This is a genomic window from Cronobacter condimenti 1330, assembly GCF_001277255.1.
Taxonomy (GTDB): Bacteria; Pseudomonadota; Gammaproteobacteria; order Enterobacterales; family Enterobacteriaceae; genus Cronobacter; species Cronobacter condimenti.
The window spans coordinates 2476178-2589775 of the sequence record NZ_CP012264.1 but is presented as its reverse complement, the minus strand read 5'-3'; the positions used below and the strand labels follow the sequence as shown (position 1 = coordinate 2589775).

At 56.3% G+C, this 113598-nt stretch carries 113 protein-coding genes, 2 pseudogenes and 1 riboswitch (2 of these 116 only partly in view); of the genes and pseudogenes, 78 read left to right on the top strand and 37 right to left on the bottom strand.

The genetic code is table 11. The features are described from left to right. The 19 genes from cheA to AFK62_RS11685 form a co-directional block, all read left to right on the top strand. Positions 1–1220, top strand: the 3' portion of a protein-coding gene (gene cheA / locus AFK62_RS11775) for a chemotaxis protein CheA (protein WP_007678029.1). Its footprint begins 784 nt before the window's first position; only the last 1220 of its 2004 coding nucleotides appear in the window; the start codon falls outside the window, past its left edge; it ends in the stop codon at positions 1218–1220. A 28-nt stretch (positions 1221–1248) separates the two neighbouring features. After that, on the top strand, positions 1249–1752 hold the full coding sequence (gene cheW, locus AFK62_RS11770) for a chemotaxis protein CheW (RefSeq protein WP_007678026.1): 504 nt from the start codon (positions 1249–1251) through the stop codon (positions 1750–1752). Between the two features lie 406 nt (positions 1753–2158). Further along, positions 2159–2725 (top strand): Csu type fimbrial protein, encoded by a 567-nt coding sequence (locus AFK62_RS11765; RefSeq protein ID WP_007678024.1) that lies wholly within the window; start codon positions 2159–2161, stop codon positions 2723–2725. A 62-nt stretch (positions 2726–2787) separates the two neighbouring features. Continuing rightward, on the top strand, positions 2788–3300 hold the full coding sequence (locus tag AFK62_RS11760; RefSeq protein ID WP_032984740.1) for a Csu type fimbrial protein: 513 nt from the start codon (positions 2788–2790) through the stop codon (positions 3298–3300). Positions 3301–3316: 16 nt separating this feature from the next. Beyond that, positions 3317–4075: a fimbrial biogenesis chaperone gene (locus tag AFK62_RS11755; RefSeq protein WP_007678020.1), complete on the top strand. Its 759-nt coding sequence runs from the start codon at positions 3317–3319 to the stop codon at positions 4073–4075. Continuing rightward, complete coding sequence (locus tag AFK62_RS11750) at positions 4054–6444, top strand: fimbria/pilus outer membrane usher protein (RefSeq protein ID WP_032984739.1); 2391 nt, start codon at positions 4054–4056, stop codon at positions 6442–6444. The genes AFK62_RS11755 and AFK62_RS11750 overlap by 22 nt, the downstream gene beginning before the upstream one ends. Next, the gene (locus tag AFK62_RS11745; protein ID WP_007678018.1) at positions 6441–7394 is read left to right on the top strand and encodes a Csu type fimbrial protein; all 954 of its coding nucleotides are present in this window, start codon (positions 6441–6443) and stop codon (positions 7392–7394) included. Before AFK62_RS11750 ends, AFK62_RS11745 begins: the two co-directional genes overlap by 4 nt. A gap of 96 nt (positions 7395–7490) precedes the next feature. Next, complete coding sequence (gene tar / locus AFK62_RS11740) at positions 7491–9158, top strand: methyl-accepting chemotaxis protein II (protein ID WP_007678017.1); 1668 nt, start codon at positions 7491–7493, stop codon at positions 9156–9158. 36 nt (positions 9159–9194) lie between these two features. Further along, positions 9195–9551, top strand: a complete 357-nt coding sequence (locus AFK62_RS11735) for a hypothetical protein (protein WP_007678016.1) — start codon at positions 9195–9197, stop codon at positions 9549–9551. A gap of 19 nt (positions 9552–9570) precedes the next feature. Then, entirely contained in the window at positions 9571–10437 is an 867-nt protein-coding gene (cheR, locus tag AFK62_RS11730) for a protein-glutamate O-methyltransferase CheR (protein ID WP_032984738.1), read from the top strand. Continuing rightward, positions 10434–11483 carry a protein-glutamate methylesterase/protein-glutamine glutaminase gene (locus AFK62_RS11725; protein ID WP_007678007.1) on the top strand — a complete coding sequence of 350 codons (1050 nt, stop codon included), beginning with the start codon at positions 10434–10436 and terminating at the stop codon, positions 11481–11483. The genes cheR and AFK62_RS11725 overlap by 4 nt, the downstream gene beginning before the upstream one ends. A 17-nt stretch (positions 11484–11500) precedes the next feature. Continuing rightward, complete coding sequence (gene cheY, locus AFK62_RS11720) at positions 11501–11890, top strand: chemotaxis response regulator CheY (protein ID WP_004388326.1); 390 nt, start codon at positions 11501–11503, stop codon at positions 11888–11890. Between the two features lie 10 nt (positions 11891–11900). Next, complete coding sequence (gene cheZ / locus AFK62_RS11715) at positions 11901–12542, top strand: protein phosphatase CheZ (protein WP_007678002.1); 642 nt, start codon at positions 11901–11903, stop codon at positions 12540–12542. Positions 12543–12674: 132 nt separating this feature from the next. Further along, a complete protein-coding gene (flhB, locus tag AFK62_RS11710) occupies positions 12675–13823 on the top strand; it encodes a flagellar biosynthesis protein FlhB (RefSeq protein ID WP_053531925.1) in 1149 nt (382 codons plus the stop codon). Further along, positions 13816–15894 (top strand): flagellar biosynthesis protein FlhA, encoded by a 2079-nt coding sequence (gene flhA, locus AFK62_RS11705; protein WP_053531924.1) that lies wholly within the window; start codon positions 13816–13818, stop codon positions 15892–15894. Before flhB ends, flhA begins: the two co-directional genes overlap by 8 nt. Further along, positions 15894–16298, top strand: coding sequence for a flagellar protein FlhE (flhE, locus tag AFK62_RS11700; protein ID WP_053531923.1), 405 nt, complete (start codon positions 15894–15896; stop codon positions 16296–16298). The genes flhA and flhE overlap by 1 nt, the downstream gene beginning before the upstream one ends. A 277-nt stretch (positions 16299–16575) precedes the next feature. Then, a complete protein-coding gene (locus AFK62_RS11695; protein WP_053531922.1) occupies positions 16576–18162 on the top strand; it encodes an MFS transporter in 1587 nt (528 codons plus the stop codon). Next, positions 18162–19301: a beta-galactosidase BglB gene (gene bglB, locus AFK62_RS11690; protein WP_007677987.1), complete on the top strand. Its 1140-nt coding sequence runs from the start codon at positions 18162–18164 to the stop codon at positions 19299–19301. The genes AFK62_RS11695 and bglB overlap by 1 nt, the downstream gene beginning before the upstream one ends. A gap of 607 nt (positions 19302–19908) precedes the next feature. Then, on the top strand, positions 19909–20535 hold the full coding sequence (locus AFK62_RS11685; protein WP_007677984.1) for a helix-turn-helix domain-containing protein: 627 nt from the start codon (positions 19909–19911) through the stop codon (positions 20533–20535). Positions 20536–20603: 68 nt separating this feature from the next. On the opposite strand, the gene argS is transcribed toward AFK62_RS11685, so the two are convergent. After that, positions 20604–22337 carry an arginine--tRNA ligase gene (gene argS / locus AFK62_RS11680; protein WP_007677981.1) on the bottom strand — a complete coding sequence of 578 codons (1734 nt, stop codon included), beginning with the start codon at positions 22335–22337 and terminating at the stop codon, positions 20604–20606. A gap of 185 nt (positions 22338–22522) precedes the next feature. Here argS and AFK62_RS11675 point away from each other — a divergent pair, with 185 nt between their 5' ends. From AFK62_RS11675 to AFK62_RS11665, 3 genes are all read left to right on the top strand, one after another. Next, a complete protein-coding gene (locus AFK62_RS11675) occupies positions 22523–23086 on the top strand; it encodes a VOC family protein (protein WP_007677978.1) in 564 nt (187 codons plus the stop codon). 148 nt (positions 23087–23234) lie between these two features. Next, positions 23235–23777 carry an SRPBCC family protein gene (locus AFK62_RS11670; RefSeq protein ID WP_007677977.1) on the top strand — a complete coding sequence of 181 codons (543 nt, stop codon included), beginning with the start codon at positions 23235–23237 and terminating at the stop codon, positions 23775–23777. A 3-nt stretch (positions 23778–23780) separates the two neighbouring features. Continuing rightward, positions 23781–24947, top strand: a complete 1167-nt coding sequence (locus AFK62_RS11665; RefSeq protein WP_007677973.1) for a zinc-dependent alcohol dehydrogenase — start codon at positions 23781–23783, stop codon at positions 24945–24947. Here AFK62_RS11665 and AFK62_RS11660 read toward each other — a convergent pair. Then, complete coding sequence (locus tag AFK62_RS11660) at positions 24937–26088, bottom strand: MalY/PatB family protein (RefSeq protein WP_007677970.1); 1152 nt, start codon at positions 26086–26088, stop codon at positions 24937–24939. The two genes, AFK62_RS11665 and AFK62_RS11660, sit on opposite strands and share 11 nt — an antisense overlap. Positions 26089–26171: 83 nt before the next feature. On the opposite strand from AFK62_RS11660, the gene cutC reads away from it, so the two are divergent. The 4 genes from cutC (at position 26172) to lysM (ending at position 31311) form a co-directional block, all read left to right on the top strand. Then, entirely contained in the window at positions 26172–26912 is a 741-nt protein-coding gene (gene cutC, locus AFK62_RS11655) for a copper homeostasis protein CutC (RefSeq protein ID WP_007677967.1), read from the top strand. A 216-nt stretch (positions 26913–27128) separates the two neighbouring features. Then, positions 27129–28829, top strand: a complete 1701-nt coding sequence (locus AFK62_RS11650) for a molecular chaperone HscC (RefSeq protein ID WP_007677964.1) — start codon at positions 27129–27131, stop codon at positions 28827–28829. Then, on the top strand, positions 28829–30706 hold the full coding sequence (locus AFK62_RS11645) for a J domain-containing protein (RefSeq protein ID WP_007677961.1): 1878 nt from the start codon (positions 28829–28831) through the stop codon (positions 30704–30706). Before AFK62_RS11650 ends, AFK62_RS11645 begins: the two co-directional genes overlap by 1 nt. A 158-nt stretch (positions 30707–30864) precedes the next feature. Further along, positions 30865–31311 (top strand): peptidoglycan-binding protein LysM, encoded by a 447-nt coding sequence (gene lysM / locus AFK62_RS11640; RefSeq protein ID WP_007677959.1) that lies wholly within the window; start codon positions 30865–30867, stop codon positions 31309–31311. Positions 31312–31350: 39 nt separating this feature from the next. Here lysM and cmoB read toward each other — a convergent pair whose 3' ends face one another. From cmoB to AFK62_RS11615, 5 genes are all read right to left on the bottom strand, one after another. Continuing rightward, complete coding sequence (gene cmoB, locus AFK62_RS11635; protein ID WP_007677955.1) at positions 31351–32322, bottom strand: tRNA 5-methoxyuridine(34)/uridine 5-oxyacetic acid(34) synthase CmoB; 972 nt, start codon at positions 32320–32322, stop codon at positions 31351–31353. Continuing rightward, positions 32319–33062 (bottom strand): carboxy-S-adenosyl-L-methionine synthase CmoA, encoded by a 744-nt coding sequence (gene cmoA, locus AFK62_RS11630; protein WP_007677953.1) that lies wholly within the window; start codon positions 33060–33062, stop codon positions 32319–32321. The genes cmoB and cmoA overlap by 4 nt, the downstream gene beginning before the upstream one ends. A gap of 40 nt (positions 33063–33102) precedes the next feature. Beyond that, on the bottom strand, positions 33103–33498 hold the full coding sequence (locus AFK62_RS11625; RefSeq protein WP_007677951.1) for an MAPEG family protein: 396 nt from the start codon (positions 33496–33498) through the stop codon (positions 33103–33105). Between the two features lie 67 nt (positions 33499–33565). Next, entirely contained in the window at positions 33566–34384 is an 819-nt protein-coding gene (locus AFK62_RS11620) for a DUF72 domain-containing protein (RefSeq protein WP_007677950.1), read from the bottom strand. Next, positions 34381–34947 carry a hydrolase gene (locus tag AFK62_RS11615; protein ID WP_053531921.1) on the bottom strand — a complete coding sequence of 189 codons (567 nt, stop codon included), beginning with the start codon at positions 34945–34947 and terminating at the stop codon, positions 34381–34383. The genes AFK62_RS11620 and AFK62_RS11615 overlap by 4 nt, the downstream gene beginning before the upstream one ends. A gap of 267 nt (positions 34948–35214) precedes the next feature. Here AFK62_RS11615 and aspS point away from each other — a divergent pair, with 267 nt between their 5' ends. The 6 genes from aspS to ruvB all read left to right on the top strand — a co-directional run bounded on the left by aspS (position 35215) and on the right by ruvB (position 40675). Further along, the gene (gene aspS / locus AFK62_RS11610; RefSeq protein WP_007677946.1) at positions 35215–36993 is read left to right on the top strand and encodes an aspartate--tRNA ligase; all 1779 of its coding nucleotides are present in this window, start codon (positions 35215–35217) and stop codon (positions 36991–36993) included. A 1-nt stretch (position 36994) separates the two neighbouring features. Further along, a complete protein-coding gene (gene nudB / locus AFK62_RS11605; RefSeq protein WP_007677944.1) occupies positions 36995–37438 on the top strand; it encodes a dihydroneopterin triphosphate diphosphatase in 444 nt (147 codons plus the stop codon). Between the two features lie 27 nt (positions 37439–37465). Further along, a complete protein-coding gene (locus AFK62_RS11600) occupies positions 37466–38206 on the top strand; it encodes a YebC/PmpR family DNA-binding transcriptional regulator (RefSeq protein ID WP_007677940.1) in 741 nt (246 codons plus the stop codon). Between the two features lie 172 nt (positions 38207–38378). Beyond that, the gene (ruvC, locus tag AFK62_RS11595) at positions 38379–38900 is read left to right on the top strand and encodes a crossover junction endodeoxyribonuclease RuvC (RefSeq protein ID WP_007677938.1); all 522 of its coding nucleotides are present in this window, start codon (positions 38379–38381) and stop codon (positions 38898–38900) included. Between the two features lie 144 nt (positions 38901–39044). Next, positions 39045–39656, top strand: coding sequence for a Holliday junction branch migration protein RuvA (gene ruvA / locus AFK62_RS11590; RefSeq protein ID WP_007677936.1), 612 nt, complete (start codon positions 39045–39047; stop codon positions 39654–39656). 8 nt (positions 39657–39664) lie between these two features. Next, entirely contained in the window at positions 39665–40675 is a 1011-nt protein-coding gene (gene ruvB / locus AFK62_RS11585) for a Holliday junction branch migration DNA helicase RuvB (RefSeq protein ID WP_007677935.1), read from the top strand. 65 nt (positions 40676–40740) lie between these two features. Here the strand turns inward: ruvB and znuB are convergent, their stop codons facing one another. Both znuB and znuC read right to left on the bottom strand, forming a co-directional pair. Beyond that, entirely contained in the window at positions 40741–41526 is a 786-nt protein-coding gene (gene znuB, locus AFK62_RS11580) for a zinc ABC transporter permease subunit ZnuB (RefSeq protein ID WP_007677933.1), read from the bottom strand. Then, a complete protein-coding gene (znuC, locus tag AFK62_RS11575) occupies positions 41523–42278 on the bottom strand; it encodes a zinc ABC transporter ATP-binding protein ZnuC (protein WP_032984733.1) in 756 nt (251 codons plus the stop codon). Before znuC ends, znuB begins: the two co-directional genes overlap by 4 nt. A gap of 78 nt (positions 42279–42356) precedes the next feature. Between znuC and znuA the strand changes: the two genes are divergently transcribed. From znuA to lpxM, 3 genes are all read left to right on the top strand, one after another. Beyond that, complete coding sequence (gene znuA / locus AFK62_RS11570; RefSeq protein WP_007677928.1) at positions 42357–43301, top strand: zinc ABC transporter substrate-binding protein ZnuA; 945 nt, start codon at positions 42357–42359, stop codon at positions 43299–43301. A 15-nt stretch (positions 43302–43316) separates the two neighbouring features. Beyond that, positions 43317–44642 carry a murein DD-endopeptidase MepM gene (gene mepM / locus AFK62_RS11565; RefSeq protein ID WP_007677926.1) on the top strand — a complete coding sequence of 442 codons (1326 nt, stop codon included), beginning with the start codon at positions 43317–43319 and terminating at the stop codon, positions 44640–44642. Positions 44643–44767: 125 nt separating this feature from the next. Beyond that, complete coding sequence (gene lpxM / locus AFK62_RS11560; protein ID WP_053531920.1) at positions 44768–45736, top strand: lauroyl-Kdo(2)-lipid IV(A) myristoyltransferase; 969 nt, start codon at positions 44768–44770, stop codon at positions 45734–45736. A 67-nt stretch (positions 45737–45803) separates the two neighbouring features. On the opposite strand, the gene pyk is transcribed toward lpxM, so the two are convergent. Together pyk and AFK62_RS11550 are read right to left on the bottom strand one after the other, a co-directional pair. Next, positions 45804–47246: a pyruvate kinase gene (gene pyk / locus AFK62_RS11555; protein ID WP_007677923.1), complete on the bottom strand. Its 1443-nt coding sequence runs from the start codon at positions 47244–47246 to the stop codon at positions 45804–45806. A gap of 128 nt (positions 47247–47374) precedes the next feature. Continuing rightward, positions 47375–48241, bottom strand: coding sequence for a MurR/RpiR family transcriptional regulator (locus AFK62_RS11550; RefSeq protein ID WP_007677922.1), 867 nt, complete (start codon positions 48239–48241; stop codon positions 47375–47377). A 353-nt stretch (positions 48242–48594) separates the two neighbouring features. Here AFK62_RS11550 and zwf point away from each other — a divergent pair, with 353 nt between their 5' ends. The 3 genes from zwf (at position 48595) to AFK62_RS11535 (ending at position 52809) form a co-directional block, all read left to right on the top strand. Further along, on the top strand, positions 48595–50070 hold the full coding sequence (gene zwf / locus AFK62_RS11545; RefSeq protein WP_007677919.1) for a glucose-6-phosphate dehydrogenase: 1476 nt from the start codon (positions 48595–48597) through the stop codon (positions 50068–50070). A 229-nt stretch (positions 50071–50299) separates the two neighbouring features. Beyond that, positions 50300–52111, top strand: coding sequence for a phosphogluconate dehydratase (gene edd, locus AFK62_RS11540; protein WP_007677916.1), 1812 nt, complete (start codon positions 50300–50302; stop codon positions 52109–52111). Between the two features lie 59 nt (positions 52112–52170). Further along, on the top strand, positions 52171–52809 hold the full coding sequence (locus AFK62_RS11535) for a bifunctional 4-hydroxy-2-oxoglutarate aldolase/2-dehydro-3-deoxy-phosphogluconate aldolase (RefSeq protein WP_007677914.1): 639 nt from the start codon (positions 52171–52173) through the stop codon (positions 52807–52809). Between the two features lie 49 nt (positions 52810–52858). On the opposite strand, the gene purT is transcribed toward AFK62_RS11535, so the two are convergent. Next, positions 52859–54037, bottom strand: a complete 1179-nt coding sequence (gene purT, locus AFK62_RS11530) for a formate-dependent phosphoribosylglycinamide formyltransferase (RefSeq protein ID WP_007677912.1) — start codon at positions 54035–54037, stop codon at positions 52859–52861. 132 nt (positions 54038–54169) lie between these two features. Between purT and AFK62_RS11525 the strand changes: the two genes are divergently transcribed. From AFK62_RS11525 to ptrB, 4 genes are all read left to right on the top strand, one after another. Then, on the top strand, positions 54170–54538 hold the full coding sequence (locus AFK62_RS11525) for a YebG family protein (protein WP_007677910.1): 369 nt from the start codon (positions 54170–54172) through the stop codon (positions 54536–54538). 350 nt (positions 54539–54888) lie between these two features. Beyond that, positions 54889–55236, top strand: a complete 348-nt coding sequence (gene yebF / locus AFK62_RS11520; RefSeq protein WP_053531919.1) for a protein YebF — start codon at positions 54889–54891, stop codon at positions 55234–55236. Positions 55237–55358: 122 nt separating this feature from the next. Continuing rightward, entirely contained in the window at positions 55359–56042 is a 684-nt protein-coding gene (locus AFK62_RS11515; RefSeq protein WP_007668472.1) for a tellurite resistance TerB family protein, read from the top strand. An 89-nt stretch (positions 56043–56131) separates the two neighbouring features. Continuing rightward, positions 56132–58195 (top strand): oligopeptidase B, encoded by a 2064-nt coding sequence (gene ptrB / locus AFK62_RS11510; protein ID WP_032984162.1) that lies wholly within the window; start codon positions 56132–56134, stop codon positions 58193–58195. Here ptrB and exoX read toward each other — a convergent pair. Together exoX and AFK62_RS11500 are read right to left on the bottom strand one after the other, a co-directional pair. Continuing rightward, positions 58192–58854 carry an exodeoxyribonuclease X gene (gene exoX, locus AFK62_RS11505; RefSeq protein ID WP_007668479.1) on the bottom strand — a complete coding sequence of 221 codons (663 nt, stop codon included), beginning with the start codon at positions 58852–58854 and terminating at the stop codon, positions 58192–58194. The genes ptrB and exoX overlap by 4 nt on opposite strands. 72 nt (positions 58855–58926) lie before the next feature. Beyond that, positions 58927–59157: a DNA polymerase III subunit theta gene (locus tag AFK62_RS11500; RefSeq protein ID WP_007668481.1), complete on the bottom strand. Its 231-nt coding sequence runs from the start codon at positions 59155–59157 to the stop codon at positions 58927–58929. Between the two features lie 146 nt (positions 59158–59303). Here AFK62_RS11500 and yobA point away from each other — a divergent pair, with 146 nt between their 5' ends. The 5 genes from yobA (at position 59304) to AFK62_RS11480 (ending at position 62542) form a co-directional block, all read left to right on the top strand. Further along, complete coding sequence (gene yobA / locus AFK62_RS11495) at positions 59304–59678, top strand: CopC domain-containing protein YobA (protein ID WP_007668488.1); 375 nt, start codon at positions 59304–59306, stop codon at positions 59676–59678. A gap of 4 nt (positions 59679–59682) precedes the next feature. Further along, positions 59683–60552, top strand: a complete 870-nt coding sequence (copD, locus tag AFK62_RS11490; protein ID WP_007668491.1) for a copper homeostasis membrane protein CopD — start codon at positions 59683–59685, stop codon at positions 60550–60552. Positions 60553–60566: 14 nt separating this feature from the next. Then, on the top strand, positions 60567–60905 hold the full coding sequence (locus AFK62_RS11485; RefSeq protein WP_007668494.1) for a YebY family protein: 339 nt from the start codon (positions 60567–60569) through the stop codon (positions 60903–60905). 543 nt (positions 60906–61448) lie between these two features. Beyond that, positions 61449–61541 (top strand): KPN_01571 family protein, encoded by a 93-nt coding sequence (locus AFK62_RS22855; RefSeq protein ID WP_209019718.1) that lies wholly within the window; start codon positions 61449–61451, stop codon positions 61539–61541. A 356-nt stretch (positions 61542–61897) separates the two neighbouring features. Then, the gene (locus AFK62_RS11480; RefSeq protein WP_007668498.1) at positions 61898–62542 is read left to right on the top strand and encodes a metallophosphoesterase; all 645 of its coding nucleotides are present in this window, start codon (positions 61898–61900) and stop codon (positions 62540–62542) included. Here the strand turns inward: AFK62_RS11480 and AFK62_RS11475 are convergent, their stop codons facing one another. The 5 genes from AFK62_RS11475 to yebS all read right to left on the bottom strand — a co-directional run bounded on the left by AFK62_RS11475 (position 62543) and on the right by yebS (position 68599). Next, a complete protein-coding gene (locus AFK62_RS11475) occupies positions 62543–62734 on the bottom strand; it encodes a YdfD/YebW family protein (RefSeq protein WP_007668500.1) in 192 nt (63 codons plus the stop codon). A gap of 110 nt (positions 62735–62844) precedes the next feature. Continuing rightward, positions 62845–63084, bottom strand: coding sequence for a YebV family protein (locus tag AFK62_RS11470; RefSeq protein ID WP_007668501.1), 240 nt, complete (start codon positions 63082–63084; stop codon positions 62845–62847). A gap of 110 nt (positions 63085–63194) precedes the next feature. After that, positions 63195–64589, bottom strand: a complete 1395-nt coding sequence (gene rsmF / locus AFK62_RS11465) for a 16S rRNA (cytosine(1407)-C(5))-methyltransferase RsmF (RefSeq protein WP_369834754.1) — start codon at positions 64587–64589, stop codon at positions 63195–63197. A gap of 124 nt (positions 64590–64713) precedes the next feature. Then, on the bottom strand, positions 64714–67347 hold the full coding sequence (locus AFK62_RS11460) for a PqiB family protein (RefSeq protein WP_007668503.1): 2634 nt from the start codon (positions 67345–67347) through the stop codon (positions 64714–64716). Further along, complete coding sequence (gene yebS, locus AFK62_RS11455; RefSeq protein ID WP_007668508.1) at positions 67316–68599, bottom strand: membrane integrity lipid transport subunit YebS; 1284 nt, start codon at positions 68597–68599, stop codon at positions 67316–67318. The genes AFK62_RS11460 and yebS overlap by 32 nt, the downstream gene beginning before the upstream one ends. A 128-nt stretch (positions 68600–68727) precedes the next feature. Here yebS and AFK62_RS11450 point away from each other — a divergent pair, with 128 nt between their 5' ends. The 5 genes from AFK62_RS11450 (at position 68728) to kdgR (ending at position 74213) form a co-directional block, all read left to right on the top strand. Then, positions 68728–69222, top strand: a complete 495-nt coding sequence (locus tag AFK62_RS11450) for a GAF domain-containing protein (protein ID WP_007668521.1) — start codon at positions 68728–68730, stop codon at positions 69220–69222. Between the two features lie 100 nt (positions 69223–69322). Continuing rightward, positions 69323–70015, top strand: coding sequence for an RNA chaperone ProQ (gene proQ, locus AFK62_RS11445; protein WP_007668524.1), 693 nt, complete (start codon positions 69323–69325; stop codon positions 70013–70015). 19 nt (positions 70016–70034) lie between these two features. After that, positions 70035–72083 carry a carboxy terminal-processing peptidase gene (gene prc / locus AFK62_RS11440; protein ID WP_007668527.1) on the top strand — a complete coding sequence of 683 codons (2049 nt, stop codon included), beginning with the start codon at positions 70035–70037 and terminating at the stop codon, positions 72081–72083. 196 nt (positions 72084–72279) lie between these two features. Further along, entirely contained in the window at positions 72280–73161 is an 882-nt protein-coding gene (gene htpX, locus AFK62_RS11435; RefSeq protein WP_053531917.1) for a protease HtpX, read from the top strand. Between the two features lie 260 nt (positions 73162–73421). Then, positions 73422–74213 (top strand): DNA-binding transcriptional regulator KdgR, encoded by a 792-nt coding sequence (gene kdgR / locus AFK62_RS11430; RefSeq protein WP_007668539.1) that lies wholly within the window; start codon positions 73422–73424, stop codon positions 74211–74213. Positions 74214–74268: 55 nt separating this feature from the next. Here the strand turns inward: kdgR and AFK62_RS11425 are convergent, their stop codons facing one another. After that, positions 74269–74508 carry a YobH family protein gene (locus tag AFK62_RS11425; protein WP_007668543.1) on the bottom strand — a complete coding sequence of 80 codons (240 nt, stop codon included), beginning with the start codon at positions 74506–74508 and terminating at the stop codon, positions 74269–74271. A 158-nt stretch (positions 74509–74666) separates the two neighbouring features. Between AFK62_RS11425 and mgrB the strand changes: the two genes are divergently transcribed. From mgrB to rlmA, 6 genes are all read left to right on the top strand, one after another. Next, the gene (gene mgrB / locus AFK62_RS11420) at positions 74667–74810 is read left to right on the top strand and encodes a PhoP/PhoQ regulator MgrB (RefSeq protein ID WP_053531916.1); all 144 of its coding nucleotides are present in this window, start codon (positions 74667–74669) and stop codon (positions 74808–74810) included. 69 nt (positions 74811–74879) lie between these two features. Continuing rightward, positions 74880–75167 (top strand): YebO family protein, encoded by a 288-nt coding sequence (locus AFK62_RS11415; protein ID WP_007668569.1) that lies wholly within the window; start codon positions 74880–74882, stop codon positions 75165–75167. Between the two features lie 20 nt (positions 75168–75187). Beyond that, positions 75188–76195, top strand: a complete 1008-nt coding sequence (locus tag AFK62_RS11410; RefSeq protein WP_053531915.1) for an MBL fold metallo-hydrolase — start codon at positions 75188–75190, stop codon at positions 76193–76195. Between the two features lie 523 nt (positions 76196–76718). Continuing rightward, positions 76719–76862, top strand: a complete 144-nt coding sequence (locus AFK62_RS21300) for a DUF2627 domain-containing protein (protein ID WP_007668580.1) — start codon at positions 76719–76721, stop codon at positions 76860–76862. 13 nt (positions 76863–76875) lie between these two features. Then, positions 76876–77085, top strand: coding sequence for a transcription antiterminator/RNA stability regulator CspE (cspE, locus tag AFK62_RS11405; protein WP_004386688.1), 210 nt, complete (start codon positions 76876–76878; stop codon positions 77083–77085). A 153-nt stretch (positions 77086–77238) separates the two neighbouring features. After that, complete coding sequence (gene rlmA, locus AFK62_RS11400; RefSeq protein ID WP_007668597.1) at positions 77239–78054, top strand: 23S rRNA (guanine(745)-N(1))-methyltransferase; 816 nt, start codon at positions 77239–77241, stop codon at positions 78052–78054. On the opposite strand, the gene mntP is transcribed toward rlmA, so the two are convergent. The 5 genes from mntP to manX form a co-directional block, all read right to left on the bottom strand. Continuing rightward, the gene (gene mntP, locus AFK62_RS11395; protein WP_007668600.1) at positions 78051–78614 is read right to left on the bottom strand and encodes a manganese efflux pump MntP; all 564 of its coding nucleotides are present in this window, start codon (positions 78612–78614) and stop codon (positions 78051–78053) included. The two genes, rlmA and mntP, sit on opposite strands and share 4 nt — an antisense overlap. Positions 78615–78619: 5 nt before the next feature. Beyond that, positions 78620–78792, bottom strand: a riboswitch (yybP-ykoY riboswitch). A gap of 197 nt (positions 78793–78989) precedes the next feature. After that, positions 78990–79448: a DUF986 family protein gene (locus AFK62_RS11390; protein WP_007668603.1), complete on the bottom strand. Its 459-nt coding sequence runs from the start codon at positions 79446–79448 to the stop codon at positions 78990–78992. A 60-nt stretch (positions 79449–79508) separates the two neighbouring features. Continuing rightward, entirely contained in the window at positions 79509–80360 is an 852-nt protein-coding gene (locus AFK62_RS11385) for a PTS mannose transporter subunit IID (RefSeq protein ID WP_007668606.1), read from the bottom strand. A gap of 12 nt (positions 80361–80372) precedes the next feature. Further along, complete coding sequence (locus tag AFK62_RS11380; RefSeq protein WP_007668609.1) at positions 80373–81173, bottom strand: PTS mannose/fructose/sorbose transporter subunit IIC; 801 nt, start codon at positions 81171–81173, stop codon at positions 80373–80375. Positions 81174–81238: 65 nt separating this feature from the next. Further along, positions 81239–82201, bottom strand: a complete 963-nt coding sequence (manX, locus tag AFK62_RS11375) for a PTS mannose transporter subunit IIAB (protein ID WP_007668613.1) — start codon at positions 82199–82201, stop codon at positions 81239–81241. Between the two features lie 461 nt (positions 82202–82662). On the opposite strand from manX, the gene yoaE reads away from it, so the two are divergent. Continuing rightward, positions 82663–84222: a CNNM family cation transport protein YoaE gene (gene yoaE, locus AFK62_RS11370; RefSeq protein WP_053531914.1), complete on the top strand. Its 1560-nt coding sequence runs from the start codon at positions 82663–82665 to the stop codon at positions 84220–84222. Between the two features lie 3 nt (positions 84223–84225). Here the strand turns inward: yoaE and AFK62_RS11365 are convergent, their stop codons facing one another. From AFK62_RS11365 to pabB, 4 genes are all read right to left on the bottom strand, one after another. Continuing rightward, positions 84226–85824 (bottom strand): EAL domain-containing protein, encoded by a 1599-nt coding sequence (locus AFK62_RS11365; RefSeq protein WP_007668621.1) that lies wholly within the window; start codon positions 85822–85824, stop codon positions 84226–84228. Positions 85825–85956: 132 nt separating this feature from the next. Then, positions 85957–87321: an L-serine ammonia-lyase gene (sdaA, locus tag AFK62_RS11360; RefSeq protein WP_032984163.1), complete on the bottom strand. Its 1365-nt coding sequence runs from the start codon at positions 87319–87321 to the stop codon at positions 85957–85959. Positions 87322–87492: 171 nt separating this feature from the next. After that, positions 87493–88071, bottom strand: coding sequence for a CoA pyrophosphatase (locus AFK62_RS11355; protein ID WP_032984166.1), 579 nt, complete (start codon positions 88069–88071; stop codon positions 87493–87495). 2 nt (positions 88072–88073) lie between these two features. After that, a complete protein-coding gene (gene pabB / locus AFK62_RS11350) occupies positions 88074–89438 on the bottom strand; it encodes an aminodeoxychorismate synthase component 1 (RefSeq protein ID WP_053531913.1) in 1365 nt (454 codons plus the stop codon). Between the two features lie 92 nt (positions 89439–89530). Here pabB and AFK62_RS11345 point away from each other — a divergent pair, with 92 nt between their 5' ends. The 9 genes from AFK62_RS11345 to AFK62_RS11305 all read left to right on the top strand — a co-directional run bounded on the left by AFK62_RS11345 (position 89531) and on the right by AFK62_RS11305 (position 97872). Continuing rightward, entirely contained in the window at positions 89531–89713 is a 183-nt protein-coding gene (locus AFK62_RS11345) for a YoaH family protein (protein ID WP_007668632.1), read from the top strand. A gap of 143 nt (positions 89714–89856) precedes the next feature. Continuing rightward, positions 89857–90864 carry a 3-oxoacyl-[acyl-carrier-protein] synthase III C-terminal domain-containing protein gene (locus AFK62_RS11340; RefSeq protein WP_007668635.1) on the top strand — a complete coding sequence of 336 codons (1008 nt, stop codon included), beginning with the start codon at positions 89857–89859 and terminating at the stop codon, positions 90862–90864. Beyond that, the gene (locus tag AFK62_RS11335; protein WP_007668638.1) at positions 90861–91865 is read left to right on the top strand and encodes an NAD-dependent epimerase/dehydratase family protein; all 1005 of its coding nucleotides are present in this window, start codon (positions 90861–90863) and stop codon (positions 91863–91865) included. Before AFK62_RS11340 ends, AFK62_RS11335 begins: the two co-directional genes overlap by 4 nt. After that, complete coding sequence (locus AFK62_RS11330) at positions 91866–92672, top strand: MBL fold metallo-hydrolase (protein ID WP_007668641.1); 807 nt, start codon at positions 91866–91868, stop codon at positions 92670–92672. 11 nt (positions 92673–92683) lie between these two features. Then, positions 92684–93955, top strand: a complete 1272-nt coding sequence (locus AFK62_RS11325; protein WP_200908869.1) for a F390 synthetase-related protein — start codon at positions 92684–92686, stop codon at positions 93953–93955. Beyond that, positions 93952–94569 carry a phosphatase PAP2 family protein gene (locus tag AFK62_RS11320; protein ID WP_007668648.1) on the top strand — a complete coding sequence of 206 codons (618 nt, stop codon included), beginning with the start codon at positions 93952–93954 and terminating at the stop codon, positions 94567–94569. The genes AFK62_RS11325 and AFK62_RS11320 overlap by 4 nt, the downstream gene beginning before the upstream one ends. Then, complete coding sequence (locus AFK62_RS11315) at positions 94562–95683, top strand: sterol desaturase family protein (RefSeq protein ID WP_032984164.1); 1122 nt, start codon at positions 94562–94564, stop codon at positions 95681–95683. Before AFK62_RS11320 ends, AFK62_RS11315 begins: the two co-directional genes overlap by 8 nt. Next, positions 95676–96767, top strand: a complete 1092-nt coding sequence (locus AFK62_RS11310) for a fatty acid desaturase family protein (protein WP_007668652.1) — start codon at positions 95676–95678, stop codon at positions 96765–96767. The genes AFK62_RS11315 and AFK62_RS11310 overlap by 8 nt, the downstream gene beginning before the upstream one ends. After that, positions 96757–97872 (top strand): fatty acid desaturase family protein, encoded by a 1116-nt coding sequence (locus tag AFK62_RS11305; RefSeq protein WP_007668654.1) that lies wholly within the window; start codon positions 96757–96759, stop codon positions 97870–97872. The genes AFK62_RS11310 and AFK62_RS11305 overlap by 11 nt, the downstream gene beginning before the upstream one ends. Before the next feature lie 4 nt (positions 97873–97876). Here AFK62_RS11305 and AFK62_RS11300 read toward each other — a convergent pair whose 3' ends face one another. After that, on the bottom strand, positions 97877–98221 hold the full coding sequence (locus AFK62_RS11300) for a RidA family protein (RefSeq protein ID WP_007668656.1): 345 nt from the start codon (positions 98219–98221) through the stop codon (positions 97877–97879). Positions 98222–98343: 122 nt separating this feature from the next. Between AFK62_RS11300 and AFK62_RS11295 the strand changes: the two genes are divergently transcribed. The 5 genes from AFK62_RS11295 (at position 98344) to rnd (ending at position 104727) form a co-directional block, all read left to right on the top strand. Next, entirely contained in the window at positions 98344–100254 is a 1911-nt protein-coding gene (locus AFK62_RS11295) for an ATP-dependent DNA helicase (protein ID WP_007668658.1), read from the top strand. Between the two features lie 69 nt (positions 100255–100323). Continuing rightward, a complete protein-coding gene (tsaB, locus tag AFK62_RS11290; protein WP_053531912.1) occupies positions 100324–101019 on the top strand; it encodes a tRNA (adenosine(37)-N6)-threonylcarbamoyltransferase complex dimerization subunit type 1 TsaB in 696 nt (231 codons plus the stop codon). Between the two features lie 40 nt (positions 101020–101059). Then, entirely contained in the window at positions 101060–101644 is a 585-nt protein-coding gene (locus AFK62_RS11285) for a Slp family lipoprotein (protein ID WP_007668666.1), read from the top strand. Positions 101645–101849: 205 nt separating this feature from the next. Continuing rightward, a complete protein-coding gene (fadD, locus tag AFK62_RS11280) occupies positions 101850–103535 on the top strand; it encodes a long-chain-fatty-acid--CoA ligase FadD (RefSeq protein ID WP_007668668.1) in 1686 nt (561 codons plus the stop codon). Positions 103536–103605: 70 nt separating this feature from the next. After that, on the top strand, positions 103606–104727 hold the full coding sequence (gene rnd, locus AFK62_RS11275) for a ribonuclease D (protein WP_129232617.1): 1122 nt from the start codon (positions 103606–103608) through the stop codon (positions 104725–104727). Between the two features lie 104 nt (positions 104728–104831). On the opposite strand, the gene minE is transcribed toward rnd, so the two are convergent. The 3 genes from minE to minC are packed head-to-tail and all read right to left on the bottom strand — an operon-like array spanning position 104832 to position 106634. After that, positions 104832–105098, bottom strand: a complete 267-nt coding sequence (minE, locus tag AFK62_RS11270) for a cell division topological specificity factor MinE (protein ID WP_004384978.1) — start codon at positions 105096–105098, stop codon at positions 104832–104834. A gap of 3 nt (positions 105099–105101) precedes the next feature. Then, positions 105102–105914: a septum site-determining protein MinD gene (gene minD, locus AFK62_RS11265; protein ID WP_007674017.1), complete on the bottom strand. Its 813-nt coding sequence runs from the start codon at positions 105912–105914 to the stop codon at positions 105102–105104. 24 nt (positions 105915–105938) lie between these two features. Further along, positions 105939–106634: a septum site-determining protein MinC gene (gene minC, locus AFK62_RS11260; RefSeq protein WP_007674021.1), complete on the bottom strand. Its 696-nt coding sequence runs from the start codon at positions 106632–106634 to the stop codon at positions 105939–105941. Between the two features lie 125 nt (positions 106635–106759). On the opposite strand from minC, the gene AFK62_RS11255 reads away from it, so the two are divergent. The 3 genes from AFK62_RS11255 to AFK62_RS11245 all read left to right on the top strand — a co-directional run bounded on the left by AFK62_RS11255 (position 106760) and on the right by AFK62_RS11245 (position 108349). Further along, positions 106760–107035, top strand: a complete 276-nt coding sequence (locus AFK62_RS11255; protein ID WP_032984472.1) for a YcgL domain-containing protein — start codon at positions 106760–106762, stop codon at positions 107033–107035. A 119-nt stretch (positions 107036–107154) separates the two neighbouring features. Then, positions 107155–107814, top strand: coding sequence for a fumarylacetoacetate hydrolase family protein (locus tag AFK62_RS11250; protein ID WP_053531911.1), 660 nt, complete (start codon positions 107155–107157; stop codon positions 107812–107814). Positions 107815–107902: 88 nt separating this feature from the next. Next, on the top strand, positions 107903–108349 hold the full coding sequence (locus AFK62_RS11245) for a YcgN family cysteine cluster protein (RefSeq protein ID WP_007674029.1): 447 nt from the start codon (positions 107903–107905) through the stop codon (positions 108347–108349). Between the two features lie 23 nt (positions 108350–108372). On the opposite strand, the pseudogene AFK62_RS11240 reads toward AFK62_RS11245, so the two are convergent. Next, positions 108373–108759, bottom strand: a pseudogene (locus AFK62_RS11240) (tyrosine-type recombinase/integrase); the annotation flags it as partial. On the opposite strand from AFK62_RS11240, the pseudogene AFK62_RS21865 reads away from it, so the two are divergent. Next, positions 108710–109029: pseudogene (locus tag AFK62_RS21865) on the top strand (phage tailspike protein). The pseudogenes AFK62_RS11240 and AFK62_RS21865 sit on opposite strands and share 50 nt — an antisense overlap. Before the next feature lie 225 nt (positions 109030–109254). Next, positions 109255–110535 carry a hypothetical protein gene (locus tag AFK62_RS22210; protein ID WP_129232610.1) on the top strand — a complete coding sequence of 427 codons (1281 nt, stop codon included), beginning with the start codon at positions 109255–109257 and terminating at the stop codon, positions 110533–110535. A gap of 40 nt (positions 110536–110575) precedes the next feature. On the opposite strand, the gene AFK62_RS11235 is transcribed toward AFK62_RS22210, so the two are convergent. The 3 genes in view from AFK62_RS11235 to AFK62_RS11225 are tightly spaced (each overlapping or abutting the next) and all read right to left on the bottom strand, a layout consistent with a single transcriptional unit that may run on beyond the window. Beyond that, positions 110576–112402 (bottom strand): hypothetical protein, encoded by a 1827-nt coding sequence (locus tag AFK62_RS11235; RefSeq protein WP_053531910.1) that lies wholly within the window; start codon positions 112400–112402, stop codon positions 110576–110578. Beyond that, positions 112399–112743 (bottom strand): EamA family transporter, encoded by a 345-nt coding sequence (locus AFK62_RS11230; protein ID WP_032984474.1) that lies wholly within the window; start codon positions 112741–112743, stop codon positions 112399–112401. The genes AFK62_RS11235 and AFK62_RS11230 overlap by 4 nt, the downstream gene beginning before the upstream one ends. Further along, positions 112740–113598, bottom strand: the 3' portion of a protein-coding gene (locus tag AFK62_RS11225) for a glycosyltransferase family 2 protein (protein WP_007674041.1). It continues 95 nt past the right edge of the window; the window shows 859 of its 954 coding nt (coding positions 96–954); its start codon lies off the right edge, out of view — the gene reads right to left on this strand; its stop codon occupies positions 112740–112742. Before AFK62_RS11225 ends, AFK62_RS11230 begins: the two co-directional genes overlap by 4 nt.

Genomic DNA, 113598 nt, shown 5'->3' with positions numbered 1-113598 from the left:
GTGCCGAGCAGAACAAACCGGCCCGTGAGAAAGAAAACACCAGCATCCGTGTCGCGGTGGAAAAGGTCGATCAGCTCATTAACCTGGTGGGCGAACTGGTTATCACCCAGTCCATGCTCCAGCAGCGCTCCAACGAGCTTGATCCGGTTACCCACGGCGACCTGATCACCAGTATGAGCCAGTTACAACGTAACGCCCGTGACCTGCAGGAATCGGTCATGTCCATCCGTATGATGCCGATGGAATACGTCTTTAGCCGCTTCCCGCGTCTGGTACGCGATCTGGCGAGCAAGCTTGGCAAACAGGTTGAACTGACCCTGCAGGGCAGCTCAACTGAACTCGATAAGAGCCTTATCGAACGCATTATCGACCCGTTAACGCACCTTGTGCGTAACAGCCTCGATCACGGTATCGAATCGCCGGAAAAACGCGCTGCCGCAGGCAAAGGCCCGGTAGGCAACCTGATCCTCTCTGCAGAGCATCAGGGCGGCAACATCTGTATCGAAGTCACCGATGACGGCGCAGGCCTGAACCGCGAGCGTATCCTTGCAAAAGCGATGTCTCAGGGTATGGCCGTCAGCGAAAGCATGACCGACGACGAAGTGGGCATGCTCATCTTCGCGCCGGGCTTCTCCACGGCTGAACAAGTGACCGACGTATCCGGTCGCGGCGTCGGCATGGACGTGGTGAAACGTAACATTCAGGAGATGGGCGGCCATGTCGAAATCGCCTCTAAGCAAGGCCAGGGCACGACGATTCGTATCCTGCTGCCGCTGACGCTGGCTATTCTCGACGGCATGTCGGTTAAGGTAAACGAAGAAGTCTTTATTCTGCCGTTGAACGCGGTAATGGAATCGCTGCAACCGCGTGAAGAAGATCTGCATCCGCTGGCAGGCGGCGAGCGCGTACTGGAAGTGCGTGGCGAATATCTGCCGCTGGTGGAATTGTGGAAAGTCTTTGATGTGCATGGGGCGAAAACCGAAGCAACGCAGGGCATTGTCGTTATCCTGCAGAGTGCCGGTCGCCGTTACGCACTGCTGGTCGATCAACTGATTGGTCAGCACCAGGTGGTGGTGAAAAACCTTGAGAGTAACTATCGCAAGGTGCCGGGTATCTCGGCCGCCACGATTCTGGGCGATGGTAGCGTGGCGCTGATTGTAGATGTATCCGCGCTGCAAAGTATAAACCGTGAGCAACGTATGGCGCCGACCGCCGCCTGAAGCCACTATCGTAGAAAAGGTAAGTAATATGACCGGTATGAGCAACGTCACTAAACTGGCCGGCGAGCCGTCTGGCCAGGAGTTCCTGGTATTCACCCTGGGCGACGAAGAATATGGTATCGATATTCTGAAAGTTCAGGAAATCCGCGGTTACGATCAGGTAACCCGCATCGCGAACACCCCGCCTTTCATCAAAGGCGTGACCAACCTGCGCGGTGTGATTGTGCCTATCGTTGACCTGCGCGTGAAGTTTGAGCAGGGCGATGTAGAATATAATGAAAACACCGTGGTTATCGTGCTGAACTTCGGCCAGCGTGTGGTCGGCATCGTGGTGGACGGCGTCTCTGACGTGCTGTCGCTCACCGCCGATCAGATCCGCCCGGCACCGGAATTCGCTGTGACGCTCTCCACAGAATACCTGACCGGCCTCGGCGCTATTGGCGAACGCATGCTGATTCTGGTACACATTGAGAAGCTGCTCAACAGTGAAGAAATGGAACTGATTGACAGCGCAACCGCCCGCGTGGCGTGACAACAAGAAAAGCAGTGGCACGGGGCGCGAAAGCGCCCCTTTTTTTCGCCTGTGGTCGCTGATGCCCTCTGCACGATTCACGCACCGCGCCAGATGGCACCGCCGAAAAGGGCGCGCGATTGCTGCGAAGTGGCGTAATCTTGCGTGATGCAGATCACATATCAATAAATATATCATTTGCCATTTACATTCTCTTCCTGCCAGAAAACTCTAACCCACTCTTATTAAAGCGTTTTTAACCTACCCCGCCGCGTATCCTCGACACGACTAACAACTTTTGTGATGTTTTGAAACATAAACTAAATTTCAGTTTAGCGTCTCGCCTGACGCACTGCGTTTTACCGTCAAGGCCGTAGCCATGGCCCGGCAGAGCGTCATCTCCGTTCAGAGTTTGAGGATAAACACGATGAAAACACGTCTTTTTGCTGTTATCTTCGGTGCCGGCATGATGCTGGCCGCGCCTGCTGGCTACGCGGTCACCAGCAGCGGGACCATCGGCGCAACCTTAACGCTGACTAATGGTTGCCTGATAAACGGCTCGCCGAGCCAGAACGGGATCAACTTCGGTAGCCTGAACTTCGGTACCAGTCCAGCGACATTCTCCACCTTAACGACCCAGTTAACCGGCGCAAGCGGCGGCAACACCTTCTCAATTCAGTGCACCACGCCAGAGTACACGGTGCAGATTACGGGCAGCACCAACCAGGCGCCGGGCACCGTAGTCGGCACGCCAGGCACGCCGGGGCGCTACCTGATTAACACCACCAATACCGCGCAGGGCGTGGCGTACAGCCTCTACAGCGACAGCGCCTTCCAGAACGTTATCGCCAATAACACCTCTATCCCGGTCGCGTCGACCACCGGCGGCGTCGATAACTACACCATCTATGGCCGCATCCAGGGCGGCGGCAACAGCGTGACGGTGGTGCCTGGCACCTACACCGACACCATTAACGTCAGCGTGACTTACTAAGCGCCAGCAGGGTAGCAATGAGGATTAAGGGCAACCGGGTGCGGTTGCCCCTGGAGAGCGCTGTGCCGCGAATTCAATGGAGTGCGATGGGGTTATTGGCCGTTCTTTGTGGCGGGGCGCAGGCCGTCACCACGCAGTCGTTTCAGGTTAGTGCGACCATTACCGCCGGGTGTTCCGTCGTCACCGGCAGTGGCGGCACGTTCGGCACGCTCGATTTCGGCACCCGCAGCGGCGCAGAAAGCACACGCGTCAGCACAAGTTTTGTCCCGTCCTCTTCACTGCTTATCGCCTGTACGCCGGGTGTGGCGCTCAGCATGGCCATTGACGGCGGCCAGAATTACGGCGCGTCGGTGCGCAACATGGTGCGCGGCGGCGGAACCGATCGCGTGCCGTATCGTCTCTATACGTCAAGCTCGCTTAACGCGGCGAGTGAAATTGGCGTCAACCAGGCGGTCTCCATCGCCTCAGTCAACAGCAATAACATTTCGCTGCCGATTTTTGGCGCAGCGCAGCTTACGGGCTTCAGCCCCGCCGGAACCTATACCGACAGGCTCACGGTGACATTATCATGGTGATACAGGGAGAGCAGACATGATGCCTTTCGCAGCGTCTCTCAGGCGGGCAGGACTGGCCGCCGCGTTTTGGCTGGCCACAGGCAGCGCCTGGGCCGCCGGCAATATGCTTATCTGGCCCATCGATCCTTATCTCGCGCCTGGCGACAACGCGGCGGAGTTGTGGATACAGAATCAGGGCGCCACGCCGATGACCATGCAGGTACGTATTGTGCGCTGGCGGCAGGAGGGCGGCAACGAACGTTACCAGCAGCAGCAGGATGTCGTGGCAAGCCCACCCATCGTGCGTATCGAGGGCGGTAAAAAACAGCTTATCCGTCTGATGAGCCAGTCCGCCGTGCCGGCGGGCGTCGAGCAGGCCTACCGCATTGTTGTCGATGAGATCCCCCAGCCCACCGAACCCGGGAAACCACAGCTTGGCCTTAAGCTGCAAATGCGCTACTCCATTCCGCTTTTTACCTACGGGCAGGGGGTGGAGACCCAGCGTGCGGGCGCGCACCACGCCTTTTTGCAGCCGGAAAATCTCTCGTGGCGCGTCGTGCGTGACAACGGCCAGCCCGCTATTGAAATCACTAACCGCGACCAAATTCACGCGCGCATCAGCAAAGTGACGCTGCAACAGGGCGGCCAGCGCCGTACGCTGGCAGAAGGTCTGCTGGGATATGTCCTGCCAGGCCAGTCGCGTGTGTTCCCGCTACCCGCGGGGATGCCGCAGCCCACACAGCTCAGCGCTTCTGTTAATGCCCGCGAGGCGACATGGCAAGCCGCCGCCCGTTGAGTCGTCGGGTGGTGATAATCAGCCTGCTTTGTGTTGTCTCCCCCGCGGTTAACGCGCTGGAGGGCGACGATGCGCTGCCGCCCCCGCCGGATGCGCAGGCCATTGACCGCCAGGCGGTGTTTCACCTGTCGCTGGTGGTTAACTATTACGATACCGGGCTGGTCGTGCCGGTGACGCGGCGCGCCAACGGCATGTGGGTGTCGTCGGCGGATCTGCAACGGGCGGGACTGCCGGGCGATAAACTCCCGCAGGGCGAGGTGAATGTCGCCTCGCTCCCGCAGGTGAAGAGCCGCTACGACAGCGTGGGCCAGCGGCTGTTGCTTACCGTACCGACGAACTGGGTGGCGTCGCGCAACGTGGCGCTCGGTGAGCAGGAGCGGCGGGTGCGCCCACGCGCCAGCAACGGCGCGGTACTGAACTACGATTTCTACGCCAGCGATACCAATCAGGGGCTGCGCCAGGCCTCACTCTGGCATGAAATGCGCCTCTTCGGCGATGCCGGGTCGCTCTCTTCTACCGGCGCATGGCGCGAAGTGTTTCGCGGTTATCCGGGGCAGAACGAAGGCTATATGCGCTACGACACCACATTTAACAGCACCAACGATGACAATGTCTGGAGCTGGTCGGTCGGCGATGTGATAACCGACAGCCTGAACTGGAGCAACAGTGTGCGTCTGGGCGGTATCTCTTTTGGGCGCGATTTTTCACTGCGCCCGGATCTCATCACCTATCCGCTGCCCGCGTTTTCCGGCGAGGCGGCAGTCCCGACGACGGTGGATGTCTTTATTAATGGTTACCGCTCCGGCTCCACTGAACTGGCGCCCGGCCCGTTTACGCTCACCAATCTGCCCTATATTAACGGCTCCGGCGATGCGGTGCTGGTAACGACGGACGCGCTGGGCCGCCAGGTCTCCACCACGCTGCCGTTTTATGTCGCAAGCGAACTGCTAAAACCCGGTTTAAGCGACGGCGCGTTCAGCGCAGGTGCGCTGCGCCGTAACTATGGCGTGAAAAACTTCGATTACGGCCCGGCGGCGGCAAGCGGGTCCTTTCGCTACGGCGTGACCGATTTCTGGACGCTGGAAACCCACGGCGAGGCGGCGGAGCAACTGACCCAGGGCGGGGTGGGATCGCTTGTCAAGCTCGGGCGCTTCGGGGTAGTGAACGGCGCGGGCAGCTGGAGTCAGATGCGCGGGGAGAGTGGCCAGCAGTGGAACTGGGGCTATCAGTACAACACCGCGGGCTTTAGCCTGTCGACGCAGCAGACCCGCCGCACGCGCGAATACGGCAACCTGGCGCTCTACGATATGCCTGTGCGTTACGATCAGTACCAGCAGCCGATTGTCACGCTAAGCCGCGCCACCACGCAGTACGCGCTGACGCTTAACATGGGGGCGGCAGGGAGCGTCGGGGCCGCCTTACTCGATGTGCAGTCTTTCAATCGCGACCATACGCGGCTCCTTAACCTCTCCTGGAATAAAACGCTGTGGAACAGCAGCATTTATCTCGCGGCGAGCCACGACTACGAAGGCCGCGACTGGACGTTCGCCCTCTCGCTGCAAATTCCGCTCGGTGAGCAAAGCGCCGTGGCGTTCAGCGCGGAAACCACGCCGGAAAATGGCACTACCCAGCGCGTGAACTACAGCCGCGCGATGCCAAGCGACGGTGGGTTTAGCTGGAACCTGGCTTACGCCAACCAGTCGCGCGACGACAACTATCAGCAGGCGACGCTTGGCTGGCGTAATAACCATGTCGAGATGCAGGGCGGGATTTACGGCCAGACCAAAAACTTTACCCGCTGGGGCGAGGCGACCGGCTCGCTGGTGACGATGGACGGTTCGTTGTTCGCGGCAAACCAGATTAACGACGCCTTCGCCGTGGTCAGCACGCAGGGGCAGCCCGGCGTGACGGTCAATTTCGAAAATCAGCCTGTGGGGGAGACGGACGAAGACGGTTATCTGCTGGTGAGCGGCGTGACCTCTTACTACCCGGCGACCTACAGCATCGACGCGCTCAATCTCCCGGCGGATACCCGCATCCGCGATACCGAGCGGCGTCTCGCGCTGCGGCGCAACAGCGGATTTCTGGTGACGTTCCCGATGGAGCAGGAGCGGGTAGCGAGCGTCATTTTGCAGGATGAAAATGGCCAGCCGATCCCGGTCTCAAGCCAGGTGCTGCGCGATGACCGCCCCACGGCAGTGGTAGGTTATGACGGTATTGCATGGCTCGAAGATATTGGCGAAGTGAACCCGCTGCGCGTACTGAAGCCGGACGGCAAGACGTGCAGCGTCACGCTGACGGTCGGGACCGCCCGCAGTCACCGCCTTGAAACCTACGGTCCGCTTATTTGTCGCGAGGTTGCGCCATGATCCGCCTGCTCCTGATACTGTTACTCACTCTCGCAAGTCTGCCTGCGCTCGCCGCCTGTCGCGTCAGTATCACTAATGCGGCATACGGCAGCCAGACCTCGTTTGTCATCAACAGTACGGTACAAACCACCACGGCAACGCTGACCGTGGATTGCGACACCGCGTTTAACGTGCTCAACAATGATTTTGTAAACCTGACGCTCACAGGCGCCACCACCGCCTCCGGCAGCCGCGCCACACTGGGACGTAGCGGCGATGCCACCGATCGTATTCCCTTACAGATCTGCGCCCAGAACGGCTGTCCGTCCGGCAGCGAGCTGGCGATAAACGGCAGCTATCGCTGGAGCGGCCAGGCGCTGCTCAACCTGCTCAACAACAAACGCTACACCTTTCCCGTTTATTTTCGCACGTTGCAGGGACAGAACGTCGCCGCAGGCGTCTACCAGGTCACGCTCAACTTCAGCGTCAACTACAGCATCTGCGCGGTGGGCGTCGCGGTCTGTCTCAATCCGCAGAATGGCACCACGACACTGACAAGTCTGGTGACGCTCACTGTCACCAATGATTGCAGCACCATCAGCGCGCCAAACCTGAACTTCGCAAGCGCACCGCTCGTAAAAGACTTCGCGCCGGTGTCGCAAACCATCGCGATTACCTGCACGAAAGGCAGTACCTATACCGTGGGCATCAACAACGGGAATAACGCGGTGAACGGCGTGCGCAATATGGCAAGCGGCGCGAACCGGCTTAGTTATGACATCTTTAAAGGCAGCACCGCCAACCGCTGGGGCGCAAGCGGCGCCGAGCGCTGGTCCAGCGACAGTGCCTCGCAGACCAGCACCGACGGCCTGCTGCGATCCTACCAATACACGGCGCGCATTCTCGCCACCCAGAGCACGCCGCCTGCCGGGAGCTATACCGATACGCTGGTGGTGGACGTCGCCTTCTGACGCCGCCGCAGACTAACGCAAATTTCCTTAACACAACGATAAAGTTCCCCCAGGCCATGCCGATAACCCCTTCAGGAACCAGAAGGAAGGTGTCGCATGTTGAATCGTATCCGCGTTGTCTCACTGTTGATGATGGTGCTGATGGTGTTCGCACTGTTGCAGCTTATCTCCGGTGGGGTGTTTTTCTCGTCACTGAATGACAACCAGCAAAGTTTCGCCGCGTCGCACCAGTTGCGTCTGCAACAGGCGCAGCTTAACCAGTCGTGGAACCTGCTGCTGCAGACCCGCATCAACTTAAGCCGCTCGGCGGCGCGCATGATGATGGATGCCAGCAACCAGCAGAGCAGCGCGAAGACCGATCTGCTCAACACGGCGAAAAAAGTGCTGGGCGAGGCAGACACGCACTTTAGCGCGTTCAAAAACGTGACGGTGGATGTGCCAGAAATTACTGCCGCTGCCAGCGACGTGGAAAAAAGTTATCGCGATTACTACCAGGCGCTGAGCGAACTGGTGCAGTACCTGGAAGGCGGCAATATGGACGCCTACTTCGCCCAGGCGACCCAGGGCAAACAGAACGCGCTTGAAAAAGCCGTGACGCACTATGACGACATTAACGTACGTCTGGCGCAGGAGGCGATGGACGACAGCCGCAGCGATTTCCGCCAGGCTCAGTGGGAGACCGGTATTCTGGCCCTGCTGGTGGTGCTGGTTATCGCGCTGGTGTGGTACGGCATCCGCCATATTCTGCTGACACCGCTTGCGGGGGTTATCCACCATATCCGCGAGATTGCGGGCGGCAACCTGACCGAAACCATTACGGTGACGGGGCGCAATGAGATTACCGAGCTTTCCGCGAGCGTCCAGCATATGCAGCAGGCGCTGATCCAGACGGTGAGCAGCGTGCGCGAAGGCACTGATGCCATTTACAGCGGCACGAGCGAAATCGCCGCCGGCAACACGGATCTCTCTTCCCGTACCGAAGAGCAGGCCTCGGCGCTGGAACAGACCGCCGCCAGCATGGAAGAGCTGACCGCGACGGTGAAGCAGAACGCGGAGAACGCCCGTCAGGCGTCGCAGCTGGCGCTGAGCGCGTCGGAAACCGCGCAGCGCGGCGGCAAAGTGGTGAATGGCGTGGTGAATACCATGCACGACATCGCCGCCAGCTCGAAAAAGATTTCAGATATTACCAGCGTGATTGACGGCATTGCCTTCCAGACCAACATCCTCGCGCTGAACGCCGCGGTAGAAGCGGCAAGGGCAGGGGAGCAGGGCCGCGGGTTTGCGGTGGTGGCGGGCGAAGTTCGCAACCTCGCGAGCCGCAGCGCGCAGGCCGCCAAAGAGATTAAGGCGCTGATTGAAGATTCCGTCGCGCGTGTTGATTCCGGCTCCGTGCTGGTAGAAAGCGCCGGGGAAACCATGCAGGAGATTGTCGGTGCCGTCACCCGTGTGACCGACATTATGGGCGAGATTGCGTCGGCCTCCGACGAGCAGAGCCGCGGCATCGATCAGGTGGCGCTGGCGGTCTCCGAGATGGATCGCGTGACGCAGCAGAACGCCTCGCTGGTGCAGCAATCCGCCGCCGCCGCGAGCACGCTGGAAGATCAGGCAAGTCGCCTGTCGCAGGCGGTCGCCGCCTTCCGTCTCGCTGCCGCGCGTAGCAGTGCACCGCGCGCAGAATCGGTCGCACCGCGTGTGGCCGTGAGCAACACCGGGTTAACGGCGAGCAAACCGGCCGCCGGACAAGATAACTGGGAAACGTTCTGAACAGACTCCGGCTTATAACCGGCTAAGGAAACAAGAATGTTGCACCGTATGGTAATGCCAACGGGGTGGTTTTTTGTGATGACGCTGTGCGCGATAGCGTGGAGCGCAATGCTGGCCCATAAGTCCGGCGATACCGCAGACGCGGGCCTGCGGGTGTACCTCGCCCTCAAGCGGGTGAGCGAAGAGGCAGTCCAGATGACTGTCACGCAGGTGGCAAACGCCGCCGACGCAGTCAGAGAGCAGATCCACTCCCTGACGCGAAAGAATACGGTCAGCCGCGCGATAAACGGCGCGTCTGATGAGAGAAAAGATTCAGTCTTAAACCTTGAACACGGCTCCCACGAGCGTAGCAAGATGGCCGCACCACCCTGGGTGGTGCCAGTAACACCCTGACTGTAAAGAAGAAGGCGCTATGACATCATCCATGCCTGCTGGGCAAACGTCATTATTAGTACAAATGACACAGCGCCTCGCGCTGTCCGACACGCACTTCCGTCGGATATGTCAATTGATTTACCAGCGCGCGGGAATTGTGCTGGCCGAACATAAACGGGATATGGTCTACAACCGTCTGGTTCGTCGTCTGCGCACGCTGGGCCTGGATGATTTCGGACGCTATCTCAGCATGCTGGAAGCGAACGCCAACAGCGCAGAGTGGCAGGCGTTTATTAACTCGCTGACCACGAACCTGACGGCGTTTTTCCGCGAGGCGCACCACTTTCCGGTGCTGGCGGAACATGCGCGTAAGCGTACAGGCGAATACCGTATCTGGAGTGCCGCCGCATCGACCGGCGAAGAGCCATACTCTCTTGCCATTACGCTTGCAGACACGCTGGGTACTGCGCCTGGACGCTGGAAAGTGTACGGCACGGATATCGATACCGAAGTGCTGCAAAAGGCGCAAAACGGGATCTACCGGCAGGAGGAGTTAAAGACGCTCTCGCCGCAGCAGATGCAACGCTATTTTATGCGCGGTACGGGTCCTCATCAGGGGCTGGTGCGTGTGCGTAACGAACTGGCGAACCAGATTGAGTTCGCCTCGCTGAACCTGCTTGATAAGCAGTACAACGTACCAGGGCCATTTGACGCGATTTTCTGTCGCAACGTGATGATTTATTTCGATAAAGAAACACAGCAGGAGATCCTCAAACGCTTTGTTCCGCTGCTGAAGCCCGGCGGCCTGCTCTTCGCGGGTCACTCGGAAAACTTCAGTAACCTCAGTCGGGATTTCTCGCTGCGCGGTCAGACGGTGTACGCCCTGAGTAAGGAAAAAGAATGAGTAAAATCAGAGTGTTGTCAGTAGATGATTCGGCGCTGATGCGTCAAATCATGACCGAAATTATCAACAGTCACAGCGATATGGAGATGGTGGCGACAGCGCCGGACCCTCTGGTGGCCCGGGATCTGATTAAGCAGTTCAATCCGGATGTGTTAACGCTCGACGTCGAAATGCCACGCATGGATGGCCTCGATTTTCTGGAAAAGCTGATGCGTCTGCGCCCAATGCCGGTTGTGATGGTGTCGTCGCTGACGGGAAAAGGTTCAGAAGTGACGCTGCGCGCCCTTGAACTTGGCGCCATCGATTTTGTCACGAAGCCGCAGCTCGGCATCCGTGAAGGGATGCTGGCCTACAGCGAGCTGATTGCCGATAAAGTGCGTACCGCGTCGCGCGCGCGGATTTCCGCCCGACTGCCAGATACGGTGCCGAAAACGCTAAAAGCCGGCCCGCTGCTGAGCTCGGAAAAACTGATCGCCATCGGCGCCTCCACAGGCGGCACCGAAGCGATTCGCCATGTGCTCCAGCCGCTGCCGCTTTCAAGCCCGGCGGTGTTGATTACCCAGCACATGCCGCCCGGATTTACCCGTTCATTCGCCGAGCGTCTGAACAAGCTGTGCCAGATTAGCGTGAAAGAAGCCGAAGACGGCGAGCGCGTACTGCCAGGCCATGCGTATATCGCCCCGGGCGATAAGCATATGGAACTCGCACGTAGTGGCGCTAACTACCAGATTAAGATCCACGACGGCCCGCCAGTAAACCGGCACCGTCCGGCCGTGGATGTACTGTTTCACTCCGTAGCCAAACATGCGGGGCGCAACGCGGTGGGCGTGATCCTCACCGGGATGGGCAACGATGGCGCGGCGGGAATGCTGGCGATGCACCAGGCGGGCGCCTGGACCATCGCCCAAAACGAAGCAAGTTGTGTGGTGTTCGGCATGCCGCGTGAGGCCATCAACATGGGTGGCGTCAGCGAAGTCGTCGATCTAAGCCAGGTCAGCCAGCAGATGCTGGCGAAAATCAGTGCCGGACAGGCAATACGTATTTAACGAGGAGTACAGTTTTTATGGCGGATAAAGATCTCAAGTTTCTGGTTGTGGATGACTTCTCCACCATGCGCCGCATTGTACGTAACCTGCTCAAAGAGCTGGGTTTCAACAACGTAGAAGAGGCGGAAGATGGTGTGGATGCACTCAACAAACTCCAGACAGGCGGTTTCGGTTTCGTAATTTCCGACTGGAACATGCCGAACATGGATGGCCTTGAACTGCTCAAAACCATCCGTGCCGATGGCGCTATGGCGTCTATGCCGGTGCTGATGGTGACTGCGGAAGCCAAGAAAGAGAACATCATCGCAGCAGCCCAGGCAGGCGCCAGCGGCTACGTGGTGAAACCGTTCACGGCGGCAACCCTGGAAGAAAAACTGAGCAAGATTTTCGAAAAACTCGGCATGTGAGGACAGGCAGATGACGGCATCGATAAAACCGACTGACGAGCATTCGACTGGCGACATTATTGTCCGTATCGGCAGTCTTACCCGCATGCTGCGTGACAGCTTGCGCGAACTGGGGCTCGATCAGGCGATTGCGGAAGCGGCGGAAGCTATCCCGGACGCACGCGACCGTCTGGATTACGTAGTACAGATGACAGCGCAGGCCGCCGAACGCGCCCTGAACTGCGTCGAGGCCTCGCAGCCTCACCAGAACAAACTGGAAAATGACGCGAAAGCGTTGAGCGGCCGCTGGGACGAGTGGTTTGAAAACCCGATCGAACTGAGTGACGCGCGTGAACTGGTTACGGATACCCGCCAGTATCTGGCGGCGGTACCGGAGCACACCAGCTTCACCAACACTCAGCTTCTGGAAATCATGATGGCACAGGATTTCCAGGATCTGACTGGTCAGGTTATCAAGCGCATGATGGATGTTATCCAGGAGATCGAGCGCCAGTTACTGATGGTGCTGCTGGAGAACATGCCGGAGCAGAACGCGCGCGCCAAGCGCCCGAACGACAGCCTGCTCAACGGTCCGCAGCTGGACGCCACCGCCGCAGGCGTGGTAGCAAGCCAGGACCAGGTCGACGACCTGCTCGACAGTCTGGGGTTCTAATCCCTGCAACCCCTCCCTTCGGGGAGGGCGTTAAAGCGCGAAACAACCACTGGTTTTGCGCTTTTCTCTTCCCATTAGCTTTTCCTGCCTCTGGCATGCTAGCTGCGTATTAGTAGCTGCGAGAATCGAATCGTGTCAGACGATAGCGACGACAAAACAGAAGCCCCCACACCCCACCGACTAGAAAAAGCGCGTGAGGAAGGGCAGATCCCCCGATCCCGAGAGCTGACCTCTATGCTGATGCTGCTGGTTGGCGTCGCGGTGATTTGGATGGGCGGCTCGCTTTTGGCGCGTCAACTGGCGGCGATGCTCGCGCACGGTCTGCATTTTGACCACAGCATTATTAACGACCCCAAACTCGTCGTCGGGCAGATTAGCTTCCTGATTAAGCAGGCGCTGATGGCGCTGGTGCCGCTGATTATGGGCGTGGTGATTGTGGCGATGTTCGCCCCGATGCTCTTAGGTGGTCTGTTGTTTAATACCAAAGCGGTGGCCTTTAAGTTCGATAAGCTGAATCCGCTGCCGGGCATTAAACGTATTTTTTCATCGCAGTCGCTGGCGGAACTGCTGAAAGCCGTTATGAAATCGGCACTGGTCGGCGTCGTGACGGCCTTTTTCCTGATGTACAACTGGCCTGACATGATGCGTCTTATCAGCGAATCGCCGATTGCCGCAATGCGCAACGCGATGAATCTGGTGGCGCTGTGCTGTGTGCTGATTGTGATGGGGCTGGTTCCAATGGTCGGCTTCGACGTGTTCTGGCAGATAATCAGCCACACCAAAAAATTACGCATGTCGCGCCAGGATATTCGTGACGAATTCAAAAACCAGGAAGGCGACCCGCACGTGAAAGGGCGTATTCGCCAGCAGCAGCGTGAAGCGGCCCGTCGTCGCATGATGTCGGATATCCCGAAAGCCGACGTTATCGTCAACAACCCGACGCACTACTCGGTGGCGTTGCAGTATGACGAGAACAAGATGAGCGCCCCACGTGTGGTGGCGAAAGGCGCGGGGCTGGTGGCGCTGCGTATTCGTGAAATTGGTAATGAACATCGAATTCCGATGCTGGAAGCACCGCCGCTGGCGCGTGCGTTGTACAAGCATGCGGAAATCGGTCAGCAGATCCCAGGCCAGCTCTACGCGGCCGTGGCGGAAGTGCTGGCATGGGTATGGCAACTCAAGCGCTGGCGTGTTGCTGGCGGCTTGATTCCTAAGAAACCTGAAAACCTTCCGGTGCCTGAGGCACTGGATTTTATGAACGAGAAGGACACTGATGGCTAATCTGGTGGCAATGCTGCGCCTGCCTGGCAATTTGAAATCGACCCAATGGCAGATTCTGGCCGGGCCGGTTATCATCCTGATGATCCTGTCGATGATGGTGCTGCCGCTGCCGGCCTTCATCCTGGATTTGCTGTTCACCTTTAACATCGCGCTTTCCATTATGGTGCTGCTGGTGGCTATGTTCACCCAGCGCACGCTGGAGTTCGCGGCGTTTCCGACCATTCTGCTGTTTACCACGCTGCTGCGTCTGGCGCTGAACATCGCGTCCACACGTATCATTTTGATGGAAGGCCACACCGGCGCGTCAGCGGCGGGTAAGGTGGTAGAAGCGTTCGGCCACTTCCTGGTCGGCGGGAACTTCGCCATCGGTATCGTGGTGTTCATCATTCTCGTCATCATCAACTTCATGGTTATCACCAAAGGTGCAGGGCGTATCGCGGAAGTCGGCGCGCGCTTCGTACTTGATGGTATGCCAGGCAAACAGATGGCTATCGACGCCGACCTCAACGCCGGGCTTATTGGCGAAGAAGAGGCGAAGAAGCGTCGTACCGAAGTGACCCAGGAAGCTGACTTCTACGGTTCGATGGACGGTGCGAGTAAATTCGTGCGCGGCGACGCCGTCGCCGGTTTGCTTATCATGGCTATCAACGTCATCGGCGGCCTGCTGGTGGGTGTCGTGCAGCATGGCATGCCGGTTGGCCACGCGGCAGAAAGCTATACGCTGCTGACCATCGGTGACGGTCTGGTCGCTCAGATCCCGGCGCTGGTGATTTCAACCGCCGCGGGCGTTATCGTGACCCGCGTCGCCACCGATCAGGACGTCGGCGAACAGATGGTCGGCCAGCTGTTCAACAACCCGCGCGTCATGGTGCTGAGCGCCGCCGTACTCGGCCTGCTCGGGATGGTGCCGGGGATGCCTAACTTTGTGTTCCTGCTGTTTACCGCCGCACTGCTGGGGCTTGCCTGGTGGATGCGCGGTCGCGAACAGCAGGCGCCTGCCGCGCCTGCGCCGGTCATTCAGCAGGATAACCCTCAGGCCGTGGAAGCGACCTGGAACGACGTTCAGCTGGAAGATTCCCTGGGGATGGAAGTGGGCTACCGCCTGATCCCGATGGTGGATATGCAGCAGGATGGCGAACTGTTGGGCCGTATCCGCAGTATCCGTAAGAAATTCGCGCAGGATCTTGGCTTCCTGCCGCCGGTAGTGCATATCCGCGACAATATGGATCTGCCGCCGGCCCGCTACCGCATTCTGATGAAAGGTGTGGAAATCGGCAGCGGCGAAGCCTATCCAGGCCGCTGGCTGGCGATTAACCCGGGTACCGCCGCAGGCTCGCTGCCTGGCGAACCGACGGTCGATCCGGCGTTTGGTCTGGCTGCTATCTGGATTGAGAGCGCACTGAAAGAGCAGGCGCAGATTCAGGGCTTTACGGTCGTTGAAGCGAGCACCGTCGTGGCAACACACCTCAACCACCTGATTGCGCAGTATTCTGCCGAGCTGTTTGGCCGTCAGGAGGCGCAACAGTTGCTCGACCGCGTCAGCAAAGAGCTGCCGAAACTGACCGAAGATCTGGTGCCGGGCGTGGTGACACTCACTACGCTGCACAAAGTGCTGCAAAACCTGCTCGCCGAGAAGGTGCCTATTCGCGATATGCGTACCATTCTGGAAACGCTTGCAGAACATGCGCCTGTCCAGAATGACCCGCATGAGCTCACGACTGTCGTGCGTGTGGCGCTGGGCCGCGCAATTACCCAGCAGTGGTTCCCGGGTAATGATGAAGTGCAGGTGATTGGGCTTGATACCGCGCTTGAGCGTCTCCTGTTGCAGGCGTTGCAGGGCGGTGGCGGCCTGGAGCCGGGTCTTGCAGACCGTCTGCTTGAGCAGGCGCAAGAGGCATTGTCGCGTCAGGAAATGCTGGGCGCACCGCCGGTGCTGCTGGTGAACCACGCGCTGCGTCCGCTGCTGGCGCGCTTCCTGCGCCGCAATCTGCCACAGCTGGTGGTGCTCTCAAACCTGGAGCTGTCGGATAACCGCAACATCCGTATGACATCCAGCATCGGGGGTAAATAATGCGCGCACTGGCCCTGACACTCTTACTGACGCTGCCTTTTTTCGCAAACGCGATGGGTGAGGGCGCCTGGCAGGCAAGCGCAATGGGGCCGGTGTTAAGCCAGCGCGGCATGGCGGCCTCGTCGCCTGTGTTGGCACCCCAGGATTCACCGCCCCCGCAGGGCGTGATGACGCTGGTGGTATGGCGTTATGAGTTGATTGGCCCGACGCCTGCCGGGCTTGTTACCCGGTTGTGCTCGCAGACCCGTTGCGTACAGATAGATGACCAAACCGGCACAACGCGTGCGTTTACCAATGTGCCGGCGGCAGAACCCCTGCGCTTTATCTTTGAAGTGCCTGGCGGCGGACGGATGTTCCCGGCGCTCGAAGTGCGCAGCAGCCAGGTTATCGTCAACTACCGCTAATTTTTCTTACTAAGCTACTCGCCTTTACTCCTTCAGCCGCCACGCTTTTTTGGCGGCTGGCTCGCATTTCTGAACTCTCGCTTTGAACCCTTCGAAACGCTGTTTTATAAATCAGTGAAGCTGACGGCAGCGCTCTTTGTATTTTTGCCAGATTTCCGTTTCAGATGGCAAAAAAGAAAAGGTTTCCCACCCGCCATACTTTTACTTTAGCCGTGATAGCTCCCACACGCCCGGCGCGAGCGCGGGGCTCCTAATAAAAATACACAGGGTGACGGCGATGAAAACGCGTAAGATAGGACTGGCAAATTACCTTGCCTATGGGTCAGGAGACTTCCTCGGCGCAGGAACAACCGCCCTGACGGCAGCCTGGCTTCTGTACTTCTACACCACCTTCTGCGGCTTATCGCCTATCGAGGCGACGTTTATTTTTGCCGCGGCCAGGGTGCTCGACGCCGTGGTAAGCCCGCTGATGGGCTTTCTGACGGATAACTTCGGCACGACCTGGTTTGGCCGCCGCTTTGGTCGGCGTAAATTCTTCATTCTGCTCGGTATTCCCTGCGTCTTCAGCTATTCGCTGATGTGGGTCGGGGATATGGGCTTCTGGTATTACCTGCTGACGTATCTGCTGTTTGACGTGGTCTACACCATGATTCTGGTGCCTTATGAAACACTGGTGCCGGAGATGACCGACGATTTCAAACAGAAGACCAAATTCTCCGGCGCGCGTATCTCCATGGCGCAAATGTCTGCGATTCTGGCGTCCTTCCTGCCGGGCGTACTGCTGACCCACTTTGGCAAAGACAACGCGGTTTCATTCTTCTACGCGAGCCTGGTTTTCTCTGTGCTGTGCGCGATTATGCTGACGCTGGTGTGGATTTTCACCTGGGAACGTCCGCGTGAAGATTGGTCAGAAGCGGCGCTGCGCGCGGAAGAAGAGAAGAAAAACCTGACGCTTGGCCAGAGCCTGCGCCGCCTGTTTGTTGAACTCTCCTCCACGCTGCGCATTAAAATTTTCCGCCAGCATCTTGGTATGTACCTCGGTGGCTATATAGCTCAGGACGTTTTCAACGCCGTGTTTACGTATTACGTGGTGTTTGTGCTGATGCAGGAAGCGTCTGTTGCCTCGAACCTTCTCGGCACGATGGCGATTTTCCAGTTTATCGCGGTTATCGCGATGATCCCGCTGTGTATTCGCTTTGGGCCTGCGCCGTCTTACCGCATGGTGGTCGTGCTGTTTGGCTTAAGCTCAATCTCTTATGCGCTGCTCTATTACACCGGCATGAGCGATATTTATGCGCTGCTGCTGCTTGTCTCCGCACTGGCGGGCCTTGGCCGCGGCGGTATTAACTATGTGCCGTGGAACACTTACACCTATATCGCTGATGTGGATGAAGTGGTGACCGGCCAGCGCCGCGAAGGGATTTTCGCAGGCATTATGACGCTGACCCGTAAAGCCTCGCAGGCAGGCGCGGTGATGCTGGTGGGTATCGTGATGCAGATGTCCGGCTTTGTTTCTGGCCAGAGCACCCAGGCTCCCGCGGTAAGCCACACCATCCTCACGATTTTAAGCGTTGGTACTATCATCGTGCTGGCCTGCGGTTTCCTGATTTCGCTGCGCTTTAAGCTCAACCTGAAAACGCACAGTATTCTGCGCGAAGAGACTGCCAGAATGCGTGCCAGCGGCCGCGCGATACCTGAAAACATCAGCCCGGTAAACCGTGCGACCGTCGAAATGCTGGCGGGCCTGCCTTATGAAAATCTGTGGGGCAATAACAATATCGGCTATCTCAACCGCAATAAGCCGGCCGCGCCTGCGCTGAAAGAGACCACTCCTGAATTTGATACGACACAGAGGTTAAGTTAATGATTGTCTGGCCTGTAAAACATAGCCCGCTGCTGCGTCAGCCCGAGCGCTTCATCGCCCGCGACGAACTGAAGGCGATGATTCATAAAATTACCGACAACCTGATTAACATTAAGGATGAGACCGGCCAGTTCCTGCTGCGTCTTGATGATGGACGGGTTATCGATACCAAAGGCTGGGCAGGCTGGGAATGGACGCACGGCGTCGGGCTGTACGGTATTTATCAGTATTACCGCCAGACCGGCGACGACCAGATGCGCGCAGTGATTGACGACTGGTTCGCTGCGCGCTTTGCCGAGGGCGCCACTACCAAAAACGTCAATACCATGGCCCCGTTCCTGACGCTCGCGTACCGCTTTGAAGAAACCGGCGATACCCGTCTGCTGCCGTGGCTGGAGACCTGGGCTGAGTGGGCGATGTATGAAATGCCGCGCACCGAACATGGCGGCATGCAGCACATCACGCTTGCCGAAGAAAACCATCAACAGATGTGGGATGACACCCTGATGATGACGGTGCTGCCGCTTGCCAAAATTGGCAAGCTGCTCGACCGGCCCGAGTATGTTGAAGAGGCGGTCTATCAGTTCCTGCTGCACGTACAGAACCTGATGGACAGAGAGACGGGGCTTTGGTTCCACGGCTGGAATTACGAGGGCAGCCATAATTTCGCGAAGGCCCGCTGGGCGCGCGGCAACAGCTGGCTGACTATCGTTATCCCTGATTTCCTCGAACTGATGGACTGGCCGGAAAACCACGCGGTGCGTCGTTATCTGACGCAGGTGCTGGAATGCCAGGCGGCGGCGCTCGCAAAATGTCAGGATGACAGCGGCCTGTGGCATACGCTGCTTGACGACCCGACATCGTATCTTGAGGCCTCGGCGACCGCCGGGTTTGCCTATGGCCTGCTAAAGGCGGTGCGTAAACGCTACATCGGTAAGGAGTATGCCGTCGTCGCGGAAAAAGCCATTAAAGGTGTCGTGGCGAATATCTCACCGCAGGGCGAACTGTTGCAGGTGTCGTTTGGTACCGGGATGGGCAGCGATCTGACGTTTTATCGCCAGATCCCGCTGACCTCGATGCCGTACGGCCAGGCGATGGCTATTCTCTGTCTGACGGAATATTTGCGGACATTCCTGTAACCTGTGCAGCCGCGCACCGACGGGGTCGGGCGCGGCTGCAATCCGATTGTCCTTATCATGCATTTAGCGTTTAATTCACCCCGATGTCAGCCTGTCTGGTTTACCGCAACACCAATAAGACATTAAAACATCAGTATTAGCTTATTTATACAGAATCTCTGTTTTAATGAGTTTGATGATATTTAAATGCGCTTATTCGGCTCTTATTGTATTTTTCAATACTATTTTATTCCAAAAAAGTAAGTTATCGAGGCTTGTTTCTTTATTGTCAGTCTTTAAAATGCCAGCCGCACTGCCATTATTGTCGATTCTTTTTTCTCAAAGACAATAATCAGGTAATTTCCGCAATTTCGCTGCTATGACGCCTGTGATTCTTTGCGTTGCGCTAAGAATATTCTTTCCAGATGCTGTACATGGATGCATTTCGCTCAGTGTCTTTATGTCGCGTTAATGCCCTGACGGCATTAACCGGACGAAAAGACATGGTTTTTCGTCTGGCTAAGCGGTTGCATAACTGATAACGCCTTCGCGCGCGGGCCTGTCTTTCGGATAGTGCCGGAATCGCTGTGCCTGGCTGCGAACGCGTTACTCCTGATGGATCATATAAATGAACCACTATCCTTTACCTCAACGGCCGGATGCCCAGATAAACGCGCTGATTAACGCCTTGCATTGTCACGGTACCATTAAAGAATATCCCCGCGGCTCATGCCTGACGCACAATGACGAATATATCAATGTTTTGTTGTCGGGCAGTCTCGCACTGACAAGGGATTGGGATAATCTCATTTTTTTTGAAACCAATCGGACGCAAATAGTGGGTATTTCGCTTCAGCCTCATAACGTTCGGCTTGAACGTTTTCGATTAATAATGAAAGAAGATAGTCTGGTAAAACGAATTAATCGGGCAGACTTTTTTAACGTCATTGAAGAACAGCAGTTATGGAAGGAACTCAGTTGCGTTATCTCCTATTATTATCATGTGCTGATGTGGAAAACTTACCACTTTTATGCTGCCGATTCTTATGTATTAGTCAGAAAGTCTTTAATCACCCTTGGCGAAATGCCGCTGGAAACGCGCCTGAATATTAATGCCAGCCAGTACATTACCAGCACCACAAATTTATCGAAAAGTTATGTTATGAAAGTGATTCAGGAGTTACGCAAAGGCGGTTATATCGAAATTCAGCGGGGCCGGTTGCTGTCTATCGGCAGGCTACCTCAGAAGTATTAAGGCCTGTGGGAAGACGGCAATAAAAAGGCCCGTCAGTGACGGGCCTTTTTGTCTTACCGTGGCGTGGCTTACATGCGTTCGACGGTTTCGATGCCAAGCGTGTCCAGACCAAGCTTCAGCGTTTTCGCCGTCAGGAGCGCCAGCTTCAGGCGGCTCTGGCGCAGCGCGTCGGTATCTGCGGTCAGGATAGGGCAGTGCTCATAGAAGCCCGAGAACAGACCTGCCAGGTCGTAGAGATAGGCGCACATCACGTGCGGCGTACCGTCGCGCGCGACCACGCCCAGAATCTCTTCAAACTGTAACAGGCGTGCCGCGAGCTGCGCTTCGCGGTCATCCTGAATGATAACCGGCGCGGTGAGTTCGCTTTCTGCCACGCCCGCTTTGCGGAACACCGACAGCACGCGGGTATAGGCGTACTGCATATACGGCGCGGTGTTGCCCTCAAAGGCCAGCATGTTGTCCCAGTCGAAAATATAATCGGTGGTGCGGCTCTTCGAGAGATCGGCATATTTCACTGCGCCAATGCCAACAGCGTTCGCCAGTTTTTCCAGCTCGTCAGCCGGCATATCCGGGTTCTTTTCAGCGACGAGACGACGTGCGCGATCCAGCGCTTCGTCCAGCAGCTCAGAAAGCTTAATGGTGCCGCCCGCGCGGGTTTTGAACGGCTTACCGTCTTTGCCAAGCATCATGCCGAACATGTGATGTTCCAGCGGCACCGATTCCGGCACGTAACCCGCTTTACGCACGATGGTCCACGCCTGCATCAGGTGCTGGTGCTGGCGGGAGTCGATGTAATAAAGCACGCGGTCGGCATGCAGCGTTTCGTAGCGATATTTCGCACACGCGATATCGGTGGTGGTGTAGAGGTAGCCGCCATCCTTTTTCTGGATGATGACGCCCATCGGTTCGCCTTCTTTATTCTTGAACTCGTCCAGGAATACGACGGTCGCGCCTTCGCTCTCCACTGCCAGCCCTTTGGCTTTAAGGTCGGCCACAATGCCAGGCAGCATCGGGTTATAGAGGCTTTCGCCCATCACGTCTTTGCGCGTCAGGGTCACGTTCAGACGCTCATAGGTTATCTGGTTCTGCGCCATGGTGATGTCGACGAGTTTGCGCCACATCTCGCGGCAATATTCATCGCCGCCTTGCAGTTTCACAACGTAGCTGCGCGCGCGCGCGGCGAATTCTTCATCTTCGTCGTAATGTTTTTTGGCTTCGCGGTAAAAGCCTTCGAGATCGGACAGTGCCATCTCGCCGGCGTTTTCCTGCTGCTGTTTTTCAAGCCAGGCGATCAGCATGCCGAACTGGGTGCCCCAGTCGCCGACATGGTTAGCACGAATCACGTTATGGCCGAGAAACTCCAGCGTACGCACGGAAGCATCACCAATGATGGTGGAGCGAACATGGCCCACGTGCATTTCTTTGGCGACGTTCGGCGCAGAGTAGTCAACCACGATAGTCTGCGGCGCGGACACTTTCTCAACGCCCGCGCGATCGGATGCGACGGCTGCATCGACGTGTTTAGCCAGAAATGCCGGATCGAGGAAAATATTGATAAAGCCCGGGCCTGCGATTTCCGTTTTCGCGGCAATCCCGGTGAGATCCAGATGGGCCAGAGCCTGCTCGGCGAATTGTCGCGGCGGCATGCCCAGTTTTTTAGCGATAGCCATCACGCCGTTAGCCTGATAGTCGCCGAACTGCGCTCTGGCTGACTGGCGAACCTGGGGTTCGCAATCCGCAGGCGCACCTGCGGCAATCAGCGCCTGACTGACTTTTTCTGAGAGAAGAGCCTGAATATTCACCGGGATACCTTACGTTAATAACGCTGCCTGTCGAAGGCGGCAGCGTGCGGTCTTAAGAAAAAAGAGGGCAAAAGTATACTGCATTTAGACTGCGGCGTCAGCACCGGCGGGCAGGGTGGCGCGCGCTGGAGCGCAGGCCGCAAACAGGGTAGATTAGCGCCTTTGTCACCGTATGAGATAAGCCGATGACCCACTGGCACACCCTGGAGGCGCTCCAGGATATACGCGCGGATCTGCCGCGCTTTGAGACGGCGCTGCAAACGCTCGCCGATCGCCTTGCGCTTGATGTGACCGGACTTCACGCCGACCATATCTCTTTGCGCTGCCATCAGAACGCCACGGCCGAGCGCTGGCGTAAAGGCTTTGAGCAGTGCGCCACGCTGTTAAGCGAGAACATCATCAATGGTCGCCCGATTAGTCTGTTCCGTCTTGATGAGCCGGTCTGCGTCGGGCCGTGGCGCTTTACGATTGTGGAGCTGCCGTGGCCTGGCGAGAAGCGCTACCCACATGAAGGCTGGGAGCATATCGAAATCGTCCTGCCGGGCGCGCCGGAAACGTTGAATCAGCGCGCGCTGGCGCTGCTTGGAGACGACGGACTCATGGCGCCGGATATTTCGGTGAAAACCAGCTCTCCCGCGGGTGAGCATGAGCGGCTGCCGAACCCGACGCTTGCCGTGACCGATCGCATCGTCACCATTAAATTTCACCCCTATTCCATCGAAGACATCGTGGCGAGCGAACAATACTAAGCCCGCGCCATCCTACGCGGGGCCCGACTGGCGCAAAGTCTGGCCCCGTTTTTTGTCTATAGTATTCAGGGGACCTTTTCCCGCACGCCCCCGCATGAAAAGAGTAAGGGAGACCCGACGCCTGTTTTCGACCTGATGGGAGAGACTCATGCAACAAACTGTAAAGCACACTGACCTCTGGATTAACCGCGATGAGCCTGGGCTTCGCCGCTCAATGCTGATTCGCCGCTCCGCTGAGGAGCTGTTTGACCTGTGGCGCGCCCCCTCAACCCTGCCGCGCATCATGGAACATTTCGCCCGCATCACGATTCTGAGCGATACCGCCTCCCACTGGGCGGTGCGGATGCCGCTTGGCAAGACCGTCGAGTGGGATGCGCATATCGTCGATGAGGAACGCGGCCATTACATTAGCTGGGCTTCTGAGAAAAAAGCCACGGTGCCCAACGCCGGCAGGCTGACGTTTCGCCATATTTCCGACGAGCGCGGCACGGAAGTGACGCTGGCGCTGCACTTCGATCCCCCAGGCGGCTTTTTAGGCGAGTGGCTGTCTAAGAAAATCGATCTCGTGCCTGAGGCGATGTTAAGCCAGGCGCTGCGGCGCTTTAAAAGCCTCGCCGAAACCGGCGAAATCGCGACCAATAAACCGCAACCTGCGGCACGGAATGGCGGTATGGATAAGGTGGAGGAATAAACGATGCGAGCACTCTGCTGGAATGGCGTGAACGATTTGCGGGTGGAAACGGTAAACGACCCGACGCTGGTAAACCCGCATGACGTTATCCTTAAAGTAGGGCTTACGACGACGTGCGGCTCCGATTTGCATGTTATCGACGGACTTATTCCGAGCATGGAAGAGGGCGATATCCTCGGCCATGAATTTATGGGTGAAGTGGTGGAGGTGGGGCCGGAGGTGAAAAACATCCGGCGTGGCGACCGTGTCGTGGTGCCGTCGTTTATCTCCTGCGGCTCATGCTGGTATTGCAGCCACGGGCTCACCTCCTGCTGTGATAACACTAACCCCAACGCCCACATGCAGGAAAAAATTCTCGGCTACCCCACGGCAGGCATTTACGCCTACAGCCACGCTTTCGGCGGCTATGCCGGTTCGCACGCGGAATATGTGCGGGTACCGTTTGCCGACAACGACTGTTTTGTTGTGCCGGACACGGTCTCCGACGAGCAGGCGCTGTTTCTGTCAGATGCCGCGCCGACGGGCTACATGGGCGCGGATTTTTGCAATATTCATCCGGGCGACACGGTTGCCGTCTGGGGGTGTGGCGGTGTGGGGTTAATGGCGGCGCAGAGCGCGTATCTGATGGGCGCAGAGAAAGTGATTGCCATCGACCGCTTTCCGGAGCGGCTGGCGATGGCGCGCGATCTGGTTGGGGCCATTGCGCTTGATTACACCAAAGTGGATATCTATGAGGCGCTGCTTGAGATAACGGGCGGCCGCGGCCCGGATAGCTGTATCGACGCCGTCGGCATGGAAGCGCATGGCGAGGGGCTGGAGTATGCCTATGACCGCACCAAACAGGCGCTCAAAATGCACACTGACATCGGCGCTGCGCTGCGTCAGGCGATTCGCTCCTGCCGTAAGGGCGGTACGCTTGCTATCCTTGGCGTCTACGGAATGATGGATAAATTCCCGCTGGGCGTGGCGATGAATAAAGGGCTGACGATCCGTACAGCCCAGCAGCACGGGCAAACCTACATGAAGCGTCTGCTGGATCACGCATCACGCGGCGAACTGCGTACCGATTTCCTCGCCACGCACCGCTTTTCGCTCGAAGATGCGCCGCGTGGCTACGAAATGTTTAAAAATAAAGAGGACGGCTGCGTGCGGGCGGTGTTTAAGCCCTGACGTCCGCTGCGTTGACGGCCTGTTGCAGGCGCGTTATCGCACGCTTAAGCATGGCGGCCGTACAGCCAAAGTTAATACGTACGTGCTGTGGGTCGCCGAAATCCGCGCCGGGGGAAAACCCGAGCCCCTGGCGTTTAAAGAAGCGCGTCGGGTTATCCACGCCAAGCCCTGAGGCGTCCACCCAGGCGAGATAGGTCGCCTCCGGCAGCACCATCTCAAGCCCCGGCAGTCCGCTTATCGCCGCGTATAAGCGGTCGCGATTGCCACGCAGATACGCAAGCTGCTCCTCAAGCCACGGCTCACCGTCGCGCCACGCCGCCTCAGCCGCGGTCAGCGCCAGAATATCTACGGCAGGCACGATGCCCGCACGCGCCTCAGAGAAGCGTCGGCGCAGCGTCGGATCCGGAATCACCGCCACCGAAGCGCCAAGCCCGGCGATATTAAACGTTTTAGAGGTCGACATCAGCGTGATGGAACGGCGCGCGGCGTCTTCACTGAGCGAGGCGAACGGGATATGGCGAACCCCCGGCTCCAGAATCAGATCGCAGTGAATTTCATCGGAACAGACGAGTAAATCATGCTCCTGCGCGAACGCGAGCTGTGCTTCGAGTTCGTCACGGCGATAGGCGGTGCCGCCAGGGTTTTGCGGATTACACAGCATCAGCAGTTTTTCGCGCCCGGTGAGGTTGGCACGCAGGCGGTCCAGTTCCAGCACCAGCCGCTGCCCGCGTTTGTGCAACGGCGCGTTAAGCTGCTCACGTCCGGCGAATGCCGCAGATTTGCGAAAAGGCGGATAGATGGGCGTTGGCGCAATAGTGGTTTCATCTGGCGCAGTAAAGGCACGCACCGAGAGATTCAGGCCCGCGACAATGCCTGGCATGAATACCAGCCATTCAGGGTCAACGCGCCACTGATAGCGGCGCTCGCACCAGTCTACAAAGGCATCGGCAAGCCCGTGCGGATGAGCGCCATACCCGAAGACGCCATGCTGCACCCGCGCCGTCAGCGCATCGGTAATACAGGCGGGCGAGCGGAAATCGGTGTCAGCCACCCACATCGGCAAGACCGATTCATCGTACGTATTCCACTTTGTACTGTCGCTGTGACGGCGGTTGATCTCTTCGTCGAAATTGAATGCCATGATACGTTGTCCTGCTGAAAGGGTTTTTCAGACTAGCAGTTTAGCTGACGCAAACCACTACTTGAATTAACAGGGAGTTACCCATGCCGTTACTGGAAATCTGCTGTTACAGCCAGGCCTGCGCGCAGACCGCGCAGGCGGCAGGGGCAGACCGCATCGAACTCTGCTCGGCAATGAATGAAGGCGGCTTAACACCGTCTGCGGGCGTGCTGAAAGGCGTGCGGGCGCAGATAACCATTCCCGTTCATCCCATCGTTCGCCCGCGCGGCGGCGATTTTTGTTACAGCCAGAGTGAATTCACCGCGATGCTGGATGATATCGCGTTTATGCGCGATCTCGGCTTTCCGGGGCTGGTGACGGGTGTGCTCAATGAGGACGGCGGGGTCGACGTTCAACGAATGCACAAGATTTTACGCGCCGCGGATGGCATGGCGGTCACGTTCCATCGCGCCTTCGATATGTGCGCAAGCCCCTTGAAAGCGCTCGAAGAATTAACCGATCTCGGTGTGGCGCGCATCCTGACTTCCGGGCAGCAGGCGACGGCTGAAAAAGGAATTTTATTAATTACGGAACTAAAGCGACAATCCCGTGCTCCAATCATTATGGCCGGTGCAGGGGTGAGGCTTAATAACCTTAACCTGTTCCTGGCGCAGGGGATTGACGAGCTTCACAGCTCTGCGGGCATCCATGTAGCCTCTCCCATGCGCTATCGCAATACCGGCGTCTCGATGTCATCAGACGCCAGTGCCGACGAATACGCCCGTTACCAGGTTGATGGCAATGTGGTGGCCGCCATGAAGGCGGCGCTGACGTCGGCGCGCTGAATCTTTGCCCTCAGTTTTTACCGCACATCATGTCGCCCAATATGATGCTTGCTCGTACCAGGCCCCGGTCTTTTGCCGGGGCTTTTTTTATGCCTGCGCGCTGTCGCGCCTACTAAATCTGGTCATTGTCTTGTCTTTCCCGGCTCGCTCATCGAAGATGCGAAGCATTATTAGCGTCTGTCGCAGAGCACAGCACCGCAAGACAAGGAGAACACGATGATCGTCGGCATCGATCTGGGTACGACCAATAGCCTCGCCGCTGTCTGGGAAGAAGGCAACCCGCGACTTATCACCAACGCGCTGGGCGAACTGCTCACGCCAAGCGTTGTCGGGCTGGATGACGAAGGCCGGGTACTGGTCGGAAAAGCTGCCCGTGAACGCCTGCATACGCACCCGCACCTTACCACCGCGCTGTTCAAACGCCACATGGGCACAGCCTGGACTGTCCGGCTTGGGGACAAACTCTTTCGCGCCGAGGAGCTTTCGGCGCTGGTGTTGCAAAGCCTGAAAGAGGATATCGAACGCGCCTGTGGCGAGCCGGTCACCGAGGCGGTGATTAGCGTGCCTGCCTATTTCAGCGACGCCCAGCGCAAAGCGACGCGCGTGGCGGGTGAACTGGCGGGACTCAAGGTCGAAAAATTAATTAACGAGCCGACCGCCGCCGCCCTGGCGTATGGCCTGCATCGCCGGGGTGAAGAGGGCACGTTTCTGGTGTTCGATCTCGGCGGCGGCACGTTTGACGTCTCCGTACTGGAGCTGTTTGAGGGCGTAATGGAAGTGCGCGCCAGCGCGGGCGATAACTTTCTCGGCGGCGAGGATTTTGACCAGGCGCTGATCGACTTTTTCGTGGCGCGCCAGATGGCGGCCGGTGGCCTGCCGGATCCGGGGGCGCACACCCATGCGCTGCGTCGTGAGGCGGAGCGCGTGCGGCAGGCGCTCGGCGACCAGCACACGGCGGTCTTTACGCTGCGTGCGGAGGGCAACACCTGGAGCGAAACGATCCACCAGGGCGAACTGAGCGATATTTTCGCACCGCTGTTGACGCGGCTGCGCCAGCCTATTGAGCGGGCGCTGCGCGATGCCCGTATCCGGGTTGCCGATCTCGACGAGATCCTGCTTGTGGGCGGCGCGACCCGAATGCCGCTGGTTCGCCGTCTCGCGGCCAGTCTCTTTGGCCGCTTCCCGTCCGTTTCAGTGCATCCTGATGAAGCGGTCGCCCTGGGCGCCGCCGTTCAGGCTGCTCTGAAAAAGCGCGACGCGGCGCTGGAAGAGGTGGTGCTTACCGATGTGTGCCCTTACACGCTCGGTATCGAAACCGTTAAATCGTTTGGTCGTCATCACGACGAGGGTCACTATCTGCCGATTATCGAGCGCAATGTTGTTGTGCCGGTGAGCCGGGTGAAAACCGTCAGTACGCTCTACGATAACCAGACAATGGTCGCCTTTACGATTTATCAGGGTGAAAGCAGGCTGGTGAAAGACAATATCGAGCTTGGGCACATGCGCGTGCCGGTGCCGCCGAAACCAGCCGGGGAGGTGTCGCTCGACGTACGCTTTACGTATGACATCAACGGCATACTGGAGGCGGAAGTCACCGTACCGCTGACCGGCCAGCGCCATCAGCTGATCATTGAAAATAATCCCGGCGTGCTGACGCCCGATGAAATAGCGCAGCGGCTGGCCGGGTTGCAGGCGCTGAAAATTCACCCCCGCGAACGCCAGCCCAACACCCATTTGCTGGCCCGTCTGGACCGGTTATATCAGGAAAATACTGGCGAACTGCGCGAGGAAATCAGTTATCTGGGGGCGAGTTTCCATCAGGCCCTGGAAAGCCAGGACGACGCGCGCATTGAGAAAGCTCGTCAGGAGATAACTCAACAGGCTGACGCTATCGAAGCCGGGATGTGGCTTTTCTGATGCGCTTTTTTGATATTTTAGACCTGGAGCCTGGCGCCGACGAGCGCGCCATTAAACGCGCCTATGCCAGACAGCTTAAAGTCTGTCGGCCAGATGACGATCCGGAAGGTTTTCAGCAGTTGCGCGATGCCTACGAGCAGGCGCTGGACTACGCCCGCCAGGTAAAGGATGACGCGCAGCCCGACGATGACGATGACGACGCGACAGACGACGCGACAGACGAGGCGCTGACCGCTGACGATGCGGCGCAGGGTGCCGACACGTCGCGGCTCCCGCCCCGTTTTCATGACGACGCCCCTGAAACGCCGCCCGCCACGGCACCCGCACGGCCTGACCTTGACCCCCAGCAGCCGGTTGCCGCGCGTGAGGCCTCGCGTGTGGGCGCCTGGCTCGACGGGCTTGATGAGGAAAATCTCAACGCACGCTGGCTTACCGCGCGGGCCGTGGGCGAGGGGGGAGCTTTTGAACAAGCGGTGCTGACGCGCTGTCTGTGGCATCTTGCCCCGCAGGAAACCGGCCTCGCCGTACGCGCCCAGACGCTGTTTCAGTGGCTGACGCCGGGGCAAACGCTGGCCCTTGACGATGCGCAGCAAACCCGGCTGCGGGCGGTCTTGCTGGCCCCTTTTGCCGACGAGATGCAGGCCGCGCTTGAGGATAATCAGGACGCACGCTTTTTCGCCCGCCTGCGCGCGCTGGCCCATGCGCCATGGCTGCAAAGCTACGACGGGCAGTTGCAGCTACAACGGCTTGCACTGACGTTGCTTGATGCACACCCTCTCTGGTCCTGCGAGCGTTTTAGCGCATTATGCGCGTTATTCCACTGGGATGAGACGCGCGGCGAGCGGCCAGACCTACCGGAACTCTGGGGACAGATCATTGCCCGTGACGACGATACGCGGCTTTTTATTACGCTTTCTCAGCAGCGCGACGCGTCGCAGGACGACCCCGCACACCGTGCGGCGCAGATGGTCCTGCGAAACCAGGATGAAGACGCCCGTATGCTTGCGGGGATCGCCTATACCGATGAAGACTGGAGCGCCTGCGCCCAGCTGACCGATCTGCTGGAGATAGGCCATCCGGCGCTGATCCCCCAGTTTGCGGGAGCCGATATTCACGCCTGGCAGCAGACGTACCACACGCTTAATACTGCTTACGCGCCGAGGATGCGCGCCATCTGGTTTGTCGGAATGATGATGGCGACGTTCAGCTGGATGTTGCCAGCGATATACCAGGGCACGATCACGGCGTGGGGCGTGGTGCTGCATGTGCTGGTGGCGCCGGTGGTGGCCATGGTGGTGGGAATAGTGCCGGTGGCGATATGGTCAGGCCTGACCGGCGCGCTGTCGGGCACCGATACGGCGCTAAGTGAAAAACTGCTCCCACGGTTTATCTACTCCGCGCGGCGCAAACGCTGGCGGCTGATCGCTCATGTGATCCCGTTTTGTATCGTGAGTATGACTATCGCGGCGATATGCGGAAGGCTTGCGATGTGGATCTTTGTGGTCACGACGTTACTGCTCGCCTGGACCGACCTGTGGCGCTATCCCGGCGCGCTGCGGCGCTTTCGCAAAAAATCCGCCCCCGCGCGCGGCGGGCTCAAAAAACAGCTGTTGCTGGCGGTGCTTTTTTTCGCGCTGCTTACCGGTGTGAGGGCGCTGTTGCCTGCCTCATCGCCGCCTGCTGCGGATACGCCGACAACACAACCGACCGTTGTCCACGGCGAAGCAAAGCCCGGGCGCGTCGGGCCTGGAGCACGCACTGGGAATGACTGCACGACGACGCCCGCCATACCGCCGCTCTGTCGTAATCTCAATGATCCGCAGGCATGCAGCGAGCGGGTAAATCATGAGTGGTATGCGCGCTGCGCGAAGAAGTAAGCGTCAGTAATGCGGCCCGGGGGCACAGGCTGTACCCCGGGCCGTTTGTTTTTCAGGCTATCCATACCGCATTTCCTTCCACCTGCGCGCTGCCGCCTGGTTTATTTTTCCTTTTTTTTGCCAGACTTTACGGGCAACGATTTTTCTGTGGAGGAAATATGGGTTTACTGAATTTTGTGAAAGAAGCGGGCGAGAAAATCTGGGACAGCGTTTCCGGGCATCACGATGCGGCAGAACAGAATGCGAAAGTTCAGGAGCACCTGAAGAAAACCGGGATCCCGGACGCCGATAAAGTTCAGGTACAGGTGGAAGACGGCAAAGCGACCGTTACCGGTCAGGGGTTAAGCCAGGAAGCTAAAGAGAAAATTCTGGTGGCGGTAGGCAATATCGCGGGTATCGGTCATGTTGACGACAATGTCGCCGTGGCGAGCCCGGCGCCTGAGAGCCAGTACTACACCGTGAAAAAAGGCGACACGCTGAGTGCGATTTCCCAAGAGGTTTATGGTGATGCGAACCAGTATCCGAAAATCTTTGAAGCCAATAAACCGATGCTGACCAGCCCGGAGAAAATCTATCCAGGCCAGGTGCTGCGTATTCCACAATAACGCGCCATTTCTCCCGCCCGCGGCGGGCGGGAGTAGATTTTAGGGCTTGCGTGCGATGAGAACGGCACGCAGCGGGGCAGGGTAGCCTTCGCGGGTTTTGGTCGCGTCATCCGGATCGAGGAAATCAGCCAGCGATTCGGTTTGCATCCAGTCAGTGCGACGCTGCTCTTCCACCGTCGTGACGGAATAATCCGCAATCCGCACATCGACAAATCCGCACTTCTCCAGCCAGTTTTTCAGCGCGGGTGCCGAAGGAATAAAATAGACGTTGCGCATCTGTGCGTACCGCTCGCCCGGCACCAGTACGGTATTTTCATCGCCTTCCACTACCAGCGTTTCCAGCACCAGTTCACCCTCTTTTACCAGCTGATCTTTAAGCTGCCAGAGGTGCTCCAGCGGCGAGCGACGATGATAGAGCACGCCCATTGAGAAAACGGTATCGAACGCGTTTAGCGCGGGCATCTGTTCAATGCCGAGCGGCAGCACGTGCGCGCGGTTATCGCCGCCAAGCAGCTTGCGGACCGCCTCAAACTGGCAGAGAAACAGTTGCGTCGGGTCGATGCCGACCGCAAGCTGCGCGCCTGCGCCGACCATGCGCCAGAGGTGATACCCGCTGCCGCAGCCGACATCCAGGATCGTGCGCCCGACAAGCGGGGTGATGTGCGGCAACACGCGGTCCCATTTGAGATCAGAGCGCCACTCGGTGTCGATATCGATGCCGTAAAGCGAAAACGGCCCTTTGCGCCACGGCATCAGCGTGCGCAGCAACTGCTCAATGCGCTTACGTTGGCCGTCGCCGAGCGGCGTCGTGCTCTGGGCGCTTACGCTGTGCAGTAAATCGAGCTGGTCTGGCTTAAGCGTCGGGAGATTGTCGACGGAGTTATTCCACTGCTTAAACTGCCCGTGCAGGGCGTCGCGCTGCCAGGCCGCCACCTGTGCCGGGAGCGTTTCGAGCCAGTGAGCGAGCGGGCCGCAGGCTATCTGCTGATAAAACTTACCGAAATCTGTCATGCCGCGCTCCCGGCTTTCAGCGCCACCAGCGAGCCAAAATTAAAGCACTGGAACCACAGTTCGCTGTGCTCAAACCCTGCCTGACGCAGGCGCGCTTTATGGGTTTCCACGGAATCGGTCAGCATCACGTTTTCCAGCATGCTGCGCTTCTGGCTGATTTCAAGCTCGCTGTAACCGTTAGCGCGCTTGAAATCGTGATGCATGTTGAACAGCAGTTCGCCTACCACGCTGTCTTCAAAACTGAATTTCTCGGAGAGCACCAGCGCGCCGCCGGGGTTTAGCCCCTCATAAATTTTATTGAGCAGCAGCTGGCGGTCATCGGGGTTCAGAAACTGGAGCGTGAAATTCAGCACCACCATAGAGGCATTTTCAATAGTGATATTGCGGATGTCGTCCTCAATCACCTCCACCGGGGTTTGCGCCTTGAACGCGTCGATATGGCGACGGCAGCGCTCTACCATGGCCGGCGAATTGTCTACCGCGATGATTTTGCAGCCGTCATGCTGCACGTTGCGGCGTACCGACAGCGTAGCGGCACCAAGCGAGCAGCCGAGATCGTAGACCTGGCTTGCGGGCTGGACAAAGCGCTCCGCCAGCATGCCAATCATTGCGATGATATTGGAGTAGCCCGGCACAGAACGCTGGATCATATCGGGGAAGACTTCAGCCACCCGCTCATCGAAAGTCCAGTCGCCCAGACGGGCGATCGGCGCGGAGAACAGCGTGTCGCGATTTGACATAGCGAAAATCCTGGGGAAAACGAAAGGGGCGTATTTTGCGCTAATGAAACGAGAAAACCAACTCCCAGGGCATATACCAGATGTTGGCCAGCACCATCAGCAGCAGCGCAATATACGTGGCGCTCATACCGCTGCGCCGCCAGCGCAACAGCCGGTGATGGAAGCCGTAATAATGCATCAGACGCCCAACCAGCAGCAGCAGGCCGCAGACGTGCAGCATCCAGTTTTGCGCGCCGTTCATCTCCATAAACAGCAGCAGCAACAGGCCGATGGGCAGATATTCCACCGCGTTGCCATGAATGCGGATAGCGCTTTGCAGCTCGCTAAAGCCGCCATCGCCATAGGCGACGCGGTACTGCATGCGCAGGCGAACCACATCGAAAGAGAACTTCATCAATAACAACGCACCCAGAACCGCATAAAGCGCGCTTACCATAGAAACTCCGTTTAACGCTGTTAAAGGCGCCAATATGATAGCGTGGCGCGGTCCTGTTGTCGCTGCCCTAAAAGAGCGTGTCCTGATGCGGGATAGCGGGTTCATCGCCAAGTCCTGGCAGCGCTTCGCGAAGCGCAGGCCAGAGCGTATGCACCAGCTCTGGCGCGTGTTCGATATCCGGGGTGTGTAAAAAGAGATAAGGCGTGGTGCTTTGCTGCCAGAGCGCGAGCTTGGCAAGCCACACTGAAAAGAACCCAGCGTTTTGCCCCATATCGTCGCTGCCGATAAATCGCACCATTGGGTGTTGCGCCGTGACCAGCGCGTGCACCGGCACCTTCGGTTTTTTCCGCTGCGCGTCGATCACCGCCGGGCTGTGCGGTGTTGCAGCATGTACCGGGCGACTGTCGAGCATCACGCGGTTGACGCCACGCGCGATAAGGCCGCGGTTCAGTGCCAGTTCCGCCTCGCCTTTGGCGAAAAAATCAGGGTGGCGCACTTCGACGCCGTAGGTAAAGTCACCAGGCAGGGCATCAAGAAACGCCCAGAGTGCGGGCAGATCTCGCGGGCCGAACGCAGCGGGCAGTTGCAGCCAGTATTGACCGATTCTCGCTGCGAGCGGTGACAGGCGCGTAAAAAACTCGGCGGTTAAATCGTCGCAGTGGCGCAGCGCGGCATTGTGCGAAATGGTGGCCGGAAATTTAAAGCAAAAGCGGAAATTGTCATGGGTCTGTGCATGCCAGCGCTCAACTATGTCCGCCTTTGGTAGTGCGTACAGCGTGGTATTGCCTTCCACACAGTTGAAGTAGCGGGCGTAATCTTCAAGCGATGTAATGCCAAGTCGCACCCATTTCGGGTGCGACCACTGCGGCAGACCGAGATAAATCATAGGGCTGCGAGGATCTCCTCGGTTGAGCGAACGCGCCCGATGCGCGGGAAAATGTGCGTCATGCTGCCCTCATGTTGGGCGGCATCGGCGGCGGAGCAGGCGTCTTCGGCGACCACCAGCTCAAAGCCCATCTCCCAGGCGTTACGCGCGGTGGATTCCACGCCAATATTGGTAGAAATGCCGCACAGGATGATAGTCGTAATGCCCCGACGACGTAATTGTAGCTCCAGATCGGTGCCGTAGAAGGCGCCCCACTGGCGTTTGGTCACTTCGATGTCGCTGTCGCGTTTACCAAGGGCGACCGGATAGTGCCACCACTCGTCAGGCAGTGAATGTCCGGCGATGGGGGCATCGACTGGCTGCTTGAGCGCCTCGCTGAAATCTTTCGACCAGCCGACACGCACCATCACCACCGGCGCGCCAACCGCGCGGCATTTCTCGGCAAGCCTTGCGGCGCGGGCGACGACATCATCGGCGCTGTGCGGGCCGCCAGCAAACGGAAGGATGCCTTCCTGTAAATCAATAACGACCAGCGCGGTAGTGGCGGGTTTAAGCGTTAACATAAAAACTCCCCTTAAAAGCGTGTTTCGGATGCGTACCTTACTGGCGTCGCGGGTAAGGCGGTTGTCTAATTTTGTTAAATTTTGTGAGAAGCGACAATTTCACGCGCAGCAATCGTGCAGGCACGCGGCTTCGGGCTTATCGCGGCGCGTTATTTCCAGTATAATAGCCCCCTTTTTTCATCCAGTAGTGACATTCAGCCAAAGCTGCGACAGTGGTGCCTGCAGGGCAGGCGGCAAACGGCCTGCGGCTAAATTAAGGGATATCTCATGCGTACAGAATATTGCGGGCAGCTCAATCTGTCCCACGTCGGACAGCAAGTGACTCTGTGTGGTTGGGTCAACCGTCGTCGCGATCTCGGCAGTCTGATTTTTATCGACATGCGCGATCGTGAAGGCATCGTTCAGGTGTTCTTCGACCCGGATCGCGCCGACGCCTTCGGCCTCGCCTCTGAATTGCGTAATGAGTTCTGCATTCAAATCACCGGTACGGTGCGTGCGCGCGATGAGAAAAACGTGAATCGCGATATGGCGACGGGTGAAGTAGAAGTCTTCGCCACCGACCTGACTATCATCAACCGCGCCGAGCCGCTGCCACTCGATTCCAACCAGGTCAACAGCGAAGAAGCGCGTCTGAAATACCGCTATCTCGACCTGCGTCGCCCGGAAATGGCACAGCGCCTGAAAACCCGCGCGAAAATCACAAGCTTCGTGCGTCGCTTTATGGATGACCACGGCTTCCTTGACATCGAAACGCCGATGCTCACCAAAGCTACGCCGGAAGGCGCGCGCGACTATTTAGTGCCGTCACGTGTACACAAAGGCAAGTTTTACGCGCTGCCGCAGTCTCCGCAGCTCTTCAAACAGCTGCTGATGATGTCCGGCTTCGATCGCTACTATCAGATTGTGAAATGCTTCCGCGACGAAGACCTGCGTGCTGACCGTCAGCCTGAATTTACCCAGATCGACGTCGAAACCTCCTTTATGACCGCGCCGCAGGTGCGTGAAGTCATGGAAAAACTGATCCGTCAGCTGTGGCTTGATGTTAAAGGCGTGGATCTGGGCCAGTTCCCGATCATGACCTTTGCGGAAGCCGAGCGCCGTTACGGCTCCGATAAACCGGATCTGCGTAACCCGATGGAACTGGTGGACGTAGCCGATCTGCTGAAATCCGTTGAGTTCGCGGTTTTCGCGGGCCCCGCGAACGACCCGAAAGGCCGTGTGGCCGCACTGCGTGTCCCGGGCGGCGCTCAGCTTAGCCGTAAGCAGATTGACGACTACGGCAATTTCGTCAAAATTTACGGCGCAAAAGGTCTCGCGTACATCAAAGTAAACGACCGCGCGCAGGGTCTTGAGGGCATCAACAGCCCGGTGGCGAAATTCCTGAACGCCGGGATCGTGGAAGCCATCCTTGAGCGTACCGGCGCGCAAGACGGCGACATGATTTTCTTCGGCGCGGATAACAAAAAAGTGGTTGCCGACGCGCTGGGCGCGCTGCGCCTGAAGCTGGGTAAAGATCTGCAGTTAACCGACGAAACCAAATGGGCGCCGCTGTGGGTTATCGACTTCCCGATGTTTGAAGACGATGGCGAAGGCGGACTGAGTGCGATGCACCATCCGTTTACGGCACCGAAAGACATGACCGCTGACGAGCTGAAAGCTGCGCCGGAAGAGGCCGTGGCGAACGCGTACGATATGGTCATTAACGGGTATGAAGTGGGCGGCGGTTCAGTACGTATCCACCGCGGCGACATGCAGCAGACCGTGTTTGGTATTCTCGGCATTGATGAGCACGAGCAACGCGAGAAATTCGGCTTCCTGCTGGACGCGCTGAAATTCGGCACCCCGCCGCACGCGGGCCTGGCGTTTGGTCTTGACCGCCTGACGATGCTGCTGACAGGCACCGATAACATCCGTGACGTTATCGCCTTCCCGAAAACCACGGCTGCGGCCTGTCTGATGACCGAAGCGCCGAGCTTTGCGAATCCAACCGCGCTCGGTGAGCTCGGCATCGCTGTCGTGAAGAAAGAGTCAGCGGAGAATAAGTAATATGCCGTTCAAGCATCCCGTTTCGGTATTGGTCGTGATTTACGCCAAAGATACGAAACGGGTGCTTATGTTGCAGCGGCGCGACGATCCGGACTTCTGGCAGTCGGTCACCGGCAGCCTGGAGGAGGGGGAAACCGCGCCGCAGGCCGCCGCGCGCGAAGTAAAGGAAGAGGTCTCTATTGACGTTGCCCGCGAGCAACTGACCTTGATGGACTGTCAGCGCACGGTGGAGTTTGAAATTTTCAGTCATTTACGTCATCGCTACGCGCCGGGGGTGGTGCGTAACACGGAATCCTGGTTCTGTCTGGCGCTGCCAACGGAGCGGGAGATCGTGTTTACCGAACACCTGACTTATCGCTGGGTTGATGCGGCCGAGGCGGCGGCGTTAACCAAGTCCTGGAGCAACCGGCAGGCGATTGAAGAATTTGTTATTAACGCCGCCTGAAAAGGCGCGCTTTCTGGAGATATTTTTATGGCAGGTCATAGTAAATGGGCCAACACCAAACACCGCAAAGCGGCACAGGATGCCAAGCGCGGTAAAATCTTCACCAAAATTATTCGCGAGCTGGTCACGGCAGCGCGTCTGGGTGGCGGCGACGCGGGGTCTAACCCGCGTCTGCGTGCGGCTATCGATAAAGCGCTGTCTAACAACATGACGCGCGACACCCTGAACCGCGCTATCGCGCGCGGCGTTGGTGGTGACGACGACGCGAACATGGAAACGATTATTTATGAAGGTTACGGCCCGGGCGGCACTGCCGTGATGGTGGAATGCCTTTCCGATAACCGTAACCGTACCGTAGCGGAAGTGCGTCACGCCTTCAGCAAATGCGGCGGCAACCTCGGCACCGATGGCTCCGTGGCATACCTGTTTAGCAAGAAAGGGGTTATCTCTTTTGACGCAGGTGATGAAGACACCATCATGGAAGCGGCGCTGGAAGCGGGTGCAGAAGATGTCGTGACGTATGACGACGGCGCGATTGACGTCTATACCGCCTGGGAAGAGATGGGCGCGGTACGCGATGCCCTGGAAGCTGCAGGTCTGAAAGCCGATAACGCTGAAGTTTCCATGATCCCATCGACCAAAGCCGACATGGACGCGGAAACCGCACCGAAACTGCTGCGCCTTATCGATATGCTGGAAGACTGCGACGACGTGCAGGAGGTTTACCACAACGGTGAGATCTCCGACGAGGTGGCGGCCACGCTGTGATATCTATCCTCTTTCAGCCCGCAGACAGCGTTTTCAGCGCGGTGCCAGAGAGACGGATTTCTGCTCACGCCAGTCGCGTAGTGACGCTACGCGACTGGCGTTTTACTGAGCCGTCGCCTTTCGGCGAACGCAAACCTTCAACGTTTCATTTCTCGCTAACCGGAGACGTGCAATGAGCATTATTCTCGGCATCGACCCGGGGTCGCGCGTTACGGGGTATGGCGTCATCCGCCAGACCGGACGTCAGTTGACGTATCTCGGCAGCGGCTGCATTCGCACCAGCGTGACAGATTTGCCCTCCCGGCTGAAGCTCATCTACGCGGGCGTCAGCGAAATCATCACCCAGTTTCATCCTGACTACTTCGCGATAGAACAAGTATTTATGGCGAAGAATGCCGACTCGGCGCTCAAGCTCGGTCAGGCACGCGGAGCGGCGATTGTCGCAGCGGTCAATCACGACCTGCCGGTCTTTGAATACGCGGCGCGTCAGGTAAAACAAACGGTTGTCGGCATCGGCAGCGCCGAAAAAAGCCAGGTGCAACATATGGTGCGCACGCTGCTTAAGCTTTCCGCGAATCCCCAGGCGGATGCCGCGGATGCGCTGGCTATTGCGATTACCCATTGTCATGTCAGCCAGAACGCGATGCAGGTCAGCGAATCGCGTCTCAATCTGGCGCGCGGGCGTCTGCGGTAACCCGAAATCACGCTACCGCAGCGGTGCGAGGCGCCTCGCAACATGCGAATCCTCTTCGCGAAGGCAATATCTCGACTGGATATCTGTCCAGCTTTTTTTATATTATAGCCAGCAACTTTCTTAAGCCCCACGCAGGAGCGCAACGTGATAGGCAGACTCAGAGGCATCGTACTGGAAAAACAGCCCCCGCTGGTGTTACTGGAGGCGGGCGGCGTCGGTTATGAAATCCATATGCCGATGACCTGCTTTTATGAACTGCCGGAAACCGGTAAAGAAGCGGTGGTTTTCACCCATTTTGTAGTGCGTGAAGACGCGCAGTTACTGTTCGGCTTTAACAACAAACAAGAGCGCACGCTGTTTCGCGAGCTTATCAAAGTCAACGGCGTCGGGCCGAAGCTGGCGCTGGCTATTCTTTCTGGCATGTCCGCGCAGCAGTTTGTAAACGCCGTTGAGCGCGAAGAGCCAGCCGCGCTGGTGAAACTGCCTGGTATCGGTAAGAAAACCGCCGAGCGTCTGGTGGTCGAAATGAAGGACCGCTTTAAAGGTCTGCATGGCGATCTCTTCACGCCTGCAGCCGATCTGGTGCTGACCTCGCCTGCAAGCCCTGTGGTGGACGATGCCGAGGCGGAAGCCGTTGCCGCGCTGGTGTCGCTGGGTTATAAACCTCAGGAAGCCAGCCGTATGGTCAGTAAAGTCGCCCAGGCGGATGCGAGCAGCGAAACGCTGATTCGCGAAGCGCTGCGTGCGGCATTGTGAGGTAGAGGATGATTGAAGCAGATCGCCTGGTGGCGCCGGGCAGTGTCGTGGCGGAAGAGGTGGCCGATCGCGCCATTCGCCCAAAACTACTCGAAGAGTACATCGGGCAGCCGCAGGTGCGTTCCCAGATGGAAATCTTTATCCAGGCAGCGAAGCTGCGTGGCGACGCGCTCGATCATCTCCTGATATTCGGCCCGCCGGGGCTTGGGAAAACCACGCTCGCTAATATTGTTGCCAATGAAATGGGCGTCAATCTGCGCACCACCTCCGGGCCTGTGCTTGAAAAGGCAGGCGATCTGGCGGCGATGCTCACGAATCTTGAGCCACATGACGTGCTTTTTATTGATGAAATCCATCGGCTTTCACCCGTGGTGGAAGAGGTGCTCTACCCGGCGATGGAAGATTATCAGCTCGATATCATGATTGGCGAAGGCCCGGCAGCCCGTTCAATTAAAATCGATCTGCCACCCTTTACCCTGATTGGCGCCACCACGCGCGCCGGGTCGCTCACATCCCCCCTGCGCGACCGCTTTGGTATCGTGCAGCGCCTTGAGTTTTATCAAGTCGCCGATCTCCAGCACATCGTCAGCCGCAGCGCACGCCATATGGGGCTTGAGATGGATGGCGAGGCGTCGTTTGAAGTGGCGAAGCGCTCACGGGGTACGCCACGTATTGCGAACCGCTTACTGCGCCGTGTGCGCGATTTTGCCGAGGTGCGTCACGATGGCGTCATCAACCAGCACGTAGCGTCACAGGCGCTGGATATGCTGAATGTTGATGCCGAAGGCTTTGACTATATGGACCGCAAACTGTTGCTGGCAGTCATCGATAAATTCTTCGGTGGGCCGGTAGGGCTTGATAACCTCGCGGCGGCGATTGGGGAAGAGCGCGAAACCATCGAAGATGTACTCGAGCCTTTCTTGATCCAGCAGGGATTTTTACAGCGCACGCCGCGCGGGCGCATGGCGACGACGCGGGCGTGGAACCACTTCGGTATTACGCCGCCTCAGATGCCGTAAATAAGAAAAGCGCCCCAGGGCGCTTTTCTTAGCTGATGGCTTACGCGATGCGTCACCCGGTGCTATTACGCGGGCGGGCGCCTGGTCATACTAAGAATAAATAGCAGCGCGGCGCAAAGCACGACGGACGGGCCAGCGGGTGTATCGTAAAAGGCGGAAAACGTCAGGCCGCCGGTTACTGCCACTATGCCGAGCACCACTGCAATGCCCGCCATCTGTTCTGGCGTGCGGGCAAAGCGGCGTGCGGTCGCAGCCGGAATAATAAGCAGCGAGGTGATAATCAGCGCACCCACAAACTTCATTGCGACGCCGATGGTCAACGCGGTCACCATCATCAACAGGATTTTGACGCGCTGTAAGCGCACGCCGTCCACAAAGGCGAGGTCGGGGCTGATAGTCATCGACAGCAAATTACGCCACTGCCAGAACAGAACGCCAAGCACAACCACCACGCCAAGCCCTACAGAGAGCAGATCGGTAGGCGTAACGGCCAGCAGATCGCCAAACAGATACGCCATCAGGTCAACACGGATATTGCCCATCAGGCTCACGACCACGAGCCCCAGTGAGAGCGCACTGTGCGCCATGATCCCAAGCAGCGTGTCGATAGCCAGATGCGGGCGCTTTTCAAGCCATACCAGCCCACCTGCCAGCAGTAGGGTCACGACAATCACTGCATAAAATGGATTTACATCCAGCAGCAGCCCAAAGGCGACGCCCAGCAGCGAGGCGTGCGCAAGCGTATCGCCAAAGTATGACATCCGACGCCAGACCACGAACGAGCCTAACGGGCCAGCCGCGCAGGCCAGCAGTATACCGGCCAGCCAGCCGGGAAGCAGAAGTTCAATCATAACGAGCCATTTCCCTTGCGCAGAATAATCCGTCCTTGCAGATCGTGACGGTGGTTATGGTGATGACGGTAAATTCCCAGCTGTTCTGCGCCACGCGGGCCAAACATCGAGATAAATTCGGGGTGAGTGGAGACGATTTCTGGTGCGCCCGAGCAACAGATATGGTGATTCAGGCACAAAACCTCGTCGGTTTTAGCCATCACCAGATGAAGATCGTGCGATACCATCAGCACGCCGCAGTCGAGCTCCTGGCGCAGCTGATTGATTAAATCATACAGGGCTACCTGGCCGTTAACATCTACGCCCTGGGTCGGCTCGTCGAGCACCAGCAGTTGCGGCTGGTTGAGCAGGGCGCGGGCCAGTAATACGCGCTGGGTCTCGCCGCCGGAGAGTTTTTGCATCGGAGCGTCAATAAGATGCCCGGCCTGCACACGTTTGAGGGCGGGCAGGATGTCAGCCTTACGGGTAGCAGGGCGCAGACGCAGGAAGCGGCTCACCGTCAGCGGAAGCGTGGAATCCAGATGAAGCTTTTGCGGCACATAACCGATGCGCAGGTTACGTTCACGCTTGATATCCCCCTCATCGGGTGCTACCAGTCCAAGCACCACCCTTACAAGGGTCGACTTACCGGCTCCATTGGGGCCGAGAAGTGTCAGGATACGCCCACTCTTGAGCGTTAAAGAAATGTCAGATAAAACGCGGCGTTGCCCAAAGGAGACGCTAACGTTCTGAAGCGATACAAGATTCGTCATGGCAAATTAGTGATTGCAGAAGTTATCGAATGTTATAATATCACACTTCCAACATTCATCACGATGATAAGTCGCAATATGTTACATAAAAATACGCTTCTTTGCGCTGCGCTCGGCGCAGCAATCATGGGTGGCGCTGTAAGCAGCGCGCAGGCCGCCGTTGTCGCTTCGATAAAACCCGTAGGTTTTATCACCTCCGCTATCGCCGATGGCGTCCTGCCAACGGAAGTTTTGCTACCGGATGGCGCTTCAGAGCATGACTATGCACTGCGTCCTTCCGATGTAAAACGCTTGCAGAAAGCGGATTTAGTGGTCTGGATCGGCCCCGATATGGAAGCATTCATGGATAAATCAGTGAAAGCGCTTCCGTCACAAAAAAATCTGGCGCTAAGTGAACTTGCCGCCGTCAAACCGCAGCTGATGAAAGGCGCTGATGACGACGATGACGACCACCACGATCATGCGCATCATGGCGAAGAAAGTGACGAACATCACCATCATGGCGATTATAACATGCACATCTGGCTGTCGCCGGAAATCGCCCGGGCATCGGCGGTTGCAATCCACGAAAAATTAGTGGAACTTATGCCGCAAAGCAAAGCCAAACTGGACGCCAACCTCCAGCGCTTCGAGGCCGAACTGGCCCGGACAGACAAACAGGTGGCGAACGAGCTGGCACCGCTGAAAGGGAAAGGATACTTCGTTTTTCATGACGCCTACGGCTACTACGAAAAACATTACGGCCTGACATCACTCGGCCATTTTACCGTGAATCCCGAAATCCAGCCCGGTGCGCAGCGTTTACATGAAATAAGAACACAGTTGGTTGAGCAAAAAGCCGAGTGCGTTTTTGCTGAGCCACAGTTCAGGCCAGCGGTGATTGAAGCCGTTGCCAGGGGTACGAAAGTCCGTATGGGAACACTCGACCCGCTGGGAACGTCTGTCAGCCTGGGTAAGGACAGCTACATGCAGTTCCTGACTCAGTTATCTAACCAATATGCCAGCTGCCTGAAAGGAGATTAACGAGGAAGTGGATACGTGCAACAGATAGCCCGCTCTGTCGCCCTGGCATTTAACAACCTGCCACGACCCCATCGCGTTATGCTGGGGTCTCTTACAGTTCTCACTCTCGCGGTCGCCGTCTGGCGACCGTACATTTACCACCCCGAATCAGCGCCTATCGTTAAAACCATTGAACTGCAAAAGAGCGAAATCCGTTCTCTTCTGCCTGAGGCGAGCGAGCCTATCGATCAGGCTGCACCGGAAGATGATGAAGCCATTCCGCAGGATGAACTTGACGATAAAACCGCGGGCGAAGCCGGGGTGCATGAATATGTTGTTTCCACTGGCGATACCTTAAGCAGCGTGCTGAATCAGTATGGTATCGACATGGGAGATATCAGCCAGCTTGCCTCAGTCGATAAAGACTTGCGTAACCTGAAAATCGGCCAGCAGATCTCCTGGACGCTCACCGACAGCGGCGAATTACAGCGCCTGACCTGGGAGATGTCACGCCGCGAAACCCGTACGTATGACCGCACCCCCGCAGGCGGCTTTAAAATGAGCAGCGAAGTGCAGCAGGGCGACTGGGTCAACAACGTCATTAAAGGCACCGTTGGCGGAAGCTTTGTTGCAAGCGCCAAAGATGCCGGGCTCACCAGCTCCGAAATCAGCGCGGTCATTAAAGCGATGCAGTGGCAGATGGACTTCCGTAAGCTGAAAAAAGGCGATGCGTTTTCTGTGCTGATGTCGCGTGAAATGCTCGATGGTAAACGTGAACAGAGTCAGTTGCTGGGCGTGCGCCTGCGCTCCGCCGGTAAAGACTATTTCGCGATTCGTGCAGAAGACGGCAAATTCTACGACCGTAACGGCTCAGGGCTTGCGAAGGGGTTCCTGCGCTTCCCGACGTCGCGTCAGTTCCGCGTATCTTCTAACTTTAACCCGCGTCGCCTGAATCCGGTGACCGGGCGTGTCGCGCCGCATAAAGGCGTCGATTTCGCTATGCCGCAAGGTACGCCAGTACTGGCGGTGGGGGACGGCGAAGTGGTAATGGCGAAGCGTAGCGGGGCGGCAGGCTATTACGTGGCAATCCGTCACGGGCGTACTTATACCACCCGTTATATGCACCTGAAAAAACTGCTGGTGAAACCCGGGCAGAAAGTGAAACGCGGCGATCGCATCGCGCTTTCCGGCAACACGGGCCGTTCCACTGGCCCGCACCTGCACTATGAAATCTGGATAAACCAGCAGGCGGTCAACCCGCTGACGGCGAAGCTGCCGCGCTCCGAAGGTCTGACCGGTTCGGACCGTCGCGATTACCTGGCGCAGGTCAAAGAGGTGGTGCCGCAGTTGTCGCTTGATTAAAAGTGCTGCACTTAACAGCCGGTGCCTTCGCGCGCCGGCTTTTTATTTTGTCTGACGGCCTTTGCGCCGCTAAACTCCTTCATTATTTTCTCTTTTGATTACCTGGCTCTGGCCTGAGAACCGTCATGGAAACAAAAAAAACAAACAGTGAATACATTCCAACCTTTGAACGCGCGTTTTTGCATCCTCGCTACTGGGGCTCCTGGCTGGGCGTTGGTGCTTTCGCCGCGATGGCGATGATACCGCCCGCTCTTCGCGATCCTCTGCTTGGCAAAATAGGGCGGCTGGCGGGTCGCTTTGGCAAAAGTGCCCGTCGTCGCGCACGTATTAACCTGTTTTACTGCTTCCCGGAATTATCAGAAGCCCAGCGTGAAGCGATCATCGACAACATGTTCGCGACGGCGCCGCAGTCGATGGTCTTCATGGCCGAACTGGCCCTGCGTGGACCTGAAAAAGTGCTGAGCCGCGTCGACTGGCACGGAGAAGCCATTATTAATGAGCTTCTTGAAAGCAAAGAAAGCGTGATCCTTCTGGTGCCCCATGGCTGGGGCGTGGATATTCCGGCCATGCTGCTGGCCTCGCGCGGCGTTCATGTCGCCGCGATGTTTCACCATCAGGGAAACCGCGTGCTGGATTACGTCTGGAATAAAGTGCGTCTGCGCTTTGGCGGCCGCCTGCATGCCCGTCAGGATGGCATCAAACCTTTTATTAAATCGGTACGCGATGGTTTCTGGGGCTACTATCTTCCGGATGAAGATCACGGCCCGGAGCAGAGCGAATTTGTCGATTTCTTCGCAACCTATAAAGCGACGCTGCCCGCCGTTGGTCGCCTGATGAAAGTCTGTCGCGCGCGAGTGATCCCCCTGTTCCCTGTCTATAACGGCGAAACGCACCGTTTAGACGTGCTGATTCGCCCGCCGATGGATGACCTGATTGACGCCGATGACGTAACGCTGGCACGTCGTATGAACGAAGAAGTGGAGCATTTCGTCGGCCCTCATCCGGAGCAATACGCGTGGATCCTGAAGCTTTTGAAAACGCGGAAAGAAGGCGAGAAAGAGCCGTATCGCCGCAAGGATTTGTACCCGAAATAAAAAAGCCGCTCACAGGAGCGGCCTTGGGGTAATGAATGAAAAGGGGCGAAGGCCCCTTTTTTTACGCTTAATCGACAGTTAACACGCGGGTGGTGTTGGTGCTGCCAGTAGTGCCCATCATATCGCCCTGGGTCACAATAACCAGATCGCCGGTCACCAGATACCCTTTGTCGCGCAGCAGATTTACGGCATCCTGTGCCGCCGCCACGCCGTCGTTGGCGCTGTCGAAATAGACCGGCGTGACACCGCGATATAGCGCAGTGAGGTTCAGGGTGCGCTCATGGCGGGACATCGCGAAAATCGGCAAACCGGAACTGATACGAGACGTCATCAGCGCGGTACGGCCTGATTCGGTCATAGTGATAATCGCGCTGACGCCTTTCAGATGGTTCGCGGCGTACATAGCCGACATCGCGATCGCTTCTTCAACGTTATCAAACTCCACATCCAGACGGTGTTTGGAGACGTTGATGCTTGGGATCTTCTCAGCACCGAGACAAACGCGTGCCATGGCGGATACCGTTTCAGCCGGGTACTGACCCGCAGCGGTTTCTGCTGAGAGCATCACGGCATCGGTACCATCCAGAACGGCGTTCGCCACGTCCATGACTTCGGCGCGGGTCGGCATTGGGTTGGTGATCATCGACTCCATCATCTGGGTCGCGGTGATGACGGCACGATTCAGCTTACGAGCACGACGAATGAGGGTTTTCTGAATGCCGACCAGCTCCGGATCACCGATTTCAACACCCAGATCGCCACGGGCGACCATCACGACGTCAGACGCCAGAATGATGTCATCCATCGCTTCATTGCTGCTTACCGCTTCGGCGCGCTCGACTTTGGCGCAGATTTTCGCGTCACAGCCAGCATCACGCGCCAGACGGCGGGCATAATTGAGATCTTCACCGCAGCGCGGGAAGGAGACCGCCAGGTAATCTACGCCGATTTTTGCGGCGGTGATGATATCCGCTTTATCTTTTTCCGTCAGCGCTTCGGCTGACAGGCCGCCGCCCAGCTTGTTAATACCTTTGTTATTAGACAGCGGGCCGCCTACGGTCACTTCTGTGAAGACTTTCATGCCCTGCACTTCAAGCACTTTCAGCTGTACGCGGCCATCATCCAGCAGCAGGATATCGCCTGGCACGACATCTGCCGGCAGGCCTTTATAATCGATACCGACTTTTTCTTTATCGCCTTCGCCTTTGCCGAGATTGGCGTCCAGCAGGAATTTATCGCCGATATTTAAGAAAACTTTGCCTTCTTTGAAGGTGGAGACGCGGATTTTCGGCCCTTGCAGGTCGCCCAGAATAGCGACGTGACGCCCCAGTTTGGCCGCGATCTCACGGACTTTGTCAGCGCGAAGCTGGTGATCTTCCGGCGTCCCGTGCGAGAAGTTCATACGTACTACGTTTGCGCCGGCGGCGATAATTTTTTCCAGGTTATTATCGCGGTCAGTAGCCGGGCCTAACGTGGTAACGATTTTGGTTCTGCGAAGCCGTCTGGACATGTATTACTCCGTTGACTGAAACAACTTTGGTGTTGCGTGAACATAAATTCGGCGCGCTGGCCTGTTTCGAAAGAGACACAAACCATAACCGAATGGCTTTATAAGTTACAACTTTGTTATCAAAATGCTTACTGGTCGTCAGAAACCAGTAAGGTCTTATCAAAACGCGATTCCTTGAGCGCTTCTTTGACTCGCTTCAAGTTATCCCGGAATTTTGCGCCCCGGCGCAACGTAAAACCGGTCGCCAGGACGTCAATGACGGTAAGTTGCGCAAGCCGTGACACCATCGGCATATAAATGTCGGTGTCTTCCGGCACGTCGAGCAGCAGGGCGAGACTCGCTTCGCGGGCGAGCGGCGAGCCGCGTGTGGTAATGGCAAGCACCATCGCGTCGTTTTCGCGGGCAAGACGCGCCAGTTCGACCAGGCTTTTGGTGCGGCCAGTGTGGGAAATCAGCACGACAACATCGTCGGCCGCGCCGTTCATACAACTCATGCGCTGCACTACAATGTCCTCGGAATAGACAACGGGCACGTTAAAGCGGAAAAATTTGTTCATGGCGTCATGCGCCACCGCGGCCGATGAACCCAGGCCGAAAAAGGCGATTTTCTTCGCCTGTGTGAGCATATCTACCGCGCGGTTGACCGTCGCCATATCCAGCGACTGGCGTACATGATCGAGGCTTGCCATCGCGGATTCGAAAATCTTGCTGGTATACGCTTCAACACTATCATCTTCATCAACGTTACGATTGACATACGGCGTACCGTTGGCGAGGCTCTGGGCAAGGTGCAGCTTAAAATCGGGGAAGCCTTTGGTATCAAGGCTGCGACAGAATCGGTTAACGGTGGGTTCGCTGACGCCTGCCACGCTTGCGAGCGTGGCGATACTCGAATGGATGGCCTCGGAGGGCGACGCCAGTATCACTTCGGCGACTTTGCGTTCAGATTTGCTCAGATGTTCCAGTTGTGACTGGATTTTTTCCAGCATGTTCATTGCTAACATGAGACCTGCAGACAAAGTAATTTCACACGATTGGGAAACTACGATTAGTTTTATCAAGAATATACTCCTGATAGTACAGGTACGGGCCGGTACCCACAGACAATGTTGTTGTTTTTTTTCATAACATGATCGCGGTCTGATTTTGTTATGGCGACAGCGGCGCAAAAAGCGTCAGCCGTGCGCAACGGCCCAATTTTTCAGCGATTATTGCGGCGGGCGGTGCTTTCGTGACCGGCGCCATACGCTTAGGAGTATCCTGAAAGACGTAAAAGCAGTAGAGTGCAGTGTAAGAAAATTACAATGATGACCTGTCCCGACAGGTATTCCGAAACGAGGAGAAAGACATGGCGGTAACGCAAACAGCGCAGGCGTGCGACCTGGTGATTTTCGGCGCCAAAGGCGATCTGGCGCGCCGAAAACTGTTGCCTTCCCTGTATCAGCTGGAAAAAGCGGGGCAAATTCACCCTGATACCCGCATTCTTGGGGTTGGCCGCGCGGACTGGGATAAAAAAGCCTATACCAAAGTCGTCCGTGAAGCGCTTGAAACCTTCATGAAAGAGAAAATCGACGAAGCCCTGTGGGATACCTTAAGCGGCCGCCTCGATTTTTGTAATCTGGACGTGAACGACACCGCCGCATTTACCCGTCTTGGCGACATGCTGGATCAAGAAAACCGCGTCACCATTAACTACTTCGCAATGCCGCCAAGCACGTTCGGCGCGATTTGCGACGGTCTGGGGGCGGCGAAACTCAACGCCAAGCCCGCGCGCGTTGTGATGGAAAAACCGCTGGGTACGTCGCTTGAAACTTCCCGAGAAATCAACGACCAGGTCGGTAAATATTTTGAAGAGTGCCAGGTATATCGCATCGACCATTACCTCGGTAAAGAGACGGTGCTCAACCTGCTGGCGCTGCGTTTTGCCAACTCGCTTTTCGTCAACAACTGGGACAACCGCACTATCGACCACGTGGAAATTACCGTGGCGGAAGAAGTGGGTATTGAAGGCCGCTGGGGATATTTCGATCAGGCCGGCCAGATGCGCGACATGATCCAGAACCACCTGCTGCAAATTCTTTGCATGATAGCGATGTCACCGCCATCAGATCTGACCGCTGACAGCATTCGCGATGAAAAAGTGAAAGTGCTGAAATCCCTGCGTCGCATCGATCGCACTAACGTGCGTGAGAAAACCGTTCGCGGCCAGTACACCGCGGGTTTTGCGCAGGGTAAAAAAGTGCCTGGTTACCTGGAAGAAGAGGGCGCTAACAAAACCAGCCATACCGAAACCTTCGTCGCGATTCGTGTTGATATCGACAACTGGCGCTGGGCGGGCGTGCCGTTCTATCTGCGCACCGGCAAACGTCTGCCGACGAAATGCTCGGAAGTCGTGGTCTATTTCAAAAATCCGGAACTGAACCTCTTTAAAGAGTCCTGGCAGGAACTGCCACAGAATAAGCTGACTATTCGTCTGCAGCCGGATGAAGGCGTGGATATCCAGGTGCTCAACAAAGTGCCGGGTCTTGATCACAAGCATAACCTTCAGACGACCAAGCTTGATCTGAGCTATTCCGAAACCTTTAACGAAAGCCACCTGGCGGATGCTTACGAGCGCCTGCTGCTGGAAACCATGCGCGGCATTCAGGCGCTGTTTGTGCGTCGCGATGAAGTGGAAGAAGCGTGGAAATGGGTGGATTCCATCACCGAAGCGTGGGCGGCGGACAACGATGCGCCGAAGCCATATCAGGCTGGCACATGGGGGCCTGTTGCATCAGTCGCCATGATTACCCGCGACGGCCGTTCCTGGAACGAGTTCGAATAAACGCGAAAGAGGATGGCTGTTACTTTACCGGTAACATGATCCGGAACACGAGTTGTGTAAAAAATTCCATTTTCAAGCCCCGCCTGGATTCACCAGCGGGGCTTTTTTCATTACACTGGCTGAAGCGATTTTGCTCCTGTGAGGCGCGGCTGGCGCGTATACGGCAAAACCTTCTGTTGTTGCGCAACGCAAAACAGGCGGCCTCAGCAGAAAATGAAGAGGAATTTTTATGCATCCAAAATTGTTACGGGTAACAAAACGTATCACCGAACGTTCCCGCGCGACGCGTGAAGCGTATCTGGCGCGCATTGAAGAGGCGAAAAGCCAGACCGTCCATCGCGCAAGCCTTGCCTGCGGTAACCTGGCTCACGGTTTCGCCGCGTGCCAGCCGGATGATAAAGCGGCGCTGAAAAGCATGCTGCGTAACAATATCGGCATCATCACCTCCTATAACGACATGCTCTCCGCACATCAGCCTTATGAAAACTACCCGCAGCAGATCCGGGACGCGCTGCATAGCGTCGGCGCGGTGGCGCAGGTCGCAGGCGGCGTACCGGCAATGTGTGATGGCGTGACGCAAGGCCAGGACGGCATGGAACTGTCGCTGCTGAGCCGGGAAGTGATTGCCATGTCAGCCGCGGTCGGCCTGTCTCATAACATGTTCGACGGCGCGCTGTATCTGGGCGTATGCGACAAAATCGTGCCGGGGCTGGTGATGGCTGCGCTTTCATTCGGCCATCTGCCGGGCGTCTTTATTCCGTCCGGTCCGATGTCGAGTGGTTTGCCGAATAAAGAGAAGGTGCGTATTCGCCAGCTTTACGCTGAAGGGAAAGTTGATCGCGCCGCGCTGCTGGAATCAGAAGCGGCGTCTTATCACGAACCGGGCACCTGTACGTTCTACGGCACCGCCAATACCAACCAGATGGTGATCGAATTTATGGGGATGCAACTGCCAGGCTCCTCGTTTGTGCACCCGGACGCGCCGCTGCGCCACGCGCTGACCGCCGCCGCCGCACGCCAGGTCACGCGGCTTACCGGCAATGGCAATGACTGGATGCCGCTTGGCAGACTGGTTGACGAAAAAGTCGTTGTGAACGGTATTGTGGCACTGCTCGCTACAGGCGGGTCGACCAACCACACCATGCATCTGGTGGCGATGGCGCGCGCAGCCGGCATCATCATCAACTGGGACGATTTCTCCGAGCTCTCCGAAGCGGTGCCGCTGCTGGCGCGTCTCTACCCGAACGGCCCGGCGGATATTAACCACTTCCAGGCTGCAGGCGGCGTGCCGGTACTGATGCGCGAACTGCTGAAAGGCGGGCTGCTGCATGAAGATGTTAACACCGTGGCGGGCTTTGGCCTGACGCGCTACACCCAGGAGCCGTGGCTCAATAACGGCGAACTCGCCTGGCGCGACGGGGCTGCAGCATCGCTGGATGATGCCATCATCGCCACGGTCGACAAGCCGTTCTCACAGCACGGCGGCACCAAAGTGCTGAGCGGTAACCTTGGTCGCGCGGTCATGAAAACCTCCGCCGTGCCGGTCGAAAACCAGGTGGTAGAAGCGCCAGCCGTGGTTTTCGAGAGCCAGCATGACGTGTTGCCGGCGTTCGAGGCCGGGCTGCTGGACCGCGACTGCGTGGTGGTTGTGCGCCATCAGGGGCCAAAAGCGAACGGTATGCCAGAATTACATAAACTTATGCCACCGCTTGGTGTATTATTGGACCGCTGTTTCAAAATTGCATTGGTCACGGATGGTCGCCTCTCTGGCGCGTCGGGAAAAGTGCCGTCAGCCATTCACGTCACGCCGGAAGCCTACGACGGCGGATTGCTTGCGAAAGTGCGCGATGGCGACATTATCCGCGTAAACGGCCAGACCGGTGAACTGACGCTGCTGGTGGACGACGCGACGCTTTCACAACGCGAGGCTTTCCACCCGGATCTCAGCGCACAGCGCGTGGGAACGGGGCGCGAGCTCTTCGGCGCACTGCGTGAAAAACTGTCCGGGGCAGAGCAGGGCGCGACCTGCATCGACTTTTAATTATTGGTGCGCAGGCGTGCACCACACCCTCTTATAAAAATGGCGGGAGAGATCCACAGATGAAAAACTGGAAAACGAGTGCCGAACAGATCCTGAAAAGCGGTCCGGTCGTGCCGGTTATTGTGATTAACAAGCTGGAGCATGCGGTCCCGATGGCAAAAGCGCTACTGGCAGGCGGCGTACGCGTGCTGGAAGTGACGCTGCGTACCCCGTGCGCAATGGACGCTATCCGTGCGATTGCGAAAGAAGTGCCGGACGCTATTATCGGCGCGGGCACCGTGCTGAACGCAGAGCAGCTTAAAGAAGTCACGGAAGCGGGTGCGCAGTTTGCGATTAGCCCGGGCCTGACCGAGCCGCTGCTGAAAGCGGCAACGGAAGGTTCTATCCCGCTTATCCCGGGTATCAGCACCGTTTCTGAACTGATGCTGGGTATGGATTACGGCCTGAAAGAATTCAAATTCTTCCCGGCGGAAGCCAACGGCGGCACGAAAGCGCTGCAGGCGATTGCAGGTCCGTTCTCTCAGGTGCGTTTCTGCCCGACCGGCGGTATCTCACCGGCCAACTACCGTGATTACCTGGCACTGAAAAGCGTGCTGTGCATCGGCGGCTCCTGGCTGGTACCGGCAGACGCGATGGAAGCCGGCGACTGGGATCGCATCACGAAACTTGCTCGCGAAGCGGTTGAAGGCGCGCAGTAAGTTTTTACGCAAAGCGATAAAAGGCGCCGCCCGTGAGCGGCGCTTTTTTTTAGCCTTTCACCGTGACGCTGGCGGCAGACGCTTTTGCGCGCGCAACGGCATCCTCGATGGTCTCGCCAGTGGCGAGCGCCACTCCCAGACGACGCGAGCCGTCGATTTCCGGCTTGCCGAACAGCCGCAGTTGCAACCCTGCGCCAAGCGCACCGGAAATCCCGGCAAACTTCACGTCATCGCTTTTAAGCGTCGGCAGGATAACCGCCGAGGCCGCCGGACCATACTGGCGAATGTCGCCCACCGGCAGGCCGAGAAAGGCGCGTACATGCAGGGCAAACTCTGAGAGATCTTGCGAGATAAGCGTCACCATACCGGTATCGTGCGGACGCGGAGAGACTTCGCTGAATACCACTTCGTCGCCGCAAACAAACAACTCCACACCGAACACGCCGTAACCGCCGAGCGCCTGCACAACGTTCCGGGCGATGTCCTGAGCGCGGGCCAGCGCCACATCGCTCATGTGCTGCGGCTGCCAGGATTCACGGTAGTCGCCCTCTTCCTGACGATGACCGACAGGCGCGCAGAAATGTACACCGTCTGACGCGCTTACGGTCAACAGCGTGATTTCAAAATCAAACTTCACGACACCTTCGATAATGACTTTGCCCGCGCCCGCGCGTCCACCCTGCTGGGCATACTGCCAGGCGGCGTCGAGCGCATCGAGGCTGCGAACAAAGCTCTGGCCCTTACCCGAAGAACTCATCACGGGCTTCACGATGCAGGGCAGGCCGATGTGTGCGACGGCTTCGCGAAACTGCGTTTCGTTATCAGCAAATCGATAGGGGGAGGTGGGCAAGCCCAGCTCTTCGGCGGCGAGGCGGCGAATGCCTTCGCGGTTCATGGTCAGGCGTGCGGCACGGGCGGTTGGCACCACGCGCTGGCCCTGCTGTTCAAGCTCGACCAGCGCGTCGGTGGCGATGGCTTCGATCTCCGGCACGATAAAATCAGGCATCTCTTGTGCGACCAGATTTTTCAGCGCGGCGCCGTCGAGCATATTGATGACATGACTGCGGTGCGCCACCTGCATGGCCGGCGCATCGGCATAGCGATCAACGGCGATCACTTCGATTCCCAGGCGCTGACACTCAATCGCGACTTCTTTTCCCAGTTCCCCTGAACCAAGCAACATAACGCGGGTTGCTGACGGACGCAGAGCGGTTCCTAACATTGCCATAGCTGCATTCCTGCTGTGTGAAATTCTGGCGGCAGTATATACGAAAACGTTTGCTTTGCGCAGTGTGTGCCATTTGCATTCCATGAAAAACGGCGGTATACTGTATATAAATACAGTAACGGGAGTTGCAACATGGCGGTAGAAATTAAATACGTCGTAATCCGTGAGGGTGTGGAAAAAATGTCATTTGCCAGTAAAAAGGAAGCCGACGCCTGGGACAAAATGCTCGATTTAGCGGAGGCCCTGGAAGGTTGGCTTGCGCAGTCGCCGGTTGAACTGGCGGAAGGCCAGACAGAGAAGCTGGCACTGTGGATGGCCGAGCAGAAAGACAACCTCAGCACGATCGTGCGCACCGGGCGTCTGCCGCAGGAAACCAGCGAGCAAACCGATGGCGAGGCAAAACCTGCACAGGACGAACCCGCTGAAAGTGACGAACACGCAGAGGGTGAAGAGGGCGCTGTTGCGCTGCACACCGCGCGTAAACGCACAAAAGCGGCGTAATCACGTCCTTCGCTGTGCCGCTGACGGCAGTATCGTCAGCGGCGCGGTTTTTTGCGGCTTTACGGCGCGCTGTTGTCACGTTTCTTGTTGCCCTGTTTTGTCGTCGTATTTCCTGCGATTTCCCCCTGATGCTGGGCGGCTTTGCCATGTACGTTTCGCGTGTGGTTTCGCGTGTGGTTTTGCGCGTACAGTCCATGCGCGCTCCATTGCTTTACCTGGTCTGAAGGTTGTTCTTTCGGGCCTTCGTCATTTCCCTGTCCTGCTATTAACCTTTCATTTTGTGGGGTTCGCTTGCGCTTCGCTGGTTTTGTACCAGACTTTTTTCATCACCCCGTCTTCGGAGAAGCACGATGAAAAAAACAGCAGGAGCCCTGATTTCCTTTGCATTACTTGCCGCTACCGCCACCGCGCATGCAGACGATCCGCGTCAGGTGCATTTCCCGACCTGTGAGGGCATGACGGCAGAGGGCATTGTCGCAAGCGTCAAGCGCGACTATCTGCAAAACCGTATTGTCAAATGGGCTGACGATCAGAAAACGCTCGGTCAGGCCGATCCGGTTGCCTGGATCAACAGCAAAGCGATCGTCGGTAAAGACGATAAGTGGACAGTGCCACTCACCGTCCGCGGCAAAAATACAGATATTCATTATCAGGTGACGGTCGACTGCAAGAAAGGCCTTGCCCACTACCAGCATTAATCTTCCTGCGGCGCGCTCGCCCATCGGCGTGCCGCGTCTTTTCCCTTCCTTGCGGTTCCCGACACATCTTGACGTCTGCTCGCTTACGCTTGGGTTATCACTTATCCGTGCGGAGGAACAGAATGAGCAACTGGTTGACACAACTTCAGTCAATGTTAGGGCAGAGTGGCGCCGGGTCGTCAGGCAGTGCGGGGGGAATACAGGATGCCCTGCGCTCCAAAGGGCTCAGTAAGTTGATCACTCCCGGCGCGCTGGGCGGGCTGGCTGGTCTTTTGGTCGCCAGCAAATCTTCACGCAAGTTGCTCGCGAAATATGGCGGCGGCGCGCTGCTGGTAGGCGGCGGCGCAGTGGCCGGTACCGTTCTCTGGAATAAGTACAAAGATAAAATCCGCGCCGCGCACCAGGACGAGCCGCAATATGGGCAACAGGCGACGCCTGTCGATCGCCGCGCCGAGCGGTTGATTCTGGCGCTGGTGTTTGCCGCCAAAAGCGACGGGCATATTGATGACCAGGAGCGCGCGGCGATTGAGCGACAGTTACAGGAAGCCGGCATTGAAGAGCAGGGCCGCGTGCTGGTCGAGCAGGCGATTAATCAGCCACTCGACCCGATGCGCCTTGCCGCTGATGTGAAAAACGAAGAAGAAGCGCTGGAGCTTTATTTTCTCAGCTGTGCGGCGATTGATATCGACCACTTTATGGAGCGTAGCTACCTGCAGGCACTCGGCGATGCCCTGAAAATCCCGCAGGAAGTCCGTGAAGAGATTGAGCGCGACATCCAGCAGGAGAAAAAAGCGCTGCCAGGATAAGCAGATAATGCGTTAAAGAGGCATGTTTCGCTTGCAACGCGCGCGGGTTTTGCCACCCTTACAGGGTGTTAAACAAAAAGAACAGCGACATGCCACCGAAAGCGAAACCGATTCCTTATGCCATCACACAGCATGGCGATACCCGCATCGACAACTATTACTGGTTGCGGGACGATACACGCTCGCAGCCGGACGTGCTGGATTACCTGCACCAGGAAAACGACTACGGCCGTCGCGTGATGTCCACGCAAAAAGCGCTTGAAGAGCGGCTGCTTGGGGAGATGGTCAGCCGTATTCCCCCGCGCGATGTCTCCGCGCCCTACGTGAAAAATGGCTATCGCTACCGGCAGATTTACGATACCGGCTGCGAGTACGCCATCTATCAACGGCAGTCGATCATCCAGAGCGAGTGGGATGAGTGGGATGTCCTGCTGGACGGCAACAAACGCGCTGCCCATAGCGAGTTCTATACGCTCGGCGGCATGGATATTGCGCCAGATAATAGCGTTATGGCAGTGGCGGAAGATTTTCTCTCCCGCCGTCAGTATGGTCTGCGTTTTCGTAATCAGGAAACTGGCCAGTGGTATCCCGAAGTGCTGGAGAATGTGTCCGCAAGTTTCGTCTGGGCCAATGACTCGCGCACGCTCTATTACGTTCGTAAACATCCCGTCACGCTGCTGCCGTATCAGATCTGGCGGCATACACTCGACACCAGCGCTGAAGAGGATGAACTGGTTTATGAAGAGAAAGATGAAACGTTCTACGTCAGTCTATATAAAACGACGTCGCAGAATTTCATTCTTATTTTCCTAGGCAGCGCCACTACCACAGAAGTGCTGCTGGTAAACGCCGACCTGGCCGACGCGCCGCCGTTAAGTTTTTTAGCGCGTCGCAAAGATCACGAATACAGCATCGATCATTTCCAGCATATGTTTTACATCCGCTCCAATCGCGCCGGTAAAAACTTTGGGCTGTACCGCAGCCGTGTGCGTGATGAAGCTCGCTGGGAGGAGATTATTCCTCCGCGCGAGCAGGTGATGCTGGAGGGCTTTACGCTTTTCGCCGACTGGCTGGTTGTAGAAGAGCGCCAGCGCGGTCTCACGAGCCTGCGCCAGATTAACCGCAAAACGCACGAGTCTGTCGGTATCGCCTTTGACGATCCGGCGTATGTCACCTGGGTTGCCTATAACCCGGAGCCGGAAACGTGCAAACTGCGTTACGGCTACTCCTCAATGACGATGCCTGACACGTTGTTTGAGCTGAACATGGAAACCGGCGAGCGTCGCGTCCTTAAGCAGACTGACGTGGCGGGTTTTGAGGCCAGCAATTACAGCAGCGAACATATCTGGATCACTGCGCGCGACGGCGTCGAAGTGCCGGTGTCGCTGGTTTACCATAAAGATCATTTCCGCGAAGGCAAAAACCCGCTGCTGGTTTACGGCTACGGCTCTTACGGCACCTGTATCGACGCCGATTTCAGCGCAAGCCGCCTGAGCCTGCTCGATCGCGGGTTCGTCTATGCTATCGCCCACGTGCGCGGCGGCGGCGAGCTGGGTCAGCAGTGGTATGAAGAAGGCAAATTCCTCAAGAAGAAAAATACCTTTAATGACTATCTGGATGTTTGCGACGCGCTGCTGGCGCTGCGCTACGGCGATCCGGCCTCTCTCTTCGGCATGGGCGGCAGCGCAGGCGGCATGTTGATGGGCACAGCAATAAATGAACGTCCGGAACTCTTTCGCGGCGTGATAGCTCAGGTGCCGTTTGTCGATGTCGTCACGACCATGCTTGATGAATCTATCCCGCTCACGACCGGGGAATTTGAAGAATGGGGCAATCCCGCCGATAAGGACTACTACTTCTATATGAAGAGCTATAGCCCTTATGACTGCGTGCGCGCGCAGCGTTACCCGCATTTGCTGGTGACTACCGGTCTGCACGATTCGCAGGTGCAGTACTGGGAACCGGCAAAATGGGTGGCGAAGCTGCGTGAGCTGAAAACCGACGACAACCTGTTGCTACTCTGTACCGATATGGATTCAGGACACGGCGGGAAATCGGGGCGCTTTAAATCTTACGAAGGGGTGGCAATGGAGTATGCGTTTCTGATTGGGCTGGCCCAGGGGACGCTGCCGCCGGGCCCGTTGCCGGATTAATCGTTATCCAGGTAGTGCTTTAACGTCAGGCGCAAATCAGGATTGAGTTGCTTGACGTTATTGAGCATCCAGCGCAAATATCCCGGGTCTCGCCCGGCTATCTCTGCTACCGGCTCACCGCGATATTTGCCGAATGGCAGGGTGGCAATGAGCTGCGGGCGACCGGTGATATTCACCATCTCTTCTGGCGTCCAGCCGGACACCTTCATGATTTCAAGCAGCAGCGCTGCCGTGATGTAGCAGTCAAACAGCGCGCGGTGATGATGCAGATCCGGCGGCGTCTCCACTTGTAACTTCAGCGATTTATACAACCCCATATTACTGTAGCGAATGCCAGGCCACAGGCGACGCGCGAGCTTCACGGTGCAGATCCACTCGCCAGGCATTTCTGGCAGCACTTTGCGATCGAAGCTGGCATTATGCGCCACGTACCACGGGCTACCGTGATAGCGCGGGATCACCTCTTCAATGTAGGGTTTATCGGCGACCATCGCCTCGGTGATTTTGTGTATAGCCATCGCCTGATGGCTGATAGGGCGATCAGGGCGCACCAGATCGCTCATCGGGTTCACTATCGCACCGTCGATAATGTCCACCGACGCCACTTCGACAACGCCGCCCTGCAGGCCGCAGGTTTCGGTATCAATAATTCGTAGCATACGCGCTCCGCCGGAAGGAAAAACAGACGCCCGCCGTTGTCAGTGTATGACTGGCGGGCGGGGCAGAAAGCCTTATTTAATTTTAGGCTCGTAAGGCAGGCGAGAGAGATTGACGGACGCCAGGCGATGCGCGATAAGACGCTCGCGAAACCAGTCGCGCAAATGTTCAGGTTGTTCGCGCTCTACGGCTTCGGCAATCACCGGCATATTGTAGCGCTCTTTAAAAGCCACGCCGGAGGCCGCCAGATCGACGTTCACTTTATCCATCTCTTCCTGGGGAAGCTGGGCAAGGTTCTGGTTCATGGTGTGCTCCTGTTAATCGCCGAGAAGGTACTGCGCCGCGCGCCGGATGACAAGTCTTATGTAGCGGGATGTGCCTTCCCGGCTCGACTTGCCATCAGCGCAGGGGTATTCTTGCGCCTGATTTATAATAAAAAGGAATGATTCATATGGCACTCTTCGCCGCACGTTTTTGCCGTTCGCTGGTGCTCACCGCTGCCGTCATGACCGCGCCGGGCGTATGGGCCCATGCGCATCTTAAAGTACAGCAGCCTGCCGCGAACGCGACCATCGCGACCGCGCCCGAGGCGCTGACGTTAACCTTTTCCGAAGGCATTGAGCCTGCATTCAGCGGCGTAACGCTGACCGGCCCGGAGGGCAAAACCATCAATACCGGTGCAGTGAAACGCGCGCCGAACGATGATAAACAACTGGTGGCCCCCCTTGACGCGCCGCTGGCCAGTGGTGAGTACCAGGTTCAGTGGCACGTGGTGTCGGTGGACGGACATAAAACCAAAGGCAGCTATCGCTTTCGCGTGAAGTAACGCCGTGCTTGAGTGGAGTTATGTCGCGCTGCGTTTCGCGCATGTCACTGCGCTGATGCTTGGCGCAGGCGGGGCGCTTTTTTCAGCCTTGCTGGCGCCCGGTGCGCTGGCGCTGGCGTTAACACAGCGGCTGCAAAGCTTGTGGCGCGTGGCGGCAGTGGTCGCGGCGTTCAGCGCGGTGGCGATTTTCGCCGCACAAGCGGGATTGATGGGCGACGGTGCGGCAGATAGCCTGCGCCCTGACATCTGGCGGGCGATGTTATCGACGCGCTTTGGCGCCGTCTGGCTGTGGCAAATCCTGCTGGCACTCGCGACGCTGCCGTGGGTTTTGCTGGCACCGGCGCGCGCGCGAGGGCTGCTTGCGCTCCTGTGCGCGCAACTGATTTTACTCGCAGGCGTCGGGCATGGCGCGATGCATGAAGGGCTTATCGGCGCGTTACAGCGTCTGTGTTACGCGCTGCATGTAGTGTGCGCCGCCTGGTGGTTCGGCGGTCTTGTTCCGTTACTGATGGTGATGCGGCTGGCACAAGACGCCTCATGGTGCGGGCAGGCTATTACGACCATGATGCGTTTTTCACGTACCGGGCATTTTGCCGTAGCGGGCGTTATCGCGACGGGCCTCGTTAACAGCGGACTCATCCTCGGCGCAGCATGGCCCCTCGACAGCGGCTATGTACGGATGCTGACGTTTAAAATCGCCCTGGTGGCGGTGATGGTGGCGATGGCGCTGGTAAACCGCTATGTTCTGGTGCCGAAATTTTCACGTCAGGCTTCGGCGCAGCGCCGTTTTATCCTGATGACAAAACTGGAGGTGGCGCTCGGGGCGCTGGTGCTGTTAAGCGTCAGCCTGTTTGCCACCTGGGAACCTTTTTAACTGGTGAGAAGAAAATGAAGAAATCGCTGCTTGCGCTGCTGATGCTCTCCTGTTCCGGCATGGCCCTTGCTGCGCCGCAGATTATCACGGTCAGCCGCTATGAAATGGGTAAAGACAAATGGGCGTTTAACCGGGAAGAGGTCATGCTCGCCTGCCGCCCGGGCGACGCGCTGTTTGCGATAAACCCAAGCACGCTGATGCAATATCCGCTGAACGATATTGCAGAAAAACAGCTGGCGCAGGGTAAAGTGACCGCGCAGCCGATTACTGTCATCCAGATTGACGATCCGGCGCATCCCGGCCAGAAGATGAGTCTCGCGCCGTTTATCGAGCGCGCACAAAAGCTCTGCTAATTTCCATCCAGACATAAAAAAACCGCAACGTGTAGCAATATACGTTGCGGTTTTTCTTTTTTGGGACGTTCTGGCCGCTTTTTACCGCGAGTTTTGGCGCGGACTGGAAAAGCTGCTGTCGTCATCTATTCTTAAAAGGCAAGGCGACTGAGCCTGCATTAATGCCAACTTTTAGCGCACGGCTCTCTCCCAAGAGCCATTTCCCTGGACCGAATACAGGAATCGTATTCGGTCTTTTTTTGTCCTGGGGAAGGGCAGCGTCTAATCCATAACTTCCGCTTTTCCTTCCTCACTAAACCATAACACAGGCTGCGGTATAAACGTCCAGGCTTTTTTATCAGCGGTGTAAAAAGCCGCATTGCCCTAAAACGCCACGCGCAGCGCCAGGCCGCGTGGGGCACAGGCTTTGGATAAATGGCTGGGGCGTGATGATAAAAGCGTCTGGCGATTTCCCCACCAGATCTGGTGGATTTATGTAAACGAACCGGTAGCAGGCTAAGGGATGGGTTATAGTGAGGAAAGGAAAACAAGGAGTTAATCCCGATGAATCCTTTTATCTATGTATTTGGCCTTCTCCTGACGCTTGATGCGCTACGCGAGATGGCCGGCGCCGCTTCCGTTCTGGGGCTGTGGTAAACCGGCCAGGCGTGAGTTATTTATCGTGCTTGCGGCTGAACAGCCAGATCATAAAGATAGCCGCGACGACACAACCGATAAAACTGACGATAGCTTCGTGAGTAAATATGGTCACAGGCACCTCCCGACGTTGCTTACCTTAAGCATAGAACATTCTTAGCCAGATAAGCGTCCCGCCGCGAGGTAATGGGATAAATGCCATTTAATCCCGATTTAGTTACAACATACTATTGTGGGGGAAACAAAGCGCCGGGTTGCGCGCTGATGAACAGGCTGTCCGGCAAGGAACGGCCCGGCGGCAAGCTGACGCCGCTGTGACAACGCTATACTTGCCTGATAACCAGAGGAGCAGAGCGATGTATCAGCGAATCGACGGCGCGGCATGGCGGCATATCTATATCGTGGGCGATTTGCATGGTTGCCTCAGCCTGCTGGTGGACAATCTGCGGCGCGTGCGTTTCGACTCACGCGTGGACGCGCTGATTTCAGTCGGTGACCTTATCGACCGCGGCCCCGACAGCCTGGGCTGCCTGCGGCTTATCGGCAAGCGCTGGTTTTTCGCAGTGCGGGGTAATCACGAAGCGATGGCGCTTGAGGCCCTCGCGACTGGCGACAGCGCGTTGTGGGCTATAAACGGTGGACGCTGGTACTCCGCATTATCAGAGAAGGCAAAGCAGGAGGCGTGTACGCAACTTGCGAAAGCGCGTGACCTGCCGCTGGTGATTGAAGTGCAAAGCCGCGCTCGCCGGTTGATAGTAGCGCACGCGGACTACCCGGCGTCACGCTATCAGTGGCAACAGCCGCTTGATGAACATGCAGCGGTCTGGAGCCGGGCGAGAATAAACCGGCTACTGGCGGGGGAGGAGGGATCTATCGCGGGCGCGGAGGCGTTTTATTTCGGCCACACGCCGCTTGGGGAGCCGCTGACCAGCGGCAATCTGCATTACATCGATACCGGTGCGGTATTTGGTAATCCCCTCACGCTTGTGCAGGTGCAGTGATTAAAAATCGCTGTACTCCTGCGCCGGGCGCCAGAAGCCATCAATAAAATCTTCTACCGGATAACAGCCACCGTGCCGCATCCGCTGCTCATCCATTGATTTCAGGCACTGCTGTTCTGTGTTGTACACATCCACGACGATGTCATCGCAACCGCCATCCAGATAACAAACAAATAAAACCAGAGCGAACATGGCGTCCTCTGAGTGACAACGTTTGTTATAAGTGTAGGGGAAGCAGGCGGGAAGGGAAAACCGAAGGTTCTGAATAAATAACCCGCCTTCAGCGACGGGTTCTTTTTGAATCAGGCAAGACGCATGATCCAGGCATCAGCTTGCTGGTCGTAATGTTCGCGGTATAGCACAGAGTGTTCGCCGTTAAGCACGGCCGGGATACTGGTTTCGGCATCCCAGGCATCAAGCTGCATGCAGAGATCCGGATCAGATTTGCAGGGAATGCTCAGCATGCGCTCGCCAGGCGCGTCGCCTTGCAGTTCTGCATCATCTATCTCGAAAGTACCGATTTTTACGCTGGTTTTTGACATAACGCTCTCCCTCAGACAATACACAGGTGGTATGACCAGTAAGGCCCCACCTTATAGCGTAGTCAAAAGCGCAAGAAATGCCAAAAAGACGTGATGTTTTTTTGCGCGCCTTATGCAGACGCGCTGAACAGAACGCCGTCGCGTACCAGCTCGCGTGGGTAACTGTTCTTCAATCTGCTGCCCACTTTCTTCGCCAGTCCCAGCGGCTGGCGCTGGAAAGTGACAATCACGTCATCGGCGGCAGGCGACGTTTGCGGCCAGACATCACGGCCGCGATACCACTCCTGCGCCTCTTCAGCCGTCAGCTCGAAGGCGAGCGGGTTGTCGCTGCCAGCAAGAGCGACGACAGCCTCATGCTGCCAGCGGTACCCTTTATTATGGATCTCAGCCAGCCGAATGCCAGTTCGCGAAAACCGCACCTTGCCGATAAACGGCGTAAACGCCTGAGGGAAGAGCCAAATCTCTTTGTCGCGCTGCCACAGCGCCAGCGTGTCGTCCCACATCAGACCGACCTTTTTTGCCGCAGTGATAACCGCCTGCGCCTCGCGCGTTTTCATTGGCGAAAAAGGAAACGCGCCCACTTTATAGGTCGGTGCAGGCAACGCTGGTACGGTGGCGGTCTTGCGCAGCCGGGCGACAAAAAAGCCTTCGCAGTCGTAAATCTGTGGGAAGACATGCAGAAAGCCCTCTTCGGTCAGCGCCGCCTCGGCGCCAGGGAACAGCGCGTGGAGCGGGAGGATTTCAACGGCGTCCGGGTAGCACTCCAGCAGCCAGCGCACCGTTTGCTGGTTTTCTTCACGGTTGAGGGTACAGGTGGAATAGACCAGCGTTCCGCCCGGCGCGAGGGCGTGAAACGCGCTGTCGATAAGCTCGCGCTGAGTAGCGGCAATCTCCTGGTTGCTTTGCGGCGACCAGTTACGCAGCGCGTCCGGATCTTTTCGTACCACGCCTTCGCCGGAGCAGGGCGCATCCAGCAGAATGGCATCAAACTGTTCGGGCAGCGCCGTGCCAAAGACGCGACCATCAAAATGCGTCAGGCCGACGTTGTGGATACCGCAGCGGCTGATATTGGCGTGCAGCACTTTTACCCGGCTGGCGGAATATTCATTGGCGAGAATAAAACCCTCGTTTTGCATCATGGCGGCTATCTGCGTGGTTTTCGAACCTGGCGCGGCGGCCACGTCCATCACGCGTGCGGGCGCGTTGCCATCGGCGAAGAGCGCAGCCACCGGTAGCATTGAGCTTGCTTCCTGAATGTAAAACTGACCGCTTAAATGCTCGGCGGTGCTGCCGAGCGGCAGTGCTTCGTCGTCGTCACGCTCGATCCAGAAACCTTCCGGGCACCAGGGCACGGGCGTTAATTGCCAGCCATACGGGGCGACCTGCTTAAGAAATGCGTCGACGCTGATTTTAAGCGTGTTCACACGGATACTGCGGCGCAGCGGGCGCTGGCAGGCGGCGATGAAATCGTCCATCGCAAGGCCCGCAGGCATCGCTTCACGCATAACATCAAGAAAAGCTTCAGGAAGGCAGACAGAACCGAATTGCGCCACAGCTTACCTCGGTGGACAGAAAAAGAGGGCGCGAAGTGTAGCACAAACGCCCCGGCGTGACACCGGGGCGCTGTGGTTAACGGGGCAGGGCAGTGCCCCACTGACGCCACTCTTTCGGCTCGCTATCCTGCAGGAGAAAGTGCTTACCGGCCTGCGCTTTTGGCGCGAGCGGCGTTTCTGGCGGGGTGGCGAACGCGATGCCGCCACGGATGAATTGATTGAACGTGCCGGTTTTCACCACGCCGCCTACCAGCCCGAAGTTGAGGCTATAACCGGAGGCAAGCCAGAACACGGAGTTTTCACGGACCAGATGCTGGTAACGCTTGCTGATGCGCATCGCAACCATCACGCGATCAGACATGCTGCCAAGCGACATCCCGGTGACCGTCCCTACCTCAATGCCGCGGAACAGCACCGGCGTACCAATATTCAGCGAACCAGCTTCCGGGGCCTCCACCACGATGCTCAGACCGTCTAAATAGCGGGAATCAGTAATCGTCGCTTCCTGCAACTCAAAGCTGCGACGCCCCGGCCCACGGCCCGGCTCAACGTTGATATAAGGCTGGAGAATCGTGTCGAGGTTTTCAACGCCCGCCGCCGAGATTTGCGGCGTCACTACCGAGAAGCGGGAACCGGCGCGCGCAAACGTATTAACATATTCCGGGTAGAGCACGGCGGTGGCCTGCACCTCGTTGCGCTCGGTGATGAGCTTCAGTGATTCAATCTGGCCAATATTGATGCCGAGATAGCGAATCGGCATGCCAGCCGCGATTTTACCGGCGTCGAACGCATGTAGGGTTATCTGGCTGCCCACCGCGCGCGCGGCAGTTTCTGAGGAATAGAGCGTGCGTTTGTCTTTTTCACCGAGGCCCGCGCCTGCGCCGTTAAGGTTATCGAAGCTGATAGCGCCTTTCAGCGCGCGTGAGAGCGGCGAGGCCTGTACCGTCAGCCCGCTGCCGTTAAGCTGGACTTTCGCGCCGCCTTCGGCCCAGAACACGCTATTTGGTGTCAGCAGTTTGCGATATTCCGGCTTGATATGAACCTCAATATCAAACGCATTCGGCCGCGGACGCACCGTGATGACTTCACCCACTTCGAATTTGCGATAGAGCACCACAGAGCCGGCCTGCACATCCGGCAGACTTTCGGCGGTGAGCGTAAGCGTCGTGGTTGGCATATCGCTCAGGCTGTTTTCCACCGCTTTTTCGAGATTGGCGTAAAGGGGATAGTCGCTTTTCATCTCGCCTTTATCGCCTGGCAGAACGCGGATGCCGCCGCTGAGCCATTCACTGGCGCTGGCGCCGAGAAATTCGACGCCGTCGAGGCCCACTTTGACATCCACGCGGCTGTTTACCACGAATTTGCTGTCGCCCTTAAGCAGCTCGCGATAGTGCGGATCAATGGCAACGGAGAAGCTGACGCCTTTCGCCGAAAGCGAGCGCTCCAGCACCTGGCCTATCTGAATGCCGTGCAGAATCACTGGCTGCCCGGCGTCGATGCCGTAGCTTTCCGGTGCGTTCAGCGTGAGCGTAAGTACGCCCGGTTTTTGCAGCGGCGTTTTATCATCCGGCAGTACCACGAAATGGTTGCGCGGCTGGCCTTCGCCTGGCACCAGCTCCAGCGTGCTGCCGGTAAGCAACGTGCTGATTTCCGGGTTATTGAGCGACAGTTTCGGACTGTGCATTTCAATGCGGGTGCCGTCACGCAGCAGATTGACGACGCTTGGGTCCACTGTCAGTTCGCCCGTGACCGCACCGCCCGGGTTGAGGTTAAGTTTGGTTAAGGTGCCCACTTCCAGGCCCTGATACATCAGCGGCGTGGCGTTCTCTTTTAACCCCTTACCCCCAGGCAAATCGAGTTTCACCAGCACGCCGCGCTGGCTGTGCGCCAGATCTTCATACAGCCCGAAGGTGTCATTTTGGTCGGCGTGGGCAGAATCCGCAGGCGAATCAAAGGCGATAGCGCCGTTAACCAGCGCCGCCAGGCTCTCCAGCTCCACTTTGGCGCCACTCAACCCAATATTGGTTTTAACGCCGGAGACGTTCCAGAAACGGCTGCCTTTTTTCACCAGGTTCGTGAAGCGCCGTTCAATGATAACGTCGATGGTCACACCCTGTTTGTCCGTGTTAATCGAGTAATCGTAGACGCGACCGACCGGGATTTTGCGGTAATACACCAGCGAGCCGCTGTTGAGCGAGCCGAGATCCGGCGCGTGCAGATGGATCATCAGCTCGCCGGTGTTAAGACGGTATTTGGGTTGCGTATCGAGCGCGCGGAAATGGTCGCGGGGTTCGCCTTCGCCCGGCATCATGCCGATATAGTTGCCGCCAACCAGAGCATCAAGGCCTGAAACTCCTGCAAGCGACGCTTTCGGCGTCACCAGCCAGAACTGTGTTTGATCGCGCAGCGCGTCTTTCATATCGTTCTTGATGCTGACGGTCACTTCGATTTTATTGAGGTCTTCGCTTAGGCGAATATCCTGTACGGTGCCGACTTCCACACCCTGATAGCGCACCGGCGTACGCCCGGCGACAATGCCATCGGCGGACATAAAGTCGATAGTGACAGTGGTGCCTCGCTCCTCATAAGTAGTCCAGATAAGCCAGCCCGCAATCAGCAGAGCGATAACGGGCAGTAACCAGAATGGAGAGATGCGACGTTTTGTTTTAATTCGCGCTTCAGTCTGTGAAGCGGGCGTTTCCTGACTCATGTGCGTCCCAAAGTAAGCGGCTGTCCAGCCATTCAACAGCAAGAATAGTCAAAATCACCGCTGCGCCGAAATAAAACGCAGCCGGTCCCATGACAAACGACAATAGCTGGTCACGATTGACCAGCGACATCGTAAGAGAAATCACAAACAGATCGAGCATCGACCAGCGGCCAATCCAGGCAACCAGCCGCAGCATCAGGACGCGTGTTCGCAACCCTTGCTGGCATTTGAAATGGATGCTCACGAGCAGCGTCAGCAGCACCAGTACCTTGATAAACGGCACCAGAATACTCGCGATAAACACGACGCCCGCGACCAGAATGTTGCTTTGCCCAAGCGAGATGATGCCGGACAAGATAGTGTCCTCCTGCCGCGCGCCGTTGATATAGATAATGGAAATGGGCAGAAGGTTAGCGGGCAGCAGAAACACCATGGAAGCTATTAGCGCCGCCCAGCACTTTTGGATACTCTGGCGACGACGACGGCGTAACGGAATATGGCAGCGCGAGCAGCGGCCACGTTTATCCGGCACGCCAGTGTAATGGCAGCCCAGGCAGACGCGAAGATCCTCGTGGTAGCGCGTCGCGGGGCGCTGCGGATAAAAACGCTCCCAGAGCTGTTCCACATTTAGATGAATAAGCGTCATTACGCTCAGTACCACCAGGGCCACGAAGGCCAGTAGCCCGATGCCGGGTTCAAGCCAGGCATACTCGCGTACTTTGATAGACGCCACACCGATGCCGACCAGATAAATATCGAGCATCACCCACTCGCGAAGCCGCTCCAGCATCAGCAAGACCGGGCGCAGGTTCATCCCGAGAATATTGCCAAACCAGAGGTAGGCGATAGCGGCGACCAGCGTAGCGGGCGCCCCGACCGCGCAAAATAGCACCATCGCGGCGGTAATCGTGTCGCCCTGGCGGGTCATCTGCCAGATGCCCTGAAAGAGATTCGCGTCGATACGCGTGCCAAGCAGATAGAGACGAAGCAGCGGCTCGCTGTAGGCGAAGGGCATCAACAGCAGCATCGTTATCGCCATCGCTGCCAGCCGCGTCAGCGACCAGTCGCGGCCATCACGGATTTTCGCGTCGCAGCGTGGGCAGTGCGCGGTCTGGTTAGACTTGACCACAGGCAGCATAAAAAGGATATCGCATTGCGGACAACGCTGATAATGTGCCTGCGGTAACGACTCGCCGATGGCGTGAATGTTCAGTTTTTTGCCAGAAGAAAGCTGTTGAGTTTTGAGTGCCATGTGCGAAGCATGTTCTTATATGATTCTGTTATCGTAACTCATGAAATGATTAATCTTGAGCATGAGCGCATTTAATGCTTATTTTAGTAGGCTGGCAAAGTAAGTAAGACAACAAAGCGATCGGATTAATGAACAAAACACAATTTTACGCGGAACTCAATCGCGATTTTAACTCCCTCATGGCAGGGGAAACCAGTTTTCTCGCAACGCTCGCCAATACCAGCGCGCTGTTGTTTGAGCGTCTTGAAGGCGTCAACTGGGCGGGCTTTTACCTCCTTGAAGACCAGACGCTGGTGCTTGGTCCGTTCCAGGGCAAAATCGCCTGCGTGCGTATCCCTTATGGTCGCGGCGTATGCGGTACGGCGGTCTCGACGGGCATTGTACAGCGCGTGGATGATGTGCACGCGTTCGATGGGCATATCGCCTGCGATGCTTCCAGTAATGCCGAAATCGTGTTGCCGCTTCGCGCGGGCGGGCAGATTATTGGCGTTCTGGATATCGACAGCACCGTCTTCAACCGCTTCGATGCCGACGACGAGCAGGGGCTGCGTACCCTGGTCGAGCAGCTTGAAGCTGTTATTGCAGGCACGGATTTTAAAAAATTCTTTGCACCAGCCGCATGATAAGCAACGGATAACGTGGCATTTACCGATGGCGTCATTATAATGACGCCTGTTCATGCCTGCGGCTTGTTGGCAACATCCGTTGTAATCAGGAAATTTCATGGAAAATCAACCTAAGTTGAATAGCAGTAAAGAAGTTATCGCCTTTCTGGCCGAACGTTTTCCGCAGTGTTTCAGTGCTGAAGGCGAAGCGCGTCCTCTGAAGATCGGCATTTTTCAGGATCTGGTAGAGCGTGTTGAGGGCGAAATGAACCTCAGCAAAACGCAACTTCGTTCCGCATTACGTCTTTATACGTCGAGCTGGCGCTACCTTTATGGCATCAAGCCTGGTGCCACCCGTGTCGACCTCGACGGCAACCCGTGCGGTGTTCTGGAAGAGCAGCACGTAGAACACGCCCGTAAGCAACTTGAAGAAGCGAAAGCCCGTGTTCAGGCGCAACGCGCCGAGCAGCAGGCGAAAAAACGCGAAGCAGCAGGTGCTGAAGGCGACGATAACGGCGCCGAGCGTCGTGAACGCAAGCCGCGTCCGGCTCCGCGTCGTAAGGAAAACGCGGAGCGTAAACCTCGTGCCGCTGCAAAACCTGCCGCCGCGAAAGCGCCGCGCCCTGCGCGCGAAGAACGTCATACGCCGGTGTCTGATATTACGGCGCTCAGCGTCGGTCAGGCCATTAAGGTCAAAGCAGGCAACAACGCGATGGACGCCACCGTGCAGGAAATTACCAAAGATGGCGTCCGTGTACAGCTGACTTCTGGTATGTCGATGATTGTACGCGCAGAACATTTATTGTTCTGAAACGGAGGTCAACCAGGGCATGAACACTTTTTTTAAGCTAACCGCCGTCGCCGGCCTGCTGCTGATGGCGGGCCAGGCGTTGGCCGTGGATGACATTACCCGTCCTGACCAGATCCCGGTCCTCAAAGAGGAACCACAACATCCTACAGTTAGCGAGCGTGTGACCTCCCGGTTCACCCGCTCTCATTACCGCCAGTTCGATTTAAACGAAGCCTTCTCCGCCAAAATTTTCGATCGCTACCTCAATCTGCTCGACTACAGCCACAATGTGCTGCTGGCGGGCGATGTTGAGCAGTTTGCGAAGAAAAAAGGGCAGATCGGCGATGAACTGCGCAGCGGTAAACTGGATGTGTTTTACAGTCTTTATAATCTGGCACAACAGCGCCGTTTTGAGCGTTATCAGTACGCGCTGAAAGTGCTGGAAAGACCGATGGATTTTACCGGTAACGATACATTTGATATCGATCGCAGCAAGGCGCCCTGGCCTGCCAGCGAAGCGGAGCTCAACAAACTTTGGGACGGCAAAGTCAAATTTGACGAGCTGAGCCTGAAACTGACCGGTAAAACCGATGCGGAAATCCGCGAAACGCTGACTAAGCGTTATAAATTCGCTATTCGTCGTCTGGCGCAGACCAACAGCGAAGATGTGTTCTCGCTCGCGATGACTGCCTTTGCGCATGAGATTGACCCGCATACCAATTACCTCTCACCACGCAGCACTGAGCAATTCAATACCGAAATGAGCCTCTCGCTTGAAGGTATCGGCGCAGTACTGCAAATGGACGATGATTACACGGTAATCAACTCCATGGTGGCTGGTGGCCCTGCGGCGAAAAGCAAAGCCATTAGCGTCGGCGATCGTATTGTCGGCGTAGGGCAGGTTGGGCAGCAGATGCAGGATGTGATTGGCTGGCGGCTTGATGACGTTGTGGCGCTGATCAAAGGCCCGAAAGGCAGCAAAGTGCGCCTTGAGATCCTGCCTGCTGGTAAAGGCACAAAAACCCGCATTATCACGCTGACACGCGAGCGTATTCGCCTTGAAGACCGCGCGGTGAAGATGTCGGTGAAAAACGTCGGTAAAGAAAAAATTGGCGTGCTGGATATTCCTGGCTTCTATGTCGGCCTGACCGATGACGTCAAAGTACAGCTTCAGAAACTTGAAAAGCAGAACGTTAGCGGCGTGATTATCGACCTTCGCTCCAACGGCGGCGGGGCACTGACCGAAGCGGTTTCGCTCTCCGGTCTGTTTATTCCGTCTGGCCCGGTCGTTCAGGTTCGTGATAACAACGGCAAGGTGCGTGAAGATCGCGATACTGATGGCGTGGTGTATTACAAAGGCCCGCTGGTCGTGATGGTTGACCGTTTCAGCGCCTCGGCGTCTGAGATTTTCGCCGCCGCGATGCAGGATTATGGTCGCGCGCTGATTGTGGGCGAACCAACCTTCGGGAAAGGCACCGTTCAGCAATACCGTTCGTTGAACCGCATCTACGATCAAATGCTGCGTCCGGAATGGCCAGCACTTGGCTCGGTGCAATACACTATCCAGAAGTTCTACCGAGTTAACGGTGGTAGCACCCAAAGGAAAGGGGTGACGCCGGACATCATTATGCCGACTGGCAATGAAGAGACCGAAACTGGCGAGAAATTCGAAGATAATGCATTGCCGTGGGATAGCATTAACGCCGCGACATACGAAAAATCGGGCGATCTGAAACCGATGGGGCCGGAATTGCTGAAAGAGCATAACGATCGCATTGCGAAAGATCCGGAGTTCCAGTACATCATCAAAGACATTGCTCGTTTTAACGCGATGAAAGATAAGCGCAATATCGTGTCGCTCAATCTGGCTCAGCGTGAAAAAGAGAACCACGAAGATGATGCAACCCGTCTGGCGCGCATTAATGACCGTCTGAAACGGGCCGGGAAACCGCCACTGGCGAAGCTTGAGGATCTGCCAAAAGATTATCAGGAACCCGATCCGTATCTTGATGAAACGGTACATATCGCGCTCGACCTTGCGCATATGACCAGTGATAAAACGGCGCAACCCGCCGCTTCTTCGAAGTAATCCTCCTGACCGGCGCACTCAAATGCGCCGGTTTTTTTAGGGCCCTGTTAAACCCCCGTCAGCGAAATGCTACAAAATGTAAAGTTTCGTATTTTTAGAGACTTGCCAGCCTTTGACGCTTGAAAACGGCGCGCGCGCCCCTACGATGTGTGTAATCGCATAAGGCGTATTGTTAAACCGAGGTAAAAAGAAAATTATGATGCGAATTGCGCTTTTCCTGTTGACTAACCTGGCCGTCATGATGGTGTTCGGTCTGGTGCTCAGCCTGACAGGGATCCAGTCAAGCAGCGTGACAGGCCTTCTGATCATGGCGCTGCTGTTTGGTTTCGGCGGCTCGATCGTTTCGCTGCTGATGTCCAAATGGATGGCGCTGAAATCGGTAGGCTGTGAAGTTATCGAAGCCCCGCGTAACGAAACGGAACGCTGGCTGATGGATACCGTGGCACAGCAGTCGCGCCAGGCGGGCATCGCGATGCCGCAGGTCGCGATATATCACGCACCTGACATTAACGCGTTTGCGACCGGCGCACGCCGCGACGCTTCGTTGGTGGCAGTAAGTACTGGATTGCTGCAAAACATGAGCCGTGATGAAGCGGAAGCGGTTATCGCTCACGAAATTAGCCATATCGCTAATGGTGACATGGTGACGATGACCCTGATTCAGGGGGTGGTGAACACCTTTGTTATTTTCATTTCGCGCATTATCGCGCAGGTGGCGGCTGGTTTCCTTGGCGGCAACCGTGATGAAGGCGAAGAGAGCAACGGCAATCCGCTTATCTATTTCGCGGTGGCAACGGTGCTGGAGCTGGTGTTTGGTATTCTCGCGAGCATTATCACGATGTGGTTCTCCCGCTACCGTGAATTCCACGCCGACGCTGGCTCTGCAAAACTGGTGGGCCGCGAGAAAATGATTGCGGCACTGCAGCGTCTTAAAACCAGCTATGAGCCGCAGGAAGCGAGCAGCATGATGGCGTTCTGCATTAACGGTAAATCAAAATCATTAAGCGAACTCTTCATGACGCACCCGCCGCTGGATAAGCGTATTGAAGCGCTGCGCAGCGGCGAATATCTGAAATAATTGCGCATAACCCTAATAAAAAGCGTGCCTGTAGGCGCGCTTTTTTTATGCCTCACGCCTCGCCGCTGCGGCGCCTTTTTAACCAGCAGACGCTGAGAACACCGCGGCAGGCGCGGTTGAGATATATCCTTCGTGAATAATCGGGCTTAATGTCGCAGATTTACGACCATCCGCAATAGATACATTGCGGTGCCGCCTCCCCGAATTTATAATAAAAACCAGTTCTGATTTTTATAAAACAAATGCGATCGAGGTGATCAATGGCAATCGCAGAATTAGATAAACAGCCTGACTCCGTTTCTTCGGTGCTCAAGGTCTTTGGTATTTTGCAGGCGTTGGGTGAAGAGCGGGAAATTGGTATCACCGAATTGTCGCAGCGCGTCATGATGTCAAAAAGCACCGTTTACCGCTTTTTGCAGACCATGAAGTCACTGGGTTATGTCGCTCAGGAAGGAGAGTCTGAAAAATACTCTCTGACGCTCAAGCTGTTTGAGCTTGGGGCTCGCGCGTTACAAAATGTTGACCTTATCCGCAGCGCGGATATTCAGATGCGCGAGCTGTCGCGTCTGACCAAAGAAACCATTCACCTGGGCGCGCTCGATGAAGACAGCATTGTCTACATCCATAAAATCGACTCCATGTATAACCTGCGCATGTACTCACGTATCGGGCGCCGTAACCCGCTATACAGTACCGCCATCGGTAAAGTGCTGCTGGCCTGGCGCGACCATGACGAAGTGCGTCAGATTCTGGAAGGCGTGGAGTATAAGCGCAGTACCGATCGCACCATTATGTCGACTGATGAACTGTTGCCGGTTCTCGATCTGGTGCGTGAACATGGCTATGGCGAAGATAACGAAGAGCAGGAAGAAGGGCTGCGCTGCATCGCGGTGCCGGTTTTCGACCGTTTCGGTGTGGTGATTGCGGGCTTAAGTATCTCTTTCCCGACGCTGCGTTTCTCTGAAGAGCGTCTGCACGAGTATGTGGAAATCCTGCATACAGCGGCGCGTAAAATCTCTGAACAGATGGGTTACAACAATTATCCGTTCTGAGGACGCGCAAAATAAAAAGCCGCAGCGGGTCTGCGGCTTTTTATTGCGTCACGTTTTAGCCGTTATCGACGACCGTCTCGCTTTTACGCAATACGGGGCATGCGGTGATGCCCACAAGCCCGCTATCGGAATGGATAAACTGCGCGTTTACCACTTGTCTTGCTGTCAGGTAGCGGCACTGCAACCCTAAGCCGGCCGCGTTCTCATGACTGCCAATCAACACTCCATAGCCGCTGAAAAGCAGCGCAACCCAGGCCACGACTAACAGCGCGGCGACACGAATCAAATAACGCATTACGGCTCCGTTTGTTAACGTTGAGGCGAACAGCGTGCCGCGCCTGCCGCTGCGTCGCAAGGGGAGGATTCCGTATTACGTGACTTAACGTTACAGTGATATTTGGTTTAAGGTTTCCGTGTTAAGTTGGCTCCGTTAATGCCGTAACGGAGAATGTAGTGAAAAAATTGAGATGGGCTATTTTGCTGGCCGTGCTGGTGGCCTGTTTACTGTTATGGGCGCAGATGATCAACGTAATGTGTGATCAGGACGTTCAATTTTTCAGCGGCATTTGTACCATCAATAAGTTCATTCCCTGGTAACGCTATCAGGCAAACGATGTTCTTACGCCGCTGCGGTGGTAAGATAACGCGTTTCCTTGAGGTGGTAGCATGAACGATATTGCAAATTCTGGTACATTAAATATCGCCACTCTGGCGATTTCTCTGGTTGGCGTCGTTGTGGCGCTGGTGGCCTGGTTCTTTATCAACCGCGCAAGCGTTCGCGCCAATCAGCAGGTGGAACTGCTGGAGGCGCTGCTTGAACAGGAAAAACGGCAAACGGTGCTGCTGCGTCGCTTATGTGACGCGAATGAGCCGGAGGCGCAGGCGCCTGCCGCCACGCCCGCCGCTACTCAGGATGACGATGGCGGTTTTGTTCACCTGGTGGCTGAACGTTAACGACCAACGGCTGCGAGGTGATGGGCATGGTCTGGAAAAATCCCTGGTACGATCCCACGAAAGCTCATCACCGACCTGACGGCTTTTGTAATACACACGAGGTCGGGCACCAGCCCGGCGATTTGCGCCGCTGGCAGGACGAACGTAAAGCCCAGGGACTGCCGCGCCCGCCTGACGGCGGATATGCGGCGTTCATCCAGCAGTGGTGGCAACCGGCAGTGATTGAAGGCGATGAAGATGGCGTCTGGTGGTTTGGTCACGCCACGCTGCTGATTCGCCTCAACGGGCGCTATTTACTCACCGATCCGCTATTCTCAAACCGCGCCTCGCCCGTCAGTTTCTATGGCCCAGCGCGTAAAACCCCGCTGCCGCTGGCGCTTTCCGACCTGCCCCCGATTGACGCAGTTCTGATTTCTCACAATCACTACGATCATCTGGATAACCACACGATCCGTCGTCTACGAAGGCGCTTCCCGGAGGCGGTTTTTTTTGTGCCGCTGGACCTGAAACGCTGGTTTATTAAGCGCGGTATCAACCAGGTTACCGAGCTAGACTGGTGGGAAAGCCGCGAATGGCAGGGGTTTCAGATAACCGCTGTTCCTGCGCAGCACTGGAGCATGCGCACGTTGTGGGACAGAAACCGTTCGTTGTGGTGCGGTTGGGTCATTGAAAGCGCCACTCAACGTTTCTGGTTTAGCGGTGACAGTGGTTATACCCCGGAACTGCTCGACATCCCTCAACGTCTGGGGCCGCTTACCGCAGCGGCGATTCCGGTAGGTGCCTACGCCCCGCGCTGGTTTATGGCACCGCATCATATGGATCCACAGCACGCGGTCCAGCTCTGGCAACATGCAGGCAGGCCGCTTGCTATTCCGATTCACTGGGGCGTGTTTGAACTGGCGGATGAATCACTGGACGAACCGCCCGCAGAGTTATTACGCGCGCTCAATGAATATGGCGAAAAAGCAGAAACGTTCGTGCCGCGTCGTATTGGGCAATATTTACCGCTGAGCATAAATAAGCCCTGACATTAGAAAATATATCCGGGTGGTCATTTTTACTTCTGGCTGGACGATTTATTAATCACATTGCCTTATTTTTATGCCTCTTTTTGAGGCGTGCTTCATTAAAATGTCATTATTCTGGTGCAACCAAAAATTACGTTGTACAACGTTTTTTGATTTGTACATCATTAACTGCCTTCAGGCTGTAATAAAGCTGCGTTAAAATGGACTTTAATGACATTAATGAATAAGCTTTTGCAGAAATAATAATGCGGCAGAAAATGATCACCAACAATATCCCGTGTCGCCTGGACGAACTGAAGTTATTGAGCTATGGTAAAAAAGTGCATTCTGACGTGATGTCGGAACAGGGCAGTGAAACACCCTTAGCAGGGTGTCGCATGCCCTTTCTGTGCTTTATTGTCAGGGACATAGCGGTCTGTTGAGGAATCTGTGCGGCAGATCGTGCAGCGTATAAAAATGGCTTGCCATTGTTTACGTTGTATGTGATAACAAGTTTTGGGTTAAACGAGGTACAGTTCTGTTTATGTGTGGCATTTTCAGTAAAGAAGTCCTGAGTAAACACGTTGTCGTTGAATACCGCTTCTCTGCCGAACCTTATTTCAGTGCCTCAAGCAGTAATGTCTCAGTTTTATCTAAGTCAGCGCCTGTGGGCGAACAAAACAATTGAAGGAATTTGCGAAATGGCAAAGATTAAAGGTCAAGTTAAGTGGTTCAACGAGTCTAAAGGTTTTGGTTTCATTACTCCGGCTGACGGTAGCAAAGATGTGTTTGTACACTTCTCTGCAATCCAGGGTAATGGCTTCAAAACTCTGGCTGAAGGCCAGAACGTTGAGTTCGAGATTCAGGACGGTCAGAAAGGTCCGGCAGCTGTTAACGTAGTTGCTATCTAATCGCACTTAAACTGACCCGGTGCCTTGTTTCACCGGCCAGCTATTTTAAAGCCCCGCCCTATGGCGGGGCTTTTTCATTCTTAACGCGCGTCAGCGTTTCCCCGCTCACCGAATCACGCTACACTTCGCGCTTTGCGTTGTTTCGGAGTTGTCATGTCCTTTATCTGTCCCCTTTGCCATTTGCCCTTGCAGGCGCAAGCGAAAAGTTTCCGCTGCGCCAGTAACCATCAGTTTGATATTGCAAAGGAAGGGTATGTCAATCTTCTGCCGGTTCAGCATAAGCGCTCGCGCGATCCAGGTGACAGCAGCGAAATGATGCAGGCCCGCCGTGCGTTTCTGGATGCCGGCCACTACGCGCAGCTGCGTACTAATACCGCACAGTTGCTTGCCGAAAACGTGCCAGAAACTGGCGCGACGCTTCTGGACATCGGCTGCGGTGAAGGGTACTACACCAGCGCGTTTGCGGCGCTTACCGCGTCCCGGAACGGCCAGAGCTGGGGGCTTGATGTATCGCGAAGCGCCATCCGCTTTGCCGCAAAGCGGTACGCGGATATTTCGTTTTGTGTCGCCTCAAGCCACCGCCTGCCATTCCCGGATGCCTTTTTCGACGCGGTTGTTCGTATTTATGCGCCCTGCAAAGCCGAAGAGCTGGCACGAGTGGTAAAACCGGGCGGCGTACTCGTGACCGTCACGCCAGGCCCAAGACATCTGATCGAGATGAAGGGGCTTATCTATGATGAGGTGCGTCTGCATGCGCCGAATCAGGAACAGCTACCGGGTTTTTCGCTCGCAGAGGAGCAGGCTTTAGGCTATGAAATGCGCCTTAATGGCGAAGAAGCAACGACGCTACTACAAATGACGCCGTTTGCCTGGCGCGCCCGCCCTGAGGTGTGGCAAATGCTACGCGAGCAGACAGCATTTAAATGCGAAACGGATTTTTGCCTGCGCCTGTGGCGGCGGGACGTTTAACCCGCGAAGTGGCTCCACAGGATCTGGCAGCCGATGCCAATCAGTACCACACCGCCCAGTATCTCGGCCCGTTTACCCAGTAATGGGCCGATAAAACGGCCGACCATCATGCCGAGCGTCGCCATAATCAGTGTGGCGCAGCCGATAGCCAGTGCGGTTTTGATGATATCGACCTGAAGGAAAGCAAGACCTACGCCAACTGCCATCGCGTCAAGGCTCGTGGCAAAGGCCGTGGTGACTAAAAGCCAGAAACTGTGGCGGCGCAGCTTTTCTGGTGATTCATCGCAGCCGCGCACGCCCTCGATTATCATTCGCCCACCGAGAAATACCAGCAGCACAAAAGCAATCCAGTGGTTCCACGTCAGCACAAACTGTGTAGCCAGAAGCCCGAGGAGCCAGCCTACCAGCGGGGTAATCGCTTCGATAACGCCAAAGATAAGGCCCGTACGCAGAGCTTCGGAGAATTTGGGTTTGTGCAGAGTGGCGCCTTTGCCGATGGAAGCTGCAAAAGCGTCCATTGACATACCGAAGGCAAGAAGCAGTGTGGCGGAAAGATTCATACACAGGTCCTGACCGGGATTTCCATATACACGCCGACCGCCCCCAGTAAACAGCGGCAGCGTGCAATGGTCTCGCCTGACTGAAAAGGCTTCAGTCCGTACGCGCCACGTTTTGCAACGAGTATGTTGACGCGTACATCTCCGTAAAGGAAATTGGCTACTCCCCAATGACGGGCGCAACCTTATCATATTTCGGCCGGTAAAGACAATAATCGGATAATAACCCTTTGGTTACAAATGAGAATCGTTTTCGCTTAATGAGGGAGTGTCTTATCTTTGTTAACTATTAAAGACGACAATGCTCGCGAAATATAGCACAGGCTATACGCATGGTTATTTTATATACGCTAAAATAGCCAGTGCTATAATTTTAACTTACTGATTATTAATCATAAAATGAGAGATTTTTTCAAGGTCGTCGATATTTTTAACACGAATCAGTAGCCGGCGATGAGTTAATTGCATCACTAACACGCCGTCCTCGGATAAATTCATAGCCTTGATGTGGCTATATTTCACCCAACTGCCGCCAAAGAAAAACCCTTCACCCTTAAAACGTATTTGTGGCTCTCTAATCCAGAAAAGATAAATGACTAGCAATCCAAGTGTGCACAATAACCATGTCGTGAGCGGGGCGCCATGCGTAGTGATGTTTTGCCAGATGAGAATGGCGGTAAGGCCTGTGAAAATCAGGCTATCGGCGCGCCCTCGCCGAAGCAGCGGCACGCGCAGCCGCGTTTTACCATGTCGGCGCTCAAGCCCCCATTGATCGTAAATTGCCCAGCCCAGCAGCGCGATAATAAAAGCGACCAGAACTCCGTCAGTCAGCGTCATGCCGTCTCCCTTAAATAAAAACGCCGGGAGCTATCGGCCCCCGGCGCACAGCGTTAATGATTACTGACCCAGCAGGCCGATGGCGTAACCGGCGATACCAATCACGAAGAACCCAACAATTATCCAGAGGGGGTTCACTTTTTTGCGCAGCAGCCACATACAGGCGAAAGTGAGCAGCAGCGGTACCAGGCCTGGCATCAATTGGTCAAGAATGGTCTGGACGGTCGTGACTTTTTCCGCGCCATTCTGGTCAGTAATGCGTGATACCACCAGCGGAATATTCACGTGCGTCCACTTATTCACCAGCGCGCCCATAACAAACAGGCCGAGAATTGACGCCCCCTCGGTCAGTTTTTGCAGGAAGCCGCCGCCCATATCTTTCACAATATCGACGCCTTTACGGTAACCATATGCCACCCCGTAATAACGAGTTGCGAGGCGTACCAGGTTAAAGAGCACGAAGAACAGCAGCGGGCCGAGCAGGCTGCCGCTCATGGCGATCCCTGCCCCGAGTGCTGCAAATACCGGGCGTACCGTTCCCCAGAAGATCGGGTCGCCGACGCCTGCAAGCGGCCCCATCAACCCGACTTTGAGCCCGTTAATTGCGCCGTCGTCGATTTCCGCGCCGTTGGCACGCTGTTCTTCCATCGCAAGCGTTACGCCGAGCACCGGTGCCGCAACGTAGGGGTGGGTGTTAAAGAACTCCAGATGACGTTTGATGGCCTGACGACGCGCCTCGTTATTTTCCGGATAAAGGCGGCGAATCGCCGGGATCATTGAGAAGCAGAAGCCAAGCGCCTGCATACGTTCAAAGTTCCACGATCCCTGGAAGAGGTTAGAGCGGATAAACACGGCGCGCACGTCGCCCGGGGTTAGTTTTTTCTCACCAGTTGTTTTAGTCATATCAACCATGTCGCTCACCTGTTAATCCAGTTCGTTATCAAGATCGTTCGCGCCAGCGGTCTGCGCGGGTGCCCCTGCGGAGCGGTTATATTTCGGGCTCAGCTGGATATAGAGCACCGCCATAACAGCGCCGATGACGCCCAGCGCCACGAGGTTGAAATCAGTAAACGCGGCAGTGACGAAGCCGAGGTAGAAGAACGGCATCAGGTAACCCGCGCGCATCATATTGATGACCATCGCGTAACCGACGACCACGATCATGCCGCCTGCGATGTTAAGGCCGCCAGTGACGACTTCTGGAATCGCATTCAGCATGCTCTGTACTTCACTGGTACCAACAGAAATCGCCACGATAACTGCCGGAATAGCGATACGCATGGCCTGGAGGAACAACGACGATACGTGGATCCAGGAGAGCGCCGTGAGATTGCCATTGAGCGCCGCTTTATCCGCAGCATGTTGAAAGCCCACAGTGATGGTACGCACGATGATGGTGAGGACCTGGCCCGCGGCCGCCAGTGGAATTGCGAGCGCGATACCGGCACCGATGCTTTGATGGCCGGCAATAACCAGAATGGCGGAAATGATCGACGCGAGGGCGGCATCCGGTGCGACGGCGGCCCCGATGTTCATCCAGCCAAGGGCAATCATCTCAAGCGTACCGCCGATGATAATGCCGGTTTTCATATCGCCCAGCACGGCCCCGACCAGCGTACAGGCCACCAGCGGACGGTGAAACTGAAATTCATCAAGCACCGATTCCATACCGGCGATACAGGCGACGATGAACACCAGCACAATCTGAAGAGTGGTAATCTCCATTGTACTTCTCCTGTGATATCAAACTGACGTGTGAAAACTGAGTAAGTGTTAATCCCGCAAAGCGATTAGTGAGACACTTTGCTGATTAAATCCATCATTTTCAGTCGGGGATCGTTGGAAACTTTCCGCACTTCCAGCTCAATGCCGCGCGCGTTAAGTTTCTTAAAGGCTTCAATATCCTTCTCATCGACGGACACGGCGTTATTGACCTGCGTTTTACCCTGACGGTAGGCCATCCCACCGATATTAACAGAGGTGATTTTGACGCCGCCTTCCACGATGCGCTCCACATCGGTGGGGTTCGTGAACAGAAGCATCACACGCTCACCGGCGTATTTCGGGTTGTTATAAACGCGGATCATTTTGGCCACATCCACGACGTGCGCGGTGACCCCGGGCGGGGCAACCTGAGTGAGCAAGGTTTTACGCACGTTGTCGGCGGCGACTTCGTCGCTCACGACAATGATGCGCGAAACGTTGGTCTCTTTCGTCCAGCGGGTCGCGACCTGGCCGTGTATCAGACGATCGTCGATACGGGCGAGGCCTATTTTCATGTAATCATTTGGGCCCATGGGTTTTGCCGCGGCCGCTGCTTTCGGGGCAGGGGCTGCCGGTGCGGCTTTCTCGACAGGTTTGGCTTTCAGCGCCTTCACGCCTTCACGGCCAGTCTCAACGGCGAGTGCGACCAGTTCATCGAAAGAGGGATCGTCGTCGCGCGCCATGAAGGTTTCGACGAGCATCGGGATATTCACCCCGGCGACCACTTCATAGTTCGGCTTGTCCACGACAATGCGGCTTGCCGCGTTAAACGGGCTACCGCCCCAGGTATCGACCAGAAAGACCACGCCTTTACTGGTATCCAGTTTTTCGAGCTGTGCGTTATATTTTTCGATCAAGGTTTCCGCATTTTCGCCGGGCACGAAATCGATCCAGCCAACGTTTTCCTGCTCGCCCAACAGCATTTCCGCTGTTTTCAGCAGTTGTTCAGCCGCCCAGCCATGCGTGCCTATGACAATAGCAATGGTCACTTGCTACCTCCGTGGTTATCGACAATGCCTAACAGGCACCGCTAACAGTGATTCGCTTATCGAATCGATTCAGATAAGGATTTGTAAGCTTTCAGAACCTAAGCACGAATTATTTTAGAACGCGAAAAAATAATGTTTGTGATGAAGCTCCGTAATTTTGCCATCAAAACAAGGCATTCGGCGTCAGGGCAAACTATGCCCGTGACAGATGTCATAACGATTGCAAATTCTGGTAAATCTTTGCCAAAAGCTATTACCCTTTGTTAAGGTAGATTTCCGATTAATTAACAGGAGTAGCGGGCAGCAGCCCACCGTATGGACCGTCACCGATGTCTTTGCTTTTCCAGGCTTTCATCAGCCGTCATTTCACAAGGCATTCGCCTTAACTCTTTGATAAACCCTTTTAAAGCGCCCGACACTGTTGGGGGGCCGTTTAGTCATTCCTTGCGCAGGAGCCTGTTATGGAATTCTTAATGGACCCCTCTATCTGGGCGGGCTTATTAACGCTGGTGGTGCTTGAGATTGTTCTTGGCATCGACAACCTGGTGTTTATCGCTATTCTCGCGGACAAATTGCCGCCGAAGCAGCGTGACAAAGCGCGTTTAATTGGTTTATCCCTGGCGCTGGTGATGCGTCTGGGTCTGCTGTCGTTGATCTCCTGGATGGTGACGCTCACCCGTCCGTTGTTCAGCCTCTGGGACCTGAGCTTCTCTGGCCGTGATTTGATCATGCTTTTCGGTGGTCTGTTCCTGCTCTTTAAGGCAACCACAGAGCTGCATGAGCGCCTGGAAAACCGTCAGCTTAATGACAGCCACGGCAAGGGGTATGCCAGCTTCTGGGTTGTTGTGTTGCAGATTGTGGTTCTGGATGCCGTCTTCTCTCTGGACGCGGTTATCACCGCCGTCGGTATGGTGAATCACCTGCCGGTAATGATGGCAGCCGTTGTCATTGCGATGGGCGTGATGCTGCTTGCCTCGAAGCCTCTGACCAATTTCGTCAACGCGCATCCGACGGTCGTGGTGCTCTGCCTGAGCTTCCTGCTGATGATTGGTCTGAGCCTGGTAGCGGAAGGCTTCGGGTTCCATATTCCGAAAGGCTACCTCTACGCGGCGATCGGTTTCTCTATCATCATTGAGTTCTTCAATCAGATTGCGCGTCGTAACTTCCTCAAACACCAGTCGCGACTGCCGCTGCGTGCGCGTACCGCAGAAGCTATCCTGCGTCTGATGGGCAATCGCCGTCGTCCGGCGCCGGTAAATGAAACCGAACACCATGCCGTGGTGCCGGTCCATGACGAAGCGTTCGCCGAAGAAGAGCGTTATATGATTAACGGCGTACTGACGCTGGCCTCCCGTTCGCTGCGCAGCATCATGACCCCGCGCGGTGAAATCAGCTGGGTGGATGCCAACCGCAGCGTTGATGAAATCCGCGAGCAATTGCTGTCGTCACCGCACAGCCTGTTCCCGGTGTGTCGCGGCGAGCTGGATGAAATCATCGGCGTGGTTCGCGCAAAAGAATTGCTGGTTGCGCTGGAAGAGGGCGTTGACGTCGCGGCCATCGCTTCGGCTACACCGGTCATCGTTGTGCCGGAAACGCTGGATCCTATCAACCTGCTTGGCGTGTTGCGTCGCGCAAGAGGCAGCTTTGTTATCGTCAACAACGAGTTTGGCGTGGTGCAGGGCCTGGTGACGCCGCTCGACGTGCTGGAAGCTATCGCCGGTGAATTCCCCGATGCAGACGAAACGCCGGAAATCATTAATGATGGCGACGGCTGGCTGGTCAAAGGCTCCACCGATCTTCACGCGCTCCAGCAGACGCTGGATCTGGCTTCGTTAGTGAATGACGATGAGGATATCGCGACGGTCGCGGGTCTGGTCATTGCCATCAACGGGCAGATCCCGCGCGTGGGTGATGAATTGGCCATGCCGCCGCTGCGTATCACTATTGTCGAAGCGAACGACTACCGAATCGATCTGGTACGCGTCGTGAAAGACAGGCCGCTGCACGACGAAGAAGAGTAACGGTCAGACTCCTGGCGCCGGAAGATCCCGGCGCCAGAACGGCGTACCCGGCTGGGCGCGCCGTTGTTCCAGCCACTGAGGCAGCGCGTTGAGCGGCATCGGATGCGCAAATAAATACCCCTGTAACACCGGCACGCCGAGACGACATAAATATCTTGCCTGCTCTTCCGTTTCGACACCCTCTGCGACCAGCTCTATCTTCAGCCTTCTCGCCATCGCGATAATAATATCCGTCACCGTCGAGTTCACCGCGTCAGTACCAATGGCCGCCGTAAACCGTTTATCCATCTTCAGCACATCGGGATTGAGCGTTTCGAGATACGAAAGCGAACTCTGACCGGTACCGAAATCATCAATCGCGAGCTTCACGCCAAGCTGGCGCAAATCATGCGCCACGCGGTAGTCCACTTCCGGCAGCGCGTCGCGCTCCGTCAGCTCAAGAAAGAGCGGCTGCACCGGGCGGGACGGATACCAGTAGCGCTTAAGATCTTCAATAATCACGCCCTGATGAAAATGGCTGGCGGCAATGTTGATGCCGATATGAAAATCCGGGGACGCCGGAAAATAGTGCCGCTGTTCGACGGTCTTGATTAGGACATAGCGCGTCAGCGCGTTAATCAGCTTGAGCTGCTCGGCAAGCGGAATAAACACATCCGGTGCAATCGTTCCGAGGCGTGGATTATTCCAGCGCAGCAGCAGCTCCGCGCCCATACATTCGCCCGTTTTGCCGCTCACCAGCGGCTGACAGTAAACCTCAAATTCATTGTTGGCGATGCCGAGATTCAGTTCCCAGGAGAAACTCATGCGCCGTGCGGTGGCAAGCCAGGCGATATAGCCTATCAGCAGGCTTAAAAGTACCGCGAGCGGCAACTGGCTCGGCAGACGCCTGAGCGCCAGCGCGTCAGGCGACGGGCCGAAGATGGTGACCGAAAAGGGATACCGGCTCGACGTTTGCTGAAGACGCGCCAGACCGTCATTGGCAGGGAGCGTTTCCACCAGCCCACGCCCGTATTCCAGATGGGAATCCGCCACATCGAAAAGCACATGTTCAATGACCGGCGGGTCGGGGTTTAGCAGCAGCCTCGCAATAAACTCGATATTGACAGACTGCAACACGCCTGAGGCGTTACTGTCGATAGACGGCGTCCAGAGGATCAACACAGGACTGCCCTTAATGAGCGAACTATCCCGCGAGAGGCGCATCAGCGGTTTCGCGGCGGGCAGATGGGGCTGCAACTGGTGCACTGGGACGTTGCGCTCGCCGAAAATGCTGGAGCAATAGAGCGTGCCGTCATTGACCAGCGCGATAGAGCGCACGGTCTGCAGGCTGGCGGCCATTTCGCGCAGCTGGCGATGTACCTGCTTACATGACATGCCCACCAGCGGCAACAGGGCGGTGCGGGCAGCATCCAGCGGCACCAGCAGTTCATCAATCGTTTCAACCGCATGAGTGATATAGCGCGTGGTGTCATGCTGATACTGCTTGCGGTCGGCAAAATAGCGTATTCCCAGCGTTAACAACAACGCCAGCAGAGCGAGGGTGACACTGAGGATCAACCGCCGACGGCGGTAAGCCCGGATAATTCGCTGCGCTTTTTGCATAGGCTCCATCTCTCAGGCTCGGCTGAGGCATAAAGGCTGGATGTTAAGAGTGTAGTGGGGGATAACGCGCCGGGAGGAAGAAAAGGTGAACGGTAATAAAAAAAAGCGCCGCAGGAGCGGCGCTGTCAGGCATTAATCACACTGGACTTTGATAGCAAGGCCGCCGCGTGAGGTTTCACGGTATTTGGCGTTCATATCCTTGCCCGTCTCATACATCGTCTCGATGACTTTATCGAGCGAAACGCGCGGCTCGCTGGTGCGGCGCATCGCCATACGCGAGGCGTTGATCGCTTTCACGGAGGCAATTGCGTTACGTTCAATACACGGTACCTGTACCTGGCCCGCGACCGGGTCGCAGGTCAGCCCAAGGTTATGCTCCATGCCGATTTCCGCGGCCACGCAAACCTGTTCCGGGCTCGCGCCGAGCAGTTCCGCCAGGCCCGCAGCGGCCATGGAACAGGCTACGCCGACTTCGCCCTGGCAGCCCACTTCGGCACCAGAGATAGACGCATTCATCTTGTACAGTGCGCCAATAGCGCCGGCGGCCAGGAAATAGCGGATGTAAATATCCGGGCTCACGGATTCGATAAAGTGATCGTAATAGGCCAGTACTGCCGGAACGATACCGCAGGCACCGTTAGTAGGCGCGGTAACTACGCGACCGCCAGCGGCGTTTTCTTCGTTAACCGCCAGGGCAAACATGTTTACCCAGTCCACCACGATCATCGGATCGTTTGAGTGCTTGTCGCTTGAGACCAGCAGACGGCGCAGCGCAGAAGCGCGACGCGGTACCCGCAGCGGGCCAGGGAGCACGCCTTCGGTATTCATGCCGCGATCGATACACGCGCGCATGGTCTGCCAGACATCGGCAAAATAATCTTCAATCTCTTTTTTGCTGTGCAGCGCCAGCTCGTTTTTCATGACGAGACCGGAGAGCGACAGGCCAGTTTCTTTGCAGTGTGCCAGAAGATCTTTTGCGGAGTGGAACGGATACGGCACGCTCACTTCATTGCTGGCCGCTTTGCCGAAATTCTCTTCATCGACGATAAAACCGCCGCCGATGGAGTAATAGGTTTTGCTGTAGATCTCTTTTTCACCGCTGTACGCGTGAATGGTCATGCCGTTTTCATGCAGCGGCAGATTGTCGCTCTGAAAACGCATACCGTTGTCTTTCGGGAAATCCACTTCGTGGCTACCCTGCGCGAGCAGCAGGCGGCCGCGGGTTTCTACATCTCGGATAAATGCCGGTATGGCATCAATATCTACCGTGCTGGGTTCATTGCCTGCAAGGCCCATAATAATGGCGATGTCGGTGTGGTGGCCTTTACCGGTCAACGAAAGCGAGCCGTAAACGTCCACCGCGACGCGGGTGACGTCCTGCAATAATCCTTTTTCGACCAGGTCATCGACGAACTGCTTCCCGGCCTTCATCGGCCCTACAGTATGGGAAGAGGAGGGACCAATACCCACCTTAAACATGTCGAATATACTAATCACGTGGTAACTCCTGACAGAGTCATTTGCCTTGCAAATGACGGTGTGAAAACAGCGCCTAGTGTAAAAGGTTATTGTGCTGCACAGTTAACTATTCACATGAATTATACTAATGGATACGGCAAGGCTGCCTAATAAAGTGCTGCAGATCGCAGTTTTCACCCACAATAATCGTCAGGGTTTCTGGCCAATTTGTAGCGCGAGCTCACGAATAATGCCCGCGGTCATCCCCCAGACGAAATAGTGCTGGTACCAGGAGAGCCAGACGCGGTGGTTATTACCGCGCCGGTGAATTTCGAGCGGGTGATAACGTCCAAGGCGCAGCGCCTCGGCAAGTGGCATCTCAAACACAGCGGCGACCTCATCCTGACTTGCGTGATAAGGCAGGTCTGGTGGAATAATGCCGACCACCGGCGTCACCTGAAACCCGGTGACGCTGTCGACCGGCGGCAACACGCCAATCACCTCTACCGCCTCTGGGGGGATAGCTACTTCTTCCTGCGCCTCGCGCAGCGCGGCGGCGATAAGCGAGGCATCCGTGTCATCCACCGCGCCACCGGGGAATGCCACCTGGCCTGCGTGTTTGCGAAGAGTGGCGGCGCGCTGTGTCAGCAGCAGGCCCGGCTCGGGGCGGCGCACCACCGGCACCAGCACCGCCGCCTGACGCTGGTTCAGGCTGGTGCGGCTCATCTGGGGGCGCAGGAGCTGAAAACGCGATAAAAAGCGGTCGAGCGTGAGCGGATTATTCTCCATCATTACCTCTCCAGTGCTTTCAGAATACGGTTAACTTTATCAAACGTTTCCTGATATTCCGCGGCTTCCTCGCTGTCCGCCACAATCCCACCGCCAGCGGAGCAGTAAAGCGCGCCGTCCTGCGCCGTCAGGGTACGAATGGTAATGCTGGTGTCCATCGCGCCGCAAAAACTGAGATAGCCGATGCTGCCGCACCAGGCGTTGCGCCGCTGCGGCTCCAGCTCTTCGATAATTTCCATCGCCCGCACTTTGGGCGCGCCCGTAATCGAGCCGCCAGGGAAACTCGCGCGCAGCAGATCGGTGGCGTGAAGCGAAGGCGGCAGCGTCGCCGTAATCGTGCTCACCAGATGATGCACTGCCGGGAACGGCTCGACTACGAACAGCGCCGGCACCTTCACGCTGCCGGGTGTGGCCACGCGCCCAATATCATTACGCAGCAAATCGACAATCATCAGGTTTTCAGCGCGATCTTTCGGCGACTGCGCGAGACGCGCCGCCTGACGCGCATCGGCGTCGGGATCGTTAAGACGCGGGAGCGTACCTTTAATCGGGCGCGTTTCTATCGCGCGGTCATGTAGATGAATAAAACGCTCCGGCGACAGGCTTAAAATTGCCTGCTCTGGCAGGCGCAAAAACGCGCTGAAGGGCGCCCGATTCGCGGCGTTGAGCGTTAAAAACGCCTGCCACTCGTCGCCTTCGTATTGCGCGCAAAACCGCTGCGCCAGGTTGACCTGATAACAGTCGCCGCTTCGCAAATAGGCCTGTACCTGGCGAAATTTCTCACCGTAGGCCTCGCGCGTCATGTTCGAGCGCCACGGGCTGGTTAAGCGAAACGGTGTAGCTGCGACCGGCTGCAGCGCCTCAAGCCAGGCGAGACGCGCGCGGGCGTCGCCGTAGCAGAGCAGTGTTAAGCGCTGGCGATGGTGGTCGGCAATCAGCGCCCAGTCATAGATGCCGACCGCCATATCGGGGGCGGTCAAATCAGCCTCGGCCCTGGCGGGTAACCGCTCGAAGCGCCGCCCGAGATCGTAGCCGAAAAGCCCGAGCGCGCCGCCCTGAAACGGTAAATCCGCATCCGGGAGTGGGGCAAACGAAAACCGCGCCAGCGCCGCGTGAAGCAGACGCAGCGGATCCTCTTCGCTCTGCTGGCAACCTGCGGCGTCTTGCGTCATAGTGTGCGCCCCTCGCGTCGTCAGCGTGACGCGCGGATCGGCGACCAGAATATCAAAGCGGTTATGTTGGTGTTCGGCGAAACCGGAATGTAGCAGCATCGCCCAGGGCAGATGTTGCAGCGCGGCGAATTGCTGTTGCAGCGCATCAGCGCGCCAGGGCAGGGAGATCAGTTCAGGAGTCAGGTTCGTATTCATCAGGACGACAGATAATCGCTACGCGGGCGGCGTCTGGCGCTGGCGCGCGTGGCATGAAATAATTGAACTCATCAATGTAACAGGAGTCAGCGATGTTTGCAGGTTTACCTTCTCTCACCCATGAACAACAGCAACAGGCGGTCGAACGTATTCAGGAGCTGATGTCGCAGGGCATGAGCAGCGGTGAGGCCATCGCACAGGTGGCGCAGGAAATTCGCGCCACGCATCAGGGCGATCGCATCGTTGCGCGTTTTGAAGACGACGAAGACGAATAAGCGCGTCGCCCCTGGAAAGGGTAGCGATAATTTTTTTGCCCCTCCTGACGTGTTATCGTTCGCACCACGCCTCATAACGACAACGAATTTTTCAGGTTTACGTCCCCGTTCATCGGGGACGTTTAGCTCAGGGACAGCGCTTTATGGTATTCACTCCTCACGCTCCAGTAGCCTCACGGCTGAAAATCATAGCGACCGGCAAGGCGCTTCCTGCACAGATTATTACCTCGAGTGCGCTGGATGAGCGGCTTGGTAAACCCGCAGGGTATGTCGAGCGCCGTTCCGGTATTCTGCACCGGCACCATGCGGCGGATAACGACAGTCAGGCGGAGCTTGCCGCCGCCGCGCTGCACCACGCCTGCCGCCATTACGCTATCCCGCCGGATTCTATCGATCTGCTGATCTCCGCCTCGGCCATTGCCGTTCAGGCGCTGCCGTGTTCGGCGGTGCACGTGATGAAAGCCGCAGGTTTACCGGCGGGAACGGCGGGGTTTGACATCAACAGCAGTTGCGTCAGTTTCATTACGGCGATGCAGGTGGCCTCAGCGCTGTTGACCTGCGGCAGCTATCGACGCATCGCGATTGTCTCAGCCGACATCGCCTCACGTGGCATTGACTGGCAGCATGAGGAATCCTCGCTGATTTTTGGCGACGGCGCCGCCTGCGCCATCGTTGAGGCCGGCAACGGACGCGCCGGCATTCTGGCGATGAAATCGGAAACCTATCCCCAGGGCAGCGAACTGTGTGAAATTCGCGCCGGGGGAACGCGTCGCAACCCGCGTTCTGGTATGGATGCGAGCGATTTTTTGTTCCATATGCAGGGCAAAGCGCTGTTTCGACAGGCCTCCTCGCTGATTGACGGATTCTGGCAACGTCTGCTGGACGCCGCCGGGTTAACGCTTGAGGATATTGCAACCGTCGTGCCGCATCAGGCGAGTCATTTGTCGCTTGAGCATATGCGTCAACGGCTGAAGGTCTCGCCTGAGGCGCTGGTCGACATTTACCGCCTGCACGGCAACCAGGTTGCCGCCTCTATCCCGACGGCATTGCATGAAGCCTTCACCACAGGCCGCGTGAATACTGGCGAGCCGCTGATGCTGGTTGGCACCGCCGCGGGCTTAACGCTTGCCGGTATGGTGCTGATGCCATGAAATATCTGGTGACCGGGGCAACGAGCGGGCTTGGACGCAACGCGGTCGAGACGCTACTGGCGCAAGGGTGTGAAGTCCGGGCGACCGGGCGTGATGCTAAGGCAGGCGCGGAGCTTTCCGCGCTGGGCGCAGAGTTTGTGCCGCTTGAGCTCACGCAGGCGGACGAGGCGCGGTGCGACGCGCTGGTGCAGGGCTGCGATGTCGTGTGGCACTGCGCAGCAAAATCCTCACCGTGGGGCAGTGCGCAAGACTTTCATGCGACAAACGTCATCGCCACAGAACGCCTTGCCCATGCCGCCGCGCGTGTGGGCGTACTGCGCTTTATTCATATCTCTACGCCCGCTATCTATTTCGATTTCCGTCATCATCATGACGTGCATGAACATTACCGCGCGGCCCGTTTCGCCTGCCATTACGCCCGCAGTAAGTATGCCGCGGAACAGGCAATTGCCGCGGCTGCGCGCCGTTTTCCTCAGATGACCTTCGTGATATTGCGCCCGCGCGGGCTGTTCGGGCCGCACGACCGGGTGATTATTCCGCGCCTGCTGCGCCAGCTTGAAGCCGATCGCGGCGTGCTGCGTCTGCCGCGCGGTGGCGAGGCGCTGCTTGATCTTACGTGGGTCGGAAACGTGGTACACGCGATGCACCTTGCCACTGAGCAGCCGGGGCTGACCTCCGGCGAGGCGTTTAATATCACGAATCAGGAGCCGCAGCGGCTGGTAGCGATGCTCGACAGCCTGCTACGCCAGGAGCTTGGGCTTCAGTACCGGGTGGCGTCGGTGCCCTGGCCGCTGTTAGCCATAGTGGCGCAGGGCATGGAACTGCGCGGGCGTCTTACCGGTGTGGAACCACGCCTGACGCGCTACAGCGCCGGTACCGTCAGTTTTGATATGACGCTTAATCAGGAAAAGGCCATTACCCGGCTTGGCTATCGCCCGCAGGTCTCACTTGATGACGGTGTGCGGCTTACCGGCGCCTGGCTGCGTGAAAGGAGAGGCTAAATGGCCACCATTACCACGTTTGAAACTGGCTACTGCACCCATTTGGGGTGTATTGCCCTTAAGGGCACCGGGCTGCGGGTCTGCAAATTTCCCGCGCGCGCAAGCCTTATCGAAACGGGCGGCAAGCGCTGGCTGTGGGATACGGGTTATGCCTCATGGTTTGATGACTACACCCGGCGCGGGATTTATCAGATCTACCGTCGCGTGACGCCGGTGTACTTTTCGCCCGAGCAGTCGCTGGTGCGCCAGCTTGTCGCGAAGGGCTATCGTCCGGGCGATATTGACGGGCTGATCCTCTCGCATTTTCATGCCGACCATATCGCGGGCCTGCGTGATTTCGCTGACTGCCGGTTTATCTGCTCCGGCGAGGGCTGGGCGCAAACCCGTACGCTGCGCGGTTTCGCCGCGCTACGACAAGCGTTTGTGCCAGGCCTTATTCCTGAGGGCTTTGAGACGGCGGTCCGGTTTATGGAAAGTTTCGAGCGCGTGGCGCTGCCCGCCTCGCTTGCGCCCTTTGAAACCGGCTTTCTGCTGCCCCAGAGCAACGGTGAAGTGCTGTTAGTGCCGCTGCCGGGCCATGCCGCCGGACATATTGGCGCGTTTGTGCTCACCGATGACGGGTGGGTGCTGCTGGCTGCCGATGCCGCCTGGTCGCCGGTGAGTTATCGCGAGCAGCGCGGCCCATCGCGCCTCGCCAATCTGGTTATTGCCGACCCTGTCGCCGCCACGCGCACGCTTGATCAACTCCATCAGCTCTGGCAACGCGCAGGCGCGGAAATCCGCCTCGCGCATGAGGGCGATCTGTGAACAAACTTGCCATGCTCTGGCACTATTTCCGTGTGCGGCGACTGCGTTTTCGCACCCGCGAGGCGCTGGAGCGTTATCAGCACAAACAGCTACAACGCTTTGCCAGACGCGTGCTGACCAAAAGCCCGTGGTTCAGTCGCTACATTTCGCTGCCTTTTAACCAGTGGCCGGTCATGGACAAGGCGCTGATGATGACCCATTTCGATGAGATGAACACCGGCGGGCTTCGGGCCGATGCAGTCATGGCGTGTGCGTTGCAAAGCGAGAATGACCGAAACTTTACGCCGACGGTGGGGCGCTACAGCGTGGGGCTGTCGAGCGGGACATCGGGGCGGCGCGGTATTTTTGCCGTAAGCCCTGAAGAACAAACGCTGTGGGCAGGTGCGATGCTTGCCAAAATGCTGCCTGATGGGTTGTTTGCAGGCGAGCGGGTAGCGCTATTTTTACGCGCCGACAATAACTTATATCAGAGCGTCAACAGCCGCTGGCTGAGCCTGACCTTCTACGATCTGTTTCAACCCTTCGACACACTGCTGACGCGTCTTGAAGCCGACGCGCCGTCGATTATTGTCGCACCGGCGCAGGTGTTGCGTGCGCTGGCGCTGGCGGTGCTGGCAGGCAAGCTTAACGTGGCGCCGAAAAAAGTGATTTCCGTGGCGGAAGTGCTCGACCCGCAGGATCGCGCGCTACTGGCGCAGGTGTTTACGGATGTGGGCGAGGTCTATCAGGCGACCGAAGGCTTTCTTGCCGCCACTTGCGCACACGGTGTGCTGCATCTTAACGAAGCGTTTATTCACGTTGAAAAAGCGTGGATCGATGCGCGCCGTTTTGTGCCGCTTATTACGGATTTTACCCGCACCACGCAGCCCATCGTGCGTTACCGGCTGGACGATGTGCTGGTGGCGCGCGATACGCCGTGTACCTGCGGCGATCCTTCCCTTGCCCTTTCGCATATTGAAGGGCGGCAAGACGATCAACTGGTGCTGCCGGACGGGCAGGGCGCAGAGCGCGTGATTTTCGGCGATCTGTGTAACCGGGCGCTGGCGCGCGTGCTGCCGCTCACGGCCGATTACCGGTTGATTCAGGAAGGCACAGAGTGCCTTACGCTGATAGTGGAAGGGGACGAAGCAACGCTCTCCAGCGCCCAGGCCGCGCTGGTCGCGCTTTTCCAGCAGCAGGGCGTGGCGTGCGGACATTTACGCTGGACACATTTATCTGCCATCCCGGATGCTTTACCCGGCGCCAAGCGGCGGCGGATCCTGCGCGTCAGGGAGCCGTCATGAACGAGACGTGCTATCGCCTGAAGGCGCTGTTGCTGGGGTGGGGCTCGGTGGGCGTCGTCTATAGCGCAACGGATCTGCTCCAGCGTGCCGGGCATAAACTGCCGCCGCTTTGGATTGACCGGCTGATTGATTTTTCGCCCTCCGCCGTCTGGCTCTATCTCTCTTTTTTTATTCTCATCCCGCTGGGTTACTGGCTCACGCCGCGCTCGCAGGTGAAATGGCTGATGCATGCGACCCAACTGGCCGCGTTATTTGCCGGTGTGGTGTATCTGAGCTGGCCAAGCACGATGGATTATCCGCTCGTGAGCGGCGAGGGCGTCAGCGTTGACCTGTTACGAACGCTGATGGCGCTTGATTCCACACAGAACTGTTTTCCGTCGCTGCATATGGCGCTCACGGTGTTGATGCTCTGGGGGATCTGTAAACGCGGGCAGCGGCGGGTCACTGTGTTTGCGGTGCTGTGGGGGGCGGCCATCGCGGTCTCCATTTTGCAACTGCGACGGCATCTGTTTATCGATCTTGTCGGGGGCGCAGCCCTCGCGCTGCTGGCAGGCGGGCTTGCGGAAAAAATATTATCTCACCGGAAAGTACAAAATGAATGGAATCATGAATGAGTTAACGCTGCCTATTGTGGTGATGCTGGCGCTGGTCTTCGGCGAGGCGTTACTGGTGAAATGGCGCGGTCATACATCGGTCAACTGGCGCGACGTGGTATTTAACGTGAATTCCGGGCAGATGATGCTGTGGTTGTTTCGTGGCCTCGAAGTGCTCTGCTATGGGGTAGTCGCACGCACTGCAAGCGTCGATCTTTTTGAAGGAATGCAGGCTGCCGTCGTGTGGCTGTTCGCCTTTATCGCCTGGGATTTTGGGTTTTACTGGCTGCATCGACTGCATCATCGGTGGCCGCTTCTTTGGGCGGTGCATAGCGTGCATCATCACGGCGAACATTTTAACCTGTCGCTGGGGGTGCGGAATTCCTGGTATTCGTCGCTAACCTCCATTCCGTTTTTTATGTTGCTTGCCGTGGCGGGCGTGCCGCTGTCGGTATTTCTGTCCGTTTCTGTAATTCACTACAGCGTGCAGTTTTTTAATCATAACGCGCTCATCGGGAAGCTCGGGATACTGGAACGGCTCTTTGTGACACCGTCACATCATCGCGTGCACCATCTGTGCGAGCGCCGTTACGCTGACAGTAATTACGGCGGCACGTTTATTTTCTGGGACAAGCTTTTCGGCTCCTTTAGCCATCAGCCCCCGGCTCGAAGCGCGCACCAGTACGGAGTGAAAGGCTATATCGCCTCAGCGAATCCGCTTCGCGAGAGCAACGCGCCTTTTGCGCGGCTGCTGGGCGTTCGGCTGACACCGCCGCAACCCGCCTGTACCACAGGTGCTACGCCGCGCGTTATCGTCAGCGGTACGCTGCTGCTGTTCGTGCCGGTTATCGGGTATATTGCGCGTTATGGCTATGGTTATGAGCATATCGGCAGTGAACAGATCGCGCTGTTTTTACTGCTGGCGAGCGCGTCGGTCATGCTCGGACTGATGAGCGACGGACATCGCGCGGGCTACGCAGGCTGGGCCATGGTGACTTGCCTGATGCCGCTTTTGTGCCTTGGCATTTTTGGCTGGCAGACGCTTTTGTGGCAAATCAGCCTGCCGACTCTTGCGTTACACGGCATGATGGCGCTGCTGCCAGGGTTGAAAATGAGAGCGCTGCGCCATGAATAATGCGTTGATTCCCTTGCGTTTTAACGACGCGGACGAAGGGGCGTTTCATCAGGCGCTGCAAGCGCAGGCGAAGCGTTACCTTACGGATAGCGGCGACCATCGGTTTGCCAACCGTCGCGCGTTTATCAAAGCGGGGCTTATCCTTGCAACCGGCGTTGTGTGTTACATCCTGAGCCTGCGCACGTCGCAACCGGTATTTTTCGTCGCAGGGTATACGGCGTTTGCGCTGCTCATGATGTGGCTTAACATTGATGTTAATCACGATGCGTCGCACCAGACATTTACCCGCCACCGCATCTGGAATGCGTTTATCAGCCGGGCGGTGACGCTTCCTACCGGCATTGAGCCAGTGTACTGGCGCGTGCGCCACGTCAGTTATCATCACCGTTACGCCAATATCGAACACTACGATCTGGATACCGAAGAGAACGGCATTTTCCGTCAGACGCCGTTTCAGCGCTGGCGCCGCTGGATGCGCTTTCAGCGCTTTTACTGGCCGCTTATCGCCGCTTTATCCCTGAGCTGGATAGGCGTGGTGTTTGACTGGGCCGACAGGCTTGGTCGTACGCCCCTTCAGGCGGAACGCCTGCTGCCAGGCGCGCGCGGGTGGGCGGCGTTTATTTTCAGTAAAACCGGGCATCTACTGCTGATGCTGGGCCTGCCTGTCATGATGGGGCACAGCGTCTGGCTGGTGCTCGGTATCTATTGTCTGACCCAGATGTGCACGTCGCTGCTGGTGGTGTTTTTGCTGCTGGGAACACACTGGGCCGGGGCGGCGTTTTATCAGGCGCCTGAGGGCGACACACCGGTGATGGCGCACGGCTGGTATTACCACAATTTTACGACCGCCTGTGACTGGCATACCCCGCAGCGCTGGCTTGAGACATTCACCGGCGGGTTGAACTATCACCTCACGCACCATCTTTTCCCCGGCTGGCATCACCGGCACTATCCGATGCTGTCGCGGATTGTCAGTACGCTTGCCCGGGAACACGGTTTGCCGTACCGCTGTATCAGCTATAGCGACCTGCGCGCGGCGCAGCGGATCTTTCTCGCCCGCATGGGAGCGCCGCATGCCGCGTAACCTGCCGACGGATGACGTTGAACGTCACGATCCGGCGCTGCATAAGGCGTTTCGCACAGCCTGTCAGCGTTATCTGGCGACCCGGCGCGATCACCGCTTCGCCAACCCAGGAATGTGGCTCAAGCTCGTATTCCTCGCGCTGTGCGGCGCGGTGTGTTACTCGCTCTGCCTGACGTCGTCTGGCCTGTTTGCTTTCGCGCTCTGCTATGTTGGTTTTCTCTTTTTCGCCATGATGCTGGTGGTGAATGTCCTGCACGACGCCAGCCACAACGCGTTTTGCCGGAGCGCGCGGGCAAACGCCTGGCTTGGGCGGATCATTAGTGTGCCGCTGGGGCTTGATGCCGACAGCTGGCAGGTGCGGCACGTGCAGTTTCATCACCCGTATACCAATATTCAGGGATACGACCCGGATATTGATGAAAATGGCGTGCTCTGTCAGACGCCGTTTCAGCGCTGGAAGCCGGTGATGCGCTACCAGCATCTTTACTGGCCGCTGGTGACCGCGCTCACGTTTCCGTGGTATGCCTGGTATATGGACTGGCGCGACCGACTGGGTGAAACGGCGTTTACGCGCCATTTGCCTCATCCGGGCGCAAAGGGCGTGATGCTCTTTCTGCTGCTTAAAGGCGCGCATTTTCTGCTGGCGCTGGGGCTCCCGGCTCTGACGCTTGCAGGCACAGTGTCGTTACCTGGTTTACTGGCGGTCTATCTGGCAAGCCAGATGCTGGTCTCGGCGCTCTTTGTCTCGCTGCTTATCGGCACGCACTGGGCAAAAGGGCATTTTTACCCAACGCCTGAGAAAAAAGCGGTGCCGCACAGTCCCTATCATCACGCGTTTGCCACCACGTTTGACTGGGAGACGCGCCCGCGTCTGTTAGGGTACTGGCTTGGCGGGTTGAACCTGCACCTGACACATCATCTGTTTCCTGCCTGGAGCCATCGTCATTTTGCGGCGTTAAGCGTCATTATTGATGAGGTGGCAAGCCAGCACAGCCTGGAATACCGGCGTGTTTCGGTTGGGGATTTGCTCCGCCTGCAGCGAGGCCATTTAAAGCGGATGGGCAAGGGAACTGAGAGCACCGCCACCGACGAGCGGCAGCGGTAACCGGCTACAGCGCGGCGATGATTTTGATTTCTACTTTATAGCGCGGATTCATCAGGCGGGCCTGCACGGTGCAGCGTACCGGAGCTGAGCCTGCCGCTACCCACGCATCCCAGGCTGCGTTCATCGCCTGAAAATCGTCACCGTCAGCAAGAAAAATGGTCGCATCCAGAATGCGCGTTTTGTCGCTGCCCTGGGATACCAGCATCGCGTCAATCTGGGTGAGAATATCTGCCGTCTGGGCGCGGGCGTCCGCGTCGAGGTTCTCCGGCACGCCGGTATAATAAATCGTCTGGTTATGAATGACCGCGTCAGACCAGCGGGCTTCCGGATTGATTCGTTTGATAGTCATCAGATTTTCCTTTTATTCATCCAGGGGCAAGCCTGCCATAAAGCGCGGCCGACGTCATCACTTCGGCTGGCGTAAGCGTTGCCGCCCTGACATAATCACTGGCAATTTAACCAGGGGGCAGTGTGACGGACGATTTTGCAGCAGATGGCCAGCTAGCCAAAGCGATACCCGGCTTTAAACCGCGCGAGCCGCAGCGCCATATGGCGCAGGCGGTCAGCGCCGCGATTGAGGCCGCCGCGCCGCTGGTGGTCGAGGCGGGCACCGGAACCGGTAAAACCTACGCGTATCTCGCGCCTGCACTGCGCGCCGGAAAGAAGGTTATTGTCTCAACCGGTTCAAAAGCGCTGCAGGATCAGCTCTACAGCCGTGATTTGCCGACGGTTGCCAAAGCGCTTGAATTTAAAGGCCGTCTGGCGCTGCTGAAGGGGCGTTCTAACTATCTCTGTCTGGAGCGGCTTGAACAGCAGGCGCTCGCGGGTGGCGATCTGCCGGTACAAACCTTAAGCGACGTTATCCAGCTACGCGGCTGGGCCAACGAAACCGTTGACGGGGATATCAGCACCTGCGGGCGCGTGGCGGAAGACGCTCCCGTCTGGCCGCTCGTCACCAGTACCAACGATAACTGTCTTGGCAGCGACTGCCCGCTTTATAAAGACTGCTTCGTCGTAAAGGCGCGTAAAAAAGCGATGGATGCGGATGTCGTGGTGGTAAACCACCACCTGTTTCTCGCCGATATGGTGGTCAAAGAGAGCGGTTTTGCAGAGCTTATCCCCGAGGCGGACGTCATTATCTTCGATGAAGCCCACCAGTTGCCGGATATCGCAAGCCAGTATTTTGGCCAGTCGCTCTCGAGCCGCCAACTGCTCGATCTTGCCAAAGACATTATCATCGCGTATCGCACCGAAGTTAAAGACACCCAGCAGTTGCAAAAATGCGCGGATCGTCTGGCGCAAAGCACCCAGGATTTTCGCCTGCAACTAGGCGAACCGGGCTTTCGCGGCAATTTGCGCGAACTGCTGGCGGATGCGTCTATCAGCCGCGCGCTGCTGCTGCTCGACGATGCGCTGGAGCTTTGTTACGACGTGGCGAAGCTGTCGCTTGGCCGCTCGGCGCTGCTGGATGCCGCCTTTGAGCGCGCCACCCTCTACCGGGCGCGCCTGAAACGCTTAAAAGAGATAAACCAGCCCGGTTACAGCTACTGGTATGAGTGCAACTCGCGCCACTTTACGCTTGCGCTCACGCCGCTGACCGTGGCCGACAAATTCAAAGACATCATTGCCCAGAAAGGCGGCAGCTGGATCTTCACTTCCGCGACGCTCTCGGTAAATGATGAACTGCACCACTTTACCGACCGCCTCGGCATTCCTGAGGCACAAACGCTGCTGTTACCAAGCCCGTTCGACTATGCCCGCCAGGCGCTGCTTTGCGTACCGCGCGGCCTGCCGCAGACGAACCAGCCGCAGGCGGGCAAAGCGCTCGCGCGAATGCTGCAACCGCTGATCGAAGCCAACCAGGGGCGCTGTTTTATGCTCTGTACGTCTCACGCCATGATGCGCGAGCTGGCGGAGCAGTTCCGCGCCACGATGACGCTGCCGGTGCTGTTGCAGGGCGAAACCAGCAAAAGCCAGCTGCTTGAACAGTTCATCAGCGCGGGGAATGCGCTGCTGGTTGCAACCAGCAGTTTCTGGGAAGGGGTGGATGTGCGCGGCGACGCGCTGTCGCTTGTCATCATCGACAAACTGCCATTCACATCGCCGGAAGATCCGCTGCTGAAAGCGCGTATGGAAGATTGCCGTCTGCGCGGCGGCGATCCGTTCGATGAAGTGCAACTGCCGGATGCCGTTATCACGCTTAAGCAGGGCGTTGGCCGCCTTATCCGCGACGTCGACGACCGCGGTGTGCTGGTGATTTGCGACAACCGGCTGGTGATGCGTCCTTATGGCGCCGTGTTCCTGAAAAGCCTGCCGCCGACGCCGCGCACCCGCGATATCAGCGAGGCCGCACGCTTTCTCACCGACGCCGCGCGGCAGTAATTTATGCCAGACTGTGATAAGATGCGCCCCTTTTTGAACCACCACGACGCGTAAGAGTGTTATTGATCCATGCGAATTCTGGCTATTGATACCGCCACCGAGGCCTGTTCTGTTGCCTTGTGGGATAACGGTAAAACGTCCGCCCTTTTTGAACTCTGCCCGCGCGAGCACACCCAGCGTATTCTGCCGATGGTCAGTGAGATCCTCACTGGTAACGGCGTGGCGCTGACGGCGATGGACGCGCTGGCCTTTGGCCGCGGGCCGGGAAGCTTTACCGGCGTGCGCATCGGTATTGGCATCGCGCAGGGGCTGGCGCTTGGCGCCGAACTGCCGATGGTGGGCGTGTCGACGCTGATGACAATGGCCCAGGGCGCGTGGCGTGAAAGCGGCGCGACGCGCGTGCTCGCGGCAATCGATGCCCGCATGGGTGAGGTTTACTGGGCCGAATATCAGCGTGATGAAAACGGCGTCTGGCAGGGTGAAGAGACCGAAGCGGTGCTCAAACCGGAGGCCGTCGCTGAGCGTGTGAAAACGCTGGAGGGTGAATGGGCGACGGTCGGCACCGGCTGGCAGGCGTGGCCAGATCTGGCGAAAGAGAGCGGACTGACGCTTATCGACGGTAAGGTAACGCTCCCTGCCGCGCAGGATATGTTGCCGCTCGCATGCTGGCTGTTCGAACAACATCGCATTGTTGCTGTCGAACATGCAGAACCGGTCTATCTGCGTAACGAAGTTGCGTGGAAAAAATTGCCAGGCCGGGAATAACACCCCGACGCGAGCCGCGGGCGGGTTTAAGGAGTCGCTTATGGTGGGTCAACAATCAATGATGCGCAGTGGCATTCTGGCGCTCGGCGCGCTGTTCCTTAGCGGGTGCGTCAGCGTACCCGACGCGATTAAAGGCACCAGCCCGACGCCGCAACAGGATTTAGTGCGTGTAATGAACGCGCCGCAGCTTTATGTCGGTCAGGAAGCGCGCTTCGGCGGGCGGGTCGTGAATGTCGATAATCAACAGGGTAAAACTCGCCTTGAAATCGCGACACTGCCGCTTGACAGCGTGGCCCGGCCGCTGCTTGGTCAGCCGTCTCGCGGACGCATTTATGCTGATGTCAGCGGTTTTCTCGACCCGGTTGATTTCCGTAACCAACTGGTGACGGTGGTTGGCCCGATTACCGGAACGGCGGAAGGCAAAGTTGGCGCCAGACCCTACAAATTTATGGTCATGCAGGTGAATGGCTTTAAACGCTGGCGCGTGACACAGCAGGTTGTGATGCCGCCGCAGCCCATCGATCCGTGGATGTGGGGCGGGCGACCCGGCTTTGGTTATGGCTATGGCCCCTGGGGCTGGTATAATCCCGGCCCGGCTCAGGTTCAGACCGTCGTAACTGAGTAACGCATTGATTTAGTAGATAAAATAAACAGCGGCTGGTCCGCTGTTTATTCGTTTTATCGGTATAACAAAAATAATTAGTGACGCGCTTCGCAACCTTAAATCAGGCGAATTAATAAACTGGTACAATGAGTTAATATTATGTTAACGCCGTGTTTATTGTTTTGGGGTTGTGATGACGACGAATAATACATTCAGAGGTGACGCATTGAAGAAGGTTTGGCTTAACCGTTATCCGGCGGATGTTCCGGCTGAGATAAACCCGGACCGTTATCACTCCCTGGTGGATTTGTTTGAGCAATCCTGTACACGTTTCGCCGATCAGCCCGCTTTTACGAATATGGGCGAGGTGATGACTTTCCGAAAACTGGAAGAACGCAGCCGTGCCTTCGCCGCCTGGTTACAACAGGGCCTGGGCCTGCAAAAAGGCGACCGTGTCGCGCTGATGATGCCTAACCTGCTGCAATACCCGGTAGCGCTGTTTGGTATTCTGCGCGCCGGGATGATCGTCGTGAACGTCAACCCGCTTTATACCCCGCGCGAACTGGAGCACCAGCTGAACGACAGCGGCGCCAGCGCTATCGTTATCGTCTCTAACTTTGCCCACACGCTGGAGAAAGTCGTCGATAAAACTCAGGTGAAGCATGTCATCCTGACGCGCATGGGCGATCAACTCTCCACGGCTAAAGGGACTCTGGTAAACTTCGTGGTGAAGTACGTGAAACGCCTGGTGCCGAAGTATCACCTGCCGGACGCCATTTCGTTTCGCAGCGCGCTGCATAACGGCTATCGTATGCAGTACGTTAAACCGGAAGTCACGCCAGACGATCTCGCCTTCCTGCAATATACCGGCGGCACAACAGGCGTGGCGAAAGGCGCGATGCTTACCCACCGGAATATGCTCGCCAACCTGGAGCAGGTGCTTGGCACATATGGCCCGCTGCTGCATCGTGGCAAAGAACTGGTGATAACCGCACTGCCGCTTTACCATATTTTCGCGCTTACCATGAACTGCCTGCTGTTCATTGAGCTGGGCGGTCAGAATGTCCTCATCACTAACCCGCGCGATATTCCGGGGCTGGTGAAAGAGCTGGGTAAATACCCGTTTACCGCGATGACTGGCGTTAACACGCTGTTCAATGCGCTGCTGAACAATAAAGAGTTTCATAAGCTGGATTTCTCCTCACTGCATCTGTCCGCAGGCGGCGGCATGCCGGTACACCAGGCAGTCGCTGAACGCTGGGAAAAACTCACCGGGCAGTTCCTGCTGGAGGGCTATGGTCTGACCGAATGTTCGCCTCTTGTGAGCGTTAACCCACACGATATCGACTACCATAGCGGCAGCATTGGCCTGCCTGTGCCGTCTACGGAAGTGAAACTCATCGACGACGAGGGCAGGGAAGTGGCACCCGGCGAGCCAGGCGAGCTGTGTATCAAAGGCCCGCAGGTGATGCTCGGTTACTGGCAACGCCCGGATGCGACCGACGAAATTATCCAGGATGGCTGGTTGCGCAGCGGCGATATCGCAGTAATGGACGAAGAGGGTTTCCTGCGTATTGTCGATCGCAAAAAAGATATGATTCTGGTTTCCGGGTTTAACGTCTATCCGAATGAAATCGAAGATGTGGTGATGCAACACAGCGGCGTGCAGGAAGTCGCGGCGGTGGGCATTCCGTCGGAGGCGAGCGGGGAACTTGTGAAAATCTTCGTGGTGAAGAAAGAGGCGACGCTTACCGAAGAGGCGCTGATCACCTTCTGCCGTCGTCACCTCACCGGCTATAAAGTACCGAAACAGGTAGAGTTTCGTACCGAACTGCCGAAATCCAACGTCGGTAAAATTTTACGACGAGAACTACGTGACGAAGCGCGCCGGGCAGGTGACAATACTGCCTGAGCTGCAATCACGTCGCCCTGACGCCGGTTCTACCGGCGTTTTTTTTGGGCGCAGACAAAGAGAGAGCGATTTGAATTACCAGATGATAACCACCAATGACGCGCTTGCGACGCTGTGCGAAACCGCCCGTACGCAGCGCGCGCTGGCGCTGGACACCGAATTTGTCCGTACCCGCACCTATTACCCGCAGCTGGGGCTCATCCAGCTTTATGACGGCGAAAATGTCGCATTAATTGACCCCCTGACCATTACCGACTGGGCGCCGTTTCAGGCGCTGCTGCAGGATCAGAATGTCACCAAATACCTCCATGCGGGTAGCGAAGATCTGGAAGTATTCCAGAACGCGTTCGGCATGATGCCCGATCCATTTATCGACACGCAGGTATTAGCCTCGTTTGTCGGCCATCCACTCTCCTGCGGTTTTGCGACGCTTGTGGAACACCACACCGGCGTGGTGCTGGATAAGAGCGAATCCCGTACCGACTGGCTGGCGCGTCCGCTGACTGAGCGCCAGTGCGACTACGCGGCGGCGGACGTCTGGTATCTTCTGCCGATCGCACACAAGCTGATGGAGCAGGTGCGCGAGGCCGGCTGGCTGACGGCGGCGATTAACGAGTGCCGCCTGATGACGCAACGGCGCCGCGAGGTGCTGGACCCTGACGAGGCCTGGCGTGAAATCAACAACGCCTGGCAGTTACGCACCCGTCAGCTCGCCTCCCTGAAACTACTGGCTGGCTGGCGTTTGCGTAAAGCGCGCGAGCGGGACATGGCGGTGAATTTCGTGGTGCGAGAAGAGAATCTCTGGAAAGTGGCGCGCCACATGCCGGGCTCGCTTGGCGAACTCGACAGCCTGGGGCTGTCCGGGAGCGAAATTCGTTTCCATGGCAAGACGCTGGTTGCTCTGGTGGCCGAGGCGCAGGCGCTGCCGGAAGAGGCCTTGCCGGAGCCGCTTGCCAACTTAATTGACATGCCGGGTTATCGCAAAGTGTTTAAAGAGATCAAGGCGCTGGTGCAGGAGACGAGTCAGGCGCATCACATCAGCGCTGAACTGATGGCGTCGCGTCGCCAGATTAATCAACTGCTGAACTGGCACTGGAAACTGAAACCGCAAAATCAGTTACCGGAGTTAATCAGCGGATGGCGCGGCGAGTTATTAGGCGAATCATTAAAAACACTGTTGCAGCAATATTAAGTGTGAGTACTGTAATTATTCACAGGAAAACAAAGCGTCACTGAGAATATATACAGTGCAGGCATTAAAAAAATACCCCGGCTTGACCGGGGTATTTTTTAACGTTATTTCGTTTCTTCCGCTTCGGGAAGCGTCACGTTAAGTTCCAGAATCGAAATATCGTCGCCTTTTTGTTCCAGCTGTACCGTAACCATTTCCGGATCAATCTGAACGTATTTGCAAATGACTTCCAGAATATCCCGCTTCAGCTGCGGTAAATAATGCGGTTCGGCGTCGCTACGACGACGCTCGGCAACAATAATTTGTAAGCGCTCTTTGGCGATACTGGCGGTGTTCTTTTTTCTGGAGAGAAAAAAGTCGAGTAATGCCATAACTTATCCTCCGAACAGGCGTTTGAGGAAACCTTTCTTCTCTTCTTCAATGAAGCGGAAAGGACGTTCTTCTCCCATCAGGCGATCAACGGTATCGGCGTAGGCTTTTCCTGCGTCGGAGGTGATATCCAGGATGACCGGCTCGCCCTGGTTTGAGGCGCGCAGCACGGACTGATCTTCCGGGATAACGCCCACCAGAGGGATACGCAGGATCTCCAGCACATCTTCCATACTGAGCATATCGCCTTTGCTGACGCGGCCCGGGTTATAGCGGGTCAGCAGCAGATGCTCTTTGATCGGCGCTTCGCCGTTTTCGGCGCGGCGCGATTTGGATGCCAGGATGCCGAGGATACGGTCGGAGTCGCGCACGGAGGAGACTTCCGGGTTGGTGGTAATGATGGCTTCATCGGCAAAATAAAGCGCCATCAGCGCGCCGGTTTCGATACCGGCAGGGGAGTCGCAGACAATAAAGTCGAACTCCATCTTTTTAAGCTCATCCAACACTTTCTCCACGCCTTCACGGGTCAGCGCGTCTTTATCACGCGTTTGCGAAGCGGGTAAAATGTAGAGGCTTTCGGTGCGTTTATCGCGAATCAACGCCTGATTCAGCGTGGCATCGCCCTGAATTACGTTCACGAAATCGTATACGACACGGCGTTCACAACCCATGATCAGATCAAGGTTACGCAGGCCGATATCGAAGTCGATAACTACGGTCTTCTTTCCCTTCTGGGCCAGACCCGTAGCGATGGCCGCGCTGGAGGTGGTTTTGCCAACGCCCCCTTTACCTGATGTAACTACAATAATGCGTGCCATAAAGGAATTCCTTGTTAAAAGGGCTTAATTTAATGGTTGAACCGTCAGCGCGCCGTCGGCCAGACGCAGGCGAGCCGCTTTGTTGTAAAACTCGGCCGGGATTTGATCGCTCAGCCAGTAAACCCCGGCAATGGAAACCAGCTCCGCCGCGAGGTTTATTGAAAAGATCTGTGCTTCTTTATCGCCGCTGGCACCCGCAAGCGCACGCCCGCGCATGGTGCCATAAACGTGAATATTGCCGTCGGCAATCAGCTCCGCACCTGCACTAACGTGGCTTGTGACCACCAGGTCGGCGTCGGGCGCGTAGATCCGCTGGCCAGAACGCACCGGCAGATCGATTAAACGGGTTCGGGGAGCGGGTGCTGGCGGCGCGGCGGGCGGTTCAGCAGGCCGTGCGGCGCGCGGCGCGCTGGCCTTTCCCTCGGTGAGCAGGGCGAGGCCCGCACGAGAGATTTCCGCTTTCAGCGCTTCATTCTGACAGCCGCTGATGCCGACCAGATGCAGCCCGCTTGCGATAAACGTCTGATGTAACTGCTGCCAGTTTATCGTCCCGTCGAGCCCCGCAACATTCACCACTACCGGCGCATTTTTGAGAAAGGCCGGCGCCTGAGCAATTTTTTCTTCAAGTGCCTTACGAATAACCTCGGGGTGAGCATCATGCAAATGAACCACTGATAAGGTGAAACTACTGCCTTTTAGCTCGATGGGCGTGTTTGACATCCTGGCCTTACTCAATTCAGTTTAAATCCCCACCGCAGTGGGATGATATTCCGAAGCACATCAGGCATGTTATAGTCAGCCTTATATTCAGGCAAGTAACCATCTGGCTAAATTAGAGTAAAAACATGTTTTGTGTGATCTATCGAAGCGCGCGTCGCGAACAAACTTATCTTTATGTTGAAAAAAAAGACGATTTTTCGCGCGTGCCGGAAGAATTGATGGCGGGATTCGGTCAGCCAATTATGACGATGATGCTACCGTTAGACGGCCGTAAAAAATTAGCGCATGCCGACCTTGAGAAAGTGAAAGCCGCGCTTAAAGAGCAAGGTTATTATTTACAGATGCCGCCGCCGCCAGAAAATTTGTTAAAAGAGCACCTCGAATCGCTCGGTAAAAAATAGGGGTACGCGCCGTTTCACCGACGGCGCGTTTTTTTGCGCGCCTGCGCGGTTTGACATTTCGCGCTGCCGGGACGAATAGTTACGTACTATCAACACATCTTTAAACGCAGAGGGAAGCTATGTACCAACATCATCACTGGCAAGGCGCGCTGCTGGATTACCCTGTAAGCAAAGTGGTTTGCGTGGGCAGCAACTATGCAAAACACATTCAGGAAATGGGCAGCGCGACGCCGGAAGAGCCGGTGCTGTTCATTAAGCCCGAGACGGCTTTATGCGATCTTCGCCAGCCGCTGGCGCTGCCGCAAGGACTTGGCTCGGTGCATCATGAGGTTGAGCTGGCGGTGTTGATTGGCGCGACGCTGCGCCAGGCAAGCGATGAACATGTGGCAAAAGCGATCGCGGGGTACGGCGTCGCGCTCGATCTCACACTTCGTGATATTCAGGGCAAAATGAAAAAAGCGGGGCAGCCGTGGGAGAAAGCGAAGGCGTTCGATAATTCCTGCCCGATCTCCGGCTTTATCCCGGCAGGTGAGTTTTCCGGCGACCCGCAAAACACGCCGCTTAGCCTGCGGGTGAACGGAGAGGTACGCCAGCGTGGCAACACGGCGGATATGATCCACCCCATCGTGCCGCTTATCGCTTATATGAGCCGTTTCTTCACGTTACGCGCAGGCGACGTTGTTCTCACCGGCACGCCGGAAGGCGTCGGCCCGCTCAGCAGCGGCGACGCGCTGGAAATAACGTTCGACGACCACACCCTGACGACTCGCGTACTGTAAAGATGCCGCCCCCGGGGCGGCAATGCTTGCATCCCGACGCCAGAGTGTTTATAAGGTGCAGCTTAATTTTTGATGCGCGGACACTGTTATGACCGAAACGCCTTTCTGGCAGCGTAAAACCCTGGATGAGATGAGCGACGCCGAGTGGGAATCCCTCTGTGACGGCTGCGGCCAGTGCTGTCTGCATAAGTTGATGGATGAAGATACCGACGAAATCTATTTCACCAACGTCGCCTGCCGTCAGCTCAACATCAAAACCTGCCAGTGTCGTAACTATGAACGCCGCTTTGAGTATGAGCCAGACTGCATCAAGCTGACCCGTGATAATCTGCCAACCTTTGAATGGCTACCGCCTACGTGCGCCTATCGCCTGCTGGCGGAAGGCAAAAACCTTCCGGTATGGCACCCGCTGCGCGCCGGTTCGAAAGCCGCGATGCACGCTGAACGTATTTCGGTTCGTCATATCGCGGTAAAAGAATCAGAAGTTCGCGACTGGCAAGACCATATTTTAAACAAACCGGATTGGGCAGAGTGAAGTGTTGATATGAAAGGGATTTCTTACTGCTGATTGACTGCCGGGGGCATCTGTGGGGCATTTCCTCCAAAATTAGCGTTGAGTATACTCATCTGATCTACGTTGTTATCGCTCATCCATTTCCCGTAAACGCTGTAAACCATCTGAGCCGAATTGTGACCCATCTGCGAAGCAATGAAGTTTGGGTTGGCGCCAGCGCTTAATGCCCAGCAGGCGTAAGTGTGTCGAGACTCATATGCCTTCCTGTGTTTTATCTTTGCCCGCTTCAGTGTCTCATTCCATGTAGATCCAAATGACCCAGGAGCATACCAGTCTCCACCCATCCCGTTTCTTGCCGTTAGCCGCGGAACAAAAACGAAAGTGCACTGGTCTGTTCTGGTTCTTCCAAACTCCCTCAGTTTGATTGACACTGACCCAACCATTCCGGCCAATCAAATCCCTGTCTATATTGAGAATGAAGATGGTAGCCGAGTCCAGATTTCTCAGCCATTACGGCTAAATGGCGCAGGAAAGCTCGTATATAACGGTCAACGAGAGTAGTGACAACAAAAGGCTACAGCATGGCTATCTATGATAGCTATGATGCGCTGATCGAATACATCGACAACGTATTAAGCTATGACCCTGACCAGCTACGCCTTCAGTTAATCAGCCCCGGCGGAGACAAGATTGTCGCCTGATCGTTCGGCGGCACTGTATTCAGCGATTACTCTCTTAGCGGCATCAAAAAGAAGGCTACGTTCGGACTTGGCGGAACTGTTAACTCATCTACGGAAGCAGCCTTTTATGCTACAGAAGGGCTATGGTACGTTTATAAAGGCAATATGTTTCCAGTATCCGTACCCTCGATTCCGGATACTAACTGGCGCTGTGTTGGACGACTGAATGGATACCCGGTTTATGATGTGCGAAATTGGGGCCTGGTCGGTGATGATTTCACCGACAACACTGCAAATTTCATTCAAATGCTCAGTAAAATAAATACTGATTATGTGACTCTTGAGTTTCCTTCAGGGATATTCCGTTATACGGACTTAGGTAAAATAACCAAAAACAGAATCACATTGGCCGGAAAAGGAAGCATGCAGACCATACTGAAATGCATGAATTCATCATCTGACCACACAGCCTTTGATATTGATGCTTGGCCCGATCCAATTAACCCCTCTCAACCATATGTTGACTCGTTTAACCTTCGTGGTATTCACATCGAAGGTAACTCATCAACATTGAACGTCATTGTTGCTCAAGGTATTGCGCGCTGCATATGGGAAGATGTGTCTGTATGGGGAACTAAGTCTACTGGCACGGGTATCGCTATGAAGAGCGTCCAGCTTGGGCGTTTTTCAAATCTGATGTGCTCTAAGTACCGTAATTTATCAGGTCCTACAGTTAACGCGCCTCAGCTGGGTATGCTTCTGACTGTGGGAACGCGAGCGGGCGGCGGGGAAGGAAGCCCAACAAATAATAATTTCATTAGCTTATATATGGAGGGTCTGGCTCGCGGGCTCAATATGATGTGGGGAGATGGTAACCAATTTCTTGGGGGATCATGCGAAACAAACAGCGAGTACGGGACAAACATCAATTCAAACTGCCGCTTCAATACATTCATTGGCATGGGCAATGAAAACCTCAACGCGTCAACCGGCGACTTTGTGGATCGCGGCAGATATACAAAATTCCTGAACTGTTATTCAAGCCAGCGATTTGTTGCGCAGGGTTTTAATGGCCTTATCGATGGCGGGTATTTTGAGTTAATAGAGGTTCAATCAGTAGCAATAGGTTACGAAGTTAAAAACGTGGTAGTAAAAAACTGGAATACTGGCTCCGGTGGTTTTACAGACTCAGGGTCAGGAACCAGAAAAAGAAGCATATATGACATCAAGTTATCAAGCTTTATCAATACAACTGATGTAAGAACGGCTGCTACTATGAGCCTCACTCCCGTAACCGGCGGAACGAGAGGAACCTGGGTTAATGATACTAGGCTGCCATGCACTGTATATATCCAAGGTACAGCTTCAATAACACAGGCTATGGTATCTAGAGATGGCAACGCTGTTAATATCCCAACATCATCCATACAGGCAGTTCGGCTAGAAGCGGGTGATACCATAACTCTTACGTGGTCATCCAGCGGCCCCGGCCCAACGCTGTCCAGAAGGGCTCACACTGAAGGTTAAAATAAAGGCCCCGTGAGGGGCCTTAACTTGGTGTGTTTTCCTATTTAACCTCAGTTAAATGCAGTATCCCATCTTTATCATAATCAGCTTTGTATATAGCAAGTTCGTCTTTTCTCTCCCCATCTTTAAAGTGAGAAGAAAATAAATCCCAGAACTGCTGATCCGCTTTGTAAATTGCCAAATATTTGTAACCCTTCATGGATTGCGAAAGGCTCTGATCGCATGTCCAAACATCGCTTTCATAATACTTTTTACCTAACGTCCAGCACCAGTTATTTGCCTTAAACGGCTGCATTTCATAGGTGAAAGCTAGCTTTTCAAGGCCTTTGGTGTTTTGGGCAATGAAGTAAACTGAATCGCCTGGCTTGAGTTTCTTCCAGATCATGTCAGACAAGCGCGAAACATCCTTCCTGAGGACTGCTTTTTTCTGTTCTGGGCGAATCTTCTGAAGGTCAAGCCGGTAATATCCAGTAACGCCATACACTGGAAGAGCAACAGCCAGGATGGCAATTAGCGAGTATGCGCTCCTGAAACCTCTCCAGCTCAAATCGACAAGTTTGTATAACAGGAATGATGCCCAGGCTATTAAAAATGTGCCTGCATATCTTTCAAAGGATGCAAGTCTTTTAGATTCAAACTCCGAAAAGTATGCAATATAGCAATAGACCAGGAAAGCTATATAAGACGCGAACATCAATGGCAGGATTGCTGCGATAGCGGTTTCCTGAAGCCTGCGACCTTTACTCATAATTGCGATAGGTGCAATCATTGCTACACCAATCATAAAAATGGTTAAAGGGCGGAAGTGAAGAGTTGCATAACTAAAATAGAGCGGGTTTAAGATACGCGTATTAAGTTCCGCAAGCGTCACCGATATCTTGTCCTGCATAGCAGCAGACGCCCAATTTATTGGTCCAGAAGCGCTAAAGACTGGCGTGACATCAACACTGCTAAGGTATAAGGACCATGACTTAAATGATACCAGTAGCACTGCAAGACATAACACTGATAGTTTAAAAGCCTCTATCAACCTGCTCTTAAAACCACCATTTTTTCCAAGCGCAATATGTACGAAAGCGCAAGCTATAGCGAATAATCCAAACACCAAACCGATCTGTTTAATCAGTGGCAAAATGAAGATAATCAGAGGCAATAGGTATTTTCTGTCTTTCTCACATGCCGAAACTGCCACGCAGAGCGCAGATAGAAAAGCCACTCCCAAGAGTTGATCTACAAGAACATGCCCTATATCGTATTTGAAAAAGTAGATAAATGTTGATGATGCCGCAAATGCTATAGCGGCCAGTAACACATCCTTTCTTATGACTGTTGCAGATGCAAACAACATCGCTGAATATATATAAACGTTATGAGCTTTGAGTACAGCTGATTCGCTCCATCCTGCCGGGTATACAAAAAGATACTGAGCCAACTGCTGGAAGGGAGGGTAAGCCTTGAATGTATTGGATAATGACGACCCGCCATCGTAAATAGCATTGGTAACAGTCATTATTTTAATGCTTGCACCCCAGAAAGAAAACTCATCCCAATCCGTGAACAAATAATCGTTTTTAACGGAAAGAAATGAAAATATAAAAGGCGCTACGCTGACCAACGCCGCAAGAACATTATTCCACGTCAAATGAATAACAGGTCTTTCTTTGTAAATTGCATAAGTCCCGAGGACGAATCCAAGCGATATGGCGATACCCCAACCTTGCTCAAGGAAACCAAGTATACCGCTAACATAAAGTATGCAAGTGCAGATACTAAGAGTAATGAAAGGGGCCTGCTGCCATTTAAGTTTAGCTACAAATACCAGGTAGATAAAATAGCCAAAAACCGATATTAAAGCCCAGTACATCATGATGCAGACCTTAATGTTATGATGATGCCGACCATGATTAATGCGACACCAATAAAGTATGAAAGGTTAAACTTCTCACCAAGTAAAAAGTGACTACCAACTGGAACCAGGACAAACGCTAGGGCCATAAAAGGATAGGCCTTTCCAAGCTCTATTTTCTGAAGAACCCATATCCACGCCAGCGTAGTTATGCCATACAGCGCAAGTGCAGGAACCAGTATCACAAGGGTATCAAATGAGAACAAGCTGCCGCTCTTGCTTAATGCAGAGGATGATAACTTGAAAAGTATCTGGCCTACAGCGATACCTATGACGCAGGCTATGGTTATTAGGTAAATCATTTCTTATACCTGTTATGAAATGTTCTTCTGGGCGTGTTAGCAATATCATGACCGAAGAAGGCCAGTATCAATTGCAAACCAATTATCACTGGCAGAGCAGCAAGCATAACCGTACCGGAAGTATTTGGTATGTCCGTCCTGATAGCATCAGCCCAATTCACAACACCAACGACAACGCCAAACAAAAACATAGCCAATCCAAGAGGAAGCTCTATTGAGGCAATAGACATGTCTCGTAGGTAGTAGTTATAGAAAACACGCTTGAAAAAGTTTCTACCATGCTTGTAAAGAAAGTCGCCAATGATTTTTGATATCTTAAGGTTGCTTTCTTCTTCCTCATATTTAGCGTCCATTGGCACATCAACCACAACAGCTCTAAGTGTATTCAGGCGGAATAAAATGTCTGATTCAAAAAAGTATCTCTTAGATATTTTACTTAATGGAAGAGACTTAATTGCATCAGTGTGGATTGCGGTATAGCCATTGGTTGGGTCAAATATATCCCAATAACCAGATGAGAATTTTGTCATGAAAGACAATATAGCGTTTCCAAAAATTCTGATTTTCGGCATAGCACTGATATTGTCCAGATTGAAAAAGCGGTTACCCTTGGTGTAATCAGCTTCACCGGCAATGATCGGGGCAGTAAAGTAAGGTATGAGAGAGGGTTCCATCTGGTCATCCCCATCGATTTTTACAACAATGTCGATGCCATCATTAACGGCTGCCTGGTATCCTGTCATCACCGCACCTCCAACGCCCTGGTTAGCCTCATGCTTGATAACCACGACTCTTTCATCTGCGTGATGCTCTAGGACAAAATCTCCAGTTCCTTCTGGGCAGCAATCGTCTACA

Excerpts from the sequence above, each read along its gene's own strand:
- exoX (WP_007668479.1), bottom strand. The coding sequence starts at position 58,854 with ATGCTACGAATTATTGATACCGAAACCTGCGGCCTGCAGGGCGGCGTT.
- kdgR (WP_007668539.1), top strand. The coding sequence starts at position 73,422 with ATGGCAATCGCAGAATTAGATAAACAGCCTGACTCCGTTTCTTCGGTG.
- rlmA (WP_007668597.1), top strand. The coding sequence starts at position 77,239 with ATGTCCTTTATCTGTCCCCTTTGCCATTTGCCCTTGCAGGCGCAAGCG.
- purT (WP_007677912.1), bottom strand. The coding sequence starts at position 54,037 with ATGGCAATGTTAGGAACCGCTCTGCGTCCGTCAGCAACCCGCGTTATG.
- lpxM (WP_053531920.1), top strand. The coding sequence starts at position 44,768 with ATGGAAACAAAAAAAACAAACAGTGAATACATTCCAACCTTTGAACGC.
- tar (WP_007678017.1), top strand. The coding sequence starts at position 7,491 with ATGTTGAATCGTATCCGCGTTGTCTCACTGTTGATGATGGTGCTGATG.
- minE (WP_004384978.1), bottom strand. The coding sequence starts at position 105,098 with ATGGCATTACTCGACTTTTTTCTCTCCAGAAAAAAGAACACCGCCAGT.
- cheW (WP_007678026.1), top strand. The coding sequence starts at position 1,249 with ATGACCGGTATGAGCAACGTCACTAAACTGGCCGGCGAGCCGTCTGGC.
- zwf (WP_007677919.1), top strand. The coding sequence starts at position 48,595 with ATGGCGGTAACGCAAACAGCGCAGGCGTGCGACCTGGTGATTTTCGGC.
- prc (WP_007668527.1), top strand. The coding sequence starts at position 70,035 with ATGAACACTTTTTTTAAGCTAACCGCCGTCGCCGGCCTGCTGCTGATG.
- AFK62_RS11245 (WP_007674029.1), top strand. The coding sequence starts at position 107,903 with ATGACCGAAACGCCTTTCTGGCAGCGTAAAACCCTGGATGAGATGAGC.
- AFK62_RS11750 (WP_032984739.1), top strand. The coding sequence starts at position 4,054 with ATGGCAAGCCGCCGCCCGTTGAGTCGTCGGGTGGTGATAATCAGCCTG.
- AFK62_RS11755 (WP_007678020.1), top strand. The coding sequence starts at position 3,317 with ATGATGCCTTTCGCAGCGTCTCTCAGGCGGGCAGGACTGGCCGCCGCG.
- cheR (WP_032984738.1), top strand. The coding sequence starts at position 9,571 with ATGACATCATCCATGCCTGCTGGGCAAACGTCATTATTAGTACAAATG.
- cheZ (WP_007678002.1), top strand. The coding sequence starts at position 11,901 with ATGACGGCATCGATAAAACCGACTGACGAGCATTCGACTGGCGACATT.
- yebF (WP_053531919.1), top strand. The coding sequence starts at position 54,889 with ATGAAAAAAACAGCAGGAGCCCTGATTTCCTTTGCATTACTTGCCGCT.
- pabB (WP_053531913.1), bottom strand. The coding sequence starts at position 89,438 with ATGAATACGAACCTGACTCCTGAACTGATCTCCCTGCCCTGGCGCGCT.
- AFK62_RS11230 (WP_032984474.1), bottom strand. The coding sequence starts at position 112,743 with ATGATTTACCTAATAACCATAGCCTGCGTCATAGGTATCGCTGTAGGC.
- cheY (WP_004388326.1), top strand. The coding sequence starts at position 11,501 with ATGGCGGATAAAGATCTCAAGTTTCTGGTTGTGGATGACTTCTCCACC.
- ruvC (WP_007677938.1), top strand. The coding sequence starts at position 38,379 with ATGAGCATTATTCTCGGCATCGACCCGGGGTCGCGCGTTACGGGGTAT.
- AFK62_RS11745 (WP_007678018.1), top strand. The coding sequence starts at position 6,441 with ATGATCCGCCTGCTCCTGATACTGTTACTCACTCTCGCAAGTCTGCCT.
- AFK62_RS11735 (WP_007678016.1), top strand. The coding sequence starts at position 9,195 with ATGTTGCACCGTATGGTAATGCCAACGGGGTGGTTTTTTGTGATGACG.
- yebS (WP_007668508.1), bottom strand. The coding sequence starts at position 68,599 with ATGGCACTCAAAACTCAACAGCTTTCTTCTGGCAAAAAACTGAACATT.
- AFK62_RS11535 (WP_007677914.1), top strand. The coding sequence starts at position 52,171 with ATGAAAAACTGGAAAACGAGTGCCGAACAGATCCTGAAAAGCGGTCCG.
- aspS (WP_007677946.1), top strand. The coding sequence starts at position 35,215 with ATGCGTACAGAATATTGCGGGCAGCTCAATCTGTCCCACGTCGGACAG.
- AFK62_RS11250 (WP_053531911.1), top strand. The coding sequence starts at position 107,155 with ATGTACCAACATCATCACTGGCAAGGCGCGCTGCTGGATTACCCTGTA.
- AFK62_RS11235 (WP_053531910.1), bottom strand. The coding sequence starts at position 112,402 with ATGATGTACTGGGCTTTAATATCGGTTTTTGGCTATTTTATCTACCTG.
- AFK62_RS11315 (WP_032984164.1), top strand. The coding sequence starts at position 94,562 with ATGAATGAGTTAACGCTGCCTATTGTGGTGATGCTGGCGCTGGTCTTC.
- AFK62_RS11550 (WP_007677922.1), bottom strand. The coding sequence starts at position 48,241 with ATGAACATGCTGGAAAAAATCCAGTCACAACTGGAACATCTGAGCAAA.
- AFK62_RS11625 (WP_007677951.1), bottom strand. The coding sequence starts at position 33,498 with ATGGTAAGCGCGCTTTATGCGGTTCTGGGTGCGTTGTTATTGATGAAG.
- AFK62_RS11385 (WP_007668606.1), bottom strand. The coding sequence starts at position 80,360 with ATGGTTGATATGACTAAAACAACTGGTGAGAAAAAACTAACCCCGGGC.
- edd (WP_007677916.1), top strand. The coding sequence starts at position 50,300 with ATGCATCCAAAATTGTTACGGGTAACAAAACGTATCACCGAACGTTCC.
- AFK62_RS22855 (WP_209019718.1), top strand. The coding sequence starts at position 61,449 with ATGAATCCTTTTATCTATGTATTTGGCCTTCTCCTGACGCTTGATGCG.
- AFK62_RS11320 (WP_007668648.1), top strand. The coding sequence starts at position 93,952 with ATGAACGAGACGTGCTATCGCCTGAAGGCGCTGTTGCTGGGGTGGGGC.
- AFK62_RS11515 (WP_007668472.1), top strand. The coding sequence starts at position 55,359 with ATGAGCAACTGGTTGACACAACTTCAGTCAATGTTAGGGCAGAGTGGC.
- znuB (WP_007677933.1), bottom strand. The coding sequence starts at position 41,526 with ATGATTGAACTTCTGCTTCCCGGCTGGCTGGCCGGTATACTGCTGGCC.
- AFK62_RS11340 (WP_007668635.1), top strand. The coding sequence starts at position 89,857 with ATGGTATTCACTCCTCACGCTCCAGTAGCCTCACGGCTGAAAATCATA.
- AFK62_RS11255 (WP_032984472.1), top strand. The coding sequence starts at position 106,760 with ATGTTTTGTGTGATCTATCGAAGCGCGCGTCGCGAACAAACTTATCTT.
- AFK62_RS21300 (WP_007668580.1), top strand. The coding sequence starts at position 76,719 with ATGTGTGGCATTTTCAGTAAAGAAGTCCTGAGTAAACACGTTGTCGTT.
- AFK62_RS11415 (WP_007668569.1), top strand. The coding sequence starts at position 74,880 with ATGAACGATATTGCAAATTCTGGTACATTAAATATCGCCACTCTGGCG.
- AFK62_RS11475 (WP_007668500.1), bottom strand. The coding sequence starts at position 62,734 with ATGTTCGCTCTGGTTTTATTTGTTTGTTATCTGGATGGCGGTTGCGAT.
- AFK62_RS11380 (WP_007668609.1), bottom strand. The coding sequence starts at position 81,173 with ATGGAGATTACCACTCTTCAGATTGTGCTGGTGTTCATCGTCGCCTGT.
- AFK62_RS11325 (WP_200908869.1), top strand. The coding sequence starts at position 92,684 with ATGCTCTGGCACTATTTCCGTGTGCGGCGACTGCGTTTTCGCACCCGC.
- mntP (WP_007668600.1), bottom strand. The coding sequence starts at position 78,614 with ATGAATCTTTCCGCCACACTGCTTCTTGCCTTCGGTATGTCAATGGAC.
- AFK62_RS11765 (WP_007678024.1), top strand. The coding sequence starts at position 2,159 with ATGAAAACACGTCTTTTTGCTGTTATCTTCGGTGCCGGCATGATGCTG.
- cmoB (WP_007677955.1), bottom strand. The coding sequence starts at position 32,322 with ATGACAGATTTCGGTAAGTTTTATCAGCAGATAGCCTGCGGCCCGCTC.
- rsmF (WP_369834754.1), bottom strand. The coding sequence starts at position 64,589 with ATGCGTGAAGCGATGCCTGCGGGCCTTGCGATGGACGATTTCATCGCC.
- proQ (WP_007668524.1), top strand. The coding sequence starts at position 69,323 with ATGGAAAATCAACCTAAGTTGAATAGCAGTAAAGAAGTTATCGCCTTT.
- ptrB (WP_032984162.1), top strand. The coding sequence starts at position 56,132 with ATGCCACCGAAAGCGAAACCGATTCCTTATGCCATCACACAGCATGGC.
- AFK62_RS11645 (WP_007677961.1), top strand. The coding sequence starts at position 28,829 with ATGCGCTTTTTTGATATTTTAGACCTGGAGCCTGGCGCCGACGAGCGC.
- AFK62_RS11695 (WP_053531922.1), top strand. The coding sequence starts at position 16,576 with ATGAAAACGCGTAAGATAGGACTGGCAAATTACCTTGCCTATGGGTCA.
- tsaB (WP_053531912.1), top strand. The coding sequence starts at position 100,324 with ATGCGAATTCTGGCTATTGATACCGCCACCGAGGCCTGTTCTGTTGCC.
- htpX (WP_053531917.1), top strand. The coding sequence starts at position 72,280 with ATGATGCGAATTGCGCTTTTCCTGTTGACTAACCTGGCCGTCATGATG.
- AFK62_RS11285 (WP_007668666.1), top strand. The coding sequence starts at position 101,060 with ATGGTGGGTCAACAATCAATGATGCGCAGTGGCATTCTGGCGCTCGGC.
- minC (WP_007674021.1), bottom strand. The coding sequence starts at position 106,634 with ATGTCAAACACGCCCATCGAGCTAAAAGGCAGTAGTTTCACCTTATCA.
- AFK62_RS11425 (WP_007668543.1), bottom strand. The coding sequence starts at position 74,508 with ATGCGTTATTTGATTCGTGTCGCCGCGCTGTTAGTCGTGGCCTGGGTT.
- AFK62_RS11500 (WP_007668481.1), bottom strand. The coding sequence starts at position 59,157 with ATGAACCAGAACCTTGCCCAGCTTCCCCAGGAAGAGATGGATAAAGTG.
- AFK62_RS11305 (WP_007668654.1), top strand. The coding sequence starts at position 96,757 with ATGCCGCGTAACCTGCCGACGGATGACGTTGAACGTCACGATCCGGCG.
- minD (WP_007674017.1), bottom strand. The coding sequence starts at position 105,914 with ATGGCACGCATTATTGTAGTTACATCAGGTAAAGGGGGCGTTGGCAAA.
- AFK62_RS11300 (WP_007668656.1), bottom strand. The coding sequence starts at position 98,221 with ATGACTATCAAACGAATCAATCCGGAAGCCCGCTGGTCTGACGCGGTC.
- AFK62_RS11600 (WP_007677940.1), top strand. The coding sequence starts at position 37,466 with ATGGCAGGTCATAGTAAATGGGCCAACACCAAACACCGCAAAGCGGCA.
- ruvB (WP_007677935.1), top strand. The coding sequence starts at position 39,665 with ATGATTGAAGCAGATCGCCTGGTGGCGCCGGGCAGTGTCGTGGCGGAA.
- AFK62_RS11615 (WP_053531921.1), bottom strand. The coding sequence starts at position 34,947 with ATGTTAACGCTTAAACCCGCCACTACCGCGCTGGTCGTTATTGATTTA.
- AFK62_RS11665 (WP_007677973.1), top strand. The coding sequence starts at position 23,781 with ATGCGAGCACTCTGCTGGAATGGCGTGAACGATTTGCGGGTGGAAACG.
- AFK62_RS11335 (WP_007668638.1), top strand. The coding sequence starts at position 90,861 with ATGAAATATCTGGTGACCGGGGCAACGAGCGGGCTTGGACGCAACGCG.
- cspE (WP_004386688.1), top strand. The coding sequence starts at position 76,876 with ATGGCAAAGATTAAAGGTCAAGTTAAGTGGTTCAACGAGTCTAAAGGT.
- yobA (WP_007668488.1), top strand. The coding sequence starts at position 59,304 with ATGGCACTCTTCGCCGCACGTTTTTGCCGTTCGCTGGTGCTCACCGCT.
- AFK62_RS11450 (WP_007668521.1), top strand. The coding sequence starts at position 68,728 with ATGAACAAAACACAATTTTACGCGGAACTCAATCGCGATTTTAACTCC.
- AFK62_RS11650 (WP_007677964.1), top strand. The coding sequence starts at position 27,129 with ATGATCGTCGGCATCGATCTGGGTACGACCAATAGCCTCGCCGCTGTC.
- AFK62_RS11310 (WP_007668652.1), top strand. The coding sequence starts at position 95,676 with ATGAATAATGCGTTGATTCCCTTGCGTTTTAACGACGCGGACGAAGGG.
- AFK62_RS11620 (WP_007677950.1), bottom strand. The coding sequence starts at position 34,384 with ATGATTTATCTCGGTCTGCCGCAGTGGTCGCACCCGAAATGGGTGCGA.
- AFK62_RS11670 (WP_007677977.1), top strand. The coding sequence starts at position 23,235 with ATGCAACAAACTGTAAAGCACACTGACCTCTGGATTAACCGCGATGAG.
- nudB (WP_007677944.1), top strand. The coding sequence starts at position 36,995 with ATGCCGTTCAAGCATCCCGTTTCGGTATTGGTCGTGATTTACGCCAAA.
- AFK62_RS11485 (WP_007668494.1), top strand. The coding sequence starts at position 60,567 with ATGAAGAAATCGCTGCTTGCGCTGCTGATGCTCTCCTGTTCCGGCATG.
- AFK62_RS11480 (WP_007668498.1), top strand. The coding sequence starts at position 61,898 with ATGTATCAGCGAATCGACGGCGCGGCATGGCGGCATATCTATATCGTG.
- AFK62_RS11525 (WP_007677910.1), top strand. The coding sequence starts at position 54,170 with ATGGCGGTAGAAATTAAATACGTCGTAATCCGTGAGGGTGTGGAAAAA.
- AFK62_RS11355 (WP_032984166.1), bottom strand. The coding sequence starts at position 88,071 with ATGGAGAATAATCCGCTCACGCTCGACCGCTTTTTATCGCGTTTTCAG.
- znuA (WP_007677928.1), top strand. The coding sequence starts at position 42,357 with ATGTTACATAAAAATACGCTTCTTTGCGCTGCGCTCGGCGCAGCAATC.
- znuC (WP_032984733.1), bottom strand. The coding sequence starts at position 42,278 with ATGACGAATCTTGTATCGCTTCAGAACGTTAGCGTCTCCTTTGGGCAA.
- AFK62_RS11410 (WP_053531915.1), top strand. The coding sequence starts at position 75,188 with ATGGGCATGGTCTGGAAAAATCCCTGGTACGATCCCACGAAAGCTCAT.
- pyk (WP_007677923.1), bottom strand. The coding sequence starts at position 47,246 with ATGTCCAGACGGCTTCGCAGAACCAAAATCGTTACCACGTTAGGCCCG.
- cutC (WP_007677967.1), top strand. The coding sequence starts at position 26,172 with ATGCCGTTACTGGAAATCTGCTGTTACAGCCAGGCCTGCGCGCAGACC.
- flhE (WP_053531923.1), top strand. The coding sequence starts at position 15,894 with ATGCGCGCACTGGCCCTGACACTCTTACTGACGCTGCCTTTTTTCGCA.
- AFK62_RS11685 (WP_007677984.1), top strand. The coding sequence starts at position 19,909 with ATGAACCACTATCCTTTACCTCAACGGCCGGATGCCCAGATAAACGCG.
- lysM (WP_007677959.1), top strand. The coding sequence starts at position 30,865 with ATGGGTTTACTGAATTTTGTGAAAGAAGCGGGCGAGAAAATCTGGGAC.
- AFK62_RS11365 (WP_007668621.1), bottom strand. The coding sequence starts at position 85,824 with ATGCAAAAAGCGCAGCGAATTATCCGGGCTTACCGCCGTCGGCGGTTG.
- AFK62_RS11345 (WP_007668632.1), top strand. The coding sequence starts at position 89,531 with ATGTTTGCAGGTTTACCTTCTCTCACCCATGAACAACAGCAACAGGCG.
- cmoA (WP_007677953.1), bottom strand. The coding sequence starts at position 33,062 with ATGTCAAATCGCGACACGCTGTTCTCCGCGCCGATCGCCCGTCTGGGC.
- AFK62_RS11470 (WP_007668501.1), bottom strand. The coding sequence starts at position 63,084 with ATGTCAAAAACCAGCGTAAAAATCGGTACTTTCGAGATAGATGATGCA.
- AFK62_RS11675 (WP_007677978.1), top strand. The coding sequence starts at position 22,523 with ATGACCCACTGGCACACCCTGGAGGCGCTCCAGGATATACGCGCGGAT.
- AFK62_RS11390 (WP_007668603.1), bottom strand. The coding sequence starts at position 79,448 with ATGACGCTGACTGACGGAGTTCTGGTCGCTTTTATTATCGCGCTGCTG.
- AFK62_RS11330 (WP_007668641.1), top strand. The coding sequence starts at position 91,866 with ATGGCCACCATTACCACGTTTGAAACTGGCTACTGCACCCATTTGGGG.
- AFK62_RS11460 (WP_007668503.1), bottom strand. The coding sequence starts at position 67,347 with ATGAGTCAGGAAACGCCCGCTTCACAGACTGAAGCGCGAATTAAAACA.
- flhA (WP_053531924.1), top strand. The coding sequence starts at position 13,816 with ATGGCTAATCTGGTGGCAATGCTGCGCCTGCCTGGCAATTTGAAATCG.
- yoaE (WP_053531914.1), top strand. The coding sequence starts at position 82,663 with ATGGAATTCTTAATGGACCCCTCTATCTGGGCGGGCTTATTAACGCTG.
- bglB (WP_007677987.1), top strand. The coding sequence starts at position 18,162 with ATGATTGTCTGGCCTGTAAAACATAGCCCGCTGCTGCGTCAGCCCGAG.
- AFK62_RS11725 (WP_007678007.1), top strand. The coding sequence starts at position 10,434 with ATGAGTAAAATCAGAGTGTTGTCAGTAGATGATTCGGCGCTGATGCGT.
- AFK62_RS11660 (WP_007677970.1), bottom strand. The coding sequence starts at position 26,088 with ATGGCATTCAATTTCGACGAAGAGATCAACCGCCGTCACAGCGACAGT.